Annotated in this window: 114 protein-coding genes and 3 tRNA genes (1 of these 117 cut by a window edge); 60 read left to right on the top strand and 57 right to left on the bottom strand. The window is 69.4% G+C overall.

The genetic code is table 11. The annotated features are described in order from the left end of the window. Positions 1-50 carry the final stretch of a helix-turn-helix transcriptional regulator gene (locus DEJ23_RS16080; RefSeq protein ID WP_146240269.1) on the top strand. Its footprint begins 244 nt before the window's first position, so only the last 50 of its 294 coding nucleotides appear in the window; the start codon falls outside the window, past its left edge; the stop codon is at positions 48-50. A gap of 37 nt (positions 51-87) precedes the next feature. Here DEJ23_RS16080 and DEJ23_RS15450 read toward each other — a convergent pair whose 3' ends face one another. Further along, on the bottom strand, positions 88-453 hold the full coding sequence (locus tag DEJ23_RS15450; RefSeq protein ID WP_146240268.1) for a hypothetical protein: 366 nt from the start codon (positions 451-453) through the stop codon (positions 88-90). A gap of 131 nt (positions 454-584) precedes the next feature. Between DEJ23_RS15450 and DEJ23_RS10805 the strand changes: the two genes are divergently transcribed. From DEJ23_RS10805 to DEJ23_RS10775, 7 genes are read left to right on the top strand one after another with little or no spacing between them, the layout of a single operon-like run. Continuing rightward, positions 585-1,187, top strand: a complete 603-nt coding sequence (locus tag DEJ23_RS10805; protein ID WP_146240267.1) for a hypothetical protein — start codon at positions 585-587, stop codon at positions 1,185-1,187. After that, positions 1,180-1,494 carry a hypothetical protein gene (locus DEJ23_RS10800; RefSeq protein ID WP_111240268.1) on the top strand — a complete coding sequence of 105 codons (315 nt, stop codon included), beginning with the start codon at positions 1,180-1,182 and terminating at the stop codon, positions 1,492-1,494. The genes DEJ23_RS10805 and DEJ23_RS10800 overlap by 8 nt, the downstream gene beginning before the upstream one ends. A 10-nt stretch (positions 1,495-1,504) precedes the next feature. Beyond that, positions 1,505-2,503 (top strand): hypothetical protein, encoded by a 999-nt coding sequence (locus DEJ23_RS10795; protein WP_220034219.1) that lies wholly within the window; start codon positions 1,505-1,507, stop codon positions 2,501-2,503. Between the two features lie 13 nt (positions 2,504-2,516). Then, complete coding sequence (locus DEJ23_RS10790; protein ID WP_111240266.1) at positions 2,517-2,795, top strand: hypothetical protein; 279 nt, start codon at positions 2,517-2,519, stop codon at positions 2,793-2,795. A 50-nt stretch (positions 2,796-2,845) separates the two neighbouring features. Next, positions 2,846-3,697 (top strand): antitoxin VbhA family protein, encoded by an 852-nt coding sequence (locus DEJ23_RS10785; RefSeq protein WP_220034218.1) that lies wholly within the window; start codon positions 2,846-2,848, stop codon positions 3,695-3,697. Next, entirely contained in the window at positions 3,694-3,939 is a 246-nt protein-coding gene (locus DEJ23_RS10780; RefSeq protein ID WP_146240265.1) for a hypothetical protein, read from the top strand. Before DEJ23_RS10785 ends, DEJ23_RS10780 begins: the two co-directional genes overlap by 4 nt. Beyond that, positions 3,939-4,967 (top strand): hypothetical protein, encoded by a 1,029-nt coding sequence (locus DEJ23_RS10775; protein WP_111240263.1) that lies wholly within the window; start codon positions 3,939-3,941, stop codon positions 4,965-4,967. Before DEJ23_RS10780 ends, DEJ23_RS10775 begins: the two co-directional genes overlap by 1 nt. 195 nt (positions 4,968-5,162) lie before the next feature. Here the strand turns inward: DEJ23_RS10775 and DEJ23_RS10770 are convergent, their stop codons facing one another. After that, on the bottom strand, positions 5,163-5,957 hold the full coding sequence (locus DEJ23_RS10770) for a hypothetical protein (RefSeq protein WP_146240263.1): 795 nt from the start codon (positions 5,955-5,957) through the stop codon (positions 5,163-5,165). Between the two features lie 129 nt (positions 5,958-6,086). Continuing rightward, positions 6,087-7,175, bottom strand: a complete 1,089-nt coding sequence (locus DEJ23_RS10765) for a hypothetical protein (RefSeq protein WP_111240261.1) — start codon at positions 7,173-7,175, stop codon at positions 6,087-6,089. Between the two features lie 320 nt (positions 7,176-7,495). Here DEJ23_RS10765 and DEJ23_RS15445 point away from each other — a divergent pair, with 320 nt between their 5' ends. The 3 genes from DEJ23_RS15445 to DEJ23_RS10740 all read left to right on the top strand — a co-directional run bounded on the left by DEJ23_RS15445 (position 7,496) and on the right by DEJ23_RS10740 (position 11,049). After that, on the top strand, positions 7,496-9,016 hold the full coding sequence (locus DEJ23_RS15445; RefSeq protein ID WP_146240262.1) for a hypothetical protein: 1,521 nt from the start codon (positions 7,496-7,498) through the stop codon (positions 9,014-9,016). Next, on the top strand, positions 8,989-9,423 hold the full coding sequence (locus DEJ23_RS10745) for a hypothetical protein (protein ID WP_146240261.1): 435 nt from the start codon (positions 8,989-8,991) through the stop codon (positions 9,421-9,423). The genes DEJ23_RS15445 and DEJ23_RS10745 overlap by 28 nt, the downstream gene beginning before the upstream one ends. 402 nt (positions 9,424-9,825) lie before the next feature. Beyond that, entirely contained in the window at positions 9,826-11,049 is a 1,224-nt protein-coding gene (locus DEJ23_RS10740; protein ID WP_220034217.1) for an FAD-dependent monooxygenase, read from the top strand. A 79-nt stretch (positions 11,050-11,128) separates the two neighbouring features. On the opposite strand, the gene DEJ23_RS10735 is transcribed toward DEJ23_RS10740, so the two are convergent. The 9 genes from DEJ23_RS10735 to DEJ23_RS10700 all read right to left on the bottom strand — a co-directional run bounded on the left by DEJ23_RS10735 (position 11,129) and on the right by DEJ23_RS10700 (position 19,433). Further along, positions 11,129-12,412, bottom strand: a complete 1,284-nt coding sequence (locus DEJ23_RS10735) for an FAD-binding oxidoreductase (RefSeq protein ID WP_220034216.1) — start codon at positions 12,410-12,412, stop codon at positions 11,129-11,131. Further along, on the bottom strand, positions 12,409-12,540 hold the full coding sequence (locus DEJ23_RS15960; protein WP_258375447.1) for a hypothetical protein: 132 nt from the start codon (positions 12,538-12,540) through the stop codon (positions 12,409-12,411). The genes DEJ23_RS10735 and DEJ23_RS15960 overlap by 4 nt, the downstream gene beginning before the upstream one ends. Then, positions 12,537-13,205, bottom strand: coding sequence for a flavodoxin (locus tag DEJ23_RS10730; RefSeq protein WP_111240255.1), 669 nt, complete (start codon positions 13,203-13,205; stop codon positions 12,537-12,539). The genes DEJ23_RS15960 and DEJ23_RS10730 overlap by 4 nt, the downstream gene beginning before the upstream one ends. 78 nt (positions 13,206-13,283) lie before the next feature. Further along, positions 13,284-14,231, bottom strand: a complete 948-nt coding sequence (locus DEJ23_RS10725) for an esterase family protein (RefSeq protein WP_181429220.1) — start codon at positions 14,229-14,231, stop codon at positions 13,284-13,286. A gap of 240 nt (positions 14,232-14,471) precedes the next feature. Then, positions 14,472-15,455 (bottom strand): aldo/keto reductase, encoded by a 984-nt coding sequence (locus tag DEJ23_RS10720; protein WP_111240253.1) that lies wholly within the window; start codon positions 15,453-15,455, stop codon positions 14,472-14,474. Positions 15,456-15,516: 61 nt separating this feature from the next. Beyond that, on the bottom strand, positions 15,517-16,767 hold the full coding sequence (locus DEJ23_RS15720; RefSeq protein ID WP_181429219.1) for an SDR family NAD(P)-dependent oxidoreductase: 1,251 nt from the start codon (positions 16,765-16,767) through the stop codon (positions 15,517-15,519). Between the two features lie 4 nt (positions 16,768-16,771). Beyond that, on the bottom strand, positions 16,772-17,758 hold the full coding sequence (locus tag DEJ23_RS10710; RefSeq protein ID WP_111240252.1) for an aldo/keto reductase: 987 nt from the start codon (positions 17,756-17,758) through the stop codon (positions 16,772-16,774). Between the two features lie 46 nt (positions 17,759-17,804). Beyond that, a complete protein-coding gene (locus tag DEJ23_RS10705; protein WP_111240251.1) occupies positions 17,805-18,530 on the bottom strand; it encodes an SDR family oxidoreductase in 726 nt (241 codons plus the stop codon). Between the two features lie 21 nt (positions 18,531-18,551). After that, positions 18,552-19,433, bottom strand: a complete 882-nt coding sequence (locus tag DEJ23_RS10700) for a helix-turn-helix transcriptional regulator (protein WP_111240250.1) — start codon at positions 19,431-19,433, stop codon at positions 18,552-18,554. A gap of 101 nt (positions 19,434-19,534) precedes the next feature. Between DEJ23_RS10700 and DEJ23_RS10695 the strand changes: the two genes are divergently transcribed. From DEJ23_RS10695 to DEJ23_RS10665, 7 genes are all read left to right on the top strand, one after another. Beyond that, on the top strand, positions 19,535-20,383 hold the full coding sequence (locus DEJ23_RS10695; protein WP_111240249.1) for an aldo/keto reductase: 849 nt from the start codon (positions 19,535-19,537) through the stop codon (positions 20,381-20,383). Between the two features lie 210 nt (positions 20,384-20,593). Further along, a complete protein-coding gene (locus DEJ23_RS10690) occupies positions 20,594-21,139 on the top strand; it encodes a flavodoxin (RefSeq protein ID WP_258375445.1) in 546 nt (181 codons plus the stop codon). An 11-nt stretch (positions 21,140-21,150) separates the two neighbouring features. Beyond that, positions 21,151-21,909, top strand: a complete 759-nt coding sequence (locus DEJ23_RS10685; protein ID WP_111240247.1) for an SDR family oxidoreductase — start codon at positions 21,151-21,153, stop codon at positions 21,907-21,909. 53 nt (positions 21,910-21,962) lie between these two features. Then, positions 21,963-22,793 carry an oxidoreductase gene (locus DEJ23_RS10680; RefSeq protein ID WP_111240246.1) on the top strand — a complete coding sequence of 277 codons (831 nt, stop codon included), beginning with the start codon at positions 21,963-21,965 and terminating at the stop codon, positions 22,791-22,793. A 59-nt stretch (positions 22,794-22,852) separates the two neighbouring features. Further along, the gene (locus DEJ23_RS10675) at positions 22,853-24,010 is read left to right on the top strand and encodes an MFS transporter (protein ID WP_111240245.1); all 1,158 of its coding nucleotides are present in this window, start codon (positions 22,853-22,855) and stop codon (positions 24,008-24,010) included. Positions 24,011-24,067: 57 nt separating this feature from the next. Next, positions 24,068-24,469 (top strand): cupin domain-containing protein, encoded by a 402-nt coding sequence (locus tag DEJ23_RS10670; protein ID WP_111240244.1) that lies wholly within the window; start codon positions 24,068-24,070, stop codon positions 24,467-24,469. Positions 24,470-24,556: 87 nt separating this feature from the next. Continuing rightward, a complete protein-coding gene (locus DEJ23_RS10665; RefSeq protein WP_111240243.1) occupies positions 24,557-25,330 on the top strand; it encodes an SDR family NAD(P)-dependent oxidoreductase in 774 nt (257 codons plus the stop codon). A 56-nt stretch (positions 25,331-25,386) separates the two neighbouring features. On the opposite strand, the gene DEJ23_RS10660 is transcribed toward DEJ23_RS10665, so the two are convergent. The 4 genes from DEJ23_RS10660 to DEJ23_RS10645 all read right to left on the bottom strand — a co-directional run bounded on the left by DEJ23_RS10660 (position 25,387) and on the right by DEJ23_RS10645 (position 28,622). Then, positions 25,387-26,211: an oxidoreductase gene (locus DEJ23_RS10660; protein WP_111240242.1), complete on the bottom strand. Its 825-nt coding sequence runs from the start codon at positions 26,209-26,211 to the stop codon at positions 25,387-25,389. A 53-nt stretch (positions 26,212-26,264) separates the two neighbouring features. Further along, positions 26,265-26,741 (bottom strand): hypothetical protein, encoded by a 477-nt coding sequence (locus DEJ23_RS15715; protein ID WP_181429218.1) that lies wholly within the window; start codon positions 26,739-26,741, stop codon positions 26,265-26,267. Between the two features lie 79 nt (positions 26,742-26,820). Next, positions 26,821-27,699, bottom strand: a complete 879-nt coding sequence (locus DEJ23_RS10650) for an FAD:protein FMN transferase (RefSeq protein ID WP_111240241.1) — start codon at positions 27,697-27,699, stop codon at positions 26,821-26,823. Then, on the bottom strand, positions 27,696-28,622 hold the full coding sequence (locus tag DEJ23_RS10645; RefSeq protein ID WP_111240292.1) for a helix-turn-helix domain-containing protein: 927 nt from the start codon (positions 28,620-28,622) through the stop codon (positions 27,696-27,698). The genes DEJ23_RS10650 and DEJ23_RS10645 overlap by 4 nt, the downstream gene beginning before the upstream one ends. Before the next feature lie 101 nt (positions 28,623-28,723). On the opposite strand from DEJ23_RS10645, the gene DEJ23_RS10640 reads away from it, so the two are divergent. Beyond that, on the top strand, positions 28,724-30,157 hold the full coding sequence (locus tag DEJ23_RS10640) for an MFS transporter (protein ID WP_111240240.1): 1,434 nt from the start codon (positions 28,724-28,726) through the stop codon (positions 30,155-30,157). 56 nt (positions 30,158-30,213) lie between these two features. Here DEJ23_RS10640 and DEJ23_RS10635 read toward each other — a convergent pair whose 3' ends face one another. Together DEJ23_RS10635 and DEJ23_RS10630 are read right to left on the bottom strand one after the other, a co-directional pair. Beyond that, positions 30,214-31,485, bottom strand: a complete 1,272-nt coding sequence (locus DEJ23_RS10635; protein WP_111240239.1) for a cell wall metabolism sensor histidine kinase WalK — start codon at positions 31,483-31,485, stop codon at positions 30,214-30,216. Next, positions 31,482-32,270 (bottom strand): response regulator transcription factor, encoded by a 789-nt coding sequence (locus DEJ23_RS10630; protein WP_111240238.1) that lies wholly within the window; start codon positions 32,268-32,270, stop codon positions 31,482-31,484. The genes DEJ23_RS10635 and DEJ23_RS10630 overlap by 4 nt, the downstream gene beginning before the upstream one ends. Before the next feature lie 139 nt (positions 32,271-32,409). Between DEJ23_RS10630 and DEJ23_RS10625 the strand changes: the two genes are divergently transcribed. The 4 genes from DEJ23_RS10625 to DEJ23_RS10610 are packed head-to-tail and all read left to right on the top strand — an operon-like array spanning position 32,410 to position 36,377. After that, positions 32,410-33,531 (top strand): MoxR family ATPase, encoded by a 1,122-nt coding sequence (locus DEJ23_RS10625; protein WP_111240237.1) that lies wholly within the window; start codon positions 32,410-32,412, stop codon positions 33,529-33,531. After that, positions 33,528-34,442 carry a DUF58 domain-containing protein gene (locus DEJ23_RS10620; RefSeq protein ID WP_111240236.1) on the top strand — a complete coding sequence of 305 codons (915 nt, stop codon included), beginning with the start codon at positions 33,528-33,530 and terminating at the stop codon, positions 34,440-34,442. Before DEJ23_RS10625 ends, DEJ23_RS10620 begins: the two co-directional genes overlap by 4 nt. After that, positions 34,439-35,437, top strand: a complete 999-nt coding sequence (locus DEJ23_RS10615; protein ID WP_111240235.1) for a VWA domain-containing protein — start codon at positions 34,439-34,441, stop codon at positions 35,435-35,437. The genes DEJ23_RS10620 and DEJ23_RS10615 overlap by 4 nt, the downstream gene beginning before the upstream one ends. A gap of 16 nt (positions 35,438-35,453) precedes the next feature. Then, the gene (locus DEJ23_RS10610) at positions 35,454-36,377 is read left to right on the top strand and encodes a S1C family serine protease (protein ID WP_111240234.1); all 924 of its coding nucleotides are present in this window, start codon (positions 35,454-35,456) and stop codon (positions 36,375-36,377) included. Positions 36,378-36,533: 156 nt separating this feature from the next. Here the strand turns inward: DEJ23_RS10610 and DEJ23_RS10605 are convergent, their stop codons facing one another. Both DEJ23_RS10605 and DEJ23_RS10600 read right to left on the bottom strand, forming a co-directional pair. After that, positions 36,534-37,040 carry a hypothetical protein gene (locus tag DEJ23_RS10605; RefSeq protein WP_111240233.1) on the bottom strand — a complete coding sequence of 169 codons (507 nt, stop codon included), beginning with the start codon at positions 37,038-37,040 and terminating at the stop codon, positions 36,534-36,536. Positions 37,041-37,117: 77 nt separating this feature from the next. Further along, positions 37,118-38,836 (bottom strand): hypothetical protein, encoded by a 1,719-nt coding sequence (locus DEJ23_RS10600; protein WP_146240260.1) that lies wholly within the window; start codon positions 38,834-38,836, stop codon positions 37,118-37,120. A 102-nt stretch (positions 38,837-38,938) separates the two neighbouring features. Between DEJ23_RS10600 and DEJ23_RS16075 the strand changes: the two genes are divergently transcribed. Beyond that, positions 38,939-39,136 (top strand): histone-like nucleoid-structuring protein Lsr2, encoded by a 198-nt coding sequence (locus DEJ23_RS16075; RefSeq protein ID WP_111240231.1) that lies wholly within the window; start codon positions 38,939-38,941, stop codon positions 39,134-39,136. Positions 39,137-39,354: 218 nt separating this feature from the next. Here DEJ23_RS16075 and dnaB read toward each other — a convergent pair whose 3' ends face one another. The 6 genes from dnaB to DEJ23_RS10565 form a co-directional block, all read right to left on the bottom strand. Further along, complete coding sequence (dnaB, locus tag DEJ23_RS10590; RefSeq protein WP_375342273.1) at positions 39,355-40,719, bottom strand: replicative DNA helicase; 1,365 nt, start codon at positions 40,717-40,719, stop codon at positions 39,355-39,357. A gap of 536 nt (positions 40,720-41,255) precedes the next feature. After that, entirely contained in the window at positions 41,256-41,708 is a 453-nt protein-coding gene (rplI, locus tag DEJ23_RS10585; RefSeq protein WP_058728351.1) for a 50S ribosomal protein L9, read from the bottom strand. 14 nt (positions 41,709-41,722) lie between these two features. Then, a complete protein-coding gene (gene rpsR, locus DEJ23_RS10580) occupies positions 41,723-41,980 on the bottom strand; it encodes a 30S ribosomal protein S18 (RefSeq protein ID WP_017887834.1) in 258 nt (85 codons plus the stop codon). Positions 41,981-42,030: 50 nt separating this feature from the next. Then, on the bottom strand, positions 42,031-42,612 hold the full coding sequence (locus DEJ23_RS10575) for a single-stranded DNA-binding protein (protein WP_111240229.1): 582 nt from the start codon (positions 42,610-42,612) through the stop codon (positions 42,031-42,033). Between the two features lie 3 nt (positions 42,613-42,615). After that, complete coding sequence (gene rpsF, locus DEJ23_RS10570) at positions 42,616-42,987, bottom strand: 30S ribosomal protein S6 (RefSeq protein ID WP_058728349.1); 372 nt, start codon at positions 42,985-42,987, stop codon at positions 42,616-42,618. 157 nt (positions 42,988-43,144) lie between these two features. Further along, positions 43,145-44,581, bottom strand: coding sequence for a CCA tRNA nucleotidyltransferase (locus tag DEJ23_RS10565; RefSeq protein WP_111240228.1), 1,437 nt, complete (start codon positions 44,579-44,581; stop codon positions 43,145-43,147). A 124-nt stretch (positions 44,582-44,705) separates the two neighbouring features. Between DEJ23_RS10565 and DEJ23_RS15845 the strand changes: the two genes are divergently transcribed. The 6 genes from DEJ23_RS15845 to DEJ23_RS10535 all read left to right on the top strand — a co-directional run bounded on the left by DEJ23_RS15845 (position 44,706) and on the right by DEJ23_RS10535 (position 53,462). Further along, positions 44,706-48,839 carry a DUF6049 family protein gene (locus DEJ23_RS15845; protein WP_220034215.1) on the top strand — a complete coding sequence of 1,378 codons (4,134 nt, stop codon included), beginning with the start codon at positions 44,706-44,708 and terminating at the stop codon, positions 48,837-48,839. 89 nt (positions 48,840-48,928) lie between these two features. Then, positions 48,929-49,927 carry a thioredoxin-disulfide reductase gene (gene trxB / locus DEJ23_RS10555; protein WP_111240227.1) on the top strand — a complete coding sequence of 333 codons (999 nt, stop codon included), beginning with the start codon at positions 48,929-48,931 and terminating at the stop codon, positions 49,925-49,927. A gap of 62 nt (positions 49,928-49,989) precedes the next feature. Beyond that, entirely contained in the window at positions 49,990-50,316 is a 327-nt protein-coding gene (trxA, locus tag DEJ23_RS10550; protein WP_022832611.1) for a thioredoxin, read from the top strand. A 176-nt stretch (positions 50,317-50,492) separates the two neighbouring features. Then, positions 50,493-51,797 (top strand): PLP-dependent aminotransferase family protein, encoded by a 1,305-nt coding sequence (locus DEJ23_RS10545; RefSeq protein WP_111240226.1) that lies wholly within the window; start codon positions 50,493-50,495, stop codon positions 51,795-51,797. 40 nt (positions 51,798-51,837) lie between these two features. Then, the gene (locus DEJ23_RS10540; protein WP_111240225.1) at positions 51,838-52,800 is read left to right on the top strand and encodes a D-alanine--D-alanine ligase; all 963 of its coding nucleotides are present in this window, start codon (positions 51,838-51,840) and stop codon (positions 52,798-52,800) included. A 98-nt stretch (positions 52,801-52,898) separates the two neighbouring features. Next, positions 52,899-53,462 (top strand): YdcF family protein, encoded by a 564-nt coding sequence (locus DEJ23_RS10535; protein ID WP_181429217.1) that lies wholly within the window; start codon positions 52,899-52,901, stop codon positions 53,460-53,462. Positions 53,463-54,958: 1,496 nt separating this feature from the next. Here DEJ23_RS10535 and DEJ23_RS10530 read toward each other — a convergent pair. The 8 genes from DEJ23_RS10530 to rpmH all read right to left on the bottom strand — a co-directional run bounded on the left by DEJ23_RS10530 (position 54,959) and on the right by rpmH (position 59,989). Further along, entirely contained in the window at positions 54,959-55,954 is a 996-nt protein-coding gene (locus DEJ23_RS10530; RefSeq protein ID WP_111240223.1) for a ParB/RepB/Spo0J family partition protein, read from the bottom strand. Next, on the bottom strand, positions 55,954-56,847 hold the full coding sequence (locus DEJ23_RS10525) for a ParA family protein (RefSeq protein ID WP_309147082.1): 894 nt from the start codon (positions 56,845-56,847) through the stop codon (positions 55,954-55,956). Before DEJ23_RS10525 ends, DEJ23_RS10530 begins: the two co-directional genes overlap by 1 nt. An 81-nt stretch (positions 56,848-56,928) precedes the next feature. Continuing rightward, positions 56,929-57,573 carry a 16S rRNA (guanine(527)-N(7))-methyltransferase RsmG gene (rsmG, locus tag DEJ23_RS10520; protein ID WP_111240221.1) on the bottom strand — a complete coding sequence of 215 codons (645 nt, stop codon included), beginning with the start codon at positions 57,571-57,573 and terminating at the stop codon, positions 56,929-56,931. Further along, positions 57,570-58,079, bottom strand: coding sequence for a R3H domain-containing nucleic acid-binding protein (locus DEJ23_RS10515; protein ID WP_111240220.1), 510 nt, complete (start codon positions 58,077-58,079; stop codon positions 57,570-57,572). The genes rsmG and DEJ23_RS10515 overlap by 4 nt, the downstream gene beginning before the upstream one ends. Then, entirely contained in the window at positions 58,080-59,042 is a 963-nt protein-coding gene (yidC, locus tag DEJ23_RS10510; RefSeq protein WP_111240290.1) for a membrane protein insertase YidC, read from the bottom strand. An 8-nt stretch (positions 59,043-59,050) separates the two neighbouring features. After that, a complete protein-coding gene (yidD, locus tag DEJ23_RS10505) occupies positions 59,051-59,446 on the bottom strand; it encodes a membrane protein insertion efficiency factor YidD (RefSeq protein WP_111240219.1) in 396 nt (131 codons plus the stop codon). Next, positions 59,443-59,805 (bottom strand): ribonuclease P protein component, encoded by a 363-nt coding sequence (rnpA, locus tag DEJ23_RS10500; protein WP_111240218.1) that lies wholly within the window; start codon positions 59,803-59,805, stop codon positions 59,443-59,445. The genes yidD and rnpA overlap by 4 nt, the downstream gene beginning before the upstream one ends. Positions 59,806-59,851: 46 nt before the next feature. Next, entirely contained in the window at positions 59,852-59,989 is a 138-nt protein-coding gene (gene rpmH / locus DEJ23_RS10495; RefSeq protein ID WP_019181680.1) for a 50S ribosomal protein L34, read from the bottom strand. A gap of 580 nt (positions 59,990-60,569) precedes the next feature. On the opposite strand from rpmH, the gene dnaA reads away from it, so the two are divergent. The 10 genes from dnaA to DEJ23_RS10445 all read left to right on the top strand — a co-directional run bounded on the left by dnaA (position 60,570) and on the right by DEJ23_RS10445 (position 71,976). Continuing rightward, a complete protein-coding gene (dnaA, locus tag DEJ23_RS10490; RefSeq protein ID WP_111240217.1) occupies positions 60,570-62,036 on the top strand; it encodes a chromosomal replication initiator protein DnaA in 1,467 nt (488 codons plus the stop codon). 508 nt (positions 62,037-62,544) lie between these two features. After that, positions 62,545-63,690, top strand: coding sequence for a DNA polymerase III subunit beta (gene dnaN, locus DEJ23_RS10485; RefSeq protein WP_111240216.1), 1,146 nt, complete (start codon positions 62,545-62,547; stop codon positions 63,688-63,690). A gap of 69 nt (positions 63,691-63,759) precedes the next feature. Continuing rightward, on the top strand, positions 63,760-64,647 hold the full coding sequence (gene gnd / locus DEJ23_RS10480) for a phosphogluconate dehydrogenase (NAD(+)-dependent, decarboxylating) (protein ID WP_111240215.1): 888 nt from the start codon (positions 63,760-63,762) through the stop codon (positions 64,645-64,647). Positions 64,648-64,680: 33 nt separating this feature from the next. Beyond that, a complete protein-coding gene (gene recF, locus DEJ23_RS10475) occupies positions 64,681-65,880 on the top strand; it encodes a DNA replication/repair protein RecF (RefSeq protein ID WP_111240214.1) in 1,200 nt (399 codons plus the stop codon). Next, a complete protein-coding gene (locus DEJ23_RS10470; RefSeq protein ID WP_111240213.1) occupies positions 65,880-66,380 on the top strand; it encodes a DUF721 domain-containing protein in 501 nt (166 codons plus the stop codon). The genes recF and DEJ23_RS10470 overlap by 1 nt, the downstream gene beginning before the upstream one ends. 133 nt (positions 66,381-66,513) lie before the next feature. Then, positions 66,514-68,523: a DNA topoisomerase (ATP-hydrolyzing) subunit B gene (gene gyrB, locus DEJ23_RS10465; protein ID WP_111240212.1), complete on the top strand. Its 2,010-nt coding sequence runs from the start codon at positions 66,514-66,516 to the stop codon at positions 68,521-68,523. Positions 68,524-68,654: 131 nt separating this feature from the next. Next, complete coding sequence (gene gyrA / locus DEJ23_RS10460) at positions 68,655-71,318, top strand: DNA gyrase subunit A (RefSeq protein WP_111240211.1); 2,664 nt, start codon at positions 68,655-68,657, stop codon at positions 71,316-71,318. After that, positions 71,311-71,718: a DUF3566 domain-containing protein gene (locus DEJ23_RS10455; RefSeq protein WP_111240210.1), complete on the top strand. Its 408-nt coding sequence runs from the start codon at positions 71,311-71,313 to the stop codon at positions 71,716-71,718. The genes gyrA and DEJ23_RS10455 overlap by 8 nt, the downstream gene beginning before the upstream one ends. A gap of 76 nt (positions 71,719-71,794) precedes the next feature. Next, positions 71,795-71,871: transfer RNA gene (locus DEJ23_RS10450), tRNA-Ile, on the top strand. A 32-nt stretch (positions 71,872-71,903) separates the two neighbouring features. Then, a tRNA-Ala gene (locus DEJ23_RS10445) sits at positions 71,904-71,976 on the top strand. 317 nt (positions 71,977-72,293) lie between these two features. Here the strand turns inward: DEJ23_RS10445 and DEJ23_RS10440 are convergent. Then, positions 72,294-72,869 carry a hypothetical protein gene (locus DEJ23_RS10440; protein WP_111240209.1) on the bottom strand — a complete coding sequence of 192 codons (576 nt, stop codon included), beginning with the start codon at positions 72,867-72,869 and terminating at the stop codon, positions 72,294-72,296. 116 nt (positions 72,870-72,985) lie between these two features. On the opposite strand from DEJ23_RS10440, the gene DEJ23_RS10435 reads away from it, so the two are divergent. Both DEJ23_RS10435 and DEJ23_RS10430 read left to right on the top strand, forming a co-directional pair. Beyond that, positions 72,986-73,525 (top strand): peptidylprolyl isomerase, encoded by a 540-nt coding sequence (locus DEJ23_RS10435; protein ID WP_111240208.1) that lies wholly within the window; start codon positions 72,986-72,988, stop codon positions 73,523-73,525. A 5-nt stretch (positions 73,526-73,530) separates the two neighbouring features. Beyond that, complete coding sequence (locus DEJ23_RS10430; protein ID WP_111240207.1) at positions 73,531-74,397, top strand: rhomboid family intramembrane serine protease; 867 nt, start codon at positions 73,531-73,533, stop codon at positions 74,395-74,397. A gap of 355 nt (positions 74,398-74,752) precedes the next feature. Here the strand turns inward: DEJ23_RS10430 and DEJ23_RS10425 are convergent, their stop codons facing one another. After that, the gene (locus tag DEJ23_RS10425; protein WP_111240206.1) at positions 74,753-75,007 is read right to left on the bottom strand and encodes a cell division protein CrgA; all 255 of its coding nucleotides are present in this window, start codon (positions 75,005-75,007) and stop codon (positions 74,753-74,755) included. A gap of 82 nt (positions 75,008-75,089) precedes the next feature. Between DEJ23_RS10425 and DEJ23_RS10420 the strand changes: the two genes are divergently transcribed. Then, positions 75,090-75,734: an aminodeoxychorismate/anthranilate synthase component II gene (locus DEJ23_RS10420; RefSeq protein WP_111240205.1), complete on the top strand. Its 645-nt coding sequence runs from the start codon at positions 75,090-75,092 to the stop codon at positions 75,732-75,734. A gap of 196 nt (positions 75,735-75,930) precedes the next feature. Here DEJ23_RS10420 and pknB read toward each other — a convergent pair whose 3' ends face one another. From pknB to DEJ23_RS10385, 7 genes are all read right to left on the bottom strand, one after another. Continuing rightward, positions 75,931-77,742: a Stk1 family PASTA domain-containing Ser/Thr kinase gene (gene pknB, locus DEJ23_RS10415; protein ID WP_258375438.1), complete on the bottom strand. Its 1,812-nt coding sequence runs from the start codon at positions 77,740-77,742 to the stop codon at positions 75,931-75,933. Positions 77,743-77,868: 126 nt separating this feature from the next. Next, on the bottom strand, positions 77,869-79,623 hold the full coding sequence (locus DEJ23_RS10410) for a protein kinase (RefSeq protein ID WP_111240203.1): 1,755 nt from the start codon (positions 79,621-79,623) through the stop codon (positions 77,869-77,871). Continuing rightward, positions 79,620-81,074, bottom strand: coding sequence for a penicillin-binding protein 2 (locus DEJ23_RS10405; RefSeq protein WP_111240202.1), 1,455 nt, complete (start codon positions 81,072-81,074; stop codon positions 79,620-79,622). Before DEJ23_RS10405 ends, DEJ23_RS10410 begins: the two co-directional genes overlap by 4 nt. Further along, positions 81,071-82,507, bottom strand: a complete 1,437-nt coding sequence (locus DEJ23_RS10400) for an FtsW/RodA/SpoVE family cell cycle protein (RefSeq protein ID WP_111240201.1) — start codon at positions 82,505-82,507, stop codon at positions 81,071-81,073. The genes DEJ23_RS10405 and DEJ23_RS10400 overlap by 4 nt, the downstream gene beginning before the upstream one ends. Continuing rightward, complete coding sequence (locus tag DEJ23_RS10395; RefSeq protein WP_111240200.1) at positions 82,504-83,886, bottom strand: Stp1/IreP family PP2C-type Ser/Thr phosphatase; 1,383 nt, start codon at positions 83,884-83,886, stop codon at positions 82,504-82,506. The genes DEJ23_RS10400 and DEJ23_RS10395 overlap by 4 nt, the downstream gene beginning before the upstream one ends. 7 nt (positions 83,887-83,893) lie before the next feature. Next, positions 83,894-84,451: an FHA domain-containing protein gene (locus DEJ23_RS10390; RefSeq protein ID WP_111240199.1), complete on the bottom strand. Its 558-nt coding sequence runs from the start codon at positions 84,449-84,451 to the stop codon at positions 83,894-83,896. Further along, a complete protein-coding gene (locus DEJ23_RS10385) occupies positions 84,448-85,128 on the bottom strand; it encodes a DUF3662 and FHA domain-containing protein (protein ID WP_111240198.1) in 681 nt (226 codons plus the stop codon). The genes DEJ23_RS10390 and DEJ23_RS10385 overlap by 4 nt, the downstream gene beginning before the upstream one ends. A 110-nt stretch (positions 85,129-85,238) precedes the next feature. On the opposite strand from DEJ23_RS10385, the gene DEJ23_RS10380 reads away from it, so the two are divergent. Then, positions 85,239-85,325: transfer RNA gene (locus DEJ23_RS10380), tRNA-Leu, on the top strand. 113 nt (positions 85,326-85,438) lie between these two features. On the opposite strand, the gene DEJ23_RS10375 is transcribed toward DEJ23_RS10380, so the two are convergent. Together DEJ23_RS10375 and DEJ23_RS10370 are read right to left on the bottom strand one after the other, a co-directional pair. Then, positions 85,439-86,128, bottom strand: a complete 690-nt coding sequence (locus tag DEJ23_RS10375) for a response regulator transcription factor (protein ID WP_111240197.1) — start codon at positions 86,126-86,128, stop codon at positions 85,439-85,441. Then, positions 86,125-87,417 carry a sensor histidine kinase gene (locus DEJ23_RS10370; RefSeq protein WP_111240196.1) on the bottom strand — a complete coding sequence of 431 codons (1,293 nt, stop codon included), beginning with the start codon at positions 87,415-87,417 and terminating at the stop codon, positions 86,125-86,127. Before DEJ23_RS10370 ends, DEJ23_RS10375 begins: the two co-directional genes overlap by 4 nt. A 447-nt stretch (positions 87,418-87,864) precedes the next feature. On the opposite strand from DEJ23_RS10370, the gene DEJ23_RS10365 reads away from it, so the two are divergent. Together DEJ23_RS10365 and DEJ23_RS10360 are read left to right on the top strand one after the other, a co-directional pair. Beyond that, complete coding sequence (locus DEJ23_RS10365; RefSeq protein ID WP_111240195.1) at positions 87,865-88,698, top strand: SDR family oxidoreductase; 834 nt, start codon at positions 87,865-87,867, stop codon at positions 88,696-88,698. A gap of 38 nt (positions 88,699-88,736) precedes the next feature. Then, on the top strand, positions 88,737-89,618 hold the full coding sequence (locus DEJ23_RS10360) for a manganese catalase family protein (RefSeq protein ID WP_111240194.1): 882 nt from the start codon (positions 88,737-88,739) through the stop codon (positions 89,616-89,618). A gap of 85 nt (positions 89,619-89,703) precedes the next feature. Here DEJ23_RS10360 and DEJ23_RS10355 read toward each other — a convergent pair whose 3' ends face one another. From DEJ23_RS10355 to mgrA, 3 genes are all read right to left on the bottom strand, one after another. After that, entirely contained in the window at positions 89,704-90,018 is a 315-nt protein-coding gene (locus DEJ23_RS10355; RefSeq protein WP_111240193.1) for a hypothetical protein, read from the bottom strand. Between the two features lie 15 nt (positions 90,019-90,033). After that, positions 90,034-90,477, bottom strand: a complete 444-nt coding sequence (locus DEJ23_RS10350) for an Hsp20/alpha crystallin family protein (protein ID WP_111240192.1) — start codon at positions 90,475-90,477, stop codon at positions 90,034-90,036. A 219-nt stretch (positions 90,478-90,696) separates the two neighbouring features. Continuing rightward, complete coding sequence (gene mgrA, locus DEJ23_RS10345) at positions 90,697-91,740, bottom strand: L-glyceraldehyde 3-phosphate reductase (protein WP_111240191.1); 1,044 nt, start codon at positions 91,738-91,740, stop codon at positions 90,697-90,699. A gap of 154 nt (positions 91,741-91,894) precedes the next feature. Here mgrA and DEJ23_RS10340 point away from each other — a divergent pair, with 154 nt between their 5' ends. The 3 genes from DEJ23_RS10340 to DEJ23_RS10330 are packed head-to-tail and all read left to right on the top strand — an operon-like array spanning position 91,895 to position 93,352. After that, positions 91,895-92,077: a hypothetical protein gene (locus DEJ23_RS10340; RefSeq protein ID WP_111240190.1), complete on the top strand. Its 183-nt coding sequence runs from the start codon at positions 91,895-91,897 to the stop codon at positions 92,075-92,077. A gap of 47 nt (positions 92,078-92,124) precedes the next feature. Then, positions 92,125-92,682 carry a MarR family winged helix-turn-helix transcriptional regulator gene (locus DEJ23_RS10335; RefSeq protein WP_111240189.1) on the top strand — a complete coding sequence of 186 codons (558 nt, stop codon included), beginning with the start codon at positions 92,125-92,127 and terminating at the stop codon, positions 92,680-92,682. Positions 92,683-92,737: 55 nt separating this feature from the next. Next, entirely contained in the window at positions 92,738-93,352 is a 615-nt protein-coding gene (locus DEJ23_RS10330; RefSeq protein ID WP_111240188.1) for a TetR/AcrR family transcriptional regulator, read from the top strand. A gap of 67 nt (positions 93,353-93,419) precedes the next feature. Here DEJ23_RS10330 and DEJ23_RS10325 read toward each other — a convergent pair whose 3' ends face one another. Further along, positions 93,420-94,535: a Gfo/Idh/MocA family protein gene (locus DEJ23_RS10325; protein ID WP_111240187.1), complete on the bottom strand. Its 1,116-nt coding sequence runs from the start codon at positions 94,533-94,535 to the stop codon at positions 93,420-93,422. Beyond that, complete coding sequence (locus DEJ23_RS10320; protein WP_181429216.1) at positions 94,532-95,332, bottom strand: sugar phosphate isomerase/epimerase; 801 nt, start codon at positions 95,330-95,332, stop codon at positions 94,532-94,534. Before DEJ23_RS10320 ends, DEJ23_RS10325 begins: the two co-directional genes overlap by 4 nt. 228 nt (positions 95,333-95,560) lie before the next feature. On the opposite strand from DEJ23_RS10320, the gene DEJ23_RS10315 reads away from it, so the two are divergent. From DEJ23_RS10315 to DEJ23_RS10305, 3 genes are all read left to right on the top strand, one after another. Continuing rightward, complete coding sequence (locus DEJ23_RS10315; protein ID WP_111240185.1) at positions 95,561-96,856, top strand: MFS transporter; 1,296 nt, start codon at positions 95,561-95,563, stop codon at positions 96,854-96,856. 97 nt (positions 96,857-96,953) lie between these two features. Then, positions 96,954-98,276: a carboxylesterase family protein gene (locus DEJ23_RS10310; protein ID WP_111240184.1), complete on the top strand. Its 1,323-nt coding sequence runs from the start codon at positions 96,954-96,956 to the stop codon at positions 98,274-98,276. An 85-nt stretch (positions 98,277-98,361) separates the two neighbouring features. Beyond that, positions 98,362-98,943, top strand: coding sequence for a TetR/AcrR family transcriptional regulator (locus DEJ23_RS10305; protein ID WP_111240183.1), 582 nt, complete (start codon positions 98,362-98,364; stop codon positions 98,941-98,943). Between the two features lie 26 nt (positions 98,944-98,969). Here DEJ23_RS10305 and DEJ23_RS10300 read toward each other — a convergent pair whose 3' ends face one another. Next, a complete protein-coding gene (locus DEJ23_RS10300; protein WP_181429215.1) occupies positions 98,970-99,725 on the bottom strand; it encodes a DUF4184 family protein in 756 nt (251 codons plus the stop codon). A gap of 106 nt (positions 99,726-99,831) precedes the next feature. On the opposite strand from DEJ23_RS10300, the gene DEJ23_RS10295 reads away from it, so the two are divergent. The 4 genes from DEJ23_RS10295 to DEJ23_RS10280 all read left to right on the top strand — a co-directional run bounded on the left by DEJ23_RS10295 (position 99,832) and on the right by DEJ23_RS10280 (position 102,113). Then, a complete protein-coding gene (locus DEJ23_RS10295) occupies positions 99,832-100,272 on the top strand; it encodes an NUDIX hydrolase (protein WP_111240181.1) in 441 nt (146 codons plus the stop codon). Between the two features lie 69 nt (positions 100,273-100,341). Next, on the top strand, positions 100,342-100,692 hold the full coding sequence (locus DEJ23_RS10290; RefSeq protein WP_111240180.1) for a hypothetical protein: 351 nt from the start codon (positions 100,342-100,344) through the stop codon (positions 100,690-100,692). Positions 100,693-100,720: 28 nt separating this feature from the next. Further along, positions 100,721-101,362 carry a nucleoside/nucleotide kinase family protein gene (locus tag DEJ23_RS10285; RefSeq protein WP_111240289.1) on the top strand — a complete coding sequence of 214 codons (642 nt, stop codon included), beginning with the start codon at positions 100,721-100,723 and terminating at the stop codon, positions 101,360-101,362. 31 nt (positions 101,363-101,393) lie between these two features. Then, entirely contained in the window at positions 101,394-102,113 is a 720-nt protein-coding gene (locus DEJ23_RS10280) for an NmrA family NAD(P)-binding protein (RefSeq protein WP_375342272.1), read from the top strand. A 604-nt stretch (positions 102,114-102,717) separates the two neighbouring features. Here the strand turns inward: DEJ23_RS10280 and DEJ23_RS10275 are convergent. Both DEJ23_RS10275 and DEJ23_RS10265 read right to left on the bottom strand, forming a co-directional pair. After that, the gene (locus tag DEJ23_RS10275) at positions 102,718-103,752 is read right to left on the bottom strand and encodes a helix-turn-helix transcriptional regulator (RefSeq protein ID WP_111240179.1); all 1,035 of its coding nucleotides are present in this window, start codon (positions 103,750-103,752) and stop codon (positions 102,718-102,720) included. A gap of 40 nt (positions 103,753-103,792) precedes the next feature. Continuing rightward, positions 103,793-104,746, bottom strand: a complete 954-nt coding sequence (locus DEJ23_RS10265) for an AraC family transcriptional regulator (protein ID WP_181429214.1) — start codon at positions 104,744-104,746, stop codon at positions 103,793-103,795. 301 nt (positions 104,747-105,047) lie between these two features. Between DEJ23_RS10265 and DEJ23_RS15710 the strand changes: the two genes are divergently transcribed. Further along, the gene (locus tag DEJ23_RS15710; RefSeq protein ID WP_181429213.1) at positions 105,048-105,206 is read left to right on the top strand and encodes a hypothetical protein; all 159 of its coding nucleotides are present in this window, start codon (positions 105,048-105,050) and stop codon (positions 105,204-105,206) included. A gap of 66 nt (positions 105,207-105,272) precedes the next feature. Next, on the top strand, positions 105,273-105,869 hold the full coding sequence (locus tag DEJ23_RS10260) for a TetR/AcrR family transcriptional regulator (protein WP_111240177.1): 597 nt from the start codon (positions 105,273-105,275) through the stop codon (positions 105,867-105,869). A gap of 130 nt (positions 105,870-105,999) precedes the next feature. Here DEJ23_RS10260 and DEJ23_RS10255 read toward each other — a convergent pair whose 3' ends face one another. The 4 genes from DEJ23_RS10255 to DEJ23_RS10240 form a co-directional block, all read right to left on the bottom strand. Further along, complete coding sequence (locus DEJ23_RS10255; RefSeq protein WP_258375435.1) at positions 106,000-107,259, bottom strand: CynX/NimT family MFS transporter; 1,260 nt, start codon at positions 107,257-107,259, stop codon at positions 106,000-106,002. 13 nt (positions 107,260-107,272) lie between these two features. After that, complete coding sequence (locus DEJ23_RS10250) at positions 107,273-107,935, bottom strand: HAD hydrolase-like protein (protein ID WP_111240176.1); 663 nt, start codon at positions 107,933-107,935, stop codon at positions 107,273-107,275. A gap of 93 nt (positions 107,936-108,028) precedes the next feature. Then, complete coding sequence (nucS, locus tag DEJ23_RS10245) at positions 108,029-108,724, bottom strand: endonuclease NucS (RefSeq protein ID WP_111240175.1); 696 nt, start codon at positions 108,722-108,724, stop codon at positions 108,029-108,031. Positions 108,725-108,733: 9 nt separating this feature from the next. Next, the gene (locus DEJ23_RS10240; RefSeq protein WP_258375433.1) at positions 108,734-110,140 is read right to left on the bottom strand and encodes an MFS transporter; all 1,407 of its coding nucleotides are present in this window, start codon (positions 110,138-110,140) and stop codon (positions 108,734-108,736) included. Between the two features lie 206 nt (positions 110,141-110,346). On the opposite strand from DEJ23_RS10240, the gene DEJ23_RS10235 reads away from it, so the two are divergent. Together DEJ23_RS10235 and DEJ23_RS15440 are read left to right on the top strand one after the other, a co-directional pair. Further along, complete coding sequence (locus tag DEJ23_RS10235) at positions 110,347-111,492, top strand: LacI family DNA-binding transcriptional regulator (protein ID WP_111240174.1); 1,146 nt, start codon at positions 110,347-110,349, stop codon at positions 111,490-111,492. Between the two features lie 35 nt (positions 111,493-111,527). Continuing rightward, entirely contained in the window at positions 111,528-111,731 is a 204-nt protein-coding gene (locus DEJ23_RS15440) for a hypothetical protein (protein ID WP_146240259.1), read from the top strand. The last annotated feature ends 155 nt before the right edge of the window (positions 111,732-111,886 follow it).

Raw genomic sequence — 111,886 nt, 5'->3', positions numbered from 1 at the left:
CTCTCGCAACCGACCTTTGGCCCGGGCGCGTTCTTTCCGACCACGACTGAGAGCAACTCTCCGGATCCGGCGTCCGCGCCGCGGGATCTAACCGATCGTCACCCATCTCGCGCTCGGAACTAAGGCGGCAATCGCCCACAGAGGACTCTCGTCCGCAGCCCTAGTTCGGTTCCCTGCCCACACCGCGCTACGCCGCGCGAGCAGGGCGCTTGCCAGCGCCATCAACTCGCCATCGTCGATGCCGTCTTCCACGAGCGCCCACCCCAACGCGAGGTCCGCAACCACCGTCACTGCTCGCCCTCCCCGAACGACGTGCACATCACAGCGTCGCCCGAGATCAACGAACTCGAGTCGCACTCCGTTCGGTACGACGAAACCGTCGAGCCAACCGGTGAAGCGCTGAAAGCCACGCCCGTGGGTCACGTGAAGCTCCCCTGGCCAATCGTCCGTCATGGACAGTACACTATCCACCTAGCCGTACGTTGCTAGAAGGAGTGTCTTATGACCAGTGCACCACAGCATTCAATGCCGAGCTGCGCTGCCACCGCCAGAGTGGCGTCGCAGCTACCTGGGACAGCCCGCGCGTGAGCGACCACGACTCGCCCTTCGTCCCGAAGAACAGGCGTCCGGAGTCTCGGCTGCAGTCAGGGTCCGGCCAGAGACTGTCTCGAATCTCACTGTCCGACCTTCGGGGGGTCAACCAGCCCGACCTGGAAGCTCTCCTCGTCGAAGTGCGAGAAGACCAGGCCCTCATCTCCGGTCTCACGATGGGTATCGGCTCGCTCATAGTTCAGCGGTGGGATCCGGCTTACGCGGCGACCGGGTGGACGCTTCATGGCGCGGACCTCACCCTCGACATGGGTCACCCGTTCGGGTCGATGTTCTACCGCAACGACAAGGACGGCCGGATGCTCCGCATCGGCGTCAAGTGGCACCCGCCCGTGCAGCAGCTCGAGTTCCCCGCCCTTCACCCGTCGAAGCCCGAACTGACCTCGAACTGCACGGAGGAGGAGGTCACCGCGGTCGTGTTGGACGCACGGAGTCGGATAGGGACTCTTGTCGCGATCAACGCGCAGATCGGGTCGTTCGTCGCTACCGAAGAGTCGGAGAACGCGATCCTCGACGCCTCAGGACTGGGCTTGGAGCGTCTGTCGGAGGACGACCCACGGCTGGCTGACGATGCCTGAGCGTCGGGCGCCGCGGTTCGAGCCGGTTCCGTTGCGGCTGCTGTCGTTGTCGGCGCAGTTCGACGCCGTGATCTGGCCGACGGTGGCGGGTATGACGTTCGCGAACTCCACCGGGCCGAAGATTCTGCAACGAACCGTCAACGTCCGCACCACGGAAGACGAGCGGGTGTTCACGCTCCTCAACGGAGCACCGTTGACGGACCCTGCTGACCCGCTCCTGGAATCGGCGACGCAGGTGATGGACGTGCTGGTGAAGCTTCGCGCGGTGGGGCGTCGTGCGGATGCGGTGGGGTCGGCTGATGTCTGATCGGCGGTGGGTGCAGGACATTCGGCGCGAACAGTCGATTTTGTCGTTGCCGTTTGGGCTCGGGTACACGATCGACATCACCCAGACGCTCACCGCCCTCGCGGCTGCCGGGATGCCGGCACGGGTGGAGGCGTTCGACCGGCTCCGGTTCGACGACGGCCGCGCCGCGTTCCTCGCCACCCCGGACCCGACTACCACCGTGACCGACGGCGACGACGGTGCCGAGAGCCGTGTGGATGATGTGATCCTCCTGCCGGGCGGGTCCGAGGGCGGGGTGCTGTCACTGGTCCGCCGCTACCCGGACCTCGTGGTCGTGAACGGGAAACGCGGGCGCGTGTGGGCGAACGGCCGGCAGGTGCATGGCACGTCGATGCAGCGAAAAGCGACCCCGGGGTGGCGGACCGTGTTCGCGATCGCCCGCAGCGTCGTCATGCACGGCGGCGGCACGCACGCGATCGCGGACCGCACCGGCATCCCCATGGGCGAAGTCCGCGCCGCCATGTCGGCCCTCGGTCCGCACGTGTTCCACACGCCCATCGGGTGGGAAGCCGCCGACCGGCCCGTCCTGGTCGACTGGGCCCTGGCGGCCTACCCAGGCTATGGCGGAGTCCGCACCTGCTGGCGACGGAACGACACGATCGATGCGCAGGCGGATCAGCTGATCGGGCTGGGTGGGGTGATGTCGGACCGGTGGGCGGCGCAGCAGTCCGGGGTGCTCGTTCCCCCGGACCGGTTGACTGCGCTCTTCGCCGACCACCCGGACATGCAGGCGCTCGGCTACGAGCCTGCGGCGGCGGATGACGCGACGGTGTCGGTCGTCATCCCACAGGACACCACCGTCCTCAGCAGCGCTGAGGGGTGCTGCACGAACGACTTCATCACCGCGCACGTCCTGTACGAAGACAGCTGGGTTACCGCGAACATGGATGCAGTGAACGGATTGCGGCAGCTGCTGCACTTCCAGTCCGACCTCGCCCACGACCTCCGCTGGCACCCCAGCGGAAGCTGACCCGGCGAGCCCGATGATGCTGCAGCTGCTGTCCCTCACGTTGGCATACGACGACACCCGCTTCTTCGGCTCCGTCATGTTCACCGACCCGGATCACCCGGACGACAAGCCGGCCACGGTCCTCATCGACCACGCCGACGAACCTCCCTGGTTCCGCCTCACCAACGTCGACCCGGACAGTCAGGCTCCGACGGTGCCGGCGATGGTCGAAGCGGAACGCATCATGCGGTTCCTCCTCCGCTACACACCCGAACGCCTCGGCCGCACCCGCGCCGACTTCCCCCAGCCCTAACCCGCCCTTCTCATGCCCAACTTTGGAGGTAGTTGCTGATGATGCGTCTGGTGTCCATGCACCTGTCGAACGACCGGATCCTCTGGGGGCATGTCCTCCTCGAGGACACCGAGAACCCGGACGCACACTTGGCGCAGATCCTCGTCCGCCCCGTCGACGTCGAGCCCGGGTACGAGCTCTACGACAGGACAAACACGGTCCTGTCGGACCTGACGGTGCCGGCGGTACGGGAAGCGAACCGGATCGTGCAGACCCTCCTCATCCCCGCCTCCGAGATCGCACGACGGGAGAAAGCCGTCCGGGCGGTGATCCACTCCGGCTACTTGGAGGGGTTCCCGGACGACATGCCGTGGCAGTCGCAGCTGTGGATGTACGCCCGAGGGGAAGTCACCCGCGAACAGCTGTCCGCGTACGCCGACAAAGGCCGACAGATCCCCCGCGCGCCCGGACCGAGCGCCGTCGGCCCGGCGGACGTGCCCGAGGACTGGTGGCAGACCACGCAAGCCCGCATCCGCCGGAACCTGCTTAACACGACCCTCACGGAGCCGGAAGTTGCTGCGGCCCTGCAGATCAGCATCGACGAGGTCGGGGAGCTGTTCGATTCGTGCCGGCTGACGAGCTTCGACCTCGACGGCGAAGAACGTATCCCCGACTGGCAGCTCGTGAAGCCCGCACTCCCCGAGTTCGGTGATCCGTCGTCACTGCTGCCCGGCCTCGATGTCCTCTACGCTGCAGCACCGCAGCCGCTCCTCGACGCTGCCGCGATGACCGAGTTCATGACCACGCCCCTGGACTTCCTCACCGTCGACGACCGAGTCTTGACACCACTGGACTGGATGCGGGAAGGACGACCGCTAACGACGATCATCGCCCTCTTCCGCGGACGACGGTGGCGACCATGACCAGCCGGCCAGACCTGTTCCTCCTCAACATCGCCTACGACGTCACCGGCGTACACGGGCACGTGTTCTTCCGCGACCCACCCAGCTCCGAGCTGCGGCAAGTCATCATCCGCAGCACCGACACCGGCAACATCTGCGAACCAGCCCACGGCGACCCCCGCGACGGATGGGAACCGTTTCTCGAAGAAACCCGCTGGCTCATCGCCCTCACCCAACCCGACACCCGAGACGAGCGCAGCTAGTGGGGCCCGGGCTCGAATGGGTCGCCGCCGCATACGCGGGTCGGCCGCAGATCACGATGCCGTACGGGCTCGGCGACACCACCGACCTCACCAACGCTCTAGCGGTCCTGAAAATGGCGGGGCTTCGCGCGGTCGTGGAGTCGCACGACACGATCCGCCTCGCCGACGGCCGCCGCGCACGCTTCCCAACAAGCACTCAACGCCCCCGTGACGACGACCCGGACGACGCGGAACTGCTCCTGTTGGCGCCGCGGACCGTGACGACGACGCAGATCGCACTCGCGGAACAGACCACGACCGTGCTGCTGGTCGACGTCGACCAGCGCCGCGTCTGGGTCGACGGAAGACAGATCCTCGGCGTGCAGGAGCGCTGGAAGGACGCCGCACCGATCTACATCACCTTTGCCGTCGCACGGATGCTCGCGGTCAACGGCGCCACCTTCGACAAGCTCGTGCGGGCAGGGCTGACCGCAGGGCAGGTTGACGACGCTCTCGCACGTCTAGGGAAACGCGTGCACCGCACCGACATCGGGTGGGAGTCGCGCCAGGTGGGCGGTCTCGTGGACTTCGCGATCGCCTGCTACCCCGGACCGGGAGGTGTCAGGACCCGGTGGACGTCAGACCTGCCGCTGGTCGAGCAAGCGGAGCGGCTCATGGACGCGGGCTGCCGCATTTCCGGCCGTGCCATCTCCGACCGGCCCGGCTACCCCGCCATCAGCAAGCGAGAGATGCCCTACCGGGTCGTCGCGTTCACCGAGGAGGAGGTCGACATGGCAGCGCTCGGCTTCGAACCAGACACGATCGGCTTCGCCGGCAGCGAACTCATCCGGCCCGCCGATCCCACGATCTTCCTCACCGCAGCCGCCGCCGGCTACACGGACCGCACCGACGACTTCATCACTGCGAACACGCTCCTCCGCGCCGACATGCGTAACGATCACGACGCGGCCTCGCTTGAAGAAGTACGAGACCGGCTGCAGTTCCTGGCCGACACCGGCTACGACCTCCGTCACAACCTGCCGAGTTGACGTGCTCGCACAACGCCCAAGCGTATTCATCGAGCGCAAGTCACCCATTTGGACTGCGACGGTGACGTCGGTTCCCGGATCTGCGCCTTCGTCGATGCGCGGGAGCTACCCCGATGTCGGTAGATTTACCGAGCGGCTAGCCCCAACGGCCCGTCGCCCTGGATTGAACTGGTAGACAGCCAACAACCCCACGACTCAGGCGAACGCGGCGAGCAGATCCAGTTCAACTGCGGGACCCTCGAGGTAGTTCTTCTCCTGCCCAGGTGCTGGCGCTTGCCGTGCCTGCGCCCGCCGCTGCTCGCGCGAGCCCATTGCAGTACCCGGGAGGTTCACCAGAGGGTGCCAGGTGCCAGCAGGAACAACGCGGCGGACCTTCCCCACCAGCTGCAGCGGTCCATCGACAGGCTCCAGCGTGTGGGTGGGGAGCACCTTCGCGATGATCTTCCAGGCGGTGTCGTCTCTATCGCCGACGATCACTTGATCGATATCAACGGCGTCCATGAAGTTACCCATTGCTTGAACGGTGCCCTGGTCGGGAACCCCTTCCATGTCGAGCCCCAGTTGCTGCGCGGCCGGGATCATTTGACCCAGTGTGCGCAGGAGGTCTCCCGTGCCACTCGACGCACCGAATGTTTGGACAATCTCAGGCGTGTACACCTCGCAATCCCAGGACACCATCGCGCCTCGTGTTGCATTGGCGAACTCGAGGTCCGGCTGGGAGACATCGATCCAATGCAGCGCGTCGGGATCCGCAGCCGCGAAACGCAGGAGACGGTCGAACTGCGCGGCGGGCGTGTCAACGAACTCCTGCTGTGTCTCACTCTCAGAGCCGTTCGACCCTTCGCCATGCGCAACACGTAGGTTGGCTCCGGCTGAGCGGTCTCGCTTCGTGGTGTCACGTTGCGAACGGGCACCGACCTGACCGCCCTCTAACGCGCTGATGAACTGACCGAGGAGCGCCGTGTTGAGGTAGCTGAATTGGCGAAGCATGGTCACACGCTACTCACGGGGAGCGACATCCCCGGAGGCTCAATCAGGGTCAGTAGGAGTCGGGAAGTTGTCACTTGCGACGGGGGCGCCGGCTGGCCGAGCGAGCTGCTGGCGCCGCGGGTACGGCTTCTAGCCCTCCACGATGCGTCCTCGGCGTCGGCTACTCAGGTCGATCCTCATGGGGATGAACTGACCGGCGAAAGCGAGGCCTTCCGGACGAGTGGATGCTATCTCGTCGCGGGGCAGGGTGACCGGGCTGCGATACCCGAGTGGTTGACCTCGAAGAACCCTGTCGGGGGTGCGATCGACGACGAGAGCGGGTCGCGGAGCAATCCCTTCCGGCGGAGCACCGTTGTGATGTCTGACCGCTGCCATGTGAAAAAGGGTCGCGTAGATGTTCGCCATCATCCAGGTTTCGGCGAGGACCGTCGGGACGTCGATGCGCAACGTGATCGCTTCGACACCTGCCTGTGGCTGCTTCCCTTTGGTGCGTGGACGGGTGAGGTAAGTGACCAGTGGCCGGTCGAAGATCGGCGTAGACCGCCCTTCGCCGAAGGCGCTGAGCGGTACGGTGCCGTCCGCGCTGGGCTCAGTCGTGATCAGTTCAATCCGAACGTCATCTCGTGTTGTCACCGCGAGACCGTGCTTGAGCTTGTTGTATGCAGCGTTGACGGGTAGTTCGTCATCGAGGAGAAGGTGAGTCGCGTGGTTGATCCAGGCCAGCGCCGTTGTGCAACCGGATGCAAGTTCTTCGGTGATCACCGTCCCGGCGGGGTAGAGGAGTTTGAGGAGGAGGTGCTCGTCCTCGTCAAACGCCTGTTTGGTCGCTGTAGCAACTGCGTGCATGCCGGCAGGGCTGTCGGCGACCGCTAACCAGGTGCACTGAGCATCGTCGCCTCGTGGTCGAGCAGCGGTGAGAGCGTAGAGAAACCGCTCCAACGCTTCCGCGCACTGGTGGCGGAGCACGACAGCGTCGATCGCGCGGTGCACGTCCTGTCGCTGCTTCTCGGTGGGAAGTGTGTCGACGCCCGCCAGCCCAAGGGCCTCGAAGAACTTGGGATGGGTGCTCCTCGTCGGGGCATTTAACTCCGAGCTAAGGAGGAGATGAATCCTGGCCGTGAAGTGCTCAAGCGGATTCGCGAGGAAGAACTCATCATCGAGCAACTTCGCTTGCTCCGACGTGAGCGCAACGCCTTCCGGTCGTATGCCGAGATACATCCATGTAGCTTATGTCTGATCGAACGCGGCCGCGCGATTCTCTGATCGCACTGTAGGACGAGTTGACAAACATCGGATCGTAGGGTCACGGCCATACCGAACCTGTACCGGCAGCAGCGTCAATGACGGAGCTGGTGCGAGGAGCTCGAGGCAGGAGGGCGACCGGTCGCTAGCCCGCGCCGCATCGGGGTAATAGCACGTGGCTCCAATTCTGATCCGCCGATGGTGCTTCTGCGGCTCCGCAACTCGCACGAAGGAGGATCATCGAGAACGCCTCTGCGTCGGCTACGTTCGGATCAGGTCCAGACGGAGGGAACGGCATGGTTGCGCCACGACTGCGGTTCCTCCTTGACACGAACGCGGTGATCGCTCTCGAGCCGTTCGACGGAAGCGAGGAGGCAACCCGGTCCACGCTTGCGCAGTTTCTTCGCCTCGCTCGGGAACACGGTCATCATGTTGTTGTTCATCCGGCGAACTTCGACGACCTCCGTGAAACCGTCAACCCCGAGCATCGCGCAGCCAACCTGCGTGCGCTAGAAAAGTACGAACGGATTGGCGAGCCCCCCCTCCCCGATGAACTCATCGAGGCGGCAGGGAACCCGCCGCCCGGCTCGAACGACCTGCGAGACATCCGGCTGCTTGCTGCGGTGACCGCGGGGGCGGCAACCCACTTTGTGACGAACGACGGCCGACTGATACGTCGGGCTACCCGGCTGGGTTTCGAGGAGCAGGTCCTTCGGCCGGCGGAGGCGCTCGCGCTGCTCCGGACGCTGCATCCGGACGATCCACCGGCGCCGCCGCAAGTGCGGATGGTGATGGCGGCCGAACTGAGACTCGATGAGCCGATTTTTGATTCGCTGCGACGCGATTACCCAGACTTTGACGGCTGGATTAGGAACAAGGTAGCTCCGGATCCATCTCGTCGAGTGTGGATCGTCGAAGACGCAGCCGGTGGCTATCGAGCGATCGCGATTGTTAAACGAGACGATGACCACCCGTTGGAGGCCGGACGGCAACTCACGAAAATCTCAACCTTCAAGGTTGACGACCGTGCGGAGGGAGAGAAGCTCGGGGAGCTCCTTCTCAAAACGGTGTTGCAGTGGGCACATGTTCAGCGCGTCGACGCGCTGTTCGTGACGGTCATCAATGACGACGCTAAGCAGGTGCTGATGCGTTTCCTTGACACGTTTGGCTTCGTCAATGTGGGGCGACTGCCTGGCACCGACGACGAGTGGGTCCTTGAAAAGAACCTCAGGTCCGGCGCCAATGCACCTACGGACCCGCTGACCTACCACGTTCGCTACGGACCTCCAGCCGTCGCGAGTGGGAGTGACGTGTTCGTCATACCTATCCGGCCGACTTGGTATGAGGGGCTGTTCCCCGACAGTCCGAGCCTAGATGGAACCCTCACCCTCCCTGGGTTCTCTAACGTCGAGATACGACCGTTCGGCAACGCGCTCAGGAAGGCGTACCTCAGCAACTCGACCCGGAAATCTCTCCCTGCTGGTTCGGTCATCTTGTTCTACCGATCGGCAGGAGCTCGAGGCGGTCAGGGAGCGGTCAGAGCGATCGGCGTTGTGGAGCAAACCCTTCGAAGCAGCGACCCGTCAGTCGTGCTCTCCTTCGTCGGACGACGCACCGTATACACGGCAGAGGAAGTCAGTCGCATGTGTCAGAGTGGCGTCATCGCGGTTCTGTTCCGTCAGGACCGGTTCCTGGACGAGGCGTGGTCACTTGACGAACTCGTGGCGATGGGCGTCCTGAACGGCCCACCACAGACGATCACACGGGCTGCGAGCGAGGAAGGGCGAGCGTGGATACTTCAGCAACTGAGCGGGTAGCGGTTATGGCGATTCACCCGGTATACGCCGACGCAATCCTTCAGGGAACAAAGCAAGTCGAATTCCGAAAGCGCAAGCTTGCTGATGACATCGAGACAATCGTCATTTACGCCACCGCGCCAGTTCAGAAGGTCGTCGGTGAGTTCCGTATCAGGGAAACCGTCGTCGACGCTCCCGAGCGAATCTGGGCTCGATACGGAGCAGTAGGCGTGATTGACCGACACAGCTTCGGCGAGTATTACGCCTCCGCCGTGAACGCGGTCGCATTCGTCGTGGACAAGGCCATACGGTACGGTCAGCCGCGTCCGCTGTCCGAACTGGCTCCCTCAATCCCGCAGAGCTTCTACTATGTGCACCGCGAAAGCTCCACACAAGTGGCACACGGCACGGAGATGGCGATCGCCTAAGACCCCTCGCCGGGACGTTCACTTCGTCCTGTGGATGCAAGATCTCCAGGGCTCAGTGCCGGGTTCGGCGCTGAATTCTGCGGGGGTCTACGGTTGAACCTGCTTGAGCAGCCGTTCAGCACCAGCCCGGAGGGGTGCCGACGGCACTGCAGTGACGACTGCACGGTGAACCACGGGTCGGGATGATTGATGCCCAGTAAGCGCACCCGCCCTCTCAAACCGGCAACTCGTGACCTCCAGAACTGCCGGCTTCGAAAGACGAACGTGATCGACCGAATGATCATCGTTCGCTTTGCACACGATTCAGCCGGAACGACACCGTCAGGGTGAAGCTCCGCTTTGAGGGTGCATCGGTGGTGGCACAGCCCGCGGGTTCGACGTGCGAGAAGGGCGGGTGATCGCGTGAACTATGAAGGGGGTAATCAAAGCCCCTCCCAAGAGAAGAGTCACACGCTTAGCGTTGATCGTGCAATGCACTCGATCAGACCGTCAGAAACTTCCGCTACTGCCGACCGAACCGTTGACCGCACCGATTCATCGCACAGGGCGATCGTCGTCGGCGGTTCTCTCTCCGGGCTGCTCACCGCGCTCGCACTCGCATCCGACGGCTGGCACGTCACCGTGCTCGAACGCGCCGTTCGCCACGGCATCCAGGGGGCGTTCCTCCGGGCCGCTCGCGGACGTCGTCGAACAATGCTGCGCTTCGACGGCACGGAAGCGCCGAGTCTGCGCGAGGTCGCGTCGGGCGGCAGGGATCACTCCGTCGAGCCGTGGTTCCGGATCCATGGACGGCTGCGCGCTGCCGCGGCTGCCGACCCGCTGATCGAGCTGCGCGACCGCGCCGCGGTTGTCGACGTCGGACAGGCCGACGACTCGGCTTGGGTGGACCTCGCCACAGGGGAGCGGATCACCGCGGCGCTGGTGATCGGCGCTGACGGTCATCGGAGCATCGTCCGTCCATGCGTGTCGCCGGAGGCATCCCATGCCCGCTACGCCGGCTACCTGCTGTGGGTCGGCAGCCTCCACGAGGCGGAGCTCCCGGAGGAGCTTTGGCTCCCGGAGAGCGACGACGGCGTGATGGAGTGGGGCCGCGGCATCCTCTTCGCGCACGCCTTCGCCGGCGACGACGGCTCTTCGGCGCCCGGGCACCGGATCGTGTCCTTCGCGCTCTACGACGCTGACCGTGGCCCCGCGATGCGTCGACTGGGCGTGGTCGAAGGCACCGTGGTGCAGCACTCGCTCCGTCCGGCCGACATCCCAGCAGACCTCGTGACCGAAGTCGCCGCCGGACTCGCCGAGTGGCCGCAGCCGTGGGCAGCGATCATCCGCGCGGCTTTCCGCCGCGGCCGAGTGACGGGCACGCCGATCGCCGAGTTCGTCCCGACCCGCCTGGTGCACGGTCGGCTAGCCCTCGTTGGCAACGCGGCGCACGTCCCGACTCCGATGACGGGTTCCGGGTTCGACGAGTCCGTCGAGGACGCCGAGTCGATCAGGACCGCGTTCGCGGGCGCCGGTACCGGGGACGTGCCCGCGGCGCTGCGCAGGTACGAGGCGGAACGACTGATGGCGGTGCAGCGGATGGTGGAGTCCGGCCAGGGGTTCAGCAGGAGCTTCGCCGGCAGCTGAGGCGGTGGACCGGACCGCATGACGGACGGGAGGCGCGACGCCAGCTGGCACCGCGCCTCCCGTCCGTCATGCGGTCGGCTCACATCGTGAGCCGCTCCTGGTGGATGCGCCGGGACGACACACCCAGCCGACGGAGCATGCGCTGGTTCGCGAGGACCGCGGCGTTCGGACCGACAACGAAGAACGCACCCGACTGCACCGCGCGGCGGGGGATCGTCGCGGCGAGGTCCTCCCGGCGGAACCGACCGACGCGGATCGTCACTGCGAGGCGGCCGTTCGAGGCCGCGACGCGCTGCTCGAGGTCGTCGCGGAAGTACGCGTCGGCCTCCCGCCGGACCGACCAGAGCAGGTGCACGGGACGGGTCGTGTGGTGTGCCTCGAGCAGGCTCATGAGGGGCGCGACGCCGGCTCCCATGCCGATGAGGACGAGAGGATGTGCGGCGTCATGCCGCTCCGCGGTCCGGCCGAAGCGCCCGAACGGGCCCTCGAACCGCACCCGGGCTCCGTCGGGGAGTGACGCGAGCCGGTTCGTGTGGTCGCCGTTCTGCCGGATCGTGAACGTGAGCGTGGACTGGTCGGTGCCCGTGACCGAGAAGGGGTGCCAGTCACGATGAGCGACGCCCCGGGTCTCGAAGCGGGTGAAGAAGAAGTCGCCCGGCCGGAGCGACGTGGCGGGTCGGTCTAGCCGCACGGTGATCTCCCGCGACGTGTCGCCGAGGGCGGCGTTGGCGACTACGTTGCCGCTGAGGTACCCGTCGGGGGCGATCCACTTCTTCCAGACGTAGAGCGCGAGGACGACGAGTGTGTAGGCGTCCAGGAGGGTCATGAACCAGAAGTATTGGTTGACCCGGACGAGCAGGTGGGCGTGGAGCCAGATCATCGCGATGACGACGAGGTTGAGTCGGTGCACCCACACGGACACCTGGTGGCGGACGACGGGTTCGACGAGGCGCTTGGCTCGGAGCAGCAGCGCGACGCGGTCGACGAGCCAGCCGCTCATGAAGAACACGGACCAGCAGAGGACGCCGAGCGCGATCCAGAAGCTCCAGTCGCCCAGCAAGATGGCGAGGGCTTCACCGGCGTAGAGGCTCGTGCGGTGGAAGTGCGCGAGGACGACCGCGAGGACGCCCAGCATGCCGTGCAGACCGTAGATCGCCGGGAGTCCAACGACCCGCTCGAGCCACGGCGGCCGCAGGCTCAGCAGGACGGCGAGCAGCCACCACGAGTACGCGGTGAGACCGAGGACGATCGGAAACTTGAGCATGTCCGGTTCGCGAGCGGACACGTCGTAGACGATGACGAGGGGGAGGGGGAACACGACGGCCGCTGCCCAGAAGCCGAGCCGCCGGATGAATGTCGTCACCGTGTCTCCACGGCCGAGGATGCGAAGCCGCCGACCTCACGGATGTGGGCGCGGTTGACGGTGATGAGTGCGACGAAGGCGACGACCAGGACCACGGCGAGCACGATCGTCTTCACCGTGCGGCTCACAGGCTGTCCAGCCAGTCGCGGATCTGCGACTCGGAGTCGTCCATGTCGTCGCGTGAGATCGAGAACGCGTTCGTCGACACCGTCGCGTCGGGCAGTGCCTCCGTGATCGTCTCGACGCTGCCGGAGAGCTGACTGCCGCCGTGCACGCTGAAGAGGACGATGTTCTTGCCGGAGAAGTCGTTCTGCTCGAGGAACGAGTACAGCGGCATCGGGATGTCGTACCAGAAGATCGGGTAACCGATGAACACCGTGTCGAAGTCGGCGAGGTCGGGCATCCCGTCCTTGAGCTCGGGGCGCGTGCCGGCTTCCTGCTGCTCGAGCGCGAGGTCAGCGAGCGGCTGGTACGACGTCGGCAGGTCCTCGGCGGTCTCGATGCGGAACACCTCGGCGCCGAGCCGGGCCTCGATGAGCTGCGCGAGGTACTGGACGTTCCCGTACACCTTGCCGTCGACGACGTGGGTGCTGTTCTCCTCGTCCTGGTCCATGCCCTCGGGACGGTCCGTGAGGGGGACGGAGAAGTACGTGACGAGCGTGCGGTCGCCCCCGATGGGGGCGTCGAGCGCCTCGCCCGTCGACGTGCTGCCGCGGGAGCAGCCGGCCAAGACGGCGCCGACGGCGGTCACGGCAGCCAGGGAGAGGAACGTTCGGCGGGTGGGAGCGGTCATGGTGTCCTCCTTCTGGTGGGTCGGGCGGCTGGTGGCCGTTGAGCTGGATCGTCGTCCGAGTGTTCGCGGACAGACGGATCAGAAGATCTGCTGAATCGAGGTGTGCAACTGCTGGAGGAACGAGTCGTCGTCGTGCCCGCCGCCCGCGTCGATGGTGAAGCGAAGGTTGCTGTCGTCGAAGCTGTCGGGGAACTCCCGCATCTCGTCGACCTGGGGCTGCATCTGGCCGATCGTGCCGTCACTGCCCCCGACCGAAGCGAGGATGCGGTAGTCGCCCTTGCCGAACCCGGACTGGCGGGCGACCCGGTCGAGCTGCGCGGCGGTGCGCTCGGGCTCGACGAGTCCGCCGGAGTCGGCGATGGCCCAGCTGTCACCGGCCATCGGCATGAAGTAGCGGAACGTGTCGAGGTCGTTGATGAACGTGTACCAGGTGGTCACGCCGCCCATTGAGAACCCGCCGAACGCGCGGTGGTCGCGTGACGCGCGGAAGCCGTCGGCGTCAGCGGTCGTCGCGTAGGTGCGGAACCGGGACTCCACTGCCGGCATGAGGTCGTTCTCGAGCTCGACGTGGAACTGCCGGTCCAGCTCGCCGGCGTAGTGGAGGTCCATGCTCGAGTCGTCGTCCGGGTAGAACGTCGGCGTCACGACGATGACCGGGTCGATCCGGTCATCCTCGATCATGTTGTCGAGCAGGTTCTGCAAGCGGGTGGGATCGTCACCGGTTCGCCCGAGCCAGCTGTCGGCGTTCCCGCCGGCGCCGTGCATGAGGTAGACGATGTCATACCGGTCGGTGCCGTCCTGGTCGTAGCCCGCGGGTGTGTAGACGAGGGCGTGCTTCCGGATCGCGTCGCCGTCGTACTCGGTCGGGTAGTCGACCCGCGTGACGGTGCCCTGTTCGTCCGCCGGAGAGTCGATGTCGCCGGTGGTTGCGCGCTCGGCTCCGGTCGCCGTCACCTCGGCAACGGTCCGACCGCCGCTGTCGGCGGCCGTGCAGCCGGCGAGCAGCAGGACGGCGAGGCTCAGCACGGCCCCGACTGTGATTGTCCGCGTCTGCTGCATCCGTCGGTCTCCTTGCGTTCGTCGAAGCTGATGAGACGAACGTATTTCCGAGGCGGACGGGATAGGAGGGACTCCGGGTACACCCTTTTCGGTGCGCTTTCGGCGGGAGATCCGGGGGAGCCTCCGGCCGGCGGACCAGCGACGTCGGCGCACGGACGAGGCCACCGACCCGAGCGCTGCTCGGTCGATGGCCTCGTCGGGTACCGATCAGTTGAAGTACGTCGGCTGCCGCTGCACGTACCCCGCCTCGAGTGCGGTGACCTCCTCGTCGGAGAGCACCACGTCGAGCGCGGCGACGGCGTCGGCGAGGTGATGCTCCTTCGTCGCGCCGACGATCGGAGCCGCGACGACCGGGTTATGCAGCACCCAGGCGAGCGCGATCTGCGCCATCGAGACACCACGCGCCTGGGCGATCCGCTCGATCGCGCCGACGACGGCCTCGTCCTCCGGGATCCACAGCGGCCGTCCGTTCGGGTCGGTGTCGGGGTTGGCGGTTCCACGCGCCGTGCTCTTCTGGCCCCACGGACGTGCGGTGACGCCAGCGGCGAGCGGGCTCCACGGGATGCTCGAGACCCCCTCGTTGGCGAGGAGCGGGAACATCTCCCGTTCTTCCTCGCGCATGATGAGCGAGTACTGATCCTGCATCGACACGAACGGGGTCCAGCCGTTGGCGCGAGCTGCTCCCTGCATCTTCGCGAACTGCCATGCCCACATGCTCGACGCGCCGATGTAGCGCACCTTGCCTGCCTTGACGACGTCGTGGAGTGCCTCCATCGTCTCCTCGATCGGGGTGTTCGGGTCGAAGCGGTGCACCTGGTACAGGTCGACGTAGTCGGTGCCGAGACGTGTCAGCGAGGCGTCGATCTGCTCCATCACTGCGCGGCGGGACGTTCCGGACTCACCGGGCCCGTCACCCATACGGTTGAACAGCTTCGTTGCGAGCACGATCGACTCGCGGCGGGTGTACTTCCGGATCGCCTCGCCGACGATCCGTTCCGAGCTGCCGAGCCCGTAGACGTTCGCGGTGTCCCAGAACGTGATCCCGAGGTCGAGCGCCTGCCGGAACAGCGGTTCCGCTGCATCTGCGTCCAACGCCCAGCTCATCCCGCGTGAGCCGTCACCGAAGCTCATGCAGCCGAGCGCGATGCGGCTGACGGTGAGCCCGGACGTGCCGAGCCGTGTGTACTGCATGGTGTTCTCCGTGTGGTTGTGGCGATTCGGATCCGAGGGAGGAGTCACTCCACGCTGACGGTCACCAGGAGCTGCCGTCAGCGCGGGTGGCCACCCATCGGCCGTCGTCCCTGGTGAACGTGAGGCGGAACTGCGTCGGCCACGTGCCGCGCTCTCCCCCGATGGTGACGTCGGTGTGCGTCCGGGCGGTGAGGACGCCGCCGCTCGGCGTCACGTCCCGCACGTCGGTGTCGGTGGTCGACACCGAGTGGTAGATCGCGGTTCCTGCTGCGATCTCGGCGAGCCAGTCAGCGCGGGGTTGCACGTGCCCGGTCATGTGAACGAGGACGAAGTCGTCAGCGAGCAGCGCGCCGAGTCGCTCGGAGTCGTTGCTCGTCATCGCCTCGCTGATCGCGCCCCACGCGTCGGTGAGCTCGGCCTCGGTGGCGTCCGTCGTGGTGTGCGCAGCGTCGGGGGCATGCACGTGGTGCTGATCACCCTCCGCCGGCGTGTTTCCCTGTGCCCGTTCCGTCACGTCCCGCCATGCCCTCCACGTCTGCAGTCGGTCCTCGTAGAGGCCCTCCATGAACTCGACCATCCCGGAACCGAACAGCACGCGGAGCGGCGGCTGGTCGGCATCGACGATCTCGAGCAGTGCAGCAGCGGCCGCAGCCGGGTTCCCCGGCCGCGCAGTCCGGTGGTACTCGTCCATGCCAGCTCGGGCACCGTCGTACTCGGGCAGTGCACGGGACGTCGCCGCGGACGGTCCGCCCCAATCCGTGTCGAACCCGGACGGCTCGACGATGGTCACTCGCACGCCGGAGCCTGCGACCTCCTGCGAGAGGGCGTCGTTCAGTGCTTCCACGGCCCACTTCGAGGCGTTGTACCCGCCGAGCGTCGGGAAGGCACCGACACCGCCTGTGGAGGAGATCTGCACGATGTGCCCCGAGCCCTGACGTCGGAGGACGGGCAGGGCCGCTTGGATGACGTGCAGCACGCCGACCACGTTGGTGTCGAACTGTGCTCGGAGCGCGTCCGGGTCGAGTTCCTCCACTGCGCCGAACAGTCCGTAACCGGCGTTGTTGACGACGACGTCGAGGCGACCGAACACCTGCTCGGTACGGTGGACTGCCGCGTCGACTGCATCCCGGTCGGTCACGTCGACACGCAGTGGTACGACTGCGTCGCCGTACTCGGCGACGAGGGCGTCCAGGACGGCGGGGTCCCGCACCGCCGCTCCCACCTTGTCGCCACGTCTGAGGGCCGCGAGCGTGAACTCCCGGCCGAAACCGCGCCCCGCTCCCGTGATGAACCAGACCTTGGGATGCTGCATCTAGTCAGAACCCCCCTGCGTCGCGGACGGTGTAGTGCTCGTCGAGCGCGGTGATTTCGTCGGGGGTGAGCTCGATGTCGACCGCGGCGACCGCGTCGTCGAGGTGGTGCGGCTTGGTGGCGCCGATGATCGGTGCGGTGACGACGGGGTTTTTCAGCACCCAGGCCATCGCGATCTGTGCCATCGGTACCCCGCGGTCCGACGCGATGCGCTGCACCGCGTCGATGACCGGCCGGTCCCGTTCGGTGTCGGCGAAGAAGGTGTTCCCGACGGGGTCGTCGGACGAACGCTTCGTGCCTTCGCCCGCGGGACGGGCGACCCGGCCCTTCGCGAGAGGGCTGTAGGGGATGCTCCCGACGCCCTGGTCGGCGAGCAGGCCGAACATCTCCCGCTCCTCTTCGCGGTAGAGCAGGGAGTACTGGTCCTGCATGGACACGAACCGCGTCCACCCGTGCAGGTCTGCCGCGTGCTGCATCTTCGCGAACTGCCACGCCCACATCGCGGACGCGCCGAGGTATCGGACCTTGCCGGCCTTGACGACGTCGTGCAGGGCCTCCATCGTCTCCTCGACGGGCGTCTCCGGGTCGAACCGGTGGATCTGGTAAAGGTCGACGTAGTCAGTCCCGAGGCGGGTCAGGGAGGCGTCGATCTGCTGCATGATCGCCTTGCGTGACAACCCTGCGACGTTCATGCCCGGAGTGTTGCCCGGGGTGTCCGAGAAGTAGGCCTTGGTCGCCAGGACGATCTCGTCGCGCTTGGTGAACCGGCGCAGCGCCTCGCCGACGATGCGCTCGGAGTCCCCGTAGGAGTAGACGTTCGCGGTGTCCCAGAACGTGATGCCGTGGTCGAGTGCCTGCCGGAAGTACGGCAGCGCGTCGTCCTGCGGGAGCGACCACTGCAGGTGTCCGCTGGCGGGGTCGCCGAAGCTCATGCATCCGAGTGCGATGCGGCTGACGCGGAGGCCGGAGTTGCCGAGTCGTGCGTACTGCATGTGGTTCCTTTCGTCGTCGGGCGTCGCCCGAGCGAGGCGGTCTGGGTCAGGCCTGCGTGGACGGGCGGAGGAGGATCTCGTTCAGGGCGAGGTGGCGTGGCCGCGAGAGCGCGAAGGCGATGACCTCGGCGACGTCCTCGGCGGTGACCGTCGCCTGGCTGTACATGTCGTTCACCGCCGCGTTGGTCTCCTCGTGCGTGATGTGCGTCGGGAGCTCGGTGGCGACGACACCCGGCTCGATGAGCGTGACGCGCACCGCGGGGAGCAGCTCCTGCCGCAGCGACTCCGACCATCCGTTCAAACCCCACTTCGTGGCGGCGTAGACGCCGTTGCCGGCTCGGGCGGTGCGGCCGGCGACGGAGGAGATGTTGACGATGTCGCCGCCGTCGCGGGTGATCTGGTCGAGGAAGACCTCCGTCGTCGTGATGGCGCCGAGCAGGTTGCTCTCGATCATCCGGCGGTAGTCGTCGCGCTGGTCGGTTGAGAACGGGCCGAGGAGCATGATCCCGGCGTTGTTCACCAGCACGGTGGCACCGCCGAGTTCGTCCTGGACGCGTGCAGCGGCCGCGACGAGGCTGTCGCGGTCCGTGACGTCGGCGACGATCGCGATCGCGCCCTCGCCGAGCTCGTTAGCGATCGTCTCGATCCGGTCCTGGCGGCGAGCGAGCAGCGCGACACGGTAGCCGGCCGCGCGGAGGGAACGAGCGGTCGCCTCGCCGATGCCGGACGATGCACCGGTGATGACGGCGACGCGGTTGGTGGGTTCTGACATGGGATGCCTTTCCGGTCAGCGCTAGTCGCCGGAGCGAGGGAGCGCGGTGGCGGCGGGGGAACTCGCCGCGAGACTGCCGAGGATGGAGAGCCGTTCCTCGGTGGGGGACCCGACGGCGGCCGTGCACGCGTACATGCTCCAGCCGGGACTGTCGGGAAGATCGAACGCCTCGTAGGCGAACTCGAGGTCGCCTACCTCGGGATGGTGGATCCGCTTCGTGCCGGTCCGGTGGTATCGGACGTCGTGCGTGGCCCAACGCCTGCGGAAGTCGTCGGATCGGGTGACGAGCTCCCCGATGAGGCCCGTGAGCTCCTTGTCGTGCGGGTTCCGTCCGGCGTCGGAGCGGAGCGTGGCGACGATGCTGCTCGCGCCGGCCTCCCAGTCGGGGTAGAACGTCCGAGCTGCCGGATCGAAGAACATGAAGCGTGCGTTGTTGCCGCGACCGGACGGGCCGTCGAAGAGGGGGGCGAACAGGGCGCGCGCGAGCGGGTTGGTGGCGACGATGTCCATCTGTCGGTTCCGCACCCATGTCGGGGTGCCGGTGACGGTGTCGAGGAAGCGTTGCAGGCTCGGTCGCACCGTGTTGCTGTCCGTCGTGCGCGTTCGGCGGCGGACAGGCGTGGGTCCCGCTCCTCGGGCGAGGTCGTGCAGGTGCTCCGTTTCGGCTTCGTCGAGCTGGAGTGCTCTGGCGAGTGCGTCCAGTACCTCGGCGGAGACGCCGGCGAGGTGCCCGCGCTCCATCTTCGCGAAGTAATCGACGCTCATCCCGGCGAGCATCGCTACTTCGTCGCGGCGCAGCCCCGGCACGCGGCGTCGACCGCCGCCGATGATGCCGGCCTGTTCCGGGGTGATCCGGGCACGGCGGGTCCGGAGGAACTCGCTGACCTCTGCCTGGTTGTCCATGCCGGCCACCGTACGGCGGCGCTCCAGCCCGGAGGAGTGACTGTCAGTACACGGATAAGCCGTCACTCCCACGCGCAGGTGCACAGGAGTCGGATGGTCCCATGCAGACAGTCACTCTCAACAACGGCATCGAAATGCCGATCCTCGGCTTCGGTGTGTTCCAGGTCGACAACGACGCGACCGAGGCCGCCGTCACCGCCGCGCTGAACGCGGGCTACCGGCTCCTCGACACCGCCGCTGCGTACGGCAACGAAGAGGCCGTCGGCGCGGCGATCGCGAAGTCGGGCATCCCGCGCGATGAACTCTTCGTCACCACGAAGCTCTGGATCCAGGACGCCCCCGCCGAGCAGAACACCACCAAGGCGCTCGACGACTCGCTCCAGAAGCTCGGTCTCGACTACATCGACCTCTACCTGATCCACCAGCCGTTCGGCGACTACTACGGCCAGTGGCGCGCAATGGAGCAGGCGAACAAGGCCGGCAAGGCGCGCGCGATCGGCGTGTCCAACTTCGCGCCGGACCAGCTGCTCGACCTCATCATCAACAACGAGATCGTCCCGGCGGTCAACCAGATCGAGACGCACCCGTTCAAGCAGAACACCGACTACCAGGAGCTCATGCGCGGCGAGGGCGTCCAGATCGAGTCGTGGGGCCCCTTCGCGGAGGGCAAGAACGGCCTGTTCACGAACGAGGTCCTCGAGGGCATCGGCAAGGACCACGGCAAGTCCGTCGCGCAGGTCGTCCTCCGTTGGCTGACCCAGCGAGGCGTCGTCGCGATCCCCAAGTCCGTCAACCCGGACCGTATGGCGCAGAACATCGACGTCTTCGACTTCGAGCTCACCGAGACGCAGATGGCGCAGATCGCCGATCTCCACACCGGCGAGTCCCAGTTCTTCGACCACCAGGACCCCGAGATGGTGCGCTGGCTCAGCGCCCGTCGCCTGGGCTGAACCCCTGACGGCCGGGAGGCGCGGTGCCAGTTGACACCGCGCCTCCCGGCCCAGCGAACGGAGCACTCCCCGATGACCCGTCCCGCACTCACCCGCCGCAGTCTCTTCCGCGGAGCGGGCGCGGCAGCTGCCGCCGCCGCAGTCGCGACGCTCGCTGCGTGCACCCCGGCCGCGCCGAACCCAACCCGAACACCCTCGACAGGACGTTCCGTGGCACCCTCCGACAACGGCAACCGCATCTTGCTCGCCTACTTCTCCCGCGCCGGCGAGAACTACTGGAACGGCGGCCGGCGCACGCTCGACACCGGCAACACCGAGGTCCTCGCCGACCTCATCCGCGACCGCATCGACTGTGACGTGTTCCGCATCGAAGCCGCCGAGCCGTACTCGGACCGGTACGACGCGACCGTTCAGCGGAACGTCAAGGAACAGAACAACGACGCCCGTCCGCGCATCGTCGGCGACCTTCCCGACCTCACCCAGTACGACACCGTCCTGCTCGGTAGCCCGATCTGGAACGTCCAACCACCGATGATCATGGCGACGTTCGCGGAGGGAGTCGACCTCACCGACAAGTCGCTCCGTCCGTTCGTCACCTACGCCGTGAGCGGGCTCGGCAGCACCGTGTCCTTCTACCGCGACCTCGGCACAGGCGCCCGCCTGGGTGACGGCCTCGCCATCCGCGGCGAAGAGGTTCGCGACAGCGGCACCGGATCAGACGTCGACCGGTGGCTCAGCGCCGCCGGTCTCGTATGAAAGGCACCCCCATGACTGGCCAGCAACTGACCGTCCTCGTCGTCGGGGCAACCGGCAGCGTCGGGCGTCACGTCGTCGCGACCGCCGTCGCCGCAGGGCACCGGACCCGTGCCCTCGCCCGCAGCCCCTACAAAGCGCAGGGCCTCGCCCGCGGTGTCGACGTCGTCATCGGCGACCTCACCGACGCGGCCAGCCTGCACAGTGCCGTCGCCGACATCGACGCGGTCATCTTCACCCACGGCGACAACGGGAACGCCGAAGCCGTGAACTACGGCGCCGTCAAGAACGTCCTCGACGCCCTGGACGGCCCCCCGGTGCGCATCGCCCTGATGACCACGATCGGCGTGACCGCCCTGCGGGACAGCTCCGAGTGGAAGCGCCGCGGCGAGCGGCTCGTCCGTGCGAGCGGCAACGAGTACACGATTGTCCGTCCGGGGTGGTTCGACTACAACGACGACGACCAGCTCCGCATCGCACCGCGCCAGGGCGACACCCACCAGACCGGCGGCCCGGCCGACGGTGTCATCGCCCGGCGGCAGATCGCTCGGGTCCTCGTCGAGAGCCTCACCAGTCCGGAAGCCGAGCACCGCACGTTCGAACTCGTCGCCGAGCATGGCCCGGAACAGCAGGACCTCGGCCCGGTGTTCGGCGCGCTGCCGGCGGATGATGTCGACTCGATCGACGGCGCCGGCGACGCGGACAACCTGCCGCTCGAACAGGAGCCGCAGCGCGTCGTCGATGACCTCGCCCGCGTTCGTCTGCGCGGCTGAATCCAAAGCGGATCGAAGACACCGCCTGCGTCGCAGGCAGAAGGAGGATCACGATGTCCACCTGGCTGATCACCGGATCGTCGAGCGGCCTCGGCCGTGCGATCGCTGAGCACGTCCTGGCTACCGGTCACCGGGTCGTCGCGACCGCTCGCAACACCGACGCGGTCGAGGACCTGGTCCGGTCGTACCCGGACACGGCACTCCCTGTGGCGCTCGACGTCACCGACCCCGGTTCGATCGGTCGCGCGGTCGACGCCGCGAACAAGGCGTTCGGTGGCGTCGACGTCCTGGTGAACAACGCCGGCTACGGGTACACCGCAGCCGTCGAGGAAGGCGAGGACGACGCCGTGGCGCGGCTCTTCGCGACGAACTTCTTCGGCCCGGTCGACCTCATCAAGGCAGTCCTGCCCGGTATGCGCGAGCGTCGCACCGGCACGATCGTGAACATCTCCTCCGTCGGTGCCCGCATCACGATCCCGGGCGGCGGCTACTACTCCGCGGCCAAGGCCGCCCTCGAGGGGCTGTCCGGGTCGCTGCGGAAGGAGGTCGAGCCCTTCGGCGTGCACGTGATGGTCGTCGAACCGGGCTCGTTCCGTACCGACTTCCGCGGCCGTTCCGCGGACCGGAGCGCGAGCGAGATCAGCGCGTACGACGACGTGCTCGGCCGATCCGGCGGTGCCGCCCTCAGCGCGCAGCGCGGCGACCCGGCGAAGGCCGCCGCGGCGATCCTCGAAGCGGTGGAACACCGGGAACCGCCGAAGCTGCTGGTCCTCGGGACGGACGCGCTCGGTGGGTTCCAGGCCGCCGCCGGTGAAGCCGCGGAAGACGTCGATCGGTTCGAACACCTCACCCGCAGCACCGACGCGGACGACAGCGCGTCGTGACCGCTACCAATTCCGTGAGCACGGTCCGGCCACGCATCTCGGGTGGGGTGGCTTTCGGCGTGGTCGCCTTGACGTTCGTCGCGGTGTTCCTCGCGTCGGGGACGCCGGTACCGCTGTACAACACCTACCGCGCTGACGACGGCGTGACGAGCGCCGGACTCGCCGTCACGACGGTGGCGTACCTCGCCACCACCGCTGTCGCGCTGCTCACCACCGGTCGGCTCTCCAACCACGTCGGTCGACGACCGATGGCGATCGGAGCCGCGCTCTGCGCCGCCGCAGGGTGCCTCGTCATGCTCGAGGTCCACAGCCTCGGGCTGCTGCTCATCGGCCGGATGCTGCAGGGCATCGCATGCGGAGTCGCATCGAGCGCGCTCGGATCGTACGTCCTCGACCTCGCGCCCCGTCGACCGGCGTGGCTCGGCCCCGTGATCACGAGCAACGCCCCACCGTTCGCGATCCCCCTCGGAGCGCTCGTGTCCGGACTGCTCGTGCAGTACGGCCCCGCTCCGACCGCCTTCATCTACACGGTCGTCGCGGTCCTGCTCGTCGTACTGGCAGTCGTCCTCGTGTTCTGCCCGGAGACCGTCGGCCGGCGTCCGGGCGCGCTGCGATCCCTCATCCCACGCGTGCTCGTCCCGGCTGGGCAGGGGCGACTGCTGTTCGCGGTCGGCGCCGGACTCGCCGGCACGTGGGCACTCAGCGGCTTCTACCAAGCCTTCTCACCCGTGCTCGCCGCAGATGAGCTCGGTACCACAAACGCCTTCATCGTGGCCCTCGTGTTCTCGTCGATCGTCATCCTCAGCCCGATCGGTGGTCTCCTCACCGGAAGGTGGCGTGCGCCGTCCGCGATGCGGGTCGGACTGATCGTGTTCGTTGTCGCCACCGCGGCCGTCCTCATCACACTGCATTTGGCCGCCATCTGGTGGTTCCTGGCAGCGAGCGCCTTCGCCGGGGTCGCGCAGGGCAGTGCCAACGCCGGCGGCATGCGTGCCGTCCTCGGTGAGGCGGCACCCGCCGACCGTGCCGGCCTGCTCGCCACCTTGTACCTGATCTCGTACGCCGGTGCCGCAGCCCCGGGGCTCATCGCGGGGCGCCTGGCGACGTTCATGGCACCGGACCAGATCGCGTACGGGTACGGCGCGCTCGTCCTCGTCGCAGCCGTGGTCGCGATCGTCGCGCTCCGCGGAGCACAGCGCGCCGCAACCAGGCCCTGACGCTTGGCGTCCCGGCCGAACCGACTTCGTACCGACACTGCCAAGCAGAGGAGCACCATGCACATCGAGCCCGAGGTCCCGACCAGCAAGAACCCGCCCGAGCGCTTTGCCGGCGACGTGTGGCTCGACCCGATCGCCTCCCCGCACGAGGACGACCAGCACATGACCGTCGCCACGGTTCGTTTCGCCCCGGGCGGCCGGACTGCATGGCACTCGCACGAGAAGGGTCAGTACCTGCGGGTGACGCAGGGCGTCGGCCGGTTCGGCACCCGCACCGGCGGGATCATCGAGGTGCACCCAGGACAGACGCTGTACACCCCGCCCGGCGAGGAGCACTGGCACGCCGCGGCGCCTGGTGTCTTCATGGAACACATCGCCATGGTGGAGAGCGGCGACGACCCCGCAACGAGCACGACGTGGCTGGAGCACATCACTGACGACGAGTACGAGGGCCGCTGAGGCCTATCACGAACAGAACGCCCCCGCCCCGCACGGCCGGGGGCGTTCTGTTCGTGAAGGGGGGGGAACGACGGTACCTCGGAACATCTGTGGGCGCTTCGACGAGGCGACCGCGTCGCAGCGACCGCGCGGAAGTTGGCGATGCTCGACGACCTGCTGCAGCGGTACGGCGACTCCGTGCTTCCGCTGACCCTCGACGTCAACGATTCGGCTGCGGTCGCCGTTGCGGTCGACACCGCCACCACGAGGTTTGGCGGGTTGGACGTCGTCGTGAACAACGCCGGGTACGGCCTGTTCGGAGCGGTCGAGGAACTCGACCTCGACGACCTCCGGGCGCAGTTCGAGACGAACGTCATCGGTGCGCTCAGCGTCACGCAAGCGGTGCTGCCGACGCTTCGCCATCAGGGCAGCGGGCACATCGTGCAGATCTCGTCGACGGGCGGCATCGGAGCGTTTCCCACGCTCGGCGGGTACAACGCACCGAAGTGGGCGCTTGAGGCACTCAGCGAGTCGCTGGCGCAGGAACTCGTAGGGACCGGCGTCTCCGTCACGATCGTCGAACCGTCCGGGTTCGCGACCGACTGGGGCGGGCCGTCCGCGGCCCGCCCCGAGCCGTTGCCCCAGTACGACGACGCTCGTGCTGGGATGAATGAGTACCACCGCACGGCGAGCCCGGGCGACCCCGTTGCCGCGGCGGAGGCGCTCCTGCGGGTCTTGGACGCGGAGCAGCCGCCGCTGCGGGTGCTGTTCGGTGCCGGGATGGTGGAGTTCGTCGAGCAGCTCTACGCGGACCGCCTCGACGGGTGGCGTGCGTGGCGCGACGTCACCGAGATCGCGGGAAGGACGCCTGACCGCTGGTGACCGGCGGGAGGCGCGGTACCGACCGGTACCGCGCCTTCCGTCCGTCGCTGCTTGCGTCAGATGTCCGTCGTGACGCTCTTCGACTCCCACGCGTCGATGTCCGCGCTGAGCGCGGCAAGCGCCTTGCGGACCGTCGGGACCGCGTCGGAGCCGAGCAGGAGCAGGTAGGGCAGTTCGCCGCCGTCCACCGCGTCGACGAGGACGGATGCGGCCTTGGCCGGGTCCCCAGGCTGCGTGCCGTGGGTCGTGTCGTTCTCGATGCGGCGCTTGCCGGCGGTCTCGGCGTAGTCGTCGATCACGGTGTCGGACTGGGTCAGCGAGCGTCCGGAGAAGTCGGTTCGGAACGCGCCCGGCTCGACCACCGTCGCCGTGATGCCGAGCGGGGCGACCTCGGTGCGCAGCGCCATCGTGAGCTGCTCGACCGCGGCCTTCGCCGCTCCGTAGTAGCCGGAACCGGGACCGGTCGTCCGGGCCCCGATCGAGGAGAAGTTGACAATCGTACCCGATCGGCGTTCGCGCATGCCCGGGAGCACGGCCTTGATCGTTCGCACAGTGCCGTGGATGTGGGTGTCGAACAGCTTCGCGACGTCGCCGTCGTCGCCTTCCTCGACGGCGGCGCGGTAGCCGTAGCCGGCGTTGTTGATCAGGACGTCGATCGCGCCGAAGCGTTCCTCGCCCGCGCGGACGGCGGCGGCGACGCTGTCCGCGTCGGTGACGTCGAGGGATGCCGCCAGGGCGGTGTCGGGGTACTGCTCCTCGAGGTCGCGGACCTTTGCGGCGTCGCGGGCGGTGACGACGATGTTGTGGCCGCGGGCGAGTGCCTCCTGTGCGAAGGCGCGGCCGAGGCCGCTGGACGTTCCGGTGATGAGCCAGGTGCTCATGGTGTTCCTTTCGTTGTCCGTTCTGGTGCTCATGGCGGTCACGGTCGGGCGCGTCAGGCGGCTGCCTGTTCCCGGATCTGCGCGATCGCGTCGTTGAAGCCGTCGCCGCAGCTGCTCGAACCCGCGAGCTTGCCGACGGACACCTCTGCCAGGGGCTTGCCGATCACGACGTCGGGCACGGCGTCGGCGAAGTCCTGCTGGTAGCCGAGCGACGTCTCGTTCGTCGCGGTCGGTGTGACCGTCACGTTGGTGATGTCACCGTCGGCGATCGTCAGCGCGACGTCGAGGTGGCTGGGGAGGCCGCCGTACTCGCCGGTGGCCTCGTAGTCGCCGTCACGGTAGTCAGCGTCTCCGGCGGTGGTATCGCCGCTGGGGCTCGTTTCGGCTGCCTGATCGCTCGAGCCGGAGGTCGGGGAGTCGGTCGTGGTCGTCGTGCCGGGGCCGCTCGTGGAGCATCCCGCGGTCAGTCCGATGACGGTGGAGGCCGCAGCGAGGGCGGTCAGGGTCCGGATCCGGTTCGTGGTCGCCATGCCCTCCATGCAAGTCCGACGATCGACGATCTGAGGGGTTCCGCTGTTCCCCCCTTCCACGTCGAGCTTGTCGGGTGTCTCAGGCATAGAGCTCGCCGGGGAAGTTCCGCGACGACTCGAGTCGGCCGCCGGCAGTCACCCGTGCCCACTCGATGCCGCTCGCGTCAGCGATCAGCCGGTCGACGAAGAACAGTGCAGTCGCCCACCCGTCTGCCACTGCGGCGGAGGGGGCGATCGCCCACGTCGCGACGACGTCGTCGGTCGGTCGTCCGGTCCGCGCATCGACGACGTGGTGCAGGCCATGCCCCCACCGACGCCGGTTCGTCGCAGACGCGCAGATCGCAGCATCCGCCAGCTCTGCGATGCCGACGATGCGCTCGGGATCCGACGGGTGCTCGAGCCCGACGCGCAGCGAGTCCGCACCACGGACAGTGATGTCACCACTGCCGTCGACGATGAGCGTCTCGTGTCCGTCCGCGCGGAGGAGATCAGCGAGCCGGTCGACCAGGAACCCCTTGCCGACCGCGCCGACGTCGAGGGTCACCGGCCCGTCGATGACCAGGACGGGTCCGTCGCGGTGGACATCGGTCCACCACCGGTACGGCCGCGGCGCGGGAGGGGGTGGATCGACGGGGCGGAGGGAGTAGTCGGCGTCGTACCCGAGGGCCTCGAGGTCGGCGCCGACGAGCGGGTCCACGGCGCCGTCGGTCGCGTCGTGCAGCGTGTCGTAGAGGTCGAAGAGCGCCGTGTCCTCGGCGGGGAACACGAACGCGCCACCACGGTCGGCGGAGCGCATCCGGGTGACGAGGGAGTCCTTCCGGAAGCGGGACCACGTGCGGTCGAAGTCCTCGACCGCGTCGAGGACCGCCTGGCGGGTGTCCGACGCGATCGGCTCCGCGGCGTCGAGCTGCCAGCGGGTCCCGATGCCGCCGAACGCGAACCCGTGGGGAGCGTTCACCTGGTCCCGGTGGTGTCCGACGAGGAGCCGGTGGCCGGGGCGGTCTCGCTCGCGGCGATGCTGCCGAGGAGTTGCATGCGCTCGTCGCTGGGTGATCCGGGCACGGTCGTGTACGCGTACATCGTCCAGCCGGGGCTGTCCGGCAGGTGCATCGCTTCGAACAGCACCTCGACATCGCCGACCGCAGGGTGGTGCAGTCGCTTCGTACCGGAGCGGTGGAAGTGGACGTCGTGCGCAGCCCATCGACGGCGGAAGTCGTCGCTGCGCGTCACGAGCTCGCCGATGAGGTCGGTCAGGTCACGGTCGTGCGGGTTCTTGCCGGCGTGGCTCCGCATCGAGGCGACGAGGCTCGAGGCGCCCTGCTCCCAGTCGACGTAGAAGTTCCGCGACGCCGGACTGAGGAAGGTGAAGCGAGCGTTGTTGCCCTGGTTCGCAGGGTCGTCGAGGAGCGGGGAGAGCAGCGCACGACCGAGGGGGTTCGTCGCGACGATGTCGCTGCGGCGGTTCTGCACGATGGTCGGTGTGCCGGTGATCGTGTCGAGGAAGCGCTGCAGGCTCGGGCGGACCGCGAGATCAGTCGGCTTCGGCGAGCGTCGCCGCACCGGTACGGGCGAGTCGGCTCGAGCGAGGTCCAGCAGGTGGTCGGTTTCCGCTTCGTCGAGCTGGAGTGCGCGTGCCAGTGCGTCGAGTACCTCGTCGGAGACACCGGCGAGGTGACCGCGTTCCATTTTGGCGTAGTAGTCGGAGCTCACTCCCGCGAGCATCGCCAGCTCTTCCCGTCGGAGCCCGGGCACGCGCCGACGGCCACCACCGATGATTCCGGCTCGTTCCGGCGTGATCCGGCCGCGTCGACTCTGCAGGAAGTCGCTGATCTCCGCGCGGTGCTCGGTGCCGTCGCGCGCGTCGCCGGGGAGGTGCTCCATGCGACCACGGTACGCGTCGCCGTGCTGCTGAAGGAGGGACTGCTGGTACACGGAAACACCGTCACTGCCGCCCAGTGGCGCGTCACGATGGACTGACGTCCATGACCGTCACGCCCGACACCGCATCCACCCGGACGAGCGGACCGGTGGCGCCCCCCACCGTGCACCGCACCGTGGTTCTCGCCATCGTCCTCGTCAGCTACTTCATGATCGTCCTCGACAACTCGATCATCTTCACCGGGCTGCCCGAGATCCAGCGCGGGATGGACCTGTCGCCGACGGCGCTGTCGTGGGTGCAGAACGCGTACACGCTCGTGTTCGGTGGCCTGCTGCTGCTCGGCGCCCGCGCTGGCGACCTCCTCGGGCGCCAGCGGGTGTTCGTCGTCGGGCTGGCGCTGTTCGGACTGGCGTCACTGCTCGTCGGGACGGCGCAGAACGAGGCGTGGATCATCGCCGCGCGGGCGTTCCAGGGAGTCGGTGCCGCCATCGTCGCACCGTCGTCCCTGTCCCTCATCACCGCGACGTTCCCGGCCGGCCCGGAGCGGACCCGTGCCGTCTCGCTCTACGGCACCACCGCCGGAGTCGGCGCGAGCCTCGGCATGGTCGTCGGGGGTGCGTTGGCGGGGTTGGTGTCGTGGCGCGCCGGGTTCTTCATCAACGTGCCCATCGCCCTGGTGATGATCGTCCTCGCTGTCCGGTACCTGCCGCAGATCGCGACGATCCGCGGCCACTTCGACCTGCCCGGCGCCGTCACGTCGACCATCGGCATGGGTTCGCTGGTGTACGGCATCGTGAACGGTGGCGACCTCGGGTGGACCGCGACGGCCACCCTCGTTCCGGTCGCCGTCGGGGCCGTGGTCCTGGCCGTGTTCGTCCTCAACGAGTGGCGAGCGGTCCACCCGATCATGCCGCTCCGGCTCTTCGCCGACGCGGGTCGTTCCGGCGCCGCGGTCTCCCGCCTGTTGTTCGCCGGCACCGGGATCGCGTTCTTCTTCTTCACGACGCAGTTCCTGCAGGGCGTGTACGGCTGGTCCGCCCTGCAGGCCGGCATCGCGTTCCTGCCGATGACGCTCCTGCAGTTCGCCGTGTCGCTGTTCGTCCCCGGGCTGACCCGCCGGTTCGGCAACGCGGTCCTCGTCGCCGGCGGCATCGCCATCGTCCTCGTCGCTGTGCTCTGGCTCACCCGCATCACGCCGGACGTCGGCTACCTCGCGGGGTTCGCCGGCCCCCTCGTGCTGTTCGGTATCGGGCAGGGCCTGAGCTTCGGACCACTGACCGCCGCGGGGATCGCCGGGGCGCCGGCGGAGGACGCCGGTGCGGCCTCCGGCCTGGTGAACACCGCGCACCAGCTGGGTTCCACGCTCGGGGTCGCCGTCCTCACCGCGGTCGGAGCGGCCGCGGCGACCCTGTCCGGTCGGGTGTCCGACGCCTACACCGGTGCGGCCGTGATGCTGGTGATCGCACTCGTCGCCACGCTGGCGCTGGTGCTGCCGGCCGACCGGCGAGCTCGCGCTCGTGCCGCGAACGGCCGCTGACGCGCTCACGTCACGCTGCGGGGCCCCGGTGCACGTGCACCGGGGCCCGCAGCACGTCAGGACAGCGGATCGCCGGTCGGCGGTTCTTCCGTCCGGGTGGGCGCACCGGGAAGCGCACGCTCCGGCAGCCAGATGGTGAACGTCGACCCGGCGGTGCCGCGGCTCGCGAGCCGGAGGCGACCCTCGTGGCTCTCCACGATCTGTCGTGCGATGGAGAGGCCGAGACCGGTGCCCGTGGAACGGTGTGCCTCGTCGGCGCTCCGGAAGAACCGGTCGAACACGCGGGAACGTTCGTCCTCGGCGATGCCCGGTCCTTCGTCCCGCACCGCGACCCACGCCCAGCCGCGGCTGCTTCCGACGCCGATGGTGATCGTCGACCCGGTGGGCGCGAGCCGGACGGCGTTCGAGAGCAGGTTCCCGAGCGCTCGGGCGATCGCATCCGGGTCAGCGAACACGACGGGCCCGTCGTTGATCCGCTCGCGGATCGTGAGATCGCGCCGGTCCGCCAGGACCCGGTACTCGGACGCCGCGGTCCGGGCGAGACCGGCGACATCGACGTCGCGGTCAGTGAACGCTTCGGACCGTGCGCGTGCCGTCGCGAGGAGGTCCTCGAGCAGCCGGGTCATCCGGTGCGTCGACTGCAGGACGACCTCTGCGGCCGCGCGTCGTTCGTCAGGGGTCGCGTGGTCGTCCGCGAGCACGGCCTCGACGTTGGACTGCACGACCGCCACCGGGTTGCGCAGTTCGTGCGAGACATCTTCGACGAGCATCCGCTCCGCCCGGAACGCGGTATCGAGCCGGTCGAGCATGCCGTCGATCGTGTCCGCGAGGGTGTGCAATTCGTCCGGCGGCCCCGCGGCGTCGATGCGCCGCGACAGGTCCGTCGCGGTGATCTCCTGCGTCGCCTTCGCGATGGCGTCGACGGGGCGCAGAGCACGTCCCGCTACCCACCACCCGATGACGAGGCTCAGGGCGAACATCACCACCAGCGCGACGATCGAGTAGGTCTGCAGCGACTGCAGTGACGCGTAGTTGACCGCTCGCTGAACGGTCGCAAGGTCAGCGACCTGAAACTGTTCGCCGGGCTTGTAGACGATGGTCCCGTCGGCGGCCTTGTAGAACTTCTTAATGGTCACCGGGTTGAGGGGTGCGGCGCTGACGGTGCTCGAGAGCGCGACGTAGACGGCGGCTAGTGCCGCGGCCGTGATGCCGAAGAGGACCGCGCTGTACGTCAGGGTCAGCCGCATCCGGATCGTGCGCGCCCAGCTCGGCAGCCGGAGGAAGCGACGACCACCGAACTCCCGGCGCGCACGGTCGAGTGCGGTCATGACGCTGAACCGACCGTCGGGGAACCCAGGACGTCTCGGCCGTCCGGGGTAGCGAGGTCACGCAGCCGGTACCCGCGGCCGACGACGGTCTCGATCGCCGGGTCCTCGTCGTCGACGCTCAGTTTTCGACGGAGGGTCCCGACGGTCACGCGGACCGTCTGCGTGAACGGGTCGGCATTCTCGTCCCAGACGTGCTCGAGGAGTTCCTCGGCGGGCACGACGTACCCGACCCGGCGGAGCAGGTAGCGCAGGACGCCGAACTCCTTGAGCGTCAGGGCGAGCTCACGGTCGCCCCGACGGGCGAGCTGCCGGGCGGTGTCGAGGACGATCGGGCCGTCGACGAGCACGGACGATGCCGCCTCTCCGGAGCGCCGGGTAAGCGCCCGCATCCGCGCCGTCAGCTCGACGAGCGCGAAGGGCTTGACGAGGTAGTCGTCGGCGCCGAGATCGAGGCCGCGTACCCGGTCCCGGAGCTGACCGCGCGCGGTGAGCATGAGGATGCGTGGGCCGACGTCGGCGACGTCAGCGGAGCCTCCAGGGCCGTGCCCCAGCGGGTGGGACGGAACGGAACCGAGCCTGCCGGAGCGGATGTCGTCCGCCAGGTCGAACCCCGTGCCGTCCGGCAGGTTCACGTCGAGCAGCACGATGTCGTACTCGGTCGCCGTCAGCTTCTCGCGAGCTTCGGACAGGCGGAGCGCGGTGTCAACGGCGTACCCCTCGCGCTGCAGGGCGACGCGCAGCGCACTCACCAGCCCGGTCTCGTCCTCCACCAGCAGCACTCGCATGTGGCGAACCTAATCGCGGGTGTTGCGGGGGACCAGGGACTGCGGGACCACCCCTTTCGGTCGGGTTTCGCTTCTCCTTCCCGTCGTTTTCGCCCCTCCGGACTGGAGTGGGACCTCACGAACGACAGGAGGACCACTCATGACCGATGCAGCACACGCAGCACCGATCCCGTCCGCAGCAGCCGTCCTCGAACGCGCGCTCTTCGAGGTGAAGCACGTCATCGTCGGGCAGGACGCGATGGTCGAACGCATGATGATCGGGTTGCTCGCCCGTGGGCACGTTCTGCTCGAGGGTGTGCCGGGCGTCGCGAAGACCCTCGCCGTCCGGACCCTGGCGACCGTCGTTGGCGGCGATTTCGTTCGCCTGCAGTTCACACCGGACCTGATGCCGTCGGACATTGTGGGCACCCGGGTCTGGCGGCCGTCGACGGAGACCTTCGACGTCGAGCGCGGGCCGGTGTTCGCGAACCTCGTGCTCGCCGACGAGATCAACCGCGCCCCGGCGAAGGTGCAGTCCGCGCTCCTCGAGGCGATGGCCGAGCAGCAGGTCTCGATCGGTGGCAGCACGCACCGGCTGCCCGACCCGTTCCTCGTCCTCGCGACCCAGAACCCGATCGAGAACGACGGCGTTTACCAGTTGCCGGAAGCGCAGCGCGACCGGTTCCTGCTCAAGGTCGACGTGGACCACGCCGACGAGCTCGAGGAGCTCACGATCGTGCAGCGGATGAGCGCGGCGCGTCCCGTCGCCCAGCAGATCCTCACCATGACCGACGTCCTGCACCTGCAAGCCGAAGCCGAGCGGGTCTTCGTGCACCACGCCGTCGCGCTGTACGCCGTGCAGCTGGTGATGGCCACGCGGCACCCGCACCGCTACGGCATCCACACCCTCGACGGCGTGCTCGAGTACGGCGTCAGCGCCCGCGGCTCCCTCGGCCTCGTCGCCGCGGCGCGGGCGCTCGCACTCCTGCGCGGACGCGACTACGTCCTCCCCGGCGACATCGCGGACATCGCATCGGACGTGCTGGCGCACCGTCTCGTGCTGACCTTCGACGCCGTCGCCGACGGTGTCGACCCCAGAACCGCTGTGGAGACCGTGCTGTCGGTCGTCCCACAGCCTCGGATTGCCGCATCCGAGGACCCGAGCGCGGTCGCGGCGGGAGCAGGAAGGCAGTACCCCCCAGCTGCGCAGCCCCCCGCCGCGACCGCTCACGACACCACCGCACGGGCGGCGACCCCAGCACACGACGGCGACCGCCGATGACCGACGACCTCGCGTTCCGCCGGCTCGAACTCACCGTCCGGCGCCGAATCGACGGTGTCGTCCACGGCGACCACCAGGGGCTCTCGCTCGGCACGGGCAGCGACCCCGAGGAACTTGTCCGCTACCAGCCCGGCCACGACGTCCGACGGATCGACTGGAACGCCAGCGCACGCGCCGGCGAACCATTTGTGTGGCTCACACGCGCCGAACACGCACTGGAAACCTGGGCCCTCGTCGACCGATCGCCGAGCATGGCCTTCGGGACGACGGACCGCGAGAAGGCAGACGTCGCTGCCTGGGCCGCCGCGGCGGTCGGCCTCCTCACTCAAGGCGGCGGAGACCGGGTCGGCATCGGCCTGATCGGTACCGACACTGTCCGGTGGCTGCCGCCAGGGCCCGGGCGGATCGCGGCCCGACGGATGCTGCGCGCTGCTGAGGGGGAGCGGGACGGCGAGACCGCCATGGACCTGGGCGCAGCACTCGGACGACTCGGGGCCCAGGCGCCCCGCCGCGGCCTGCGCGTCATCGTCTCCGACCTACTCGACCCGATCGGCGCGACGACCGGTCCGTTCGCCTGGGAGCAGCCGCTGCGGAAGCTCGCCGCCCGTAACGACGTCATCGTCATCGAGGTCGTCGACCCCCGCGAGCTCGAACTCCCCAACGTCGGACAGATCGTCTTCGTCGACCCCGAATCCGGCGCGCAACGCGAAGTCGACACCTCCGACCGACGGCTGCGGGCTGCCTACGCCACCGGCGCGGCTTCCCACCGTGCAGCCACGGCGGCAGCGGTCGCCGGCTCCGGCGCCGCACACCTCGTACTCCGCACCGACGACGACCTCGCCCGCGTGCTCACCCGGTTCATCCACCGTCGTCACCGCACCCCCACCCGACCAGCCCGGAGGACCCGATGACCTTCACCACCCCCTGGTTGCTGCTCGCGCTCGTCCCGGTCGCAGCACTCGCGATTGCCTACGTCCTCGTGCAGCGCCGACGTCAGCGCTACGCCGTCCGCTTCGCAACCCTGCCGATGCTCGACAAGCTCATCCCGAAGCGCCCCCGATGGCGGAAGCACCTCCCCGCGTCGCTGGTCCTGCTCGGACTCGCCAGCCTCGGCCTCGCCGCGGCGCAACCCCAGATCGACATCCGCGTGCCCTACGAACGGGCCACCGTGATCGTCGCGATCGACACGTCCGGGTCAATGCAGGCCGACGACGTGCGCCCGAACCGGCTGGAGGCCGCGAAGTCCGCCGCCGAGCAGTTCGTCGACGAGATGCCCGAGGGCTTCAACGTCGGCGCCATCTCCTTCGCGGGTGGTGCCGAGGTGATCGCCCGCGCAACCGAGGACCGCGACAGCGTCCGGCAGGCCATCGCGGCGATGGGTGACGGCGGCGGCGGCACCGCAATCGGCGAGGCCGTGTTCGAAGCGGTCGGAGAGGTGGACAGGTTGAGCGACGACGGCGCTGCGTCTGCGTCTGCGCCAACCCCGACGCCGTCGTCCGCCCCGGACCCAGCAGAACGCATCCCCGCACGCCTCGTCCTGCTGTCGGACGGTGCGAACACCACCGGCCGCGAGCCGGCGGCTGCTGCTGCCGCGGCCCGCGAAGCCGGGATGCCGGTGTCGACGATCGCGTACGGCACCGCCGACGGCACCGCGAACATCTGGGGGAACGAGCAGGCGGTCCCGGTCGACGAGTCGACACTCCGCCAGCTGGCCGAGGACACCGACGGTCGCTTCTACCGGGCGTCGAGCACGGAGGAACTTCGGGACGTCTACCAAGACATCGGATCCTCCATCGGCTGGCACGTCGAACCCGTCGACATCACGCCCTACGTCGCCCTGCTCGGCATGCTCCTCGCCCTCGTCGCCGGCGCGCTCTCGCTCCGCTGGTTCTCCCGCATCATCTGACGATAAGGACAGCGCAATGACTGACCAGCCGCACGGCATCGGACAGCCCCGAGGCCCGCAGACATGGATCGCCGGGCCGCCCGACGCACCACCGACCGGACTGGAGCCGCCCCACCGGCCCGCACCGCGCCTCCAGTCCGCCTTCACCAGCGCCCCCGAGCCGCAGCTGGCTCCCGTCGACACGACCGGACCCGGGCGGCTCCGCGCTCGGCCACGACGAGGGTCTGTTGGTGTCCTCGTCGCCGCCATCGCCCTCGGCGGAACCGCCGGCGTCACCGGTGCCCTCCTCGTCACCCCGGACGCGACCACCGCCCCGAACGTCATGCGACAGACGCAGGAGGCGCCGTCGACCACCTCGACGCAGAGCGACGCGGAGGCAGCCGCGCAACTGATGCTCCGCAGCGTCGTCCAGGTGCGGACGTCCTCCGGTTCGGGGTCGGGCTTCGTGATCGACGACGCAGGCCACGTGATGACGAACCACCACGTCGTCGACGGCTCCGATCGCGTGTCCCTCGTCCTGCCCGACGGCAGCGACGTCCCCGGACGCGTCCTCGGCAGCGACGAAGACAGCGACATCGCCGTCATCGAGGCGCAGGGCCTCTCCGCCCCGGCGGTCGAGCTCGGCGTCAGCGACGATCTCCGCATCGGTCAGCAGGTCATCGCCGTCGGCTCGCCGCTCGGACTGAACGGCACCGTCACGTCCGGCATCGTCAGCGCACTCGACCGCACCTCGCAGCGCTCGACGCAATCGCTCGTGCAGACCGATGCGTCGATTAACCCGGGGAACTCCGGCGGACCGCTCGTCGACCTCGACGGCCGCGTCGTCGGCGTAAACAGCTCGATCGCGACGCTCGGGTACAGGTCCGGGAACATCGGAATCGGCTTCGCGATCCCCATCGACGACGCCGCTCGGATCGCGACGGACATGATCAACGATTGACCGACGAAACGCCCGGCCGCATCGAGACGGCGCCGCTCGGTCCGGAGTCCCCTCAGCCCCGCGTCGCCAGGACGCTCTACCCTTCAGTCCTTGATCGAAGGCGAACCACGGGGTGGCGGTGCGCGCGGACCGGGCGAGATTCCAGCAGCCTTGATCTCAGTTGTAGTCATCGACGACGGTGAGCGTCGCGCCGTCGCCGTCCGTCGGGAAATCAGCTGCATCACAAGCGAAGCCCCAGGAGTCCGTGGTGTCTACGAGAGACGGCACTCTTCGGGGATCATCTGCCTCGCAGGTCAATCTAGTGCCATCACTAAACGTGATCGTCGATACCGGGCTGAACTTGATCCCATTGCTGTTGATGATGGTGAACCCGAGGGTCAGCTCGGTGCCGAATGACGTCGTGTTGAGGACAGCGGAATCGACGGTGTAGTAGCCGGTGTCGGTGTTGTCCGTAATGTCGTTGATCGTCGTCGTGTTCGTGACCTCGAGCGGGTCGGCCTCCTGCTGAGCGCATCCGACGAGAGCGAAACTGAGAGACAAGGTGACGGTCAGTGCAGCAGCGCCCCGGCCAAGCCGCAATTTAGGACAGATCATGGATTGAGACTGGCAGACGGCAAGCACTTCCGCTTCCATTGAGCAGAGCAGCTCGATGAGAAGTGCCATCTACCGCTGAAGAGGACCATCATGCGTGATGCCATGTCGTGCCGAAGAACCTAGTCGTCGCCGTGAACGCGCGGAAGCTACATCCGCTGTGCGTAGACGTCGATGGCTTCCGGGATGCCGGTGATTCCCCAAGGATCCGGGGTCTCGTACATGCTGTGATCGTCTTCTGGAAGCTCTTCGCTGCAGAAGAGGCGGAACGGAGTTCCGTCGTTGATCCGCATCGTTAGCTTCTCGATCGGTCCATCCCACCGTCTGGAATCGATCACGGCGTTGGAGTGAGCCAGCGAGAGCAACGGCACCGGCACCGACCTGCCTTCAATCTCCAGATGACCGAGGTGCCTCGGGTCTCCTGGGACGTAGATCGCCGCCCCATTGTCGAAGTAGTCGCCCACTCCTTCGCCCGACGCTCGTTGAAAGTTGACCTCCATCGTACGGGTGGGAGCAGCTGGTCGCTTGCCCTCTAGCAGCATGCGGACCACACGCGCCCAGATACGACCTGTCGTGGTCGGCAAGCGCTTCGGAACCGGGATCTTCACGTCGGCGAGCCGCTCGATAGCAGCGAGGTCGTCGATGTACTCGGTGACGTTGATCGGAAACGCCGGCACTGAGGGATCGGTGACGGCGGCAATGATCTCCTGTCCGGCGATGACCAGCGTCATGTCGGCGGCGCTCTTGATCGCGTCAGTGAAGCGAAGCGCGCGGGCGACCTCTCGTGCTGGGACGCCCGCGACATCGAACGTTTGCTCCGTCCTGCCAGTCTCACCGGGCTTGTCGACGAACCAGGCCTGGTGGAGCCCTCCGTCGAGGTCGACCTCGATGACCCCGCCCATGACGCCAGCGCCCTGAGCGACGGTGTCGCCTTCGAGACGGGCGGTCTCGTTGCCTTCGGCGTCGTGCAGCACGACGTGGACAGGCACGGACTCGTGCTCTCGCGCCTCCGGGACTACGACAACTTCCGACGGCCCGATCTCGCCTGCGAACCATTCCTCGGGTCCGTGCTTGACGATCGACTTGACCGCACTCTGAGGCAGGGTCACTCGAAGGTTCCGGCCGTACCCAACTACTTCCCGCCACTGACGCTCAACGTCTTTGTCGCTCTGCCCGAACGCGGTGTTGATCGTCAACCCGAGCGGTTCCTTCTCAGCCGCATCCTCACGCTTGGCGACCAGTTCAGCGACGGGGTGGCCGTCGAAGACGCCGATCCGACGTTCCCAGTAGGGGCTGAACCTATTGGCTCGGTCGAGGAGATCCCCAAGAGCGTGTTGAAACTGGTCGTCGGTCTTCGGCAGAACATCAGGGCGCCCTACAAGAGCCAGCGCCCTGTCGCGTTCGCTACGGACCGCCCACTCGTTGATGTCAGGGTTCTTCGCCATCATCTGATCGAGCTCAACCGTTCCCACCGTGTGGGTACGCGGGATTTTCTTTGACTTGAGCCCGGTGATGACCTTTCGCTCTCGGATCGTCCCCTTTGACGGCATGACCAACGACCAATCCGGGGGTTCGTGCTGCTCCGCTGTCTTGAATGAGCGCCTGATCTGCTTGATTCGGCTCCCGCGCGTTGTCGGGAACCCCTCCGGGAAGTACTTCACCTGAAAGATGTGAACCAAGGCGCCTGTCTCCCGATGACGGACCTCGATGTCGATTCCGTCATCGCCACCGCGCCCATCGACAGCCGTTGCGTCGAACCCAAGATTTTGGTAGTGCGTTGTGATGAGGAGGTCTACGAGCCTGTTGAACTCATCCTCGTCAAGCCGCCCCCACTCCACGCGCTCGACGCGCTTGTAATCGCTGCTCATCGAGATCCTCTCCATGACAAGCCTACAAACCGGTTCCGACAGTTGCGGCTTCGCGCGAGAAGGCTTCAACTGCGCGATGCGGCCGACGAACCTCGTTAGCGGATCAGCCTGACCCAGAAGCTCATCACCACACTTGTTGCCGATCTACCCTGCGAAACGATCGGACCGGGCTCGGGAAAGACCGTTCAGTTCGGCGTCGACGGGTCCGTGTACGAGATGGACTTGACGAACGAAAATGCCGAGAAGCTCCGTGAGGCGTATGCGGATCAGGTCGCCGCACCACGGGAGAGCAGGGCTTGATCGACCCGGATTCGAGCGAACTCCTCTAGGCGTACGGACGCTGACGAGCTGGCTGAGATCCCAGAGCGGGTACGAGGTCACAGCGCGTGGCGGCTCGAGCGGACGACCTGAACAGTCGCGCTGGCGGTCACGCCGAAACGAGACAAACTGACGCCGAAACAGACAGTCTGAATCACTTCCAGACATTTTCACCCGCCTAGTCACAGACACAAACGGCCCTACTGCGGCATGTCGACGAACCGCGAGAACATACCGTGGAACGCCACCGTGATGGTGTCCGTCGGGCCGTTGCGGTGCTTCGCGACGATGAGGTCCGCCTCGCCCTGACGCGGGTTGTCCTTCTCGTACGCCGACTCACGGTGCAGCAGGATGACCATGTCGGCGTCCTGCTCGATCGACCCCGACTCACGCAGGTCGGAGATCTGCGGCTTCTTGTCCGCACGCTGCTCCGGACCACGGTTCAGCTGCGACAGCGCGATGACCGGCACGCCGAGCTCCTTCGCCATGAGCTTCAGCGCACGCGAGAACTCCGAGACCTCCTGCTGACGGCTCTCGACCTTCTTGCCCGAGGTCATCAGCTGCAGGTAGTCGATGACCACGAGCTTCAGGTTGTGCTGCTGCTTGAGTCGACGGCACTTCGCCCGGATCTCCACGAGCGTCATGTTGGGGGAGTCGTCGATGTAGAACGGGGCGTCGTTGATGCGGCCCCGGGTCTGCGCGATGGTCGTCCAGTCGCGGGAGTCCACCGTGCCCTTGCGCATGTTCTGCAGCGGCACACTCGACTCTGCCGACAGGAGACGCATCGCGATCTCGGCGCGACCCATCTCGAGCGAGAAGAACGCTGCGGTCTGGTTGTGCTTCAGCGCCGCGGCGCGGCACAGGTCGAGCGCCAGCGTCGACTTGCCGAGTGCGGGTCGGGCGGCGACGATGATGAGCTGTCCGGGGTGGAAGCCGTTCGTCAGGCCGTCGAGCTGACTGAACCCGGTCGGCACGCCGGTCATCTGGCCGTCGCGGCCCTTGGCTGCCTCGATCTCGTCGATCGCCGCACCGATCGCGTCGGTGAGCGGCACGTAGTCCTCGGTCTGCACGCCGCCGGCGACGTTGTAGACCTCCGCCTGGGCGCTGTTGACGAGGTCCGTGACCTCGCCCTCGGACGCGTAGCCCATCTGGACGATGCGCGTGCCGGCGTCGACCAGGCGGCGGAGCACGGCCTTCTCGGCGACGATCGCGGCGTAGTACCCGGCGTTCGCGGCGGTGGGCACCATGCTCGTGACGCTGTGCAGGTACTCGGCGCCGCCCGCGCGGGAGAGCAGGCCGGTCTTCGTCAGCTCGTCGGTGACGGCGATCACGTCCGTCGGCTCACCGTGCGAGTAGAGCGACAGGATCGCGTCGAAGATGACCTCGTGCTTCGGGATGTAGAAGTCGACTCCGCGCGCGGTCTCGATGACGTCGGCGACGGCGTCCTTCGACAGCAGCATGCCGCCGATGGTCGACTGCTCCGCGAGCAGGTCGTGCGGCGGCGTCCGTTCCATCCCACGGTCGGCCATGTCCTGCGGGGACGGATCGAGATGCGCGATCGACACACGGACTCCCTCTTGTTGGATCGACGCGGACCTCGGCCCGCACCGGATTTCTACCCCGGACGACCGACATCCCCTGACGTCCGTCGAGTCGCTCGGCCAAGCTACGGGTACAGAGTTATCCCCAGCAAACATGGCTGTGGATAACTCTGTGGAGAGGTTGCGGAACACGCCGGAGAGCCGTGTGGACAACTGTGGAGGAGTATGTGGACAAGTCGTCGGAGGAACACACGTTCGACCGTTTGACCTGGGCTTTCGTGTTTCACAACGTGTGTGGACAACCCGGGTTCAACTGCACCTTGAAGGTTCACAGCTGGGGCGTTCGAGCTGTGTAGAACGACTTGACAAAGGACCCTCCTGTGGGGAGCGTTCTCGGGCTGCTCCCAGCGAGTCCCGCGGGGGCTGAGCGGTAACCCGTCAGCCCAGCGCGACGTTCGCCCATGCGGCGAGACGCGCCTCCCGGCCGACCGCATCGGGAGCAGACGACGAAGGGCGGGCCTCCCGGAGGAGACCCGCCCTTGCGACGGTGGTGACGCTGCTTACTTGGCGGCGACGACCTGGAGGGAGATCACCGCAGTGATGTCCTCGCGCAGACGCACGGTGGCCTCGTGGTCACCGACGGTCTTGATGGTCGCGGGGACCTCGACCTTGCGCTTGTCCAGCGAGCCGACGCCCTGCGCCTGGACCGCGTCGGCGACGTCCGCCGGGCGGACCGAGCCGAACAGACGGCCGTCCTTGCCGGCCTTGACGGTCAGCTTGATGGTCGCGTTCTCGAGCTTCATCTTGAGGTCCTGTGCCTCTTCGATGGTGGCGAGCTCGCGAGCGGCACGGGCCGCACGGATCGACTCGACCTGCTTCTCGCCGCCCTTGGACCACGCCACGGCGAAGCCCTGCGGGATCAGGTAGTTGCGGGCGTAGCCGTTCTTGACGTCGACGACGTCACCGGCGGAACCGAGGCCGGAGACCTCGTGGGTGAGGATGAGCTTCGACATGTGAAGTCCTCCGATCAGCGGCCGGAGCCGGCGTAGGGGAGGAGCGCCATCTCACGGGCGTTCTTCACGGCACGGGCGATGAGGCGCTGCTCCTGGACGGAGACGCCGGTGATGCGACGGGCGCGGATCTTGCCGCGCTCGGAGATGAACTTGCGAAGGGTCGCGACGTCCTTGTAGTCGATGACGCCGACCTTGATCGACTTCGCGGGAGCGGCGTTCTTGCCGCCCTTGCCGCGAGGCTTCCGGCGGTCGCCGGTGCTCTTTCCAGCCATTGTGATTCCTTAGAGAAGAAGAAGTTGTGTGTCCGTCAGACCGCTGAGGATCAGAACGGGGTCTCGTCGTCGTACGAGCCGCCCGGGGTGCTCCACACGTCGTTCGACTGTGCGTTGCCGCCCTGCTGGCCGCCCTGGGGCGACCACGGTGCGTCCGACTGACCGCCGCCGTTGTTGCCAGCGCCGTTGTTCCCAGCCCAGCCGCCGCCGTTGCCGCCCTGGCCACCGGCGTTGCCGCCGACCTGGCCGCGGCCGCCACCGGAACCACCCGCGGCGCGGGTGACCTGGGCGGTCGCGTAGCGGAGCGACGGGCCGATCTCGTCGACCTCGAGCTCGATGCTCGTGCGCTGCTGGCCCTCACGGTCCTGGTAGGAGCGCTGACGCAGACGACCCTGCGCGATGACGCGGGAGCCCTTCGTCAGCGAGCCCGCCACGTGCTCGGCGAACTCGCGCCACACGCTCGCACGGAGGAACAGCGCGTCGCCGTCCTTCCACTCGTTCGCCTGACGGTCGAACGTGCGAGGGGTGGATGCGATGGTGAAGTTCGCCACCGCGAGCCCGTTCTGCGTGTAGCGCAGCTCGGGGTCCGCGGTGAGGTTGCCCACCACCGTGATGACGGTTTCGCCGGCCATGACCTACTCGGCGCTCGCGGTCGCGTTCGCGGCCTTGCGGGCCGCGCGGGCCTCGTCGCGCTGCTTCTGCGCGGCGACCTGGGCGATCGCCTCTTCGGCGCGGAGGACCTTCGTGCGGAGGACGGCCTCGGAGAGACCGAGCTGACGGTCGAGCTCCTTGGCGGCCTCGGGGGTCGAGGTGAAGTCGACGACGGCGTAGATGCCCTCGGACTTCTTCGCGATCTCGTAGGCCAGGCGACGACGGCCCCAGACGTCCACGTTGTCGACGGTGCCACCGTCGTTGCGGATGACCGCGAGGAACTTGTCCAGGCTGGGAGCGACGGTGCGCTCGTCGATCTCGGGGTCGAGGATCGCCATCAGTTCGTACTGGTGCATGCGGAACCCACCTCCTTTGGTCTCGGCGGCTCCGGGCGGTTCCCGGAGCAGGAGGGTTGATGCATGTGTCCGGCCACGCAGGAGCGGGCGGACAACCCCACAAGCCTAGCGGACGGCCTGGAGGCGCGCCACCGGCTGTGGAGACCGATCGCGCCCGTCAGGCGGTGGCGTCGCGCTCGGCCCACCAGCCGCGCAGACGCTGCTCGGCGTCCTCCGGCCCGAGGGGCCCCTCGTCCATGCGGAGCTCGAGCAGGAAGCGGTACGCCTCGCCCACGGCCCGCCCCGGCGGGATGTCGAGGATCCGCATGATGTCGTCGCCGGTGAGGTCGGGACGGATGGCGTCCAGTTCCTCCTGGTCGGCGAGCGCCTTGATGCGGTCCTCGAGGTCGTCGTACGCGAACCCGAGCCGGTCGGCCTTGCGACGGTTCCGGGTGGTGACGTCGGAGCGGGTGAGCTCGTGCAGCCGCTCGAGCAGCGGCCCGGCGTCGCGGACGTAGCGGCGCACGGCCGAGTCGGTCCAGGCGCCCTCGGTGTACCCGAAGAAGCGCAGGTGCAGCTCGATCAGGCGCGAGACCGCGGCGATGGTGTCGTTGTCGAAGCGCAGCGCGCGGAGGCGCTTCTTCGCGAGCTTCGCGCCGACCAGGTCGTGGTGGTGGAAGCTCACGGCCCCTCCGGGCTCGAGCTTGCGGGTCGCCGGCTTGCCGATGTCGTGCAGGAGCGCAGCGAGCCGGAGCACGGTGTCCGGGGCCTCGCCCGGGTGCCGCTCCGCCTCGTACCCGATCGCCTGGGTCAGCACCGTGAGCGAGTGCTCGTACACGTCCTTGTGGTGGTGGTGCTCGTCGATCTCGAGCCGCATCGCCGGCAGCTCGGGCAGGAACCGCTCGGCGAGCCCGGTGTCGACCAGCAGGCGGATGCCCGTGACCGGCTCGGAGGTGTCCAGCAGCTTGACGAGCTCGTCACGCACGCGTTCGGCGGAGACGATGCCGATCGAGTCCGCGAGCTCGGTCATCGCGTCGCGGACCTCGTCGGACACGGTGAAGCCGAGCTGCGAGGTGAAGCGCGCCGCCCGCATCATGCGCAGCGGGTCGTCCCGGAACGAGACGAGTGCGGCCTGCGGCGTGTGCAGCCGCTCGGCGAGCAGGTCCTCGACGCCACCGTGCACGTCGACGAGCTCGCGCTGGGGGAGTCGGAGCGCCATGGCGTTCACCGTGAAGTCGCGCCGGAGGAGGTCGTCCTCGATGGTGTCGCCGAACGCCACCTCGGGCTTCCGCGTCTCGCCGTCGTACACGTCGCTGCGGTAGGTGGTGATCTCGACCTGCTCGCCGGCGACCCGTGCGGCGATGGTGCCGAACTGCCGGCCGACGTCCCACGTGGCGCTCGCGATCGGCTCGACGATGCGCAGGACGTCGTCCGGCCGGGCGTCGGTCGTGAAGTCGAGGTCGGTCACCGGGCGCCCGAGGAACGCGTCGCGCACCGGACCGCCGACCAGGGCCAACTCGTGTCCGGCGTCGGCGAACGCCCGAGCGAGGAGGGCGACGGGCTCGGTGGATGCGAGTGCGTCGAGTCGTTCGACGGCCTGGGCAACGGACTGCATGACGGACCTCATCTTCCCAGATGACCGTCCACGAGTTCTGCACAACCCCAGCGCGCACGGGATCGTCCCCGTCTGTGCCTCATACACTCGTGCTCGGCCGGAACCGACCCTCGGGCCCTCCTGTATGCAGATCCTCCGCTCCACGCTCGCCGCCGCCGCGACGGCCCTCGTCGCCATCGGTCTCGTCGCCACGCCCGCGATCACGGACCCAGCCCACGCCGCCACCTCGGGCGCGACCACCACCGGCACGGCCGGACCGGACGCGGCGGAACAGGGGAGGACCACGGTCTCGATCGCCCCGGCCGACCGCGGCATCGTCCGGCGCGACGAGGACCTCGAGCTCACGGTGACGATCACGAACGACACCGACGCCGACGTCCCCGCGGGCACGGTCGAGCTCGACATCTTCCGCTCGGAGAGCACACGAGACGTGCTCTCCGACTGGCTCAGCGACACCAGTACAACCGGTTACCTCGGCGCCCCGATGGACGATGTGGACGTCCCGGCCGTCCCGGCGCACCGATCGGTGACGCAGACGGTGCGGATCGTCCCGGGCAACGTCGCGCTCGGTGGGTACTCGTCGTTCGGGGCCCGACGCATCGCCGCGGAGTACTCGGCCGGCGACACCTTCGCCGTCGCGCGGTCGGCCATCACCTGGTACCCGGACTTCCAGCAGACCCCGGTGGGCGTCTCGGTGGCGATGCCGATCACCCTGCCGAGCACGACCGAGGGGCTCATCGGCGCGAACGAGCTGGCGTCGGCGACCTCGCTCGACGGCACCCTCAGGCAGCAGCTCGACGCGGCGGAGGACCACAACGTCGCCGTCGCCGTCGACCCGCGCATCATCGCGTCGATCCGCATCCTCGGCGAGAACGCCCCGTCGACCGCCCGGACGTGGCTCGAACGGCTCGAGGGGCTCCGGAACGAGACCTTCGCGCTGCGGTACGCCGACGCCGACGTCACCGGGCTCCGACAGGCGGGAGCGGACGGAATCCCCGGCGTCATCTCCCTGGACCAGGAGGTCGAGGAGGACGACTTCCCGGGAGCCAGCACCCCGACCCCGACCGCGCCGACCGGCAGCGCCACCCCCGGCGCCTCAGCCACCCCGACCGCGCCGGCCATGCCCTCGGGTGCCGCCACACCGGGCACCGGGCAGGACGGCACCGACCAGGGGGAGACCGCCCCGACGCTCCCCACCACCCAGAGCCTCCTCGACTTCCCGTACTCCATGGACGGCATCGCCTGGCCCGTGGACGGCACCGTGGCGACCGACGACCTGCCGGCGCTGGCGAAGGACGGCACCGAGGCCACGATCGTCTCGAGTGGCAACACCTCGGCCGGCCCCGACACGACCATCGCCGCGTCGGAGCGGATCGGCGACGAGCGCGTGCTCGTCTCCGACCAGGGCATGTCGGCGCTGCTGCGCGACGCCGCGGACGCCCAGGACGAGCAGACCTGGCGCACCGCGATGGCCGAACTCACCGCGACCCTCGCGACCGCGGCCCGCGCCGGCACCGCGACGAGCCCGGTCCTCCTGACCCTCGGGCGTTCGTGGCCGTCCGACTCCAGCGACCTGAGCCGGGCGCTCGACGCCCTCGAGGACACCCCCTGGGTCTCACCGTCCGACCTCTCGACGGCCGCGAAGGCACCGGGTGGCTCACTCACCCTCGCGCCGTCCGACGACGGTGGTGCCCGCCTCGAACAGCTCCGGCGGCTGGTGGACGCGGAGCAGGACCTGACCGGGTTCGCCTCCGCGGTCGACGACCCCGCAGCCGTCACCGCTCCGGCCCGTCTGTCGCTCCTCGCGCTGGCGTCGAACGCCTGGCGGGACGACCAGGACGCACTGTCCGCGGCCATCGACGAACAGGCGGCGAGCTGGGCGCAGACCACGAGCAAGGTCAGCATCCCGGACTCGAGCTCCCTGACGCTGCTCGGCGACCGGTCCTCCCTCCCGGTGTCCGTCCGCAACCGCACCGACTTCCCGGTCACCGTGCGGCTGAGCGTCCGCCCGTCGAGCTCCGCCCTGCGGATCGTCCGAAACGACGTCGAGGTCAAGGTCCAGCCGCAGTCGTCCACCCGTGCGACCATCCCTGTCCGCTCGGTCGCGAACGGCAAGGTCGTGCTGACGATGTCGTTGACGACCCCGACCGGTGTCGACATCTCGCAGCCGTCGACCGTCGAGCTCAACGTGCAGGCGCAGTGGGAGACGGTGATCACGGCCGTCGCCGCGATCGGTCTCGTGGCGCTCTTCGGCTTCGGTGTCTTCCGCAGCATCCGCAAGCGCATCCGTCGGCGGAACGGCGAGCTCGACGACGAGGACGACGACGACCCGAACCGCCCGCTCGAGGTGCAGCCGGAGGCCCCCGGTGCGCCCCGACGGCCGGGAGGCGCGTCCGCCGTCGCGCAGGCGGCCCCCGCCGCCGCCGTGGCCGGCACCACCACCGTGCCCGCCACGGCGCGGACAGCACCGGAGCAGGCGGGTCCGCGTCCTGCGGACGCGCAGGTGCGCGACGGGCGCGGACCGAGCCTCCAGGCCGGACCGCGTGACCGTGACGAGCCCGTCACCGACCCCGAGGAGCCGACCATCAGCACGCAGCAACAGCCCGCCGTCGACGCGGAGCCCGCCGCCGAGCGGAACCTCGGACGGGCGAGTGCGATGCTCGCGGCCGGCACGATGCTCTCGCGCGTCCTCGGCTTCGGCAAGACGTTCGTGCTGGCGTACGCCATCGGTCAGGCGCAGTCGCCGGGTGCGGACGCCTTCGCGCTCGCGAACCAGCTGCCGAACAACATCTACGCGCTCATCGCCGGCGGCCTGCTCTCCGCGGTGCTCATCCCGCAGATCGTCCGCTCGATGCAGCAGAGCACCGACGGTGGTGCCGCCTACGTGAACAAGATCGTCACGCTCGGCGCGAGCGTCTTCGTCGTCATCACGATCATCGCGACCGTCCTCGCACCGTTCCTCGTGTTCGTGTACAGCCAGCAGGCGAGCGAGGACGGCAAGGGCTTCTCGCCGGCGCAGACCGACCTCGCCGTGGCGTTCGCGTTCTGGTGCCTGCCGCAGATCCTCTTCTACGCGCTGTACTCGCTCCTCGGCGAGGTCCTCAACGCGAAGCAGTACTTCGGCCCCTTCACGTGGGCGCCGCTCATCAACAACGTCATCGCCATCGCCGGCCTCGTCGTGTTCATCGCGATGTTCGGCGGGCAGGACGTGAACTCGTCCGTCGGCGCCTGGACCCCGCTCAAGATCGCCGTGCTCGCGGGCAGCGCGTCGCTCGGCGTCTTCGCGCAGGCCGCCTTCCTGCCGTTCTTCTGGAAGCGTGCCGGCCTGTCGTTCCGGCCGGACTTCCGCTGGCGCGGGGTCGGCCTCAAGGCCACGGGTACGGCGGCGGGCTGGCTCTTCGCGATGATCCTCGTCACGCAGCTCGCCGGCATCGTGCAGTCCCGCGTCGCGTCGCTCGGTACCGGAGCCGCGGGCAACGCGGTCCTCCAGAACGCCTGGCTGCTCTTCATGCTCCCGCACTCGATCTTCGCGGTGTCCATCGCGACGGCGTACTTCACCCGGATGAGCCACGACGCCGAGCGCGGGGACCTCGACGCCGTCCGGCGGAACCTCTCGCTCTCGCTCCGGATCGTCGGACTGTTCACGGTCTTCGCGTCGGTGGCGCTCGTCGTCGTCTCGGTGCCCTTCGGCCGGATGTTCGCGAACACCTTCGACGGAGCCCTCGTCATCGGCTCGGTGCTGCTCGCCTACATGCCCGGCCTGGTGCTGTTCAGCATGCTCTTCATCATCCAGCGGGTGTTCTGGGCCTTGCACGACCACCGCACGCCCTTCCTCATGCAGTGCGTGCAGTCGGTCCTGTTCGTCATCGGTGCCCTCGCCGTGGCGACGTTCCCGCAGGACCTCGTCGGCGTCTCGATCGCGGCGTGCACGACGCTCGCCGGCACCGCGCAGACCATCGTCGCGCTGGTGCTCGTGCGCCGACGCCTCAACGGCATCGAGGGGCCCGTCGTGACGCGCTCGCACGTGCAGTTCGTCATCGCCGCGCTCATCGCCGGTGTCGCCGGAGCGGTCGTCGTGTACGCACTGGGCGCCTTCTCGGAGGACGGGTTCGCGATGTCCGACCGCACCGGTGCGCTCGTCACGATCGCCCTCGCCGGCGCCGTCATGGCCGTGGTGTACTTCGGCGCTCTGGTGGTGGCGAAGAACGGTGAGATCTCGGGCGCCGTCGCGCTGCTCCGCAAGCGCCTCGGCCGCTGACCGCCGCCTGCACGCACACCGGTGGGCCGGAATGTCCCGCCGGTAGCATGTGTTGACCCTGTCAGCACTCAACGGAAGGGCAGCGAGGCATGCGCCAGCTCATCATCATCGGTTCCGGTCCCGCCGGGTTCACCGCCGGCATCTACGCCGCGCGCGCAGAGCTCAAGCCCCTGATCGTCGCGTCGAGCGTCGAGACCGGCGGCGAGCTCACCAAGACCACCGAGGTCGAGAACTTCCCGGGCTTCCCCGAGGGGATCCAGGGCCCGGACCTCATGATCAAGATGCAGGAGCAGGCCGAGAAGTTCGGCGCCGAGGTCCTGTACGACGACGCGGTCTCGGTCGACCTGACCGGCGAGGTGAAGAAGGTCACGGTCGGCTCCGGCGAGACGTACGAGGCCCTCGCGGTCATCTACGCGACCGGCTCGGCGTACCGCCACCTCGGCCTCGCCGACGAAGAGCGACTGTCCGGCCACGGCGTGAGCTGGTGTGCCACGTGCGACGGCTTCTTCTTCCGCCAGAAGAACATCGCCGTCGTCGGCGGTGGCGACTCGGCGATGGAAGAGGCGACGTTCCTCACCCGCTTCGCCGACAAGGTCACGGTGATCCACCGCAAGGACACCCTGCGTGCATCGAAGATCATGCAGGACCGCGCGATGAACGACCCGAAGATCGAGTTCGCGTGGAACAAGGAGGTCACGGGCATCCAGGGTGACTCCGCGGTCACCGGCGTGACCCTGAAGGACACCGTGACGGGCGAGGAGTCGGAGCTCGCGCTCGACGGTCTCTTCATCGCGATCGGCAACGACCCGCGCACGCACCTGATCCACGGCCAGATCGACATCGCGCCCGAGGGCACCATCGCCGTCCAGGGCCGTTCGTCGAAGACCAACCTGCCGGGCGTCTTCGCCGCGGGTGACGTCATCGACCCGACCTACCGGCAGGCGATCACGGCCGCCGGTTCCGGTACGGTCGCGGCGCTCGACGCCGAGAAGTACCTCGCCGACCTCGACGACGCGATCGTGGACCAGGCCGAGGGCGTCACGCCCGAGGGCCCGGCGATCATCGACGTCGAGGCCGCGCGGGTCTGATCCCACCGGAATACCGCAGCGGCTCAGCCGTTGTACCCACTGAACTTCTCGAAGGAGCACACATGTCCAACGCCAAGGCCGTCACCGACGCCACCTTCTCGGACGAGGTCCTCAAGTCCGACAAGACCATCCTCGTCGACTTCTGGGCCGAGTGGTGCGGCCCGTGTCGCGCCGTCTCCCCGATCCTCGACCAGATCGCCGCGGAGCACGCCGACAAGATCGAGATCGTCAAGCTGAACGTCGACGACAACCCGCAGTCGGCCATGAACTACCAGATCACGTCGATCCCGGCGATGAAGGTGTTCAAGGGCGGCGAGGTCGTCAAGACCGTCATCGGCGCGAAGCCGAAGCCCGCGCTCGAGGCCGACCTCGCGGAGTTCCTCGCGTAGTCAGACCAGCAGCACCGAACGGCCCCGCCCTCCCCGGAGAGCGGGGCCGTTCGGCGTCCACGGGCGCCGAACGCGCCGCGGGGTGCCACCGGTTCAGGATCGGCCCCTGCCTCCCACCGCGGATCCGCAACGGATGTCGTAGTGTGGCGGGAATGTCCCACTGATCGGAGCACACGATGACGAACGGCAACAGCCTCGACCCCTGGTACGACTCCTACGCCCAGCGCACCGCCGGGCTGAGCGCCTCCGAGGTCCGAGCCCTGTTCGCCGTCGCCTCCCGCCCCGAGGTGGTCTCGCTCGCCGGTGGCATGCCGTTCGTCTCCGCGCTGCCCCGGGAGCTCGTCACGGGTTCGATCGACCGCGTGATGACCGAGGACGCCGCCATGGCGCTGCAGTACGGCGGGGGACAGGGGCTCCGGTCCCTGCGCGAGCACATCGTCGACGTGATGAGCCTCGAGGGCATCCGTGCCAGCGCCGAGGACGTCGTCGTCACCACCGGTTCGCAGCACGCGCTCGACCTCGTCACGCGGCTCTTCATCGACCCGGGTGACGTCGTGCTCGCCGAGTCCCCGTCCTACGTCGGCGCCATCGGTGTCTTCCGGTCGTACCAGGCCGAGACGGTGCACGTCACGACCGACGAGCACGGACTCGTCCCCGAGGCCCTGCGCGAGGCCATCGCGAACCTCCGCACCCAGGGCAAGCGGATCAAGTTCCTCTACACGATCCCGAACTTCCACAACCCGGCCGGCGTGACGATGAGCCGTGAGCGCCGCATCGAGGTGCTCGACATCTGCCGGTCCAACGGCATCCTCGTGCTCGAGGACAACCCGTACGGCCTCCTCTGGTTCGACGAGCCGGCGCCGCAGGCGATCCGGTCGATCGACGACGAGGGCGTCGTCTACCTCGGCTCCTTCTCGAAGACGCTCGCGCCCGGCTTCCGTGTCGGATGGGCTCTCGCACCGCACGCCATCCGCGAGAAGCTCGTGCTGGCGAACGAGTCCGCCGTCCTGGCCCCCAACTCCTTCGGCCAGTTCGTCGTGAACGCCTACCTGGACGCCGCAGACTGGAAGGGGCAGGTCGACACCTTCCGCGGCCTCTACACGGAGCGCAGGGACGCCATGCTGTCCGCCCTGGGGGAGTTCCTGCCGGACCTGTCGTGGACGAAGCCGAACGGTGGCTTCTTCGTGTGGCTGACGTTGCCGGACTCGCTCGACTCGAAGGGGATGCTCCCGCGCGCCGTCAAAGAGCTCGTCGCGTACACCCCCGGTACCGCGTTCTACGCGGACGGTCGCGGCGGCGGCAACATCCGCCTCTCGTTCTGCTACCCGACGTCGGAGCAGATCCGCGTCGGTGTCAAGCGGCTCGCGACCGTCATCAACGACGAGCTCGAGCTCCTGGAGACCTTCGGTCACGCCACGCGCCGAGCGACGACCACCGAGACCCGCTCCTCGGTCGACGCACCGCCGCCGAACGTCTCCTGACCAGCACTTTCCATACTCGTTCCATCCGGAGGACCCTCGCATGGCCGAGCTCACCCGTCGTCACGTCGTCGTCGTCGCGGGAGGGATCTCGCACGAGCGGGACATCTCCCTCCGGTCCGGTCGCCGTGTCGCAGACTCGCTGACCGGGTACGGCTGGCAGGTCGACCTGCGCGACGCGGACGCGTCGCTGTTGCCCGCGCTCCGCGAATCCCCTCCGGACGTCGTCTGGCCGGCGCTGCACGGCGCCTCGGGCGAGGACGGTGCCCTGCGGGGCATCCTGGAGGCGCTGGACATCCCGTTCGTCGGGTCGCGTTCCACCTCCGCGCGCCTGGCCTGGGACAAACCCACTGCGTCCGCGCTGGTCGCTCGAGCAGGCGTACGGACCCCGCGATCCGTCACGCTGTCGCACGACGTCTTCCGCGAGCTCGGTGCCGTCGGTGTCCTGGACGCCATCGCTGCCGATCATCCCGTTCCACTCGCGGTGAAGCCGGCCCGCGGGGGGAGCGCACAGGGCGTGACCCTGGTCGAGGATGCGCACGACCTCCCCCGCGCGATGGTGAGCGCGTACACCTACTGCGACGACGTGGTCGTCGAACAGTTGATCCGCGGTACGGAAGTCGCCGTGGGGATCATCGACACCGGAGACGGTCCGGTCGCACTGGCCGCGGTGGAGATCGTGCCGAAGAGCGGGACGTACGGATTCGACGCTCGCTACAACGCGGGGCAGACCACCTTCTTCACGCCTGCTCGACTGACTGACGGCTTTGCTCGCGCCACCTCCGAGGCAGCCGTGGCAGCGCACACCGCCCTCGGCTTGCGGCACGTCTCACGCGTGGACCTCATCGTCGACGCGGCGGGAACACCCTGGTTCCTCGAGGCCAACGTGCTCCCGGGTCTCACCGAGACATCCCTCGTCCCGCAGGCCCTCAGCGCGTCCGGCTTCGACCTCGGTTGGACCTACGCCGAGCTCGCGGAGCAGGCCATCCGGGACCACCACGTGTGAGCGTGCAACGACAGCGGAAGGGCAGTGTTCCACGTGGAACGCTGCCCTTTGCCGTTCTGGCCGCCGTCCCGTCAGGCGCACTCCTCTTCGGTGAAGTGGTGCACGCCCTCGCAGCACGTGCGGCGCGGCGTGAGCTCCGATCGGCACACCGTGATCCGCACATCGGACGGAACGGCGCCGGCAATTGCGCCGTCGTGGTCCTGGGCTTCTCGAACCCCGGCCAGGCTACGAACGCCGTGAACCGCTGGCGAGCGCGCATCGGTGTCCGGACTGCGATGCGGTGCGAGGCCGAAGGCGATGTCGTTTCCATCGTGTGTTGCGGAGGCGCAGTCCGCGGACGGATGCCCGAGGCGGATCTCCTTGAGCGGGCGGTGCGTGACCTCGGCTGGACGGGCGTGGTCCGGCGCGAACGAGAGAGCACCTCCACGTGGGAGAAGATCGCCAACGCCCGCCGCTTCCTCGGGTCCGCCGACCGCGTCGCGATCTGCTCGAACGGCCTCCATGCGGCGAAGGCGCGCGAGTACCTCCGCCGGCAGGACCCGATCCTGGCTGAAACGTTGGTGCCCGCGCTGGACTATCGCCCCGGAGAGATGTTCTGGGCGAAGCCGCTCTTCGCCGCCGTGGGGATGTGGAAGCTGTTCCGAGTGCACCGTTCCACGTGAAACCGCGTCGTCGGTCGAGGTCGAGTCGGTTCTCTGCTGGATCCGACCCGTCACAGCGTTTCCTCGGGTGCCTATGCACGCGCGCGGAAGAGCGGCGACGCTCTCGTGGTCGGCACCTGGCACCAGCACCCGTCAGCTGATCCTGCCGGAACACTCCGCGGGGCGACGGTCAGGACGCCCCACATGCACCGCAAGGGTGTTGCCGTGCGCATGGCTCCGGCTGACGCCTGAAGCCGATGATGCGGGGGGCGCGCCATTGCCGAGCTGGGATGACGAGACTTCGCTCAACCGCGGGGCGCACCGACAGGGCGAGGACGTCCCGTGCGGCTCAGTGGCCCACACGGTCCATGGCGCATTGGCGCTCCCGCCGATCCAGCTCACCCCCGTGCGCCTCACGAGAGGGGAGCGGCCGGTCGTGCTCCTCCAAGCGCTGCAACGCTGGGCCATCGCTCGCCGAGCTAATGGGCGGCCAATCCCACAGTTCGCGCGGGCCCTGGCACGCCGGGCCCGGAGTGTTCGGCGTGGGGGCCCGCCCTGAGCGCCGTTGCCCGTACTGCTCGGGCCGGACGCCCGCCCTGAGCCCGTCACCCGTACTTCTCAGGCAGTGGACCCACGCCCCGTGCCCCTCCCATTGCCCGTACTGCTCGGCGCAGATACATCGCCCCCACCGGTCACCCCTCCTGCTCGGCCCGGTCCCTAGCCCACCGCATCTCACTCGTACCGCCACGCGGGCGGGCATCGACCCGCGGCCTGGTCCACATCTCGTGGCGCCCGGCTCGCGGTGCGTGAACCAGCGGCCGGAGACACAACGCCAGGCCCGGGCGTCACGGCACCTGGGCGGCGCCCGTGGCCAGTGGCCCGTGGCCCGTGACCCGTGGCCCGTGGCCCGTGCCGCACGGAACCGCGGCGGGGAAGGCGCCGCACCCGGACTGCACATTTCGGACGACGGATCACCCCAGCTACGGGTCGGCACGCGCCTGCGGCCAGCGTCGAGCTCGTTCCCCGAGGTATGGACCGCGATCCTCAGCCCGTCAATGTTCGGCGCGAGGCATCCTCCTCGCGCGATCGTCGGAGCCGCACCGTCGGCGACATCGGCACTGGACGGCAAAGGGTTGTTCCAGGGACGTCAGCAGTGTGTGGATCCTGGGAAGAGGGCCTCGCGCTCGACCGGACGCCCACCCGATCAGTCGTCGAGCTCGCGACTGCTCATCGAACACCAAGCGACCGAGGCCGGTTCCGACCGCAGCCCCGACGCGATCAGCCGCTCTCGATCCGCCGCGTGTTCCACGTGGAACATCCGCACCGGTACCCCGAGCGTCCGTGATCGGCAGCCCGCGCTCCACGCCGCACACGCCCCCACAAGCGTCCCAGGGCGCTTCTAAGGCCCGACAACGGGTCCTCGCGATCCCGAGGGTCACAGCCGCCGTTCTTGCCCGCAGACGGGCGCAGGCGCCCTCCGGCCTGCTGCTCGCCGCTCGACGGCTGAACGAGGAGGACTACTCCGCGATGTCCCGGATGCCGAGCTCGCCGAGGATCCGGTTGAGGTCGTCACCGTTGGCGAAGTCGATCGTCACCGAGCTCTTGCGCGCCCCGACGGCGATCTTCACCCTGGTGTTCAGACGGTCGCCCAGTCGCTCCGCGAGGTCGTTGAAGTGCGCCTGACGCTTCGACGGCTCGGCCTTCGGCTTGACGGGCGTCTTTGTGGAGAGCTGCTGCGCGATCGCCTCGGCGGCACGGACGGAGAGGTCCTCGTTCACGATCTTCTCGGCGAGGTACTCCATCGCCTCGGCATCAGGTGCGGCCAGGATCGCCCGCGCGTGGCCCGCAGACAGCACGCCTGCTGCCACCCGCCGCTGCACGGGGGAGGGGAGACGGAGCAGACGGATCGTGTTCGTGATCTGCGGCCGCGATCGCCCGATCCGCTGGGCGAGCTGCTCCTGCGTGATCCCGAAGTCCGCCAGTAGCTGCTGGTACGCCGACGCTTCTTCGAGCGGGTTGAGCTGTGCCCGGTGGAGGTTCTCGAGCAGTGCGTCCCGGAGCATCGCGTCATCCGGTGTGTCCTTGACGATCGCGGGGATCGTCGCGAGGCCGAGCTCCTTGGTCGCGCGCAGTCGCCGTTCGCCCATGATGAGCTCGTACTGCGGGTCGGTCCCGGTCGCGCCGGCGATCGGTCGCACCACGATCGGCTGCAGGACGCCGATCTCGCGGATCGAGTGCACCAGCTCCTGGAGCTCCTCCTCACGGAACTCCTTGCGCGGCTGCTGAGCGTTCGGCACCACGTCGAGCGGGTTCAGGTTCGCCAGGCGGGCACCGGGGACGGCAACGAGGTCCTCCGCGGTGGCACCGCCGGCCGTCGCCCCCCCGGCCGTCGGTGCGGACGCAGGGGAGCCGCCCGTCGGGAAGAACACGTCGACCGGGCGGTCCTGCTGGTCGTTCGCCGTCGGGATCAGTGCGCCGATGCCTCGGCCGAGTCCGGTCCGCTTGGGTGCCATCAGTCTTGTGCTCCTCGTGCTGCGATCTCGGCGGCCGCCTCCAAGTAGGACAGCGACCCGGACGAGTTGACGTCGTAGGACACCACGCTCTGCCCGTAGCTCGGCGCCTCGCTCACACGCACCGATCGGGGGATCATCGCGGTCAACACCTGATTCCCGAAGTGCTCACGGACGTCTGCGGCGACCTGGTTGGACAAGTTGGTCCGGCCGTCGAACATCGTCAGCAGGATCGTCGACACCCGGAGGTTCGGGTTGAGGTGCCGCTCGATCAGCTCGATGTTCCGCAGCAGCTGGCTGAGTCCCTCGAGCGCGTAGTACTCGGTCTGGATCGGGATCAGGACCTCCTGGGCAGCGACGAAGGCATTGATCGTCAGGAGACCGAGCGAGGGCGGGCAGTCGATGAAGACGTAGTGGTACGGCTCGTCCAGCGACGACAGGTACTGGTCCAGGGCGGTCCGGAGTCGTTGCTCACGCGCAACGAGCGAGACGAGCTCGATCTCCGCTCCAGCTAGGTGGATCGTGGCCGGCACACACCAGAGGGTGTCCGACTCGGGGGAGCGCTGGACAGCATCGGCAATGGGGGCCTCGTCGACGATGACGTCGTAGATGCTCGTCACCTCAGCCTGGTGATCGACGCCGAGAGCCGTGGAGGCGTTGCCCTGTGGATCGAGATCGATCACGAGTACCCGGGCTCCACCGTGGGCCAGCGCGGCCGCCAGGTTGACCGTCGTTGTGGTCTTGCCGACACCGCCTTTCTGGTTCGACACCGTGAACACGCGGGTCTTCCCGGGCAGCGGGAACTGCTGAGTCGCGATCGCTCGGCGACGGCGGTTCAGATCGGCGATCTCGCGAGCAAGCGGTGTCGACGCGTCGTAATCGGTCGATGAACTCAACGAAGGCCTCTTCCCCGGATCGATGTTCCACGTGGAACGGCGGGCTTGTGGTGTCCGGCAGTGCCGGCCCGAGCCGCAGCGTCAGTCAACTGTAGCCCGGAAGACGCGCGTGGTCTCCTCGACCACACCGTCTCCGAGCTCGAGGACCTCGACGTCGGTCAAGCGCTTCCGGAGGATGACCTTGCGTGCTTTCTCGACCTCCTCGTCGACTCGCGCGCCCTTCATCAAGACGAGCTGCCCACCCGACCGGACCAGCGGCACCGTGAGCGGGATGAGCTTCGAGAGCGCGCTGACCGCTCGAGCCGTGACCTGATCGACGACGATCTCGTCCGCGACGTCCTCGGCACGGCCGCGGACGACGGTGACGTCGTCGAGCCCGAGGCGTTCCGACTCACTGGTGAGCCAGTCGCACCGTCGCTCCATCGGCTCGATGAGGGTGAAGGAGACGTCCGGCCGCGCGATGGCGAGCACCAGGCCGGGCAGTCCGGCACCTGAGCCGACGTCGGCGACCCGGCCACCCGCCTCCAGGAGGGGCGCCACGAGCGCAGAGTTGAGGATGTGTCGGGTCCAGAGGCGGGACGGCTCGAGCGGGCCGATCAGCCCGAGTTCCTCGCCACGACGGGCGAGCTCCCCGGTGAACGAGCGGGCCAGCTCGATGCGGTCCCCGAAGAGCGCGGCAGCAGCAGCCGGCTCCTGCTCGAGCTCGGGCGCGGGTGCGTCCGTCATCGCGTGACGACCGTGTGCCGGTCTCGTCCCTCGCCCTCGGACTCCGAGTGGAAGCCCTTCTCGGCGACCAGGTCGTGGACGAGCTTGCGCTCGTAGGACGACATCGGGGGGAGAGCAGCCGACGCCGATCCGGCCTCGATGCGCTCGACGGCGGTGTCGACGAGACGCTGGAGCTCCGTGGCACGGGCGTCCCGTGATCCACCCACGTCGAGGATGAGACGGCTGAACTCGCCCGTCTCCGCCTGGACCGCGATCCGGGTCAGCTCCTGCAGCGCGGACACGGTGTCCGGCTTCGACAGGACGCGCAGGGCACCACCCTCGTCGGTCACGGACAGGTAGACACGACCAGCCCGCTCCTCGATCTCGATGTCGCCGTCGAGGTCGCAGATGTCGAGCAGTTCCTCGATGTAGTCCGCGGCGATGTCCGCCTCGTCACGGGCGTCGTCGTCGACCCCGACGTCCTCCACGGGCGCGTCGACGATGGCTGCGGTGTCCTGCTCGGTCACTTACTTCTTCCCGTTCTTCTTGGCGCGGTTCTTGCCCACCGGCTGCTGGCGCTGCGTGGTAACACGGACCGGCTCCACCTCGACCGCGGCCGAGCCGGCACCGGCCTCGGCGAGCACCGGGGTACCGCGGCGCTGGGCCTTCTTGGCGAGGCGGGCCTCTCGGGCCAGGGCGGCCTCGGACCCCGGGGTCGGCATGCTGCGGATGACGAAGTACTGCTGCGCCATCGTCCAGACGTTCGACGCGAGCCAGTAGAACATGACGCCGAGGGGGAAGCTCAGACCCGAGATCACGAAGACGAGCGGGAGGATGTACAGCATCATCTTCTGCTGGCGGTACATCGGCGACGCCTTGGTCTCCGGCGACATGTTCTTCGCCACGAGCTGCAGCTGCGTGATGAACTGCGACGCCGTCATCACGACGATCATCACGCCGGCGATGACCCGGACCTCCCACCCGGAGGCGTTCGTGAAGGTCTCGTGCAGGGGCGCGCCGAACAACGCGGCGTTGCCGAAGTCCTGCGCCAGGGTGTTCGTGAGCAGACCGATGCCGGTCTTGTTGATCTGCGCCTCGTGCAGCACCGAGTACAGCGAGAAGAAGATCGGCATCTGGATGAGCAGGGGCAGGCAGGAGCTCAGCGGGTTCGTCCCGGTCTCCTTGTAGAGCGCCATGGTCTCGCGGCTCATGGCCTCACGCGAGAACTGGTCCTTCTTGCCCTTGTACTTGTCCTGGATCTTCTTGAGCTGCGGCGCGACCTCGAGCATCCGACGCTGCGACTTGATCTGCCGCACGAAGATCGGGATGAGCGCCGCCCGGACCACGAAGGTCAGGAAGATGATCGACAGCACCCACGTGATGCCCGCCGACGGGTCCATGCCGATCGACTCGAAGATCCAGTGGAAGGCCACGAGGATCGCCGAGACCACCCACTTCAGTGGCCAGAGGATCGTTCCGATGAAGTCCATGAGGACGGTCACGCCTTTCGAGTGCGCTGGGGGAGCAGGACCGGGCGACGGAGATCGCCGGACGACTGGGGGTGCTGCTGGGTCGGGGGGAGCACGAACCCGAACCGGGTCAGGCGGAAGGGGCGGTCGCGCTCACGCACGTCGTCGATCCCGCCGGCGGCCCAGGGGTTGCACCGCGCGATCCGCCACGCGCCCATCGCCGACCCGCGCACGACGCCGTACTGCTGGATGGCCTCGAGCGCGTACCGTGAGCACGACGGGTGGTAGCGGCAGACGTTCCCGTACAGGGGAGAGATCACCGCACGGTAGGCACGCAGCACGACGACGCACACGTTGCGTGGGAGCAACGCGACGGCCCAGGCGAGTCGGTTCAACGCCAGCCGGGTCCACTGGATGCGGTTCATGCTGCCTTCTCCACCCCGCGCGCGAAGGAGCGCGAGACGTCTTCGAGCAGGGTAGGCCATGCGGCCTGCGCTGCGGCTGGCAAGGCCCTGATGACCACGTCGTGACCCGTCGGGACCTCGGTCAGCAGCTGGTGCGCGATCGCCTTGAGCCGACGTCGCACGGTGTTGCGCGTGACCGCGTTGCCCACCGTCTTGGCGACGATGAACCCGAAGCGGGTCGGCCCGTCCGGGGCCGTCTCGGCACCGTCGGGACGACGGACCACGGATACGACGACGTGCGCCGTGGCGCTCCTGCGACCACGACGCACGACGGACCGGTAGTCGTCACCGCGGACGATGCGGTTGGCGCGTGCCAACACGATCGCTACCGGGTGCCGGACCGGGACTGGATCAGGCGCAGCCCGATCAGGCGCTGAGCTCGGTGCGGCCCTTGCTGCGGCGCGCGGCGAGGATGGCGCGGCCGGCACGGGTGCGCATGCGGGCGCGGAAGCCGTGCTTCTTGGCGCGACGACGGTTGTTCGGCTGGAAGGTGCGCTTGCTCATGATGATCTCCACACGGCTGCGCTGGAAGAAGGGCTCAGCGCGAACCGCCACGTATGTATGTACAGCCGCTCGACGGGGCCGAACGACGCGATGGGCGCGACCAACTGGCCGCAGTCAACTGGTTAACGGTACGTGACAGCGGCGGACAGGTCAAACGGTGGGCGGCGCCGCGGCGACCGGCCCCTGCGCACGATCATCATCCACATTGGGGAAAACGTGCGTTCGGTACGACGCACCTCGACCCTTTACAGTGGTGTGATCGATCGGCCCGTTCCGCGGAGCGACGGGGGAGTCACCCTCCAGCACCTGTCCGGGCCGACGTGGACAGGACTGTGGACAACCCTGTGGAACACTTCCGCGGGACGACGGTGGTCCGGGCCGACGACGGCGCCGTCCGGACACGACCGCTGTCCGTGCGGTGCGGGGAACGGGCCGACCACGGACGACGGCCCGGGGCTCGACCACGCCCGGACCGGGAGGACCAGCCCGGAGACCACACCGCCGTCCGGCCCCAGGCACGACGGACACAGCGAACGACGCAGCCACCCAACGAGACAGCGAAGCAGGAGACGAGCGCGACATGACGATGCCGGCCGACCCCGTCGAGGACCTCTGGTCATCCGTCCTGGGCCTCCTCTCCGAGGACGACCGCATCACCCCGCAGCTGCACGGCTTCCTCAACCTCGTCGAGCCGAAGGGCGTCCTCGCCGGCACCCTCTACCTCGAGGTGCCGAACGACCTGACCCGCGGCATGCTCGAGCAGCGGATCCGCATCCCCATCACCGAGGCGGTGTCCCGCGTCGGTGACGACTCGGTCGCGAACTTCGCCATCACGGTGAACCCCGACATGGCGTCGGAGCCCCGTGTCGAGTCGGTCGTGCCGAGCCACGTGCCCGAGTACGCCGAACCGGTGCAGCAGCCGGTCGAGCAGAGCGCAGCGCCGCGCCAGTACATCGAGGCGCCGTTCGTCCCGAGCCAGATCGACTCCCCGGGCACCGGCGGCCGGCCCGAGTCACGGCTCAACCCGAAGTACAACTTCGACAACTTCGTCATCGGGTCGTCGAACCGCTTCGCCCACGCGGCGGCGGTCGCGGTGGCCGAGGCGCCGGCGAAGGCCTACAACCCGCTCTTCATCTACGGCGACTCCGGCCTCGGCAAGACCCACCTGCTCCACGCGATCGGCCACTACGCCGAGAGCCTGTACCCGGGCATCCGCGTCCGGTACGTGTCGAGCGAGGAGTTCACGAACGACTTCATCAACTCGATCGCGAACAACCGGTCGAACCAGTTCCAGCAGCGGTACCGCGACATCGACATCCTGCTGATCGACGACATCCAGTTCCTGCAGGGGAAGGACTCCACGCAGGAGGCCTTCTTCCACACCTTCAACACGTTGCACGACCACAACAAGCAGGTCGTCATCACGTCGGACGTCGCGCCGAAGCACCTCACCGGCTTCGAGGACCGGATGCGCTCCCGCTTCGAGTGGGGCCTGATCACCGACGTGCAGGCGCCCGACCTCGAGACGCGCATCGCGATCCTCCGCAAGAAGGCGCAGTCCGACCACCTGCAGGTGCCCGACGACATCCTCGAGTTCATGGCCTCGAAGGTGTCGAGCAACATCCGGGAGCTCGAGGGGACGCTCATCCGCGTCACGGCGTTCGCGAGCCTGAACCGGACGGCCGTCGACATGGCCCTGGTGCAGACGGTCCTCAAGGACCTCATCACGCTCGACGACGACAACGTGATCGCGCCGACGGACATCATCAACCACACCGCGGAGTACTTCAAGCTCTCGGTCGACGACCTGTACGGCTCGTCCCGCTCGCAGGCGATCGCGACGGCCAGGCAGATCGCGATGTACCTGTGCCGGGAGATGACGAGCCTGTCGCTGCCGAAGATCGGCCAGCTGTTCGGCAACCGCGACCACACCACCGTCATGTACGCGAACAAGAAGATCACGGAGCTCATGAAGGAGCGCCGGTCGATCTACAACCAGGTCACCGAGCTGACCAGCCGGATCAAGCAGGACCGCCGCTACCGCTGATCCCGGTCCTCCCTGCCCGTCGACGGACCCGCTGAACCGCATCGCTCGCGTCCGTCGGCCGATGGGTCGACCCCCCGGCCGGGAGGCACGGATCACCCGCCCGATCGGCCCTCCTGAGCGCGCATCCACCATCTGAGACGGTTCCATGGGCCGAGATTCACACAGTGTGGAAAGCCTGTGGATAACTGTGGATGACACGCGGTCCCGTTGTTCACAGTTCTGTACCCACCTGTGGAGACTGGGGATGGAAGCGGATAGATGAATTCTTCTCATCCAGACGCCGCCAACACGGGACTCACAACTCACACGTGTGTAGTTCCCTGTGGAGAAGCGGGATGCACAGAGTTATCCACACTGTGCACAGGCGTTAACACCATTGATCCTGGTTAACGATGAAGTTCCGCGGGCCAACCCTGTGGACGGCGGGATGACAAGAAATCCGGGCTCTGCTCCGCTGTGCCACAATGGGGCGGCCGGACAGTCCAACCGATCGACAGGGGTCCCAGCTGTGAAGTTCGAGGTCAACCGGGACGTCTTCTCCGAAGCCGTCTCCTTCGCGGTGAAGCTCCTCCCACAGCGCACGACCCTCCCGATCCTGTCCGGTGTCCTCATCCACGCCGAGGGCGATCGGCTCACCCTGTCGTCGTTCGACTACGAGGTCTCCGCGCAGACCTCCATCACGGCCCAGATCGACGATCCCGGCACGGTGCTCGTCTCCGGCCGACTGCTCAACGACATCGCGAGCCGCCTGCCGAACGCCCCGGTGACCTTCACCACCGAGGACACGAAGATCTCGGTCACCTGCGGCTCGGCGCACTTCACGCTGCTGTCCATGCCGGTCGAGGAGTACCCGACCCTCCCCGAGATCGGCGAGCAGACCGGCGTCATCCCCGGCGACGCGTTCTCCGAGGCCGTCTCCCAGGTCGCCGTCGCGGCCAGCCGTGACGACGTCACCCCGGTCATCACCGGCGTCCAGCTCGAGGTCGGCGACAACGACCTGTCGCTCATCGCGACCGACCGCTACCGTGTCGCGGTCCGCACGATCGCGTGGGACTCCGGCCGCGTCGGGTCCGAGCCACTGCACGCGCTCGTCCCGGCCCGCACCCTGCAGGAGGTCGGTCGCACGTTCGGCTCGGCCTCGACGGTGTCGGTCTCGATCAGCGGCACCTCGGACCGCGAGCTCATCGCGTTCCACGCCGACGACAAGACCGTGACGTCGCTGCTCATCAAGGGCAACTACCCGCCGGTGCGCCGGCTCTTCCCCGAGACGGTCGACGACCACGCGGTGATCAACACGGCGGAGCTGGTCGAGGCCGTCCGACGGGTCTCCCTCGTCCTGGAGCGCGAAGCGGCGCTCCGGTTCTCCTTCTCGGTCGACGGGCTCACGCTCGAGGCGATCGGTTCCGAACAAGCGCAGGCGTCAGAGTCGATCAGTGCGTTGCTGACCGGTGAGGAAACGGTGGTCTCGCTGAAGCCCGCCTTCCTCCTGGACGGGTTGAACGCGGTGCACTCCGAGTTCGTCCGGATCTCCTTCACCAAGACGGAGAACCCCAACAAGCCGGGCCCGGTGCTCATCACCGGCCAGACCTCGCAGGAGGCCCCGGCGACGGACGGATACCGGTACCTGCTGCAGCCCAATCTCCTGCTGCGGTAAGCGCAACAGCCGTACCACTGCGCTGACGCGTCACCCGCACCAGCGCGACGACGAACAGAAGAGGAAATCATGCACATCGGTCTTGTCGGCCTCGGTCGCATGGGCAACAACATGCGTGCCCGTCTCCGCAACGCAGGCATCGAGGTCACCGGCTACGACGCCAACCCCGCCGTCTCGGACGTCGCGGACCTCGGCGCCCTCGCCGCCGCACTGCCCGAGGGCAAGAAGCTCGTGTGGGTCATGGTCCCGCACGGCAAGATCACCGACGACGTGATCACCGACCTCGCCGAGGTCCTGGGCGAGGGCGACCTCGTCATCGACGGCGGCAACTCGAAGTGGCTCGACGACGAGGTGCACGCGAAGCAGCTCGACGCCAAGGGCATCCGCTACATGGACGCCGGCGTCTCCGGCGGCGTCTGGGGCAAGGACAACGGCTACGGCCTCATGGTCGGCGGCGCCCCCGAGGACGTCGAGTTCGCGATGCCGGTCTTCGACGCGCTCCGCCCCGAGGGCCCGCGCGAAGAGGGCTTCTCGCACGCCGGCCCGGTCGGCGCCGGCCACTACGCCAAGATGGTCCACAACGGCATCGAGTACGCGATCATGCAGGCGTACGGCGAGGGCTACGAGCTCCTCGAGGCCAAGGACATCATCAAGGACGTCCCCGCGGTCTTCGCCGGGTGGCAGCGCGGCACCGTGGTGCGCTCGTGGCTGCTCGACCTCATGGTCCTCGCGCTGAACGAGGACCCGAAGCTCGACGCGATCGAGGGCTACGTCGAGGACTCGGGCGAGGGCCGGTGGACCGTGGAAGAGGCGATCGAGCACGCCGTGCCGATGCCGACCATCTCCGCGTCGATCTTCGCCCGCTTCGTCTCGCGTCAGGGCAGCGCGTCCCCGACGATGAAGGCCGTCGCGGCGCTCCGCAACCAGTTCGGCGGCCACGCCGTCAAGAAGGCGTGACTCAGGTAACCACCTGAGCTCGTCTCGGCCCGCGTGCACGTCGACCACCTGCAACTCACCGACTTCCGGAACTACCGGGAGGCGGACGTCGACCTGGCACGCGGGCCGAACCTGTTCGTCGGCCGGAACGGCCAGGGCAAGACCAACCTGGTCGAGGCCATCGGCTACCTGTCGACCCTCGGCTCGCACCGGGTGCCGACCGACGCAGCCCTCGTCCGCCAGGGCTGCGACGCGGCGATCGTCCGCGCCCGTCTGGCGCACGAGGACCGCAGCATCCTGGCGGAGGTGCAGATCAACCGCACCGGCTCCAACCGCGCGCAGGTGAACCGTGCCGCGATCAAGCCCCGCGAGCTGCCGCGCTACTGCACGAGCGTCCTCTTCGCACCGGAGGACCTGGCGCTCGTGCGCGGTGAACCCTCCGGTCGCCGCCGGATGCTCGACGAGCTGCTCGGCCAGATCGCGCCGCGCATGCAGGGCGTCCTCGCCGACTACGACCGGACGCTCAAGCAGCGGAACACCCTGCTGAAGTCCGCCCGGTCGACCGGGGCGCGTTCCGGTCCGCTCGCCACGCTCGACGTGTGGGACGACCGGCTCGTCGCGTTCGGCGCCGAGATCATCGCGGCCCGCGACCACCTGACCAGGCGCCTCGCCCCGTTCGTCACCGACGCGTACGCCACCGTCGCCGGCGAGCGGCACGAGGCGACGATCTCGGGCGTGCTCAGCGTGCGGGGCGGCGACCCCGAGGACGCCGCCGTGACCGACCCCGTGCTCGGGACACCGGACGAGCCGGTGTCCGTCGCCGCGGCCGCGGACGCCTTCCGCGGAGCGCTGGAGCGACGTCGCCGGGACGAGCTCGACCGCGGGTTGACGCTCGTCGGGCCGCACCGGGACGACGTTCTGTTCCAGCTGAACGGGTTACCGGCCCGCGGCTACGCCAGTCACGGGGAGTCGTGGTCATTCGCGCTCGCGGTCCAGCTCGCCAGCGCGGCGGTGCTGCGTGCCGAGTCGACCCTCGGTGACCCCATCATCATCCTCGACGACGTGTTCGCGGAACTCGACGAGTCGCGCCGCGAACGGCTCGCGGGGGCGGTGGCCGACTACGAGCAGGTGCTCATCACCGCGGCGGTGTTCGGGGACGTGCCCGCGCAGCTCGCGGCACACACGGTCCGGATCGAGGCCGGCAGGATCGTGACCGACGAGCCGGTCGGGCCCGCGGCGGAGGACCCGGCCTGATGCCGAAGCCGTGGAAGCCGACCGAACCCGCCCGGGTCTACCGGCACCTCCGGGCCGTCTTCGGCGACCCCTCCTTGCGCACCGTCGACGCCCGCCGCCGGCGATCCCGCGAGCTCGACGCCGACACCGTCCCCTACGGCAAGGGGCGGGAGCCCCTCGGGCTCGGTGACGTGGTCGGCTCCCTCGCGCAGGAGCTCGGCTGGACCGAGCCGCTCGCCCGCTCCGAGCTCTTCGTCGACTGGCCAGCGGTGGTGGGCGACGAGCTCGCGAAGCACTCGCGCCCGATGACGATCGACGACGGCGCCCTGGTCATCCGCTGCGACTCGACGGCCTGGGCGACCCAGCTCCGGCTCATGCGCGCGACCATCACGACGACGATCGCCGAGCGGCACCCCGAGGCGGGCGTGCAGTCGATCCGGGTTTCCGGGCCTGACGTCCCCACGTGGAAACGCGGCCCCAGGACCGTCCAGGGGCGTGGTCCTCGCGACACCTACGGCTGAGGCGACGAAATCGTCCTCGGGGATGAAGAAAGCCCGTCCAGCGGCCGGATGAGCCCTCGGAAGAGGGGTCCCTGCGGTAGACTGGCGAGTGCAGTGTGCGGGCGTTCCGCGCGCAGGCAGGAGCCATCCCGACATGACATCAGAATCTGACGACGACCGGACGATCCCGCAGGACGAGACCGAGCAGGCTCCACGGACGGAACCATCGTACGGCGCAGACCAGATTCAGGTGCTGGAGGGGCTCGAGGCGGTCCGCAAGCGCCCGGGCATGTACATCGGCTCGACGGGTCCGCGCGGTCTCCACCACCTGGTGCAGGAGATCGTCGACAACTCCGTCGACGAGGCCCTCGCCGGCTACTGCGACACGATCGACGTGTCGATCCGCGAGGACGGCGGCGTCCGCGTCGTCGACAACGGTCGTGGCATCCCCGTCGACACCCACGCGGCCGAGGGCGTCTCGACGCTCCAGGTCGTGCTCACCGTCCTGCACGCCGGCGGCAAGTTCGGCGGCGGCGGGTACGCGGTCTCCGGTGGTCTGCACGGTGTCGGCTCCTCCGTCGTGAACGCCCTGAGCTCCGAGCTCGACGTCGAGGTCCGCCGCCAGGGGCACGTCTGGCGCCAGAGCTACACCGACGGCGTCCCGGTCGCCCCCGTCTCGAAGGACGAGGAGACCGACGAGACCGGCACGACGATCACGTTCTGGCCGAACGCCGACATCTTCGAGACCGTCGAGTTCGACTACGAGACGCTCCGCACGCGCTTCCAGCAGATGGCCTTCCTCAACAAGGGCCTCCGCATCAGCCTGACCGACGAGCGCACCCCGGACGAGGGCGAGGAGTCGCGGAAGGACTCGTTCCGCTACGAGCGCGGCCTGCCCGACTACGTCGAGTACCTCAACGCGCAGAAGAAGGCGGACCTGGTCCACCCCGACGTCATCGCGATCGAGGCCGAGGACACCGAGCGCAAGATCGCGCTCGAGATCGCCATGCAGTGGAACACCTCGTACCAGGAGAGCGTCCACACCTTCGCGAACACGATCAACACGCACGAGGGCGGCACCCACGAAGAGGGCTTCCGCGCCGCGCTCACGAGCCTGGTGAACCGGTACGCCCGCGAGACGAAGATCATCAAGGAGAAGGACGACAACCTCACGGGTGACGACATCCGTGAAGGCCTGACCGCCGTCATCTCCGTGAAGCTCGGCGAGCCGCAGTTCGAGGGCCAGACGAAGACCAAGCTCGGCAACACCGAGGCGAAGTCCTTCGTGCAGCGGGTCGTCGGAACCGAGCTCACCCACTGGTTCGAGAGCAACCCGGCGCAGGCGCGCGACGTCGTGCGGAAGGCGATCCAGGCATCGCAGGCCCGGCTCGCCGCCCGCAAGGCCCGCGAGACCACGCGCCGCAAGGGACTGCTCGAGTCGGGCGGCATGCCCGGCAAGCTGAAGGACTGCCAGTCGAAGGACCCGACGCTGTCCGAGATCTTCATGGTCGAGGGTGACTCCGCCGGTGGTTCCGCCGTGCAGGGTCGCAACCCGATGACGCAGGCGATCCTCCCGCTGCGCGGCAAGATCCTCAACGTCGAGAAGGCCCGCCTGGACCGCGCGCTCGCCAACCAGGAGATCCAGTCGATGATCACGGCGTTCGGTGCCGGCATCGGCGAGGACTTCGACCCGGACAAGGCGCGCTACCACAAGATCGTGCTCATGGCGGATGCCGACGTGGACGGCCAGCACATCACGACGCTGCTGCTCACGCTGCTGTTCCGCTACATGCGTCCGCTCATCGAGCGCGGGTACGTGTACCTCGCACAGCCGCCGCTGTACCGCCTGAAGTGGTCGAACGCGCCGCACGAGTACGTGTTCAGCGACCGCGAGCGCGACGCCCTGATGCAGGCGGGCATCGCCGCCGGCAAGCGGATCCCGAAGGACAACGGGATCCAGCGCTACAAGGGTCTGGGCGAGATGGACTACAAGGAGCTCTGGGACACCACCATGAACCCGGACACCCGCACGCTCCTGCAGGTCACGCTCGAGGACGCTGCGGCGGTCGACAGCGTCTTCGCGACGCTGATGGGCGAGGACGTCGAGTCGCGTCGCCAGTTCATCCAGCAGAACGCCAAGGACGTCCGCTTCCTCGACATCTAGTACCGGTCTGGAGGCGCGGTGCCAGCCGCGTCGACCAGTCCCGACCCCCTGTGGTCGCGCCCGGCGCGACCGACGGAACCAGTGCCTCCCGGCCGACCCCCGGAGGGCCACCAGAAAGGTGACCAAGCCACATGGCTGACGACAACGAGAACGGCGCCGACGAGCAGCCCGAGATCGTGCACGGCGAGGTAGGCGACATCGTGGTCTCCGGCGACCGCATCTCGCAGGTCGACCTGCAGCTCGAGATGCAGCGGTCGTACCTCGACTACGCGATGTCCGTCATCGTCGGACGTGCGTTGCCGGAGGTCCGCGACGGCCTGAAGCCCGTGCACCGCCGCGTCATCTACGCGATGTTCGACGGCGGTTACCGGCCGGACCGGGCGTTCTCGAAGTGCTCCCGAGTCGTCGGCGACGTCATGGGCCAGTTCCACCCGCACGGCGACACGGCGATCTACGACACCCTCGTCCGACTCGTGCAGCCGTGGTCGCTCCGCTACCCGCTGGCGCTCGGCCAGGGCAACTTCGGGTCGCCCGGCAACGACGGTGCGGCCGCACCGCGGTACACCGAGACCAAGATGGCGCCGCTCGCCATGGAGATGGTCCGGGACATCGACGAGGACACCGTCGACTTCCAGGACAACTACGACGGTCGCACCCAGGAGCCCTCGATCCTGCCCGCCCGCTTCCCGAACCTGCTCGTCAACGGCTCGGTCGGCATCGCGGTCGGCATGGCGACGAACATCCCGCCGCACAACCTGCGCGAGGTCGCCGAGGGCGCGAAGTGGGCGCTCGAGCACCCGGACGCGACGCGCGAGGAGCTCCTTGGCGCGCTCATGCAGCGCATCAAGGGCCCGGACTTCCCGACCGGGGCGCAGGTCCTCGGCACGAAGGGCATCCAGGACGCGTACCGCACCGGGCGTGGCTCGATCACGATGCGGGCGGTCGTGAACGTCGAGGAGATCCAGGGGCGCACGTGCCTGGTCGTCACCGAGCTGCCGTACCAGGTCAACCCGGACAACCTCGCGATCCGCATCGCGGAGGGCGTCAAGGACGGCAAGCTCGCCGGCATCGCGGACATCCGCGACGAGACCTCGGGGCGCACCGGTCAGCGCCTGGTCATCGTGCTCAAGCGCGACGCGGTGGCGAAGGTCGTCCTCAACAACCTGTACAAGCACACGCAGCTGCAGGAGAACTTCGGCGCGAACATGCTCGCGATCGTCGACGGCGTGCCCCGCACCCTCGCGCTCGACGGGTTCATCTCCGCCTGGGTCGACCACCAGATCGACGTCATCGTCCGCCGGACCCGGTACCGGCTGCGCGAGGCCGAGAAGCGCGCGCACATCCTGCGCGGGTACCTGGCAGCACTCGACGCGCTCGACGAGGTCATCGCGCTCATCCGTCGTTCGCCCGACGTCGAGGAGGCCCGCACCGGCCTGATGGACCTGCTGTCCGTCGACGAGATCCAGGCGCGCGCGATCCTCGAGCTGCAGCTCCGTCGCCTGGCCGCCCTCGAGCGTCAGAAGATCCACGACGAGGCCGAGGAACTCGAGCGCAGGATCGCCGACTTCCAGGACATCCTGGGATCGGAGACCCGCCAGCGTTCGATCATCCGCGACGAGCTCGACGAGATCGTCGACCGCTTCGGCGACGACCGCCGCACCGAGATCATGCTCGGCTACGACGGTGACATGTCCATCGAGGACCTCATCCCCGAGGAGGAGATGGTCGTCACCATCACCCGCGGCGGGTACGTCAAGCGCACGCGCAGTGACAACTACCGTTCGCAGCACCGCGGCGGCCGCGGCGTCAAGGGCGCGCAGCTGCGTGCGGACGACATCGTCGAGCACTTCTTCGTCACGACGACGCACCACTGGCTGCTGTTCCTCACCGACCAGGGCCGGGTCTACCGTGCCAAGGCGTACGAACTGCAGGAGGGCGGTCGCGACGCCAAGGGCCAGCACGTCGCCAACCTGCTCGCGATGCAGCCCGACGAGCAGATCCAGCAGGTGCTCGACATCCGCGACTACGAGGCCGCGCAGTACCTCGTGCTCGCGACCGAGCAGGGTCTCGTCAAGAAGACCGCGCTGACCGAGTACGACACGAACCGCACCGGCGGCATCATCGCGATCAACCTGCGCGAGGGCGACAAGCTCCGGCAGGCACTGCTCGTCGACGAGACCGACGACCTGCTCCTGGTGTCGAAGCACGGCATGTCGCTCCGCTTCACCGCGACGAACGACACGCTGCGCCCGATGGGCCGGTCGACCTCCGGGGTGAAGGGCATGTCCTTCCGCGGAGACGACTCGCTGCTCGCCGCCCGCGTGGTGTCGGACGACGGGTACGTCTGGGTCATGACCGAGGGCGGGTACGCCAAGCGCACCTCGGTCGACCAGTACCGCGTCCAGGGCCGCGGCGGCCTCGGCATCAAGGTGGCGAAGCTCGCCGCCGACCGTGGCGACCTGGTGGGTGCGCTGATCGTGGGCGAGGACGACGAGGTGCTCGTCGTGCTGCAATCGGGCAAGGTGGTAAGGTCTGCCGTGTCCGAGGTGCCCGCCAAGGGTCGCGACACGATGGGTGTGGTCTTCGCGAGGTTCGCGGAGAACGACCGGATCATCGCGGTGGCCCGGAACAGTGAGCGGAACCTGGAGGACCAGGACGACGCCGACCCCGAGATCGAGCCTGCGGGCCCGGTGCAGACGGTGAGCCCTGACGAAGCGGCGCCCGAACCCGCCGACCCCGCCGACACCGAGCCTGTCGAGGACGAGGCCGGAGAGGACCAGTCGAACAATGAGTAGTGTCGCCGAGAAGCTCCAGAAGAAGGCGAAACGGCCCGTCGGCACCCGGCAGGTACGCCTGCGTCTGGTGTACCTCGACTTCTGGTCGATGGTGAAGCTGAGCTTCCTCATCGCCCTGGCCGGTTCGATCGTGATCGTGGTGGCCACGGCCCTGGTGTGGATCATCCTCAACCAGACCGGCGTCTTCACCCAGATCGACGCCCTGCTCAAGGACGTCACCGGGCAGAACGGCTACTCGATCATGGATCAGTTCTCCCTCGGCCAGGTCCTCGGGTTCTCCGTCGTGGTCGGCATCCTCAACGTCGTCGTCGGCACCGTGCTCGGCGCGATCGTGAGCGTGCTCTACAACCTCAGTGTCCGGATCACGGGCGGCTTGCTCGTGGGTTTCACGAACAACTGACACACCCGGGCTGGACGGTAGCCGCCGCTCGATTTCGTTCTCCGACGTCGGTACGGTAGGCTTTCATCTGGTCTGAGGGGCTATAGCTCAGGCGGTTAGAGCGCTTCGCTGATAACGAAGAGGTCCAAGGTTCAAGTCCTTGTAGCCCCACCATCTCCTCCCGGGTCCGGTACGTTGGACCCCTCGGGGCCTTAGCTCAGTTGGTAGAGCGCCTGCTTTGCAAGCAGGATGTCAGGAGTTCGATTCTCCTAGGCTCCACTCCCTCAGGGCGAGCGCTGCTTCGCTCGTTCCTCGCTCCGCCGCGTTCGGTCGTCGTGCTGGTCTGCGCCTTCGGCGCGCCGCTCCGCGAGCGTCGGCCCCGGCGCGGAGGTCTCGTGTCGCTCTCCGCGCGTCGGGCGGCTTCGGTGTCGAGGTTTCGAGAACAAGGCACCTCGGCGTCTTGGACGGCTGCTCGTGAGACCTCGGTGGACGGGAGCGGCGCGTCGCCGGACACCGTCGCTGGCCTGCGGCGTCAGCGCCGGGGACGACGAAGGGCCCCGGCGTGACGCCGGGGCCCTCCGTACGAACCGGGGAGGTCAGGCGGCGGGCTTCTCCGCCGTGTCGGCGTCGTCGGCGACCCAGAGGTCGTCGTCGGCGCGGAGCGTCTGGTACGCGGCGTACGCAGCACCGGCGACGGCGACCACGCCGACGACGATGAGGGCGACCCCGCCGAAGCCGAGCCCCTTCTTCTGCTGGCCCGGCGTGACCTTCGCCGCAGCCTTCTTCGCCTTCGAGCCCTTCTTCTGGGCGTCCTGCACGATCTTCTTGACGCGCGGGTCCTTCGCCAGGTCCTTCACGCTCAGCACCGAGCCGGCGGTCGCGACGAGACCGGGGACGACCTCGGTCTGGAAGCGGTGCGAAGCGCTCTGTGCGGCGGACGTCGCTGCGTGCACGCCCGTGGCGACCGCGGGGCGGATCCCGTTGTCGATCGCGTTCTGCACGCGGGGGGCGATGTCCTTGCGGGCCGCGTCGGCAGCGTGCGAGCGGGCCTCGGCGAGGATCGCGTTCGCGTGCTCGAGGACCTTGCGCTGCTCGCCGAGGAGCGAGGCGGTCTTGCCCTTGAGCTTCTTGATCTGCTTCCGACGCTTGCGCGGGATCTCGATCGTCGTCATCTGGTACCTCCATCGGATCGGCGTGACCCCATCCTGCCACCGAGCACCCTGACAGGTCACGGAACCTCGGCTGTGGGATCCGTGTCACCGTCAGGAGTGCATGCGAGAATCGGTACATGTCTCTGCACACCGCTGTCGCAACGATCCACACGAACAAGGGCGACGTCCGCGTCAACCTGTTCGGCAACCACGCCCCGAAGACCGTCAAGAACTTCGTCGACCTCGCGACCGGCAAGCAGGAGTGGACCCACCCCGGCACGGGCAAGGTCTCGACCGACAAGCTCTACGACGGTGTCGTCTTCCACCGCATCATCAAGGACTTCATGATCCAGGGCGGCGACCCTCTGGGCCAGGGCATCGGCGGTCCCGGCTACCGCTTCGACGACGAGATCCACCCGGAGCTCACCTTCCAGAACCCGTACATCCTCGCCATGGCGAACGCCGGCATCCAGGGCGGCCGTGGCACCAACGGTTCGCAGTTCTTCATCACCACGGTGGCGACCCCCTGGCTGCAGGGCAAGCACACCATCTTCGGTGAGGTCGCGGACGACGAGTCCCGCGCGGTCGTCGACGCCATCGAGGCCGTCCCGACCGACGGTCGCGACAAGCCCCTCGACGACGTCGTGATCGAGAGCATCGACGTCGAGGACGTCTGAACCCGGTGACCGACCAGCCTTCGGGGCGGGAGAACTTCTGTTACCGGCACCCCGACCGGCAGAGCTTCATCCTCTGCCAGCGGTGCGGGCGGACGATCTGCACCGAGTGCCAGACGCCGGCCGCGGTCGGCGTGCACTGCCCGGAGTGCGTGCGTGAACAGCGTGCGCAGTTCCAGGCCAACCGTCGTGCCTCCGGCGCGCCGAGCGGGTTGACCGTGGCCAGGCGGCGGTTCGCGATGCTCGACCAGAAGGCGACGACGGTGATCATCGCCGTGTCGGTCGTCATCTGGCTGCTCAACGTGCTGTCGGGCGGGATCGTCAACTCGTGGTTGAGCTACTGGACACCGCTGGTCGGCACGCAACCGTGGCGCCTCGTCACGGGGCTGTTCGTGCACTCGTCGATCTTCCACATCGGCTTCAACATGCTCGCGGTGTTCCTGTTCGGACGCATCCTCGAGAACCTGCTCGGGACGTGGCGCTTCGTGGCGCTGTACTTCCTGGCGGGTCTCGGCGGTGACCTCGCGGTGTCGTTGCTCACTCCGGGAACACCGGTCGTCGGTGCCTCCGGTGCGATCTTCGGTCTGTTCGCGGCGTTCTTCGTGATCCAGCGGAGCCTCGGATACAACGCCGTGCAGCTGCTGGTGATCATGGGCCTGAACCTGATCGTCGGGTTCCTGCCCGGGACGAACATCTCATGGCAGGCGCACGTCGGTGGCATCGTGCTCGGGTTCGTCACCGGCTTCGTCTTCTCGAAGACCCGCAACGTGCGGCAGCGCCGTTTGCAGATCGGCCTGCTCGTGGCCGAGGCGGTCCTGCTCGTCGCCGGGATCGGTGCCGCCTACATCAGCATCGGCGGGTACGCCATCGGGTGATCCCCGTCCCGCTGGACCACTACGCCCCGTCGCACCACCCGGTGCGACGGGGCGTTCTGCGTTGTCCACACCCCGGCGGCCCAGTTGTCCACACCTGTGGAGAAAGCGGTGAGTTACACCAGTGTGATTATCCCCAGTGTGGATTGAGTTGTGGATAAGTCGGGGGCGAAGGTGTGGAGGGTGATGTGGAGACTGTGGAGAACTGTGGACAACGAGGGTGAACGTGTGGACGGTGCTGCCTGACATCGCGGAGGGGTGTGGAGAAAGCGGCATTTTGCAGAGCAGAGCCAGGGGGGAACGACGACGCCCGCCGTACCGATGGGTACGACGGGCGTCGAGCGCGTGCGGCCGGAGGTCAGCGCCACCGCGTGGTCATGAGGAAGCCGATGAACATGATGCCGAAGCCGATGAGGATGTTCCAGGAACCGAGCGACGGAACGGGCAGCGTCGTGTTCGAGATGTAGAAGACGATGACCCAGGCGAGGCCGACGAGCATGAAGCCGAACATGACCGGCTTGAACCACACGGCGTTGGGCTGGTCACCCGCCGTGTCGACCGAGTCGGCTCGGGTCCTCCGGGCGGGCTTGGTGCGGTCCTTGTCCTTGGCCATGGCCGGTATCCTACCGTGACCGCGTGTGTGGGAAGACCCCCAGGAGCCCGCGCACATCCCCCACGAGTACGGTGATCCGACCATGACCAAGATCCTCGTCGTCGACAACTACGACAGCTTCGTCTACACCCTCAACGGCTACGTGCAGCAGCTCGGGGCGGAGACGGACGTCGTCCGCAACGATGCCTTCCCGGAGGCCGAGATCGCCGAGCGCATCGCCGACTACGACGGTGTGCTCCTCTCGCCGGGTCCCGGCACCCCGGCGGACGCCGGCGTCTCGATCCCGACCGTGCGAGCCGCGATCCAGGCGGAGAAGCCGCTGCTCGGAGTGTGCCTCGGTCACCAGGCGATCGCCGAGGCGCTCGGAGCCACTGTGACGCACGCCGAAGAGCTCATGCACGGCAAGACCTCGCAGGTCGACCACGACGACAGTGCACTCTTCACGGGTGTCCCGCACCCCTTCACCGCGACGCGGTACCACTCGCTCGCGATCGTCGACGGTACCGTGCCCGACGAGCTCACCGTGACGGCTCGGACCGGCGGAGGCGTGATCATGGGCGTCGAGCACAAGGACCACCCGGTGTACGGCGTGCAGTTCCACCCCGAGTCCGTCCTGACCGAGGGCGGGTACCGGATGGTGGGCAACTGGCTCGAGACGACCGGGCTGGGCGGTGCGGCGGACCGTGCCGCAGCGCTGAACCCGCTCATCGCGGCGCACCGGGCCTGACCCGCAGCCGCCCGGAGGAGCGGGTCCCTCCGCCGGCGTGACCCGCAGCCACCCGAAGGAGCGGGTCCGCCCGCCGGTGTGACACGCAGCCGCCCGCAGGAGCAGGTCCGCCCGCTGGCGTGACCTGCAGGATCGGCGGCCGAGCCCGACGGCGCGCAGGTGCTCCTGCCGTCGCCGCGCCCGGTGCCGCGCGGGGCTACTGGCCGTCGCCGCGGCCGTCGTCGCCGCCGTCGCTCTCGTCGTCGCCCTGCCTGGGTGCGGACGGAGCCTGCGACGGCTGCTGGGCCGACGCGGCGCAGTAGGTCAGCGTGACGCTGCTCCCCTGGGCGATGTCGCCCTCGGGCGCGCTCTGCTGGACGACGGTGCTGCCCGCGCAGGTGTCCGTCGGCGACGCCACCACGGTGAGCCCGAGGTTCGCGAGCGTGGAGTTCGCGGCCGAGATGGGCTGCTGCGTCACGTTCGGCATCTTCACCTTGCCGTTCGAGACCGTCAGGTTGACGACGGCGCCCTTCTCGAGCTGCGTGCTCGACTCGGGGTCGCTGCTCATCACCGTGCCCTCCGGCACGTCGGGCGAGTAGTCGGAGTTGATCGCCCCGACCTCGAACCCGGCGTCCTCGAGGGCCTGCTGCGCGGCGTCCTGCTTCTGGTTCGCGACGTCCGGCACCGCCACCTGTTCCGGGCCGAGGGACACCACGACACGGATGCTCTGGCGGCGGGCGACGTTGGTGCCCGAGCCCGGTTCCGTGCGGATGACCGTGTCCTTGGCGACGTCGTCGGAGTTCTCACCGACCTCGACGGGCTCCAGGTCGCGTTCGCGGAGCTCGGTGCGTGCCGAGGGCCAGGTGGCGCCGACGACGTTCGGCACCGAGACCGACGACGACACCGGGGCCTTGCCGGGCTGCAGGTTCGCGACGAAGAACACCACGGCGGCGATCACGGCGGCGGTCAGGATGATGCCGAGCCAGATCCACGCGACCGGCGGCCGGTTCTGCGTGCGCTGGGGGCGGTGCTCGGCTGTGTCGTCGTCGAGCTCGCGGAAGGCGACCGCGGGGTTCGAGGTCGTTCGCGGGTTGACGCCGAAGAGCATCGTCGACGCGTCGTGCGCGGCGTTCTGCTGCAGGGTCCGCGTGGACACCGGGACCCGGCCGGCCGCGGCCTGCTGCAGGTCGGTCCGGAACTCCGCCGCGTTCTGGAACCGACGTGTGCGGTCCTTCACCAGGGCGTGCAGCGTCACGGCGTCGAGGGCCGGCGACACGTCCGGCGCGATGGTCGACGGTGCGACGGGCTGCTCGCTGACGTGCTGGTAGGCCACCGCCACCGGCGAGTCACCGGTGAAGGGCGGACGACCGGTCAGGAGCTCGAAGAGCACCACACCGGTGGAGTAGAGGTCGGTGCGGGCGTCGACGGTCTCGCCCCGCGCCTGCTCCGGGGAGAAGTACGACGCCGTGCCGAGGATCGAGGTGGTCTGCGCCACCGTCGCGGACGTGTCGGTGATGGCCCGGGCGATGCCGAAGTCCATGACCTTCACCTGGCCGTTGTGCGTGACCATCACGTTGGCGGGCTTGATGTCGCGGTGCACGACACCGGCTCGGTGGGAGTACTCGAGGGCGGTGAGGATCCCCTCGGTGATGCGCACGGCCTCGTCCGGGGCGAGCGGCCCGTCCTCGAGGACGTCCGACAGCGCGCGGCCGTCGACGTGCTCCATGACGATGTAGGGCACCTGCACCTCGGCGCCGGAGGTCTCGGTGACGGTCTCCTCGCCCGCGTCGTAGACGCGCACGATCGTCGGGTGCGCCATGCGGGCGGCGGCCTGCGCCTCCTGCCGGAAGCGGATGCGGAACGCCGGGTCGTTCGCCAGGCTCGGCTTGAGGAGCTTGACCGCCACCTTGCGGCCGAGACGCGTGTCGGTCCCCACGTGCACCGTCGCCATGCCGCCGCGACCGATGACGTCACCGATCTCGTAGCGGTTGGCGAGGAGCGTGATCCCCGCGGTCACACCTTCTGGCACGTACTCCTCCGAATGTCCGTCCGGGACAGTGTACGGCAGCACTTCCTGCCCGAACGCTGGAACGGGGGCTGCCGACGAACCGTTACACAACGGTGTCGGCAGCCCCCGTTCGGGTGGCGTCGCTCGTCAGTCCTGCGGGCCCGTCGGGCTCGGGGTCGAGGTGTCCTCCGGCGTCGGGTCGTCCGCCGGCTCCCACGTCGCGTTCGCTGCGTCGGACGACTCCGACGCGGCGAGCGTGCCACCGGACTCGCTGCTGCAGGTCACCGTGTACGAGAAGGAGACCTCGTCGTTCGCGGCGTCGGCCTGGATCGTGACGGCGGTCGAGCTGGTGTCGCCCGACGTCGCGCCCGAGGCGTCCTTGCCGCCGGTGACGGTCCAGGTGTACTTCGACACCGAGTACCCGTCGGGGCAGGTCGCACCGGACCAGCTGAAGGTGACCTGACCGGATTCGGACACGGGGCCCGCGGTCGGGGTGTTCGGCTTGTTCGTGGTCGGCGGCGTCGTGTACTGCGTGATCGTGATGAGCGTGCCCTCGACGACGCTGCCGGTCGGGGTGAGGTCGGCGACGGTGTTCGCCTGGTCGGCCGACGGCGCCGGGCTGCCGTCCTGCACCGTCACCTCGAACCCGCGCCCCTGGAGCTCGGCACGGACGTCCTCCGTCGCCCGCCCGACGTAGTCGCCCTTGTTGAGGAAGAGACGGGCGACGGTCGGCGTCGGCGTCGGCGTGGACGACGGGGCCGACCGTGTCGGTGCCGGCTTCGACGACGTCGGTGCCGGATCCGGCTCGTCCGAGCCCCCGAGGGCGAACGCGGCGATCACGCCGCCGATCAGGAGCACGGCGAGGACGCCGACGAGCCACCAGATCCAGGCGCGCTTCTTCTTCGGTTCCTCGTCCTCCGGGCCGTCGGGCGAGCGCGGCGTCCCGGGAGGAGGACCGGCCACCGCACCGGCCTGCGTGCCGATGAGGGCGGTCGCGGCGTCGTCACCCCGGTTCTGCGGCGGGTTGAACGCGACGGTGCCGGCACCGCCCACGGCCGGGACGGCGACGGTCGCGGCGGCGACGTCGCCGCGACGCAGGGCCTGGGCGGCACGGGCGAGGTTGGCGGCGGTCGCCGGCCGGTCGGCCGGCTTCTTCGCGATGCAGGACAGGACGAGCGCCGAGACGGGCTCCGGCACGTCGCCCGGCAGCGGCGGCGGCTGCTCGTTGATGTGCGCCATCGCGATCGCGACCTGCGACTCGCCCGTGAACGGGCGGCGGCCGGCCAGGCACTCGTACGCCACGATGCCGAGCGAGTAGATGTCGGTCGAGGGCGACGCGGGGTGGCCGCTCGCCTGCTCCGGCGACAGGTACTGGACCGTGCCCATGACCTGTCCGGTCGCGGTCAGCGGGACCTGGTCGGCGATGCGGGCGATGCCGAAGTCGGTGATCTTCACCCGACCGTCGGGCGTGATCAGCAGGTTGCCGGGCTTGATGTCACGGTGCACGAGACCGACCGCGTGTGCCGCCTGCAGGGCGTTCGCGGTCTGGGCGACGATGTCGAGCACCTTGTCGACGGGCAGCGTGTGCTCCCGCTCGATCATGGTGGACAGGGCCTCGCCGGGGACGAGCTCCATCACGAGGTAGGCGCTGCCGTCCTCCTCGCCGTAGTCGAACACGTTGGCGATGCCTTCGTGGTTGACGAGCGCGGCGTGCCGGGCCTCGGCCCGGAAGCGCTCGAGGAAGCCGGGGTCTCCGAGGTACTCGTCCTTGAGGATCTTGAGTGCGACGGTCCGGCCGATGACGAGGTCGGTCGCCTGCCACACCTCACCCATGCCGCCGATCGCGACACGGGAGGAGAGCTGGTACCGCCCACCGAAGGTGAGTCCGCTGGTGGGTCTCATTTGTTCAGCACCGCCTCCATGACTTTCTTCGCGACCGGGGCCGCGACCGTGTTGCCGACGCCGGACTGCCCGAGCCCGCCGCCGTTCCCGACGACGACCGCGACGGCCACCTCCGGGTTCTTCGCCGGGGCGAACCCCGTGAACCACAGGGTGTACGGGTCGCCCGTACCGCCCTCCGCCGTGCCCGTCTTGCCGGCGACGTCGACACCGTCGATCTTGGCATTCGTGCCGGTCCCGCCGCTGACGACGCTCTGCATCGCCTCGGTCAGGTCGGCGGCCTCGGAGCCGGACAGCGGATCGCTGTACTGCCTCGGGGAGAAGGACTCGACGGTCTTGAGGTCGCTCGTGGTGATCGAGTCGACGAGCGACGGCTGCATGACCTTGCCGCCGTTCGCGATGCCGGCGGACACCATCGCCATCTGCAACGGCGAGACGCGCACGCTGGCCTGGCCGAAGGCGCTCAGCATGAGCTGGGCGGTGGAGTCGACCTCCGGGTACTGGCTCGCCGTGGCGCGCATCGGCACCTCGATGGCGTCACCGAAGCCGTACTCGTCAGCGACGGACTTGATCGTGTCGTAGCCGAGCTTCTGCCCGAGCTCCGCGAACGGGATGTTGCAGGAGTACTGGATCGCGGTGCGGAGCTTCACCTTGTCGCCGCCGCCGCAGGACCCGCCCTCGGCGTTGTTGATGTAGCTGCTCGTGCCGGGCAGCTGCAGGCGCGACGGGTTCGGGAACTCGGAGTCGAGCGAGTACTTGCCGTCCTTGAGCGCGGCCGACGCGACGATGAGCTTGAACACCGATCCCGGGGTGTACAGGTCGCCGCCGATCGCGCGGTTCTGCAGCGGGGTCGGGGTCTGCTGCAGCAGTGCGTCGTACTGCTGCTTGACCTCGGCGGTGTCGTGCGAGGTGAGTGAGTTCGGGTCGTACGCGGGCTTCGACACCATCGCGAGGACCTTGCCGGTCGACGGCTGGAGGGCCACGACCGCGCCGCTGTTCTCGCCGAGGGCGTCGTACGCGGCCTGCTGCACATCGGGGTCGATCGTCAGGTTGACGTTGTCGCCCTGGACGTCCTGGCCGGTGAGGATGGCGTTGAGGTTCTGGAAGAACGAGGCGTCGGAGTTGCCGGAGAGCACGGCGTTCTCGGCGCTCTCGATGCCGGTGTTCCCCTGGCCGATCGTGAAGTAGCCGGTGACGGCCGAGTACAGCGCACCGTTCGTGTACTTCCGCTGGTACTGGTACTGGTCGTCCGACGGGGTCGACTCGGCGATGGGGCTGCCGTCCACGAGGATGGCGCCGCGCTTCGTCGAGTAGCTGTCGAGGATCGTGCGGGAGTTCCGCGAATCCGCACGCAGCGAGTCCGCCGCGAAGAACTGGATGGACGTCGTCGACACGAAGAGCGCGACGAACATGAGCACGATGACGGTCGAGACGCCACGGAGCTGACGGTTCACCGGGAGCGCTCCTTCCTGGTCCTGCCGCGACCGCGCGCAGCGGGGATCGCGCCCTGCTGCACGCGCTGTTCTGCCGGGATCGAGTCGGTGAGCCGCAGGAGCATCGCGGCGATGATCCAGTTCGCGATGAGCGACGAACCACCGGCGGCCATGAACGGTGTGGTGAGACCCGTGACGGGGATGATGCGGGTGATGCCGCCGACGACGACGAAGACCTGCAGCGCGATGATGAAGCCGAAGCCGACGCCGAGCAGCTTGCCGAAGTCGTCCTGCGCCATGAATCCCACGCGCAGGCCGCGCGACGCCAGGACGATGAAGAGCGCCAGGATCGCGAAGACGCCGATGAGCCCGAGCTCCTCGCCCAGCGACGCGATGATGTAGTCCGCGTTGGCGACGGGCGTGATGTACGGGCGGCCCTGGCCGAGACCGGTGCCCGTGATGCCGCCGTTGGCGAAGCCGAACAGGCCCTGGACGAGCTGGTAGCTGCCCTGGGTCTGGCGGTCGAAGATCTCCTGGTTGAACGGGTCCAGCCACTGCTCGAACCGACCGCGCACGTAGACGAGCACGGACTGGGCGACGAGGGCGCCGCCGACGAAGAGCCCGAGGCCGATGACGACCCAGCCGAGCCGTGCGGTCGCGACGTAGATCATCACGAGGAACAGGCCGAAGTACAGCAGGGCCGTGCCGAGGTCGCGCTGGAACACGAGGACGGCCATCGCGGCGGCCCACATCACCAGGATCGGACCGAGGTCGCGTGCTCGCGGGAACGTCATGCCGGCGAACTTCCTGCCGACGATCGACAGCGAGTCACGGGCGGTGACCAGGTACCCGGCGAAGAACAGCGCCATGGTGATCTTCGCGAGCTCGCCCGGCTGGAACGAGAACGGACCGATCTGGATCCACACCCGGGCGCCGCCGATGTTCGTGCCGATGCCGGGCAGCATCGGCAGCAGGAGCAGGGCGATCGTCGCGGCCATGAAGATGTAGCGGTAGCGCTGCAGGAACCGGTGGTTGCGGACCGCGATCAGGGTGACGGTCGCCAGGACCATGGCGAGCATCGTCCAGACGATCTGCTTCACGCCGATCGCGTCCCAGCCGGTCAGCCCGTTGTGGACGTCGATGCGGTAGATCTCCGCGATGCCGATGCCGTTCAGCACGAGCGCGATCGGCAGGACGAACGGGTCGGCGTGCTTCGCGACGACGCGGAGCACCACGTGCATGATGAGCGCGAGCCCGAGGATCCCGCCGCCCACCCAGAGCACGCCGGTGTCGAAGATGCGTCCCTTGGTGCCGAGCTGCACGAGCACCATCGCCCCGGCGCAGATGCCGCACGCGATCACGAGCAGCACGAGCTCGAGGTTCCGGGCCCGGGCCGGCTCGCGCAGCTTGATGGTGATCGCCTGGGTGAAGGACTGGGCGGTCGCGGTGCTCATCGGCCGGCTCCCCGCGAGGCGGAAGGGGACGCGGAGGGCGATGCGGAGCGGGACGGTGTCGAGGATCCCGACGGCGTCGGGGACGGCGACGACGAGCCGCCGTCTCCACCGGTGCCCGCCTGGTCCTGACCGGTCGCCGCGGCCTTCCGGAGTCGGTCGACGATGTCGCGGGCGTCGGAGAGCGACGTCGCGTTGATCGTGGACCGCACGTTCTCGCGCGTGTAGTCGGGCAACGAGGAGACCGTGATGTCGGTGTCCTCGTACACGTCGGACAGGGCGATCGGGCCGATCGACTGCTGGACGCCCTGGTAGATCGCCACCGTCCCGCGGTCGACGCCGACGTAGTAGTGCGCCTGCGTGATCCGCCAGCCGAGGAACACCGCGCCGACGAGGGCGGCGACGGCGGCGACGAGCGCGATCGACCAGGCGACGCGGCGTCGGATGCGACGACGGCGGTCCTCGGCGATCAGCTCGGCGAAGTACTGGTCCGACTCGGGCTCGAAGTGCGAGTCCTCGGGCGCGGTGGTGACCTTGAGCGGGTGGAGCAGGATCGTGGGGAGGCGGATCGGCTTCCGGCCGGTCGACGCCTCGAACGTGAGCGGTGCCGCGGCGGAGCCGACGGTCGTCGCCGCGTCGTCGTCGTCCTCGGGCTCGGTGTCCGTGACGTCCATCACGACGACGGTGACGTTGTCCGGCGCGCCGTGGTCGAGGGTCTCCTTCACCAGGCGCTGGGTGACCTGGTTCGCGTCCATGTTCGACGCGAGGGCGTGCCGGATCCGCTCCTCGGCCAGGTACGACGACAGGCCGTCCGAGCAGAGCAGCCAGCGGTCGCCGGTCTGGATGTCCATGACGGCGGTGTCGACCTCGGGCGCGGCGTCGACGTCGCCGAGCACGCGCATGAGCACCGACCGCCGGGGGTGGACCGCCGCTTCCTCCGGGGTGATCCGGCCGCTGTCGACCAGACGCTGCACGAACGTGTGGTCCGAGGTGATCTGCTGGAGCTCGCCGTCGCGCATGCGGTAGATGCGGGAGTCGCCGATGTGCGCGATCGCCACCTGCTCGCCGACACGGATGAGCGCGGACACCGTGGTGCCCATACCGGTGAGCTCCTGGTGCTCGAAGACCGTCTCGGTGATGAGCTGGTTCGCGGCGATGAGCGCGGACTGCAGGGCGAACTCGGCGTCGTGCGCCGACGGGAACTCACGGTCGACCTCGCGGACCCGGCGGATGGCGATGGCGGAGGCGACGTCGCCACCGGCGTGGCCGCCCATGCCGTCGGCGACCGCGAACAGGTGCGTGCCGGCGTACCCGGAGTCCTGGTTGTTGGCGCGGATGCGCCCCACGTGGGACACAGCGGCGCTCAGTGTGCGAGCGGTCATGTCCCGGTTACCGCCGCAGCTCGAACGTCGTCGTCCCGATCGTGATGGGCGTCCGTTCCGCGATGGTCACGGGGCCGGTCACCTTCTGACCGTTGACGAACGTGCCGTTCGTGGACTCGAGGTCGGACAGGACCCAGCCGTCGGCGCGGAGGTCGAGGCGGGCGTGGTTGGTCGACGTGTAGTCGTCGCGGATGACGACGTTCGACTCGCTGGAGCGTCCGATGGTGATCGGCCCGCCCCCGAGCGGCATCTCCATGCCCTCGCGCGACCCCTCGGTGATGACGAGCCGGGTGGGGACGCCGGTGGCCGCAGTCTGCTGCTGGCCGCCGGTCGGCTGCCCGATGAGCTCGGTGAAGGCGCCGGGCGCGGCGGGTGCGGCCGCTGCAGCAGTGGGCACGGGCGGCGTCGTCGGGCTCGACGCGCCGGCCTTCGGGTCGGTCGGGATGGTGCGGACGCGCTGGCCGAACAGGTCGCTCCGCAGGGCGAAGACGATCACGAACACGAACAGCCACAGCACCGCGAGGAAGGCGAAGCGCAGGACGAGCAGGGTCAGGCCTGTGGTCATCGAGCACCTCCGTCGCTCTCGGGGATCACCCGGAACACCATACGGGTACGACCGATCTCGATGGTGGAGTCCGGCTCGACGATGGCCTGCTGGAAGCGTTCGCCGTTCAGCTTCGAGCCGTTCGTGGAGCCGAGGTCGTTCGCCTGGGCGTGCTTGCCGTCCCAGATGATCTCGACGTGCTTCCGGCTCGTGCCGGTGTCGGCGACGGTGATGTCGGCATCCGTTCCGCGGCCGATGACGGTGCGGCCGCGGTGCAGCCGGTGCCGCTGCGAGCCGATGTCGAGCACGGCCACCCAGGCGACGTCGCGCTGCACGGTGGACGAGTCGATCTGCAGGATCCCGGTGGACAGCGTGCCGTCCTGTTGCAGCGTGATGGAGACCGGTCCGGAGAACGAGTAGTTCTGCGCGACCGCGTGCTGCTGGACCATCTGCGACAGCTCGTCGATGAGCGGCCGGCCGATGTCGTGCATGCGCGAGTGGTCCGGCGGGGCGAGCCGCACCGTGAACTCGTTCGGCACGAGGATCCGCTCGCGGGAGACGACGGCGGCCTTCGTGTCGAGCTCCCGCCGCAGGGCGCTGGAGATCTCGACGGGCTGCACGCCGGAGCGGAAGGTCTTCGCGAAGGCGCCGTTGACGGCGCGCTCCAACCCTCGCTCGAAGCTGTCCAAGAGGCCCATGTGTCTCCGTGGTCGTCGGTCAGGGACCACTGCATGGTAGTGGGTGGCGCTCCTGCCCGTCTGTGCGTGGTCACGGGCACCCTCCGACGCGTGCTAGTGTTGCCGGGCTGGCGCGAGTGGCGGAATTGGTAGACGCGCACGGTTCAGGTCCGTGTGCTGGCAACGGCGTGGGGGTTCAAGTCCCCCCTCGCGCACCAGGTGAGGGAAGGCCCTCCGGAGGAATCCGGAGGGCCTTCCCGCGTTCCGGCCCACGACGTGCGGTGGCGACGGCCGGGAGGCCCGGACCGGCCCCGGCGCGCGCCCCCGCTCGTCAGACGGTCGCGGTGCCGTCGCCCTCACGGGCGCCGGCGAGACCGTGGTCGTGCGCGTACACGACGAGCTGCACCCGGTCGCGGAGCGCGAGCTTGCCGAGGATGCTCGAGATCTGGGTCTTCACCGTCGACTCGGTGACGAACTCCTTCGCCGCGATCTCCGCGTTCGAGAGTCCTCGTGACGCCCAGCCGAACACGATCCGTTCGCGGTCGGTCAGCGCCTGGAACGCCGCCGGCTGCGGGGCCGGGGCGCGGTCGACGTCCACGCCGAACAGCTGCGAGAGGTCGTTCGGCGCGATCACCGAGCTCCCCTCGTGGACGGCCCGCACGGCCGCGAAGAGGAACGGTGGCGTCGTGTCCTTGAGCAGGAAGCCGCTCGCACCGAGGCGGATCGCGGTGGCCGCCGCGGGGTCGAGCCCGAAGGTCGTGAGGACCACCACACGCGGGAGCGGACCGCCGAAGGCGTCGGAGAACAGGTGGCGCACGGTCTCGACGCCGTCCATGCCCGCCATCCGCATGTCGAGCAGCAGGACGTCGGGACGGAGTTCGCGGACGCGGTCCAGTGCTTCCGCACCGTCGGAGGCCTCGCCCACGACCTCCATGTCCGGCTGGGCGTCGAGCACGACGCGCAGCCCGGCGCGGAAGAGCGCCTGGTCGTCGGTGAGCAGGATGCGGATCGGGTCGGTCATCGGGTCGTCCCCCTTCGGACGTCGAACGGGATGCGGGCGCGCGCGGAGAACACGGCGTCCAGCACGGCGGCGTCGAACGACCCGCCGATCGTGGTGAGGCGGGTCTGCATGCCGGTGAGCCCCCGGCCGGATCCCCGCGTGCTGGTCGGCGCGGTGGGCTGCTCGCCCGTCGCCGGGGAGGCCGCGAGCTCCTCGAGCCCGAGCTCGCCGCCGACGGGCAGGGCGCTCGCGGGGACGGCGTTCTCGACCTCGAGCACGAGGTCCGCCGAACGCCAGGTCTCGCGGACCTCGACGGCGCCGCCGGGCACCCCGTGCCGGAGCGCGTTCGTGAGCATCTCCTGCAGGACGCGGCGGGCGGCCGTGCCGTGCACCGCGCCGAGCGGCCGCGCGACGCCGCGGACGGTGTGCTCGACGTCGACGCCGGCCTCGCGGATGCCCCGGACGATCTCCTCGAACGAGGTCGGGTCGGTCGTCGCGTCCGGACCGTCGATGTGGCCGAGCACCTGGCGGACCTCGACGAGGGAGCTGCGCGCGGTGCTCGCGATCGTGGCGCTGACCTCGCGGATGCGGGCCTCGTCGTCGAGGAACGGCACGGAGTCGGCCTGCGCGATGATCACGGCGAGCGAGTGTCCGACGACGTCGTGCACGTCGCGGGCGATGTCGGCGCGGATGCGCTCGGCCTCGGCCTCGTCGACGGCGCGGGTGGCGACGGCCTCGGCCCGGTTCGCCACGGCCTCGGCGCGACTCGCCGCGGCCTCGGCGTCGGCACGGCGGACGGCCTCGGCGTTCTGCGACCGCACGGCCCTGCCGGCGAGTCCGGCCGCCCACACCGAGAGCAGCACGAGCGCGGGCGCCGCGAGGACGAGGACGACCTGGTCCCTGGGCCCGTTCAGCAGCAGGGCGTACCGGTAACCGGTCGTGGCAAGGTACAACGATGCCGAGGCACCCGCCACCACGGCGAGCACACCGGCGAGCACGGCCTCGGTCCGGGTGCCGACCACCGCGGCCGTGCCGATCACCACGGCGATGGCGAGGTCGACGAGCGAGGGGCGCTCGCCGCCGGTCACCTGCACGGCGCCGAGCACGACCGTCACGACCATGGCCCCGCTCGGCGTCAGGCGACGCAGGGCGATGGCGACGCAGGCGGCGACGACGGCGAGGGGGCTGGCGTGCTCGAGCTCGAGGTCGATCGGCGCGGTGAACAGCAGCGCGGCGATGCCCGCCCAGACGGCGTCGACGACGATCGACCGGGTCCGCAGCGGCCGGAGGAACGTGCGCCGGTCCGTCACGGCTCGATCATCGCACGGCGCCGTCGGCCGGTGCGGGTCCACCGCTGCGGCCGCCGCTGCACCGCGGGCCCTCGTCGGCCGTGGGTCACGGGACGGGCGACATGGCGACGAGGGCCGCGGCGGTGACGACGATGATCGCGGCGCAGGTGGTGAGGGTGGCGATCACGTGCTTGGTCGAACTCTCCATGCCACCGAGCCTGGCGGTCGGACCGGTGGCCGGGCATCGGGCGGAGGGACGAACGGGGTCGTCCTGCAGGACGAAGCGCCCCGGCCCCCGGTCGCAGATGACGGGCCGCCCGGGGGCGCTCGGCCCGCGCGATCCGGCCAGGTGCCGTGCGTGATCCGTCCACCTTGGACGGGCGTCCAGAGACCGCGGCCGATCCTCGGCATCGACGCACGAGCGTCCCGTGCGCGGGACGTCCGACTCCGCAGACGAGAGGGAGCGACATGACCGACCAGCAGCAGCCCCCGGGCAGCGACCAGGACCTGACGCCGACGGCCGACCACGGCGAGCAGTCGTACCGCGGTTCCGGCAAGCTCACCGGCAAGCGGGCCGTGATCACCGGTGGCGACAGCGGCATCGGCAAGGCCGTGGCGATCGCGTTCGCCCGCGAGGGCGCGGACGTCCTCATCAACTACCTCCCCGAGGAGGAGGAGGACGCGCAGGACACGAAGCGCTGGATCGAGGAGGCGGGCCGCAAGGCGGTGCTGCTCCCCGGCGACGTCAGCGACCCGGCGACCTGCCGTTCGATCATCCAGACCGCCGTGGACGAACTCGGCGGCCTCGACGTCCTCGTGAACAACGCGGCCTACCAGATGAGCCACGAGACGCTCGAGGAGATCAGCGACGAGGAGTGGGACCACACCCTCGCCACGAACCTCAGCGCCTACTTCCACCTGGTGAAGGCCGCGCTGCCGCACCTCGGCCCCGGGTCGTCGATCATCGGCTCGAGCTCGGTGAACTCCGACAACCCCAAGCCGACGCTGGCCCCGTACGACGTCACGAAGGCCGGCGTCGCGAACCTGTCGGCAGCGCTCGCGCAGCTGCTCGGGGAGCGCGGCATCCGCGTGAACAGCGTGGCACCCGGGCCCATCTGGACGCCGCTCATCCCCTCGACGATGCCCGCCGAGGAGGTCGAGCAGTTCGGCAAGCAGTCGCCGCTCGGCCGCCCCGGCCAGCCGGCCGAGCTCGCGCCCGTCTACGTGCTGCTCGCCAGTGACGACGGCAGCTACGTGTCCGGCGCGCGCGTCGCCGTCACCGGCGGCACGCCGATCCTCTGACCCACCACCGACCACCACCAGCGAAACAGGAGAACGATTTGTACTTCCACAAGCAAGAACTCCAGTTCAAGGCCACCCCGGACAAGCCCGACGCGATCTACGCCCGCAAGCTCCAGGAGGTGCTCGGCGGCCAGTACGGCGAGATCTCCGTCGCCCTGCAGTACCAGTTCCAGGCGTGGAACATGCACATCCCGGGCAAGTACCGCGACATGGTGTTCGGCATCGGCGCCGAGGAGATGGGCCACGTCGAGATGCTCGCGACGATGATCGCGCAGCTGCTCGAGAAGAGCCCGCTCGGCATCACCGAGGACGCCCTGCAGGACGACCCGACCGTGGCAGCCATCGTCGGCGGGACCGACGTGCAGCACGCCATCGTCGCGGGTGCCGGCGCGCGTCCGGTCGACAGCAACGGCAACCCCTGGCAGGGCTCGTACATCACGGCGAGCGGCAACCTGCTCGCCGACTTCACGGCGAACGAGAACGCCGAGATGCAGGGACGCGTCCAGGCGGCCCGTCTGTACCACATGACCGACGACCACGGCGTGCGGGACCTGCTCTCGTTCCTCATCGCACGGGACACCATGCACCAGAACATGTGGGCGACCGCCGCTGCGGAGCTCCGCGAGAAGGGTGTCGAGGGCTTCCCGGTGCCGAGCAACTTCCCGCAGGCGAAGGAGAACCAGGAGGTCAACTACCAGTACCTCAACTTCTCCGACGGCAAGGCAGCGGCCGACGGACCCTGGGCGAGCGGCCCGTCGTTCGACGGCAAGGGCGAGTACTCGTACCACGACGGCCCCACCACCTCGGTGCCGATGCCCCCGCCCACGCACCCGGACGTCCGGCTGTACGGCACCACCGAGCTGCCGAACGTGGTCGAGAAGACCGCGGGGCTCGTGCAGGACAAGCTCAACAAGGAGTGACGGTCCCGCCGGTCGCCTGACGCGGCCGCCCAGCGGACGGGAGGCCCGGTGCCAGCTGGCACCGGGCCTCCCGTCCGTCAGGTGGTCACCGCTCCGGCCCGACCGTCGCCAGGGCGGCGGTGTCGTCGTCGCGCGCAGCGCGCGGCGGTTCGAAGATGCCGGCGTACAGGCGGGTCGCGCTCCAGAGTGCGATGGACGCGACCGTCCCGGCCACCGCGGCGACCCACGGCACGAGCGGCACCTCGGCCCAGGCGTGCGGAGCGACCACCCAGGCGAGGAAGTTGCCGGTCGTGCTGCCCGCGGCGCCGAGGAGCGCGGCCGTGCGGCGGTCGAGGCTCGTCGCCACGAGTGCCGCCGTCACGACCGCGACGGCGAGGAGGGCGCCCAGGATCGTCGTCACCCGTGCCCTCCTCGACTACTCGGCGGAGCCGCTGCCGACCGCGAGCTGCTGCGCGCCGCCACCGGTGGTGACGTCGATCTTGCGGGGCTTCGCGGACTCCTTGACCGGGATCGTGACGCTCAGCACGCCGTTGTCGTAGGCGGCGCTGATGCGTGCGGTGTCCAGGTGGTCACCGAGCGTGAGCTGCCGGACGAACGTGCCCGGCTGGCGCTCACGTGTGAGCCACTGCGAGCCCTCGGGAGCGCCGAGCGTGCGCTCCGCGCGGATGGTGAGCACCGAGCCGTCGACGTCCACGTCGACCGAACCCGGGTCGATGCCCGGCAGGTCGACGTCGAGGACGTAGTGGTCGCCGGTGCGGTAGAGATCCATCGGCATGGAGCGGGGAGCACCGGTGCCGGCACCGAGCAGGGAGCCGGCGAGTCGGTCGAGCTCGCGGAACGGATCGAACTGCATCGTCATCGAGATCAACTCCTTCGTGGTCCTCGTTGAGTCCCCTCGACTCAACTGGCACCAGTTCTAGCACTCTCCCCTCAGGAGTGCCAAGAGTCCGCTCGGAGACCGCTGGGGAAGTGGAGGTCGGCGCCGGAGGATCGCAAGACGCCACGTGGGCGGATCCTCGCAGCGTCATAGCGCTGCGAGGATCCGCCCACGTTGCGTTTCGCGGAGAGGAGGAGGGGGTCAGCTGACCTGACCGGACCGGGCTCCCGACCACAGGTCGACGTCGAGGACGCCGACCGAGTGCTCGTCGATGCGACGCAGCTCGTCGTCCGTGAAGGACAGGTTCCCGAGCGCGGCGACGTTCTGCTCGAGCTGCTCGACCCGCGAGGCACCGATGACGAGCGAGGTCACCCGCTCGTCGCGCAGCGCCCACGCGAGGGCGAGCTGCGCCAGGCTCTGGCCGCGCTCGGACGCGATGTCGTTCAACGCCCGGAGGTGCTCGACGACCTCGTCCGTCAGGGTCCCGGCGTCGAGGGACTTGCCGGCCGCGGCCCGCGAGTCCTCCGGGACGCCGTCGAGGTACCGACCGGTGAGCAGGCCCTGCGCGAGTGCGGTGAACCCGATCACGCCGAAGCCCAGGTCGCCCGCCGTGTCGAGCAGCCCCTCGTCCTCGATCCAGCGGTTGAGCATCGAGTACGACGGCTGGTGGATCAGGAGCGGGGTACCGAGCTCACGGAGGATCTCGGCCGCCTGACGGGAGCGTTCGGCGTCGTAGGACGAGATCCCCACGTAGAGCGCCTTGCCCTGCTGCACGGCGGTGTGGAGGGCGCCCATGGTCTCCTCGAGCGGCGTCGACGCGTCGAGACGGTGCGAGTAGAAGACGTCGACGTAGTCCAGCCCCATCCGCTCGAGCGACTGGTCGAGCGAGGCGAGGACGTACTTCCGCGACCCACCACCCTGGCCGTACGGTCCGGGCCACATGTCCCACCCGGCCTTCGTCGAGATCACCATCTCGTCGCGGTAGGGCCGGAAGTCCTCGCGCATGAGCCGACCGAAGTTGACCTCGGCGGCGCCGTAGGGCGGGCCGTAGTTGTTCGCCAGGTCGTGGTGGGTGATGCCGAGGTCGAACGCCCGGCGGCTGATCGCCCGCTGCGTCTCGAACGGCTTGTCGTCGCCGAAGTTGTGCCAGTAGCCCAGGGAGAGCAGTGGCAGGTCGAGGCCGGAGCGGCCGGTCCGGCGGTAGGGCATGGAGTCGTAGCGGTCGTCCGCGGCGGTGTAGGCCATGGGTCCATCCTGGCCCGTCGTCGCACTCCGCAGCCGCGATTCGTCGCGCGAACTGTACAGAAGCGAAAAGGTTCGTTGCACTGATTGTTCGCGATGTGAAACAGTTCCTGCTGTCCGATCAGGACGGCAACGAAGCAGGAAGGCGGGATCACTCATGCACAGCACGTACTCCGGGATGCCGCGCACGTCACGGCTCTCCGCGACCCACACGCGCGTCGGACTCACCGACCCGGCCGTCATCGACGCCTACGTGGCGCGACGCATCCAGGACCCGTCGCTCCTGTCGGCGCGTACCGAACCGTCGTACGCTGACTTCTTCACGGCGCCCACCGCGTAGCCGCCCGCTCCGACCGGACCCGCCCGACAGAGAGACCCCACCAGCAGATGCCACTGACCGTCGTCCGCCGTGAGCACGTGCACCTCTACGCCAGGGAGCCGCGGTCGAAGGCCGCGAAGGTCGCCGTCGACGCCCTGCTGCGCCTGCAGCACGCCGAGGAACAGCAGCTCGAGCAGGCCCGGACCGAGAGCGGTCTGACGAAGAACGAGTTCCTCACGGTCCGCTACATGCTGCAGGCCCACCGCGACGGGCGGGCGATGGGACCGAAGGACCTCGCCGTCATGCTCAACGTCTCGAACGCGTCGGTGACCAAGATCGTCGACGGGCTCGTCACGAAGGGCGACATCGTCCGCGTACCGCACCCGACCGACCGCCGAGCGCAGGTGCTCGAGCCCACCGTGCAGGCCGCCGAGAAGATCGACTCGTCCTACGCGCGCTTCCACGAGGCCGTGGTGAGCGTGATGGACCACCTGTCGAGCGAGGAGAACGAGGTGCTCGCGCGCTGCCTGTCGCAGATCACCGACGCGCTCGCCGAGGGGACGCCGACACCGGTCGACGAGTACACGGTCGACCCGGAGGGCGCGGCCGAGCCGAACGACGCCTGACCCGCCCCGGCACACCGGAGGTGGCGCGAAAACCTTCCAGCGGTAAGTTGGAGGGATGACGCACGAGGTCGACGACGACGCGACCCCGCCCCGGCGCGGCGGGTACCGCAAGGGCGCCGAGCGCCGTGCCCAGATCCTCGACGAGATGATCCGCATGGTCGCCGCGCAGGGCGTCGACGCGTCGTCGCTCCGTTCGGTCGCGGACGCCCTCGGGATCACGCACGCCGCACTCCGGCACTACTTCCCGAGCCGCGACGAGCTGCTCCTCGCCGTCTACCGGGAGCACGAGGTCCGCGAGCAGGACGCCCCGGACCGGATGCGTTCGGCCATCGGCGACATGCGGGAGAGTGCCTCGCGGAACCGCGGCGTCCCCGGGCTCGTGCAGCTCTACACGACCCTCGCCGCGGACGCCGTGCAGGAGGGGCACCCCGCCACCCGCGACTTCATGCGCGAGCGGTTCACCCGGCTGCGGGCGGACCTGGCCGAGCTCATCGCCGCCGACCAGGCCGCCGGGCGGATCCGCGCAGACATCGACCCCGTCGACCTCGCGAGCCTCGGCATCGCCGCGTCCGACGGGCTGCAGGTGCAGTGGCTGCTCGACCCGGAGGCGGTCGACAGCGAGCGGGTGCTCCGGTTGCTCGAGTCGATCATCCCTGCTGCGAGCGACTGACCACGAGACGGACGGGAGGCGCGGTGCCAGCCGGCACCGCGCCTCCCTCGCAGCCTCCGTCGGCGCCCTACGCGTCCACGTTCGCCGTGAGCACCGCGGCGGCCGGGTCGAAGTCCTCCGGCAGCGGCTCGGGCCGCTGCACGGACGACTCGATGGTGACGGCCTGGCCGGAATCGGCGGCGTCACGGATGCCGAGCAGCACGTCGAGGACGTGGAGGGCGACCTCGCCGGACGCCCGCTCCGGACGGCCCTCGGCGATGGCGCGCGCCATCTCGACGACGCCGGTGCCGCGACCCCAGGTGGAACCGACGGCCTCGAGCGTCTCGGGCTCCTCCTGGCCGTAGCGCCAGAGCTGCGAGGCGCCCTCGAAGGTGTTCGGGTCCGGCAGCGAGATCGTGCCGAGCGTGCCGTTGATCTCGACGAAGCCCATGCGCGGCAGCGCGTGCTGGAACGAGAACGTCGACTGGGCGGACTGCCCGCCGTCGAACTCGATGAGCGCGGCGTGGTGCGTGGGGACCTCGACCGGGAAGGTCTCGCCGGCACGGTCGCCCGAGGCGATCGTGCGCCGGTCGAGGGACTTCGACGACACGGCCTGCACGCGGGACGCGGTGCCGAAGGCGTGCACGAGCGTCGTCACGTAGTACGGGCCCATGTCGAACAGGGGGCCGGCGCCCTTCGCGAACAGGAAGTCCGGGTTCGGGTGCCACGCCTCGGGTCCGGGCACGTGGAACAGCGTCGTCGCGGTGAGCGGCTCGCCGATGTCGCCACGGGCGATGGCGCGGAGTGCGGTCTGGATGCCGGCGCCGAGCACGGTGTCGGGTGCCGTCGCGACGCGCAGCCCCTTCGCCTTCGCGGACGCGAGGACCGCTGCGGCCGACTCGTGGTCGGTCGCGATCGGCTTCTCGCTCCAGACGTGCTTGCCGGCGTCGATGATCTGCTGGTCGACCTCGGCGTGTGCGGCCGGGATCGTCAGGTTGATCACGATCGAGATGTCCTCGCGGGCGAGGAGCTCCTCGACGGTGCCCGAGGCGGCGACGCCGTGTGCCTCCGCCTGGGCGGCGGCACGGTCGAGCAGCACGTCGGCGACGAAGCGGACCTCGACGTCGGCGAACTTCGTCAGGTTCTCGAGGTACTGGGTGGAGATGTTGCCGGCACCGATGATGCCGATCCCGACGCGGCTCACTTGTCGTTGTCCTTCAGCCACTCGAGCGACTCGGTGATGCCCTGGAAGACGTCGCCGGAGTACGCGTCGAACTCCACGACGCGGATGGCCTGCGGCGCGGCGGCGAGGATCCCGCGCACGTCGACGTCGCCCTGGCCCGCCGGGGTCTGGTTCTCGAAGGCGCGCTGCAGGGCCTCCGGGACGACGAGGGCGCTCTCGGACGAGGGCAGCGCGGTGAGGATGTCCCCGTCGACCTTGCCGTCCTTGACGTGGATGGCGACGACGCGGTCGCCGAGCGACTGCAGGACCGCCGGGGCGTCGGCGCCACCGACGGTCGCCCAGAAGGTGTCGACCTCGAGCACGGTCTCCGGGGAGAGCTGCTCGACGAACAGGTCGTAGACGGTGCGACCGTCGACCTTGTTCGTGAACTCCCACTGGTGGTTGTGGTACCCGAAGCGCAGCCCGCGCGAGGTGGCCTCGGCGGTGAGCACGTTGACGCGCTCGGCGATCTTCGCGACGTCGTCGGCGGTCTGCCAACGGTCGGTCGGGATGAACGGGTCGATGACGGTCTGGATGCCGAGGCGCTCCGCGGCGTCCCAGATCGGGGCGGTGTCCTCGGCGTCGATCACGGCGACGTGACCCGACGGCGCCTTCAGGCCGGTGGCGGCGAAGGCCTTCTCGAGGTCGGCGGCACGCTCGACGAACGCGTACGGCTCGACGTTCTCGTAGCCGATCTCGCGCACCCGGGCGATGGCCTTGTCGAGGTCTTCGGCGATGGCGTCGCGCAGCGAGTACAGCTGCACAGAGGTGGTGGGCATGGCAGAGGGCTCCTTCGGTCCTGTCCGGTTGTCGGGGCCCGTCGAGGATCGATGCTCCCCGGCGAGATCGAGACCGACGCTACCCCAAAAACCACCCGCTGTGTAGTTTTTGTGTCTCCGACATCGGCGGGGAATCTGGGCGACAGGTGTCGCGTGCCGACGAGCATGTATGCTCGCCGACGGAAAACCTTCCAGCACAAGGTTTCCGCATCGACTCAAGGAGGCGTCATGAGCACACCCGAACCCGGTGGTCCCGCACTGCTGGACCCGGAAGAGGGCATCACCCAGCCCGTCAGCACCGTGAAGGTGGGCATCGGCTACCAGGTCGCCCTGTTCCTCGGGCAGTTCGGTCTGTTCGTGGCGCTCATGGCCCCGGTCTACGTCAGCATGCAGATCAAGGCGCAGGCCCTGGTCGGCGACGACGCCGCGAACGTCATCGGCTCCGTGCTGCCGATCGGCGCGTTCGGCGCCCTCATCATGAACCCGCTCGCCGGCGCGCTGTCCGACCGCACCCGCACCCGGTGGGGTCGTCGTCGCCCGTGGCTGCTCAGCGGGGTCGTGGTCTTCGCGGTCGCGCTCGCCTGGATCGCCTACGCGCCGGACGTCCTCAACCTGACGCTCGGGTGGCTGCTCGCCCAGCTCGCCGCCAACGCCACGCTCGCCACCCTGCTCGCGAGCTTCGCCGACAACGTGCCGCAGCTGCAGCGCGGTCGGTCGTCGAGCATCATCGCGCTCGCGCAGAACACCGCCGTGCTCGCCGGCACGTACCTGTCGGTCTTCTTCGTCGCGAACCTGCCGGTCCTGTTCATCGCACCGGGCATCCTGGCGATCGTCCTCGTCGCGGTCTACGCGGTCGTCGCCCGGGACGAGCTCCCCACCTACAAGGTGAAGCGGTTCACGTGGCTGAACCTGGTCTCGTCGTTCTGGACGAACCCGATCAAGAACCCGGACTTCGCGTTCGCGTGGTGGTCGCGCTTCCTCATCATCCTGGCGACGTTCATGTTCACGACCTACCGGCTGCTCTACATGCAGGAGCACCTCGGCATCGCGGACCTCGGGGCGGCCACCGAGGCCGTCGCCTTCGGTGTGCTGCTCTACACGATCGCGCTCCTGGTCAGCGCGGCGGTGTCGGGGTGGGCGTCCGACCGGATCGGCCGCCGCAAGGTGTTCGTCGGCGGCTCCACCGCGCTGTTCGCGGTCGGCCTGGTGATCCTCGCGCACGCCGACACCGTGACCGGGTTCTACGTCGCCGAGGTCGTCATGGGCTTCGCCTACGGCATCTACTCGGCGATCGACACCGCGCTGGTCGTCGACGTCCTGCCGAACGCCGACCGTCCCGGCAAGGACCTCGGTGTCATCAACATCGCGAACGCCCTGCCGCAGTCGCTCGCTCCCGCGATCTCGCTGTTCTTCCTGTCGATCGGCAGCGCGCACGCCGACAACTACACGCTCATGTGCTGGGCCGCCGGCGCGGTCGCCCTGCTCGGCGCGCTGGTGGTCATCCCCATCAAGCGGGTCCGGTAGCGCCCGTCAGGACGCGAACCGTCGACGATCTGGAGGCGCGGTGCCGGCTGGCACCGCGCCTCCCTCCTGTCCATGGTCAGGTCGCTAGCGTGGGTCGGTGCGATCCACCGACACCCGTTCCTTCGACACCCCTGCCGGCACGATCGAGGCGGTCGTCGACGGCGACGTGACCCGCGCGCTCGGGATCCCCTACGCGCGAGCGGACCGCTTCGCGCCGCCGGAGCCGCAACCGGTGTTCGACGGACCGTTCCGGGCGGACACGCCCGCGCCCGTCCCGCCCCAGCCGAGCGCGCAGTTCGTCGACCAGCTGCTCCCGTCGATGGACCACCTGCAGGTCGACGAGCACTGCCAGCGCCTCAGCATCACGCTGCCCTCCGACGTGCGACCGGACGAGCGTCTGCCGGTGATGGTCTGGGTGCACGGCGGGTCCTACGTCCTCGGGGGCGGTGACCTGCCGATCCACGATGCCCACGACCTCGTGACGGAGCAGCGCGTGGTCGTCGTCACGGTCACGTACCGGCTCGGCGTGCTCGGATTCCTCGGTGACGGCGAGACGGTGCCCGCGAACCTCGGGCTCCTCGACCTGCTCGAGGCGCTGCGGTGGGTGCAGCGGAACATCGCCGCGTTCGGCGGCGACCCCGGCACCGTCACGGCCTTCGGGCAGTCCGCCGGCGCCGACGCGATCGCGCACCTCATGATCAGCGACGGAGCGCGTGGGCTCTTCCGGCGGGCGATCGTGCAGAGCGCGCCGCTCGGGCTGTCCCGGGGACGGGCGCGCATGAACCGGGCGATGGTGCGGGCCGTCGGGGCGGTCGCACCGGACAGTCCGCTCGACGAGGTCCTCGAGCGCCAGGCGCTCGCGACGAAGGCCGGGGCGCGGTACGGACTCGCGGGCGGCATGCCCTTCGGCACGCAGTACGGGTTCGCCCCGTTGCCCGCCGAGCGCGACGCCGACGGAGCCTGGCGCTCCGTCGCCGAGGAGGTCGACGTGCTCATCGGCTCCGGGTCGGACGAAGCAGGGATGTACGTCCCGCTCGTCCCCGGGCTCCGGACGGCGGCCCGGTCGCGGCTGGTCCGGCCGCTGCTGCGCTGGCTGCTCGTCCGGCCGTTGTCCGAGGTCATCTACGGTCGCGACGCCCGGCGGTTCGCGGAACGCCACCGGTCGGCCGGCGGACGGGCGACGGTCTACCGACTGCTGCGGCACGCCTCGGCGTCACCGACCGGGGCCGTGCACATGAGCGACCTGCCGCTGCTGCTCGGCGGACGCGAGGCCTGGGCCGGCAGCCGGTTCGTGCCGGAGCGCGACTGGCCCGAGGTCGAGCGGCGCGGGCGGACGGTGCGTGCGATCTGGGCGGAGTTCGCCCGGACCGGCGGCGTGAGCGCGCCGGACGACGAGACGCTGGTGTTCGACCGGGGGTGACCCGGGCGACCCGGGTGAAGCGCGGCGTGGTCGCCCCCGGACGGGGAGGTCGCGCGGACACGGCCCGGTCCGCAGAATCGTGCACATGCCCGACGCCGAACTCCGTGCCCGCATCGTCTCCGGCGCCGCCACGGCCTTCGGGGAGGGCGACTTCCACACGGTCGGACCGGACGAGGTCGCCGTACACGCCGGCGTGACCGTCGACGACGTGCGTCGGTCCTTCCCGTCCTGGGAACTGCTCGTCGTGGCGGTCGTCGACCGGTGGACCAAGACCGGGCGCGACGCACTCCGGGGCGTCGCCGAGCAGGAGGGCGCGGTCGCGTACCTCCGCGCCCGGCTCGACCGTGGCCAGCAGCACCCGGCGATCGTCCGGCTCCGCGTCGCGCTGCTCAGCGCCGTCTCGAGCCCGGGCCACGCCGCGTCGGGGTGGTTCCGGCAGCAGTACACGATGCTGTTCGAGGACGTCACGCTCGCCCTCGTCCGCGACGTCGTCGCCGGTCGGGAGCCTCGTGGCACCTCGCCGCGGCACGCCGCCGAACAGCTCGTCGCACTCTTCGAGGGACTGCAGCTGCAGGCGATGCTCCGCGACGACGCGGACCTGCTCGAGGGGTGGGACCGCGCCGTCGCACGGATGCGGGCGGGCTGGGCGGCCGTGGCCGTGGTCTGAGCCGCGCCGGTCGCCGGACCGAGCCGTCAGACCGTGCCCGCGACGTCGCGGCGGCGGAGCGCGAGCAGGACGACCGCGCCCACCAGCAGCACGACGGCGACGAGTGGCGGTACCCGGAACGCCAGCGCCGTGACCGTCGCCCCGACCCCGCCGCCCGCCAGCAGCACCCGTGCCGCGACGACCAGGGACACGGCGACGACCACCGCCAGGGCGACGACCGGCACGGCGACCTGGACCGGCCGCAGCGGTCCGGTCGACCGGGGGCGGGCCCGTCGCCACCACACCGCCGCTGCGGCGAGCAGGGCGAGCAGCCCGAGCACGCTCGACAGGTCCTGCAGCAGGAACGGCAGGGGACGGCCGCCGACGGAGGCGTCGCGGAGTGCCGGCCAGGCCAGCACCACGAAGCCGGACTCGTGCGTGCAGCCGTCCCGCACGACGTGCGTCACGCTGCCGGCGACGCAGCCGAGGACCACGGGCAGCACGTCCCGCCGGCCCAGGACCGGCCGACGTTCCCAGGTCGTCGGCAGCCGACGGCGCAGCCCCGGCACCACGGGCGCCCAGGCCGGTCGGACCAGGAACCACCACGCCGCCAGCACGACGAGGGACACGGCGAGGTCGATCGTCGGGACGCCCCACCACGAGTGCGCGGCGGTGTAGGGCGGCAGGACCGGCGCGAACAGCACCGCGTCCGGAGCCATCGACCCGACCGCGACGGCCGCGACGGGCACCGGCAGGCGACGCACCCCCAGGGCGACGACGGCGTGGCTGACGGTGAAGGGCACGCGCCCATCATCCACGAGGGCGCGGGGGACCGCGGGGGGCAGCAGCGGCCGGGCCGGGGCGGCGCGTCTGGGTGTCCGCGTCCGTGGTTCCTGGCATGGTCGGCGGATGGAGTACACGGACTACGACACCCGGCTCGCCGCCTACGGCGTGGTCACCGACGGCGACCGCGTGCTCCTCGCCCGGCTGCGCGTCCCCGAGGCCGGCACGTGGACGCTGCCCGGTGGTGGGGTCGAGTTCGACGAGACCGTCGAGCAGGCCGTCGTCCGCGAGGTCCTCGAGGAGACCGGCTACGAGGCGACGTGCGGCGCACTCCTCGGGGTGCGGCACCACATCGTGCCGAAGGAGCGCCGCATGCACGACAACGGCCGCCCGATGAAGGCCGTGCAGGTCGTGTTCCGTGCGACCGTCACGGGCGGTGCGCTCCGCAACGAGACCGACGGGTCGACGGACGAGGCCGCGTGGGTCCCGGTCGCCGAGCTGCCCCGACGCCGGCACGGGCTGCTCGTGCCGATCGCCCTCGGGTGGGCCGGTGCGCTGCAGCCCTGACCCGCAGCAGCCCTGGTCCGAGGGCACCGCGGGTACCGTCGGCCCTGTGCGGAACCGGAGGGAGCTGGGATGAGCGGCGAGGCCACCGACCTGTCCGCCCGGCTCTGGGACGAGCGGGCGCTCCTCGGCGACCTCGTCACCGCCGCCCAGGAACCCGACCGCGCGCTGGCCCTGCTCGACCGGCTGCGCGTCCTGCGGCTCGAACAGGACGTCCTCGTGCACGCCCTCGCCGGACAGTGGGGCACCGCACCCGACACCGCCACCCTCCGGTCACTCGAACGCGTCGCACCACCGCCGTGGGACCTGCTGCTGCCCGACCACCTGGCGGCCCTGGCCACGCTCACCGCCGAACTCGACGCACTCGTGCCGTCCGGTGCCGTCCGCGAGCGGTGGGACCGGGTCCGGGGCGCCTCGCGGTGACGGACCACCAGCCTGCGAGGATGGTGTGGTGACCCCGACCGAGCTGTCCGTCGACGCCGCCGTCGCGCGGGCCGTCGCGCTCGCCGCGGATCCCGGACGCGCGGTCCTCGGCATCGCCGGTGCTCCGGGAGCGGGCAAGTCGACCCTCGCCCGCCGGGTCGTCGCGGCCGTCGAGACCGCCCACGGGCCGGGGACCGCCGTGCAGGTCCCGATGGACGGCTTCCACCTGGCGAACGCCGCGCTCGACGCCCTCGGCCGTCACGACCGCAAGGGTGCGATCGACACCTTCGACGCCTCGGGCTACGTCGCCCTCGTCCGCCGCCTGGCCGCCGACGACGAGGACGTCGTCTGGGCACCCGACTTCGACCGTCGCGTCGACGAACCCGTGGCCGGGAGCATCGCTGTCCCGCGGTCGGCCCGGCTCGTCGTCTCCGAGGGCAACTACCTGCTCGACACCGACGCACCCTGGTCGGCACTGGCCGACCTGTTCACCGAGACGTGGGCGTGCGTCGTCGACGACGGCGTCCGCGTCGATCGTCTCGTCGGCCGGCACATGCGGCACGGACGCGACCACGAGGCGGCCCGCGCCTGGGCGCTCGAGGTCGACGGCGTGAACGCCGCACGGGTCGCCGCCACGGTGAGCCGTGCCTCCCGGACGGTGCGGACCTGACCACAGCACGACCTCCACGACAGGAGCGACCATGACCATCGCGATCACCGGGGCCACCGGCAACATCGGCGGCGCCGTCGCCCGCGCGCTCGCCGCGGCGGGCACGCCGTTCCGCATGGTCGTCCGTGACGCCGCCCGCGCACCGGAGCTCCCCGGTGCGGAGGTCGCGGTCGCCTCGTACGCCGACGTCGACGCGGCGCGCGCAGCGCTCGACGGCATCGACCTGCTCCTCATGGTCTCCGGCGCCGAGGCGCAGGACCGCCTCGACCAGCACCGCGCGTTCGTGGGCGCCGCTGCGGGCGCTGGCGTCGGGCACGTCGTCTACACGTCGTTCGCCGGGGCCGCGCCGGACGCGACCTTCACGCTCGGACGCGACCACTGGGCGACCGAACGGGCGATCGAGGGGACGCCGATGGCGCACACGTTCCTGCGGGACTCGTTCTACCTGGACTTCGTCGAGGACCTGGTGGGCGAGGACGGCGTGATCCGGGGGCCGGCGGGCGCCGGCACGATGGCGGCGGTGGCCCGGGCCGACGTGGCGCGGGTCGCGACCGAGGTGCTGCTGCACCCGTCCGAGCACCTGGACCGCACGTACGAGCTGACCAGACCGGAGGCGATCAGCCTCGCCCAGGCGGCGGCCACCATCTCCGAGGTCCGCGGCCGCGCCGTGACGTACCAGCCCGAGACGGTGGAGGAGGCCTACGCCTCGCGGGCGCGGTGGAACCCCGAGCCGTGGCAGGCGGACGCGTGAGTGAGCACGTACACCGCGATCGCGGAGGGTGCACTGTCGCACGTCTCCACCGACGTCGAACGGGTGACGGGTCGTCGACCGCTGTCGCTGCGTGAGGTGCTGCAGGCGGGGTGACCCGCTCCACCGGGCACCCGCGGGGAGAACGATCGTTCCCCCCGCGTTGTGGGACTCGTGCCGCGGATCCGCAGGTGGTCGACTGGTGTGGTGTCCGGCGCTCGCGCCGGGGTCGCCGCAGCCTCCGTCACGAGGCGGTGGTCGAGGTGTCTGGCTGTGTTCGGGTCACAGCCAGGCACAGCACACCACGCACACCACGCTGCTCCGCCGACCCCTCGTGCGGTCATCCGATCGGCGCTCATCCTGAGTGCGCACGCGGACCAGCGCGTAGATTCGATCGCGCTACCCCGCGGGACCCTGACCGCGGGAGCCCGGATCCCTGTTCCCGGGCTGGTCTCGTCTGACACGCAGCGTCGAACCCGACGGCGCCGTAGCGCGAGGGCGCCCGTCCCGGACCCGAACCGACGGCGGCCGCCCTCGCATCCCCCCGGAGACACCCGTGGGGAGCACACCCGCGCCGCGGGGCGAGCGGATCTCGCAGCGCCACTGGTCAGCCGTCCTGCCGGCGGGCCGCCCGGAGCGTCTCGCCCGGGAGCTCGCCGAACTCCTCGCGGTACGCGCCGGAGAACCGGCCGAGGTGGGTGATCCCGACCGCACGTGCGACGTCGGCCACCTGGGCGGGCTCACCGGTCTCGAGCTGCTGGCGTGCCATGAGGAGCCGGATGCTGCGCAGGTAGCTCATGGGCGTGGTCCCGTGGATGCGCTGGAACGCGCTCTGCAGCCCTCTGGTGCTCATGCGCGCGGCCGCGGCGACGTCGTCGACCGTGATCCGTTCGGCCACGTGATCGAGGATGAACATCTCGGCGTCGGCGAGCCCGGCGTGCTGCGTCCGTTCGGCGGGCTGCTCGACGGGCCAGTGCGGGATGGCGGTCAGCAGACCGGCGGCGGCGATCGCGGCGAGCTCCTGTTCCCGTTCGCGGGAGACCTCGCCCGTGGTGCCCAGGATCTCGGCGGCGACGCTCCGGACCATCAGCCACCACGCGGCCAGGGGCGCACCCTCGGGGATGTGGTTCGGCTCGAACGCGAGCGGTCCGGGCTCCCAGCCGCCGCGTGCTGCGGCGACCTGCTCGACGATCTCGCGGTCGATGCGCATGACGTCCTTCTGGAACCGGTCCCACTGCACCTGCTGCCGTCCAGGCGAGTACAGGACCGGCCGGCCGACGGGCAGCTGCTGCCCGCCGACGACGGCGTGGCCGGACTTGAGCCAGACGATGACGATCGCGGACGACGCGTCCACCTCGCCCCGGACCGTGCCGGAGCAGCTGGTCGATTCGAGGGTGAGCAGCGACGTCCCCGTCAGCGTCTCCTCGAACACGAAGTCGTTGCTGCCCGTGACCTCGAGTCCGCGGACCAGGAAGGTGTGGAGGATCGCGTTCTTCGCGGTCGCCGTGTCCCGGGTCCTCGTGACCAGGCGGGTGCGGGTGACCGTGGTCGCGTCGGTGCGCTCCGCGCTGGCGTCTGCGCCGGTGGTGGCGTCAGCGCCGGTGGCGGCCTGCGCGGGGGTGGCGGCGTCGTGGTCGGTCATGCGGGTCGTTCGTCCAGGGGTGCGGCGTCGGGTGGGACGGTCAGGAGCGGCGGAGGGTGTCGCGGGGGTACTCGCCGTGCTGCTCAGCGTAGGCGGCGGAGAACCGTCCGGCGTGCGCGAAGCCCCAGTGCCGCGCGACGTCCCGGATGTTCGTCGAGGCGGGGTCGCCCGCGAGCAGGGCCTCCCGCACCCGGTCGAGCCGCACCCGCCGGATGTAGGCGTTCGGGCTCATCGCGAAGACCCGCTGGAACGCGTGCTGCAGCGCACGGAGGCTGAGGTTCGCGACCCCGGCGATGTCGTTCGTCGTGATCGGCAGGTGCGCGTGCTCGTGCACGTACTCGACCGCGGTGCGGATGTGGCTGTTCCGGGGCAGCAGCAACTCGTCCGGCAGGGACGCCGACACCACCGGGTAGAGCTCGAGCAGGGCGAGCGCGCCGAGCCGACCCATCTCGGCCTGCAGCAGCGGCGAGGCGCGCCGGTCCACCACCGTCTGCGAGATCAGCTGCACGCTGCTGCGCCACACCTGCATCGCTCGGTCGTCGGGTCGCACCGTGTGGTCGAGCTGCAGGTCGCCGGGAGCGGTGCCCCGTTCGGCCGCGACCGTCTCGAGTGCGGAGCGGTTCACCTGCACGATCCGCTGGTCGTAGTCCTCGTAGGAGAACGAGGCGCCCTGCTGCGGCCAGAGCTGCGGACGGCCGGGCTCCATCCGGATCTGGTCGTCACCGGTGCCGATGGTCGCGCGACCCTTCGTCGTCCACTGCACGACGAAGTCCTCCGACGGCGTCATCACCCCGTCGAGGCGTCCGTCGAACCGGATCGTCCGGAGCGTCATGGCCCGGTCGCCCACGGCGGTGTACCGGAACGAGAAGGGCTGCCGGGTCTGGTCGGCACTCCACTGCTGTCCGGCGTACGCCGAAGCGAGGAAGTCGCGAGCGACCCCGAGGTCGGTGCTCTGCGTCTCTTCCTGGACACGGTTCGGGTGCTGGTCGGTCATGGGATCGAGAGCAGTGTGCAGGAGGGAGCGCCCCGGACCACGGCGATGTCCGGAACACGTCAGATCCTGACCCATCCCACGGTCCGCGGGCGGCGTCCTCGGGCCAGTGATGGCCGTTCGACGACGTGATCCGGGGGACGGACGTCCGGGAATCGACGTCCACCGGTCCGCGGCTCGCGCCGGCGGACGTCGTGCTCGTACCGTCGTCGCACAGCCCGCGCCGCCCGGCGCCCCGCACACGACGACGTCGTGCCCCCGGCCGTCGACGCCACCGCCCTCCTCACAGAACAGGACCACACCCGTGCGTGACCACCACGTCCTCGACCAGCTCCGCCAGGACCCGACCGAGTGGCACCGCCGCGGCATGCACGCTCCGTCGGAGATCGACCGGATCGTGACCGAGCGCCTGGGCCGACGCACCGCCGAGCCGTCCTACGCGGACTTCTTCGTCGCCGTCTGACCCGGCAGCCGCCCCCGTGTCCGGACGACGGTCCGGACGACGGCAGCGGTGCCGTCACGATCCACGATGACGCTCCTCACCCTGACCCCCGCCCGCCGCGAGACGGCCGCGCAGTCCACTGCCGCCGCCGCTGCCGACACGCTCTTCGCCGAGCACGGCTTCGGCCCGGTCGGCCTGCGGCAGGTCGCGGACCGGGCCGGGATGACACTGGCCCAGGTCGAACGGGCGTACCCGACGAAGCGGGCGCTCGTCGTGGCCGTGCTGCAGCGGTGGCACGCCGGGTGGCGTCGCGCGGTGGAGCGGCTCGCATCCACGGCCGACGATCCGCGTGACGAGGTGCTCGGGGTCTTCGGCTACCTGGAGGAGCGCTTCGAGGACGAGGACTGGCGCGGTTGCGCGTTCATCGGGGCCCACGCCGAGCTCGGCCGTCAGGACCCGGGCCTCGCGGCCCTGGCACGCGAGCACTTCCTGGACGTCGAGCGCCACCTGACGCTCGTCTGCGAACGCGGCGGGATGCCCGCCCACATCGCGCAGGGGCTCACCCTGCTGGTCCAGGGCGCCCGCGTCGACGCGGCCGTCCGTCGGTCGTCGCAGGCGGCACGCTCGGCTCGTCTCACGGCGGCGCTGCTGATGTCCGTCCACCAGGCCCGTCCGGCGTTCTGAGTCCGGCGCCCTGAGCCCCTCGCCGCGGTGCCGGGTCCGCGCGCCACGCGCCGCCCCGGCCCGTCAGGCCCGGCCCGTCAGTCCCGGCCCGTCAGGCCCGGCCCGTCAGGCCACGCGCCGTCCGGGACGGTCAGGTCACGCGCCGTGCCGCGAGCGTGCCCACGACCCCGAGGGTCAGCACCGCGACGAGGACGACGAGCAACGGTGCCGTCCAGTCCCCGGTCGCGCCGTGCAGCGAGCCGGCGACGAGCGGCCCCGCGGACCCGATGAGGTACCCGCCGCCCTGCACGAACGCCGACATCCGCCTGGCGTCGTCGTCGTTCGTCACGATCCGCACGATCACGATGAAGATCACCGTGATTCCGCCGCCCTGCGCCGCCCCGCCGAGCACCGACCAGAGCAGCCAGAGCTGCGGTGCGACCAGCAGCCCCAGCGGCATCGCGAGCCACAGGAACGCCACGAGGGCGATGATCGCCCGCGGTCGCCAGCGGGTCGCGAGCACCGGTACGCCGAGCGCCCCGACGACCGCCAGGATCTGGAACACCGACGAGCTCGCGCCGGAGGACTCCGCCGAGAAGCCGATCTCGTCGTGCAGCAGCGTCGGGATCCACGCGGTGAGGGCGTAGTACGAGAACGCCTGCCCGCCGAACGCCAGCGTCAGCCCCCAGGTGATGAGCCGTCGCGCCGGACGCACCGGAGCGGCGCCGGTGTCGGAGCGCACCGTGCGGATCGAGCCCGTCTCGGTGAGCAGCTCGACGGGGCCGGTCGCGGCGACGGGCTCGCTGCGTGCGCGGCGGAGCCAGGCCGCTCGGGCACCCACCGTGTAGGTCCACGCGAGCCCCGCGACGACGGCGAACCCGGCCCACACCGCGATGGCGACGGGCCAGCCCCACACGGCGGCGATCGGCGCCGTGCCGAGCGAGGTGATCATCGACCCGACGTTGAGCGCGGACGTGTAGACGCCGGTGACCAGGCCGACGCGCTCCGGGGAGGTGTCCCGCCGGATGACGACCGGGATCACGACGTTGCCGATCGTGATGCCGATGCCGATCACCGCGGTGCCGACCAGCAGCGCCGCCGACGAGGGCACCGACCGCAGCACCGTGCCCACGAGCACGATGACGAGCGACAGGGACACCGCGCGCTCTGGGTCGGCCTTCGCGATCACCCAGCTGGCGAAGGGTGTCGCGAGCGAGAAGCAGAGGACCGGGATGGTCGTCAGGAGCCCGGCGAGCGTCGCGGTCAGGCCGAGGTCGACCCGGACCTCCCCGATCACCGGCGCCGGGGCGACGATCGGCCCGCGGAAGTTGAGGGCGATGAGGACGATCGCGGCCGGCAGCAGCCAGCCGGCGCCGCGGAGTCCGGAGCGCACCGCCGTGCTGCCGCTCACGACGCTCCGCCGATCACGAGCTCGGCAGCAGGATCGGCAGCAGGTCGAGCGGGGTCGCGGCCTGCGCGACCGTGCCCTCGGCCTCGCTCGGGGTGCCGTACCCCCACTCGGCGAAGACGACCGGGACCCCGTGCACACGGGCACCCTCGACGTCGTGCAGCCGGTCGCCGACGAGCACCGGGCGGCTGACGTCGTGCCCGGCGGCCTCGAGGCGCCGCAGCGCCTCGGCGACGACGTCGGCCTTGGCGCTCCGGACCTCGTCGTCGCTCGCGCCCGTGATGAAGTCGATGTACCCGGTCAGGCCGTAGTGGTCGAGGATGACCGTCGCCGGCGTCTCGGGCTTGCTCGTCGCGGTCGAGATCGGCAGCCCGGCCTCGTGCAGGGTGCGGAGCACGACGTCGACGCCCGGGAACATCGCGGAGTCGAGCGCCCCGTGCGACAGGTAGTGCTCGCGGTAGACGGCGAGGGTGTGCTCCGCCTGCGCGTCGTCCATGCCCATCGCGGTGCGGAAGGTGTCCATGATCGGCGGTCCGACGAACGACATGAGCGTCGCGTGGTCGGGGACGGGTACGCCGACCGTGCGGAACGTGTGCGTCATGCTCTCGAGGATCCCCGGAGCGGAGTCGCTGATGGTGCCGTCGAGGTCGAAGAGGATGGCGGTGTAGGGGCGCGTCATGTCCCGGCCAGCCTAGTCGCGGCGGTGGTCGCGACCACGGGCCGGGCCGGTGGACGCGGTCGGGGGTGGGTCGCGCCTCCCGTCCGTACGCGGTCAGAACAGGCGGGTGTGCCCGCCCTCGATGCCGCGCATCGCGTCGTAGTCGAGCACGAGGACGCGGATGCCGCGGTCTTCGGCGAGGGTGCGCGCCTGCGGCGCCACCGTCTGCGCGGCCAGCACGCCCTGCACCGGGCGGAGCAGGGGGTCGCGGTTCATGAGCTCGAGGTACCGGGTGAGCTGCTCGACGGCGTCGATGTTCGCGTTGCGCTTCATCTCCACCGCGACGCTCGCCCCGGCGTCGTCGCGCGCCAGGATGTCGACCGGCCCGATGGCGGTCATGTACTCGCGGCGCACCAGGGTGTGTCCGTCGCCGAGGAGCTCGATCTGCTCCGCGAGGAGTTGCTGCAGGTGTGCCTCGACCCCGTCCTTGACGAGGCCGGGGTCGACGCCGAGGTCGTGGCTCTCGTCGGCGACCACCTCGTACAGGCTGACGATGAGCTTGTCCTGCGTCTTCTTCTGCGTCACCGTCCAGACCTGGGTGATGCCGGCCTCGGCCTGCTCCTCGGACGGCTCCGCCATCTCGATCGAGCACGGCGGGCTCATCCAGTTCAGCGGCTTGTAGCTGCCGCCGTCCGAGTGGACGAGCAGCGAGCCGTCCGCCTTGAGCATGAGCAGGCGGGTCGCGAGCGGCAGGTGGGCCGACAGGCGTCCGGCGTAGTCGACGGAGCAGCGGGCGATGACGAGACGCACCCGGCGATCCTAACGGTCGGTGTGCACGCCCGTCGTGTCGGCCGGGTCCGCCATGGTGTCGGTCCCGTCGGCGGTGCGGGCCGTCTCGGTCGTTCCGGTCGGTCCGGTCGTTCGGGGCGTCCCGGCCTGGAGGCGCGGCTCGGTCCCGCCGTCGACCGTCGCCCCCGACGTGCGGTCGCCGCCGGCACGCCGCTTCCGCAGCGTCTCAGCCGCCGCACCGGTCTCGCGGGCCGCGCCCGACGCCAGACCCGCGGCGATGATGAAGACGAAGACCACGAGCAGGGCGCCGAGCAGGCCGATGTGCTCGCCGAGGAAGCCGATCAGCGGCGGGCCGGCCAGGAACGCCACGTACCCGATCGTCGCGACGGCGCTGACCTTGAGCGCGGCCGAGCGGGGGTCGTCGGCCGCAGCGGACATGCCCATCGGGAACCCGAGGCTCGCGCCGAGGCCCCAGAGGACCACGCCCACGATGGCGATCGGGATGACGTCGACGAAGATGAGCAGCCCGAGGCCGACCACGGCGACCGCGGCGCTCACGCGGAGCACGGGCACGCGGCCGAACCGGTCGATGAGCGGGCTGCCGGCGATCCGACCCGCGGTCATCGCCGCGAGGAACACCGTGAGCACCGCGGAGCCGGCGGCGTTGTCGAGGCCGTGCCCGTCGATCATCGCGAGGGGCAGCCAGTCGTTCGCGGACCCCTCGGCCAACGCCATGCCGAGCACGATGACGCCGATGAGGAGCGTCGACGGCTGCGCCCAGACCTGCCAGCGGGTGAGCTGCACGGGGGTCGGGCTGGTCTCGGTGGCGGTGTGCTCCTCGTACCGGTGCTCGTCGCCGAAGCGCGATGCGGCGGCCAGCATCACGAGGCAGGTCACGACGCCGAGGACCGCGAAGTGCAGGACGACCGGGACCTCGAGGGCCTCGGTGAGCGCGCCGAGGCCGGCGCCCGCGAGGGTGCCGACGCTGAACGCGGCGTGGAAGAGGGGCATGATCGTGCGGCCGACGGCCTTCTCGGCGGCTGCGCCGGAGACGTTCATGGACACGTCGACCAGGCCGTTGCCGAAGCCGAACGCGATGAGCCCGATCCAGATCGCGGCGAAGCCCCAGCCGTACGTGACGGCGAACCCGGCGAACACCAGGCCGACCGCCAGGCACACGGAGGCCACCTGCACGCCCCGCCTCGCGCCGACCTTCGCGACGATGTGCCCGGCGAACGTCAGGCCACCGATCGACCCCACCGCCATGCCGAGCACGAGCAGACCCATCTCGAAGGTCGTGGCGCCCAGGGAGTCGCGGACGCTCGGGATCCTGCCGAGCCACGTGGCGATCGCCAGGCCCGACAGCGTGAAGGCCACGAAGACCGCGATGATCCAGACGCGGGTCGTCGGGGCGGTGCGGGCGGACGTCGTCGTCATGGCGGGGCTTCCGGTCTCGTGCTGGTGGTGGTGATGGTGCGGTGCCGCGGTGCTGCCGTCTCGGGTTGCTGCGCCGTGCGGTGCTGCTGGGCTGCTGCTGTCTCGGGCTGCTGCGCTGTGCGGCGCTGCTGGCTCGGGCTGCTGCGTTGCGTTTCGTCGCCCGGTCGAATCGATTCGACCAGTTCGTGTGACTACGCTAACGGGCGATGGACCAACCGGCAACAGGATCCGGCGCGTCCGGGGCAGAGGACACCCGCGACCACGCCGACGGTCCGGCGCGCCGCGGCCCCCGCCCGACGCTCGCCGCCGTCGCCCGCGCCGCCGGTGTCGCCCCGTCCACCGCCTCGCTCGCGTTCAGCGGTGCCGGCCCGGTGTCCGAGGACGCCAAGGCCCGCGTGCTGGCGGCAGCCGCCGAGCTCGGGTACGGCGGACCGGACCCGCGGGCGCGCTCCCTGCGCCGCGGTCGCTCCGGCGTCATCGGCGTGGTCATGGACGAGCGTCTGAGCGACGCGTTCCGCGACCCCGCGAACGTCCTGACGCTCGACGGCATCGCCGAGGTCGCCGGCGAGGCCAGTGCGTCCCTGCTGCTCGTGCGCAGCCCCCTCGACGACGAGCAGGGTGCCGGGCCGATCGTCGACGCCCCGATGGACGCCGTCGTCCTGGTCGGCTGCAACGTCCGGATCGACCCGGCGGTCGCCGTGCTCCGGCGGCGGCAGATCCCCGTCGTCGCGATCGAGGCCGACGACATCGAGGGTGCCGTCCCCGTCCAGCTCGACAACCGCGAGGCCTCGCGCCGAGCCGCCGCCTACCTGCGCGAGCTCGGGCACACGGCGGTGACGGTCGTGACGCTCCCGCTGGACGCCGATCGACGTCGGGGACCGATCGACGCCTCCCGCGAGGCCGAGGGCGTCGCGCACACCACGCTCGAGCGGCTCCGCGGCGTCCGTGGGGTGTACCCGGACGCGGTGGCGATCGAGGCCGCCGGCAGCTCGGTGGAGGAGGGTCGGATCGCCGCACAGACACTGTTCACCGGTGGGGGACCGGTCCCGACCGCCGTCGTGGCGCAGAGCGACCTGCTCGCGGTGGGGGTGATCTCGGCCGCGCTCGATGCGGGACTCCGGGTGCCCGAGGACGTCAGCGTGGTCGGGTTCGACGGCATCACCGTGGACGACAGCCTGCTGCACCGATCGCCGATCCGGCAGCTCACGACACTGGCGCAGCCGTTCGAGCAGAAGGGCAGGGCCGCCGCGCGTGCGGCCCTCGCGATGCTGGAGGGTGGGCAGCCGGAGCCTGCGGCGTTCCGGTCGGAGCTGCGGATCGGGGACACGACGGGGCCGGTGCGACGGGCGTGAGGTCGTACCGAGCGTGGGCAGCTCGGCACCGTCTGGTGTGTGCCCTGCTGGCCGGACTCGCAGTGGTGCTGTGCCTCATGCCGGCCTCGGTGCTCGTGATCTCGTTGTCCCTCGACAACTTCCCCGGCTACGCGTCACCGATCTTCGTGGTGCCGGTGGTGATGCTCTGCCTGTTCGGGAGCGGGTTCGTCTTCTGCGTGGTGTCGCTCGTCGTCGGCAGGTGCTCCCGAGGACGGTGACATCGCCGATGGACCGTCCCGCCGGTAGTCGCCCTGAGGGCCTCGACCGAAGCCCGCTCACTGTCCTAGGGCTTGGCGCCCTCGGCGGCGAGGTGGATGGCCTGTTGCATCCGCACGGAGACCTTCGCTGACATCGCCGTGGTGGGGTGCACGCC

Origin of the sequence: Curtobacterium sp. MCSS17_008 (assembly GCF_003234185.1) — a bacterium.
Taxonomy (GTDB): domain Bacteria; phylum Actinomycetota; class Actinomycetes; order Actinomycetales; family Microbacteriaceae; genus Curtobacterium.
This window is presented reverse-complemented; position numbering and strand designations above follow the sequence as displayed.

What these genes read in the sequence shown, in the direction of transcription:
- gnd (WP_111240215.1), top strand. Translation starts at nt 63,760, where the DNA reads ATGCACATCGGTCTTGTCGGCCTCGGTCGCATGGGCAACAACATGCGT.
- DEJ23_RS10260 (WP_111240177.1), top strand. Translation starts at nt 105,273, where the DNA reads ATGACGCTCCTCACCCTGACCCCCGCCCGCCGCGAGACGGCCGCGCAG.
- DEJ23_RS10435 (WP_111240208.1), top strand. Translation starts at nt 72,986, where the DNA reads ATGTCTCTGCACACCGCTGTCGCAACGATCCACACGAACAAGGGCGAC.
- DEJ23_RS10385 (WP_111240198.1), bottom strand. Translation starts at nt 85,128, where the DNA reads ATGGGCCTCTTGGACAGCTTCGAGCGAGGGTTGGAGCGCGCCGTCAAC.
- DEJ23_RS15845 (WP_220034215.1), top strand. Translation starts at nt 44,706, where the DNA reads ATGCAGATCCTCCGCTCCACGCTCGCCGCCGCCGCGACGGCCCTCGTC.
- yidC (WP_111240290.1), bottom strand. Translation starts at nt 59,042, where the DNA reads ATGGACTTCATCGGAACGATCCTCTGGCCACTGAAGTGGGTGGTCTCG.
- DEJ23_RS10400 (WP_111240201.1), bottom strand. Translation starts at nt 82,507, where the DNA reads ATGAGCACCGCGACCGCCCAGTCCTTCACCCAGGCGATCACCATCAAG.
- DEJ23_RS10410 (WP_111240203.1), bottom strand. Translation starts at nt 79,623, where the DNA reads ATGAGACCCACCAGCGGACTCACCTTCGGTGGGCGGTACCAGCTCTCC.
- dnaA (WP_111240217.1), top strand. Translation starts at nt 60,570, where the DNA reads ATGACGATGCCGGCCGACCCCGTCGAGGACCTCTGGTCATCCGTCCTG.
- DEJ23_RS10695 (WP_111240249.1), top strand. Translation starts at nt 19,535, where the DNA reads ATGCAGACAGTCACTCTCAACAACGGCATCGAAATGCCGATCCTCGGC.
- DEJ23_RS10315 (WP_111240185.1), top strand. Translation starts at nt 95,561, where the DNA reads ATGAGCACACCCGAACCCGGTGGTCCCGCACTGCTGGACCCGGAAGAG.
- gyrA (WP_111240211.1), top strand. Translation starts at nt 68,655, where the DNA reads ATGGCTGACGACAACGAGAACGGCGCCGACGAGCAGCCCGAGATCGTG.
- DEJ23_RS10730 (WP_111240255.1), bottom strand. Translation starts at nt 13,205, where the DNA reads ATGACCGCTCCCACCCGCCGAACGTTCCTCTCCCTGGCTGCCGTGACC.
- DEJ23_RS10765 (WP_111240261.1), bottom strand. Translation starts at nt 7,175, where the DNA reads ATGTATCTCGGCATACGACCGGAAGGCGTTGCGCTCACGTCGGAGCAA.
- DEJ23_RS10425 (WP_111240206.1), bottom strand. Translation starts at nt 75,007, where the DNA reads ATGGCCAAGGACAAGGACCGCACCAAGCCCGCCCGGAGGACCCGAGCC.
- DEJ23_RS10700 (WP_111240250.1), bottom strand. Translation starts at nt 19,433, where the DNA reads ATGGACAACCAGGCAGAGGTCAGCGAGTTCCTCCGGACCCGCCGTGCC.
- DEJ23_RS10295 (WP_111240181.1), top strand. Translation starts at nt 99,832, where the DNA reads ATGGAGTACACGGACTACGACACCCGGCTCGCCGCCTACGGCGTGGTC.
- DEJ23_RS10575 (WP_111240229.1), bottom strand. Translation starts at nt 42,612, where the DNA reads ATGGCCGGCGAAACCGTCATCACGGTGGTGGGCAACCTCACCGCGGAC.
- DEJ23_RS10685 (WP_111240247.1), top strand. Translation starts at nt 21,151, where the DNA reads ATGACTGGCCAGCAACTGACCGTCCTCGTCGTCGGGGCAACCGGCAGC.
- DEJ23_RS10250 (WP_111240176.1), bottom strand. Translation starts at nt 107,935, where the DNA reads ATGACGCGCCCCTACACCGCCATCCTCTTCGACCTCGACGGCACCATC.
- DEJ23_RS10390 (WP_111240199.1), bottom strand. Translation starts at nt 84,451, where the DNA reads ATGACCACAGGCCTGACCCTGCTCGTCCTGCGCTTCGCCTTCCTCGCG.
- DEJ23_RS10320 (WP_181429216.1), bottom strand. Translation starts at nt 95,332, where the DNA reads ATGCCCACCACCTCTGTGCAGCTGTACTCGCTGCGCGACGCCATCGCC.
- DEJ23_RS10645 (WP_111240292.1), bottom strand. Translation starts at nt 28,622, where the DNA reads ATGGAGCACCTCCCCGGCGACGCGCGCGACGGCACCGAGCACCGCGCG.
- DEJ23_RS10265 (WP_181429214.1), bottom strand. Translation starts at nt 104,746, where the DNA reads ATGACCGACCAGCACCCGAACCGTGTCCAGGAAGAGACGCAGAGCACC.
- DEJ23_RS10470 (WP_111240213.1), top strand. Translation starts at nt 65,880, where the DNA reads ATGCCGAAGCCGTGGAAGCCGACCGAACCCGCCCGGGTCTACCGGCAC.
- rpmH (WP_019181680.1), bottom strand. Translation starts at nt 59,989, where the DNA reads ATGAGCAAGCGCACCTTCCAGCCGAACAACCGTCGTCGCGCCAAGAAG.
- DEJ23_RS10630 (WP_111240238.1), bottom strand. Translation starts at nt 32,270, where the DNA reads ATGCGAGTGCTGCTGGTGGAGGACGAGACCGGGCTGGTGAGTGCGCTG.
- DEJ23_RS10565 (WP_111240228.1), bottom strand. Translation starts at nt 44,581, where the DNA reads ATGCAGTCCGTTGCCCAGGCCGTCGAACGACTCGACGCACTCGCATCC.
- DEJ23_RS10275 (WP_111240179.1), bottom strand. Translation starts at nt 103,752, where the DNA reads ATGACCGACCACGACGCCGCCACCCCCGCGCAGGCCGCCACCGGCGCT.
- DEJ23_RS10640 (WP_111240240.1), top strand. Translation starts at nt 28,724, where the DNA reads ATGACCGTCACGCCCGACACCGCATCCACCCGGACGAGCGGACCGGTG.
- DEJ23_RS10330 (WP_111240188.1), top strand. Translation starts at nt 92,738, where the DNA reads ATGACGCACGAGGTCGACGACGACGCGACCCCGCCCCGGCGCGGCGGG.
- DEJ23_RS10540 (WP_111240225.1), top strand. Translation starts at nt 51,838, where the DNA reads ATGGCCGAGCTCACCCGTCGTCACGTCGTCGTCGTCGCGGGAGGGATC.
- DEJ23_RS10545 (WP_111240226.1), top strand. Translation starts at nt 50,493, where the DNA reads ATGACGAACGGCAACAGCCTCGACCCCTGGTACGACTCCTACGCCCAG.
- DEJ23_RS15445 (WP_146240262.1), top strand. Translation starts at nt 7,496, where the DNA reads ATGGTTGCGCCACGACTGCGGTTCCTCCTTGACACGAACGCGGTGATC.
- DEJ23_RS10350 (WP_111240192.1), bottom strand. Translation starts at nt 90,477, where the DNA reads ATGACGATGCAGTTCGATCCGTTCCGCGAGCTCGACCGACTCGCCGGC.
- DEJ23_RS15715 (WP_181429218.1), bottom strand. Translation starts at nt 26,741, where the DNA reads ATGGCGACCACGAACCGGATCCGGACCCTGACCGCCCTCGCTGCGGCC.
- DEJ23_RS10670 (WP_111240244.1), top strand. Translation starts at nt 24,068, where the DNA reads ATGCACATCGAGCCCGAGGTCCCGACCAGCAAGAACCCGCCCGAGCGC.
- trxA (WP_022832611.1), top strand. Translation starts at nt 49,990, where the DNA reads ATGTCCAACGCCAAGGCCGTCACCGACGCCACCTTCTCGGACGAGGTC.
- DEJ23_RS10335 (WP_111240189.1), top strand. Translation starts at nt 92,125, where the DNA reads ATGCCACTGACCGTCGTCCGCCGTGAGCACGTGCACCTCTACGCCAGG.
- DEJ23_RS10615 (WP_111240235.1), top strand. Translation starts at nt 34,439, where the DNA reads ATGACCTTCACCACCCCCTGGTTGCTGCTCGCGCTCGTCCCGGTCGCA.
- DEJ23_RS10440 (WP_111240209.1), bottom strand. Translation starts at nt 72,869, where the DNA reads ATGACGACGATCGAGATCCCGCGCAAGCGTCGGAAGCAGATCAAGAAG.
- rpsF (WP_058728349.1), bottom strand. Translation starts at nt 42,987, where the DNA reads ATGCACCAGTACGAACTGATGGCGATCCTCGACCCCGAGATCGACGAG.
- DEJ23_RS10660 (WP_111240242.1), bottom strand. Translation starts at nt 26,211, where the DNA reads ATGAGCACCTGGCTCATCACCGGAACGTCCAGCGGCCTCGGCCGCGCC.
- DEJ23_RS10620 (WP_111240236.1), top strand. Translation starts at nt 33,528, where the DNA reads ATGACCGACGACCTCGCGTTCCGCCGGCTCGAACTCACCGTCCGGCGC.
- DEJ23_RS10770 (WP_146240263.1), bottom strand. Translation starts at nt 5,957, where the DNA reads ATGCTTCGCCAATTCAGCTACCTCAACACGGCGCTCCTCGGTCAGTTC.
- DEJ23_RS10720 (WP_111240253.1), bottom strand. Translation starts at nt 15,455, where the DNA reads ATGCAGTACACACGGCTCGGCACGTCCGGGCTCACCGTCAGCCGCATC.
- rsmG (WP_111240221.1), bottom strand. Translation starts at nt 57,573, where the DNA reads ATGACGGACGCACCCGCGCCCGAGCTCGAGCAGGAGCCGGCTGCTGCT.
- DEJ23_RS10600 (WP_146240260.1), bottom strand. Translation starts at nt 38,836, where the DNA reads ATGAGCAGCGATTACAAGCGCGTCGAGCGCGTGGAGTGGGGGCGGCTT.
- DEJ23_RS10605 (WP_111240233.1), bottom strand. Translation starts at nt 37,040, where the DNA reads ATGGCACTTCTCATCGAGCTGCTCTGCTCAATGGAAGCGGAAGTGCTT.
- DEJ23_RS10710 (WP_111240252.1), bottom strand. Translation starts at nt 17,758, where the DNA reads ATGCAGTACGCACGACTCGGCAACTCCGGCCTCCGCGTCAGCCGCATC.
- DEJ23_RS10780 (WP_146240265.1), top strand. Translation starts at nt 3,694, where the DNA reads ATGACCAGCCGGCCAGACCTGTTCCTCCTCAACATCGCCTACGACGTC.
- DEJ23_RS10635 (WP_111240239.1), bottom strand. Translation starts at nt 31,485, where the DNA reads ATGACCGCACTCGACCGTGCGCGCCGGGAGTTCGGTGGTCGTCGCTTC.
- DEJ23_RS10365 (WP_111240195.1), top strand. Translation starts at nt 87,865, where the DNA reads ATGACCGACCAGCAGCAGCCCCCGGGCAGCGACCAGGACCTGACGCCG.
- DEJ23_RS10420 (WP_111240205.1), top strand. Translation starts at nt 75,090, where the DNA reads ATGACCAAGATCCTCGTCGTCGACAACTACGACAGCTTCGTCTACACC.
- DEJ23_RS10790 (WP_111240266.1), top strand. Translation starts at nt 2,517, where the DNA reads ATGATGCTGCAGCTGCTGTCCCTCACGTTGGCATACGACGACACCCGC.
- DEJ23_RS10680 (WP_111240246.1), top strand. Translation starts at nt 21,963, where the DNA reads ATGTCCACCTGGCTGATCACCGGATCGTCGAGCGGCCTCGGCCGTGCG.
- DEJ23_RS10280 (WP_375342272.1), top strand. Translation starts at nt 101,394, where the DNA reads ATGACCATCGCGATCACCGGGGCCACCGGCAACATCGGCGGCGCCGTC.
- DEJ23_RS10800 (WP_111240268.1), top strand. Translation starts at nt 1,180, where the DNA reads ATGCCTGAGCGTCGGGCGCCGCGGTTCGAGCCGGTTCCGTTGCGGCTG.
- yidD (WP_111240219.1), bottom strand. Translation starts at nt 59,446, where the DNA reads ATGAACCGCATCCAGTGGACCCGGCTGGCGTTGAACCGACTCGCCTGG.
- DEJ23_RS10395 (WP_111240200.1), bottom strand. Translation starts at nt 83,886, where the DNA reads ATGACCGCTCGCACACTGAGCGCCGCTGTGTCCCACGTGGGGCGCATC.
- DEJ23_RS15450 (WP_146240268.1), bottom strand. Translation starts at nt 453, where the DNA reads ATGACGGACGATTGGCCAGGGGAGCTTCACGTGACCCACGGGCGTGGC.
- DEJ23_RS10610 (WP_111240234.1), top strand. Translation starts at nt 35,454, where the DNA reads ATGACTGACCAGCCGCACGGCATCGGACAGCCCCGAGGCCCGCAGACA.
- DEJ23_RS10290 (WP_111240180.1), top strand. Translation starts at nt 100,342, where the DNA reads ATGAGCGGCGAGGCCACCGACCTGTCCGCCCGGCTCTGGGACGAGCGG.
- DEJ23_RS10625 (WP_111240237.1), top strand. Translation starts at nt 32,410, where the DNA reads ATGACCGATGCAGCACACGCAGCACCGATCCCGTCCGCAGCAGCCGTC.
- DEJ23_RS10705 (WP_111240251.1), bottom strand. Translation starts at nt 18,530, where the DNA reads ATGTCAGAACCCACCAACCGCGTCGCCGTCATCACCGGTGCATCGTCC.
- DEJ23_RS10375 (WP_111240197.1), bottom strand. Translation starts at nt 86,128, where the DNA reads ATGACCGACCCGATCCGCATCCTGCTCACCGACGACCAGGCGCTCTTC.
- DEJ23_RS10305 (WP_111240183.1), top strand. Translation starts at nt 98,362, where the DNA reads ATGCCCGACGCCGAACTCCGTGCCCGCATCGTCTCCGGCGCCGCCACG.
- DEJ23_RS15720 (WP_181429219.1), bottom strand. Translation starts at nt 16,767, where the DNA reads ATGCAGCATCCCAAGGTCTGGTTCATCACGGGAGCGGGGCGCGGTTTC.
- DEJ23_RS10235 (WP_111240174.1), top strand. Translation starts at nt 110,347, where the DNA reads ATGGACCAACCGGCAACAGGATCCGGCGCGTCCGGGGCAGAGGACACC.
- DEJ23_RS10240 (WP_258375433.1), bottom strand. Translation starts at nt 110,140, where the DNA reads ATGACGACGACGTCCGCCCGCACCGCCCCGACGACCCGCGTCTGGATC.
- mgrA (WP_111240191.1), bottom strand. Translation starts at nt 91,740, where the DNA reads ATGGCCTACACCGCCGCGGACGACCGCTACGACTCCATGCCCTACCGC.
- rplI (WP_058728351.1), bottom strand. Translation starts at nt 41,708, where the DNA reads ATGTCGAAGCTCATCCTCACCCACGAGGTCTCCGGCCTCGGTTCCGCC.
- rpsR (WP_017887834.1), bottom strand. Translation starts at nt 41,980, where the DNA reads ATGGCTGGAAAGAGCACCGGCGACCGCCGGAAGCCTCGCGGCAAGGGC.
- DEJ23_RS10530 (WP_111240223.1), bottom strand. Translation starts at nt 55,954, where the DNA reads ATGGCACCCAAGCGGACCGGACTCGGCCGAGGCATCGGCGCACTGATC.
- gyrB (WP_111240212.1), top strand. Translation starts at nt 66,514, where the DNA reads ATGACATCAGAATCTGACGACGACCGGACGATCCCGCAGGACGAGACC.
- DEJ23_RS10455 (WP_111240210.1), top strand. Translation starts at nt 71,311, where the DNA reads ATGAGTAGTGTCGCCGAGAAGCTCCAGAAGAAGGCGAAACGGCCCGTC.
- DEJ23_RS10340 (WP_111240190.1), top strand. Translation starts at nt 91,895, where the DNA reads ATGCACAGCACGTACTCCGGGATGCCGCGCACGTCACGGCTCTCCGCG.
- trxB (WP_111240227.1), top strand. Translation starts at nt 48,929, where the DNA reads ATGCGCCAGCTCATCATCATCGGTTCCGGTCCCGCCGGGTTCACCGCC.